We start from the raw sequence: 114,690 nt of genomic DNA, 5'->3' as shown, positions 1-114,690 counted from the left end.
CGGCCGAGCTGCTGCACCTGGTGCAGCCCGCGGTCACCAGGCAGATCAGGACGCTGGAGCAGGAGTTCGGCGTCCCGTTGTTCGAGCGGACCCGGCACGGGATGCGCCCGACCGAGGCGGGGGCGAGCCTCGCCGAACGGGCCAGGCGCGTGCTGACCGAACTGGACCGCGCCCGCGCCGAACTGGCCCCGGCACCGGGCGTGGTGACCGGCATCGTCACCGTCGGCCTGCTGGAAAGCACCGCCGGCCTCCTCGCGGAACCACTCGTGTCGGCGGTGCTGCACGACCACCCCGGGATCGAACTGAGACTGCTCACCGCGTATTCGGGACACCTCCAGCAGTGGCTCGACGACGGGGACCTCGACCTCAGCCTGCTGTACAACCTGACGAACGCGCCTTCCCTGAACGTGACGCCACTCGTCCGTGAACAGCTTTGGGTCGCCGCCCCGACGGCGGACGCGCTGCGCGCGGACAGCCCGGTCCCGCTCGCCGAGGTCGCGGCCCGGCCCTTCGTGATGCCGACGGCCGGGCACGCCTTGCGGGCACTGATCACCGGCGCCGCACGGGAGGCCGGGGTCGAGCTGGAGGTCAGTGTCCAGACCAATTCGATGCCGGTGCAGAAGGACCTCGTTCGCGGCGGGCGCGGCTGGACGATCCTGCCCGCGGTCGGCATCGCCGACGACGTCACCTTGAGCGCGGCCCCGCTCACCGGGCCCGAGGTGTGGCGCTCGATCGTGCTCGGCGCGCCGCGCGCCGGACGGAGCACGCCCGCGGTCGAGGCCGTCGCCCGCGAACTCGTCCACCAGGTCCGGACCTCCGTCCACAACGGACGGTGGCCGTCCGCGCGGCTCGCCGAGCGGGCTCCCTGGCGTGCCGGGATGCGGAACGGTTTGCCGCGGCGTCGACAGGATCCGGGCCGATCGAGAGGCGAAGGCGTCGAAGGTGACCGCGACGAACAGCAGTGGAACGGATGAAGGGCATCAACGATCGCGGCTCCACCAGGGCGTCTCGGGCGGGGTGCCGCGCTGCTTCAGTACGATGACGTGCCTGAAGGGTGAATTCCCCGGTCAAAGTGGAGGCAAGTGCGGGTGCGAATCGTCGGCCACCAAGCGGAGCTTCGTGAGATCGGCCGGGTGACGACCGCGGCGGCCGCGGGACGCGGTGGCTCCGTGGTGGTGTCGGGCGAGGCGGGAATCGGCAAGTCGACGCTGCTGGACGCGGCGGCGGACCAGCTCGACGGCTTCACGCTCCTGCGCGCCACGGGCACCGAGTTCGAGCAGGACCTGTTGTACGCGGCCTTGCACCAGCTCTGCGCTCCGCTGCTGGAACACCGCCACAAGCTCCCCGACGTGCAGCAGCACGCCATCGAAGCGGTGTTCGGCCTCGGCGCCCAGACCTCGCCGGACCCGTTGATGGTCGGTTTCGCCATACTGGGACTGGTGCGGGAAGCGGTCCGGGAGCGGCCGGTGTGCTGTGTGGTGGATGACGTCCAGTGGGTGGACGAAGCTTCCCGGCGCGCGCTGGTGTTCGTGGCGCGGCGGGTGACCGTCGAGCCGGTCGCGCTGGTGCTCGCCTCGCGCGACGCCGGTTCGGTGGCGGGCATCGCCGATCTTCCCCGTATCACGCTGACGGGCCTGGACAACGAGGACGCCAGGGCGCTGGTGAACAGCGAAGCGCCGACCGGGATCGACGCCGACGTGTTCGACCGCATCCTGGCCGAAGCGCGCGGCAACCCCTTGGCGCTGCTCGAATTCGCCCGCCACGGCGGGCCGTTCGGCGTGCCGGGCCCGCATCGTTCCCGCACCGATGTGGTGGCAGCGCTGGAAGCGCAGTTCGCGCGCCGGTTCGAGCTGCTGCCCGAACCCGCGCGACCGCTGGTGGTCCTCGCCGCGGCGGAACAGGTCGGTGACATCGGGCTGCTGCGCCGCGCCGCCGAGCGGCTCGGGCTGGACGGCGAGGACTTCGCGCTCGCGGAAGGCGCCGGGCTGCTGAGCCTTGGCCCGCGGCTGCGGTTCCGGCACCCGCTCGTGCGTTCGGCCGTCTACGCGTCGGCGTCAGCGGAGACGCGTCGGCGGGTGCACGGCGCACTCGCCGGCGTGCTCGATCCGGAGACCGATTCCGACCGCAGGGCCTGGCATCGCGCCCACGCCGTCATCGACGCCGACGAAGGCATCGCCACGGAACTGGCGCGCTCCTCCGATCGAGCGCGCCTGCGCGGTGGATACGCCGCGGCCGCCGCGTTCATGGAGCGCGCGGGAGAGCTGACCCCCGATCCCGGCCGCCGGGCCGCCCGCCTGCTCACCGGCGCGCAGCTGCGCCTGCGGGCCGGGGCGCCGAACGAGGCGCGCGAGCTCGTCGCACAGGCGGAGCGCCACCTGCTGGACGAACAGGGGTGGGCGATCGCCCGCCTGCTGCGGGCGCGGATCGAGTTCCAGGTCAGCCACAGCCCGCAGGCGACGGCCACGCTCGTCGACATGATCTCCGGATCGGCCCCGGACCAGGCGACCGAGGCCTATCTGGAGGCTTTCACCTCGTTCATGTACAACGAGAACGAGCCGGGCAGGCTCAACGACCTCGGCACCCGCATCCGCGAACGGCTGCCAGAGCGGCCCCCGGAGCGGCCGGTGGAGTTCCTGCTCACCGCGCTGCTGGACCAGATCATGCTCCCCGTCGACCAGGCGGTGCCCGCGATGCGCACCGCGGTGGCCGAGTGCCGGGTGACCTCCGGTGGGACGGCGCCATGGCGGATGAACCTGGCCTGCCAGGTCGCCACCGATCTGCGCGAAGACGTGCTGATGGCGGAGATCGCCGACCGCCAGGTGGACTTCGCGCGCCGCGACGGTGTGCTGGCCACCCTGCCCCAGGCACTGCGCTACCAGTCGATCGCCCGTGTCGCGCTCGGCCGGTTCGACGACGCGGCCGCCAGCCTCGACGAAGCACGCGCGATCGACGAGTCGGCGGGCACCATCCCGGTCGTCGGGCCCGATCTCGTGCTCGCCGGCTTCCGCGGGGACGTCGAACGCTTCCGGCGGCTGGCCGAGCCGATGGGCCGTGGGGAGAGACCGCTCGAAATCGCCGGCGAGCAGTACGCGACCACGGTGCTCCACAACGGGCTCGGCGACTACGAGACGGCCCTGAACTCCGCGCTGGCAGCGCAGCGACGGCACCAAGCCGGCTTCTACTCCATCTGGGCCGTCTACCCCGAACTCGTCGAAGCCGCCGCCCGGCTCGGCCGCACCTCGGACGCCGTCGTGGCGATGGACCACCTGGAAGCGCTGGCACGCGCGAACCCGGCCCCCTGGGCCGTCGCCGAACGGTCGCAGGCACGGGCGCTGCTCGAGCTCGAAGACGATCCCGAACCGCTGTACCGGCAAGCCATCGACAACTTCGCCCGCACCGGGATCGGCGTGCTGCACGCTCGCGCGCACCTGACCTACGGCGAATGGCTCCGCCGGGAGAACAGACGCGCCGACGCGCGGGTGGAGTTGCGCACGGCGCACGACATGCTGGTGCGGGCGGGTGCCCGCGCCTTCGCCGACCGCGCCAACCGCGAGCTGCTGGCGACCGGTGACCCGTCGGCCAGATCGGGCGGCGACGCACTCGCCCAGCTCACCGCCCAAGAGCGGTCCATCGTCGAGAAGGTCGTCGCGGGTGCGACGAACAAGGACGTCGCCACGATGCTCTTCCTCAGCACCCGCACCGTCGACGCGCACCTGCGCAACGTGTACCGCAAGCTGGGCATCTCCTCGCGCCGCCAGCTCCGCGAACTGGTCCCGCCGGAGATCAGATGAGACCGGCACGCGTGGCGAAGGCGACCGCGTGGGCGCGATTGCGAAGGCCGTAGCGGGTGGTCACGCCCGCTATCACGTTCTTCACCGTGCTTTCGGAGTAGCTGAGCTTCGCCGCGATCTGCTCGGTGCCGTGTCCGTCGGCCAGCAGCCGCAGGACGTCCCGCTCCCGCAGCGACAGGCCGGACAAGGTGAATCCGCGCGGCTCGAGCACGTCCTGCCGGATCTGCTCCAGCTGGGTCAGCAGGCGCGCTTGCAGCCAGGACGGAAAGATCGCGTCCCCTTCGGTGACCGCGAGAATCGTCCGCACCAGCGCGGCGCCGGTGACCCTCGACGGCGGCAGGAGAGCGGTCATCCCGGAATCGATGGCCGCGATCACCGTGTCGGGCCGGAGCGTCTCGGTGATCACCACGCACCGCGGCGGCGGCTCACGCCGTGAAGTCGTGCGGACCTCTCGCAGCAGCGACAGCACGCCGATACCGGTGTCGGCCACCACGATCACGTCAGCGAGCGCGAAATCGTCTTCGCCGACCACTTTGAGCCGCGGATCCGCGCCGAGCAGGCTCCTCACGCCGAGCGCGGTCACCGGATCCGGCGCGCGTACCGCGACGGTCACCGGCTGCACCCCACTCGACCGGGCAGTTCGTGGTGTCAAGACGGAACTCGTCACGAGACTCCTTCCTCAAGCCTGCGGACCACGTCCGATCCCCTCGCTGACGATGTCAGCGGGCAGGAACGGCGCGCATCGGCAATCGGGTAGGTAGAAGTCGCCTATTCGAGACGATGGCGCAGGTCAGCAACGACTTTGGAGCACCGCGTGACGCGCGGGAACAGCAGCCTTCACCCCCGGGGGTTGATGTTGGCGCGGGTGCCGTCCTTGGTGAAGGTGCCGTAGAGGCCGGTGCGCGTGGTGCCGGTGGTGAGGAACTTGAGGTAGTCGCCGTCGGCGTGCGGGCCCGCGACGTGGAAGACCGGCGCGGTGCCTGCCTGGAGGGCGTACCACTGGTCGACCACGATGCAGTCCGCGCCCCACAGGCCAGGGACAGGGACGGTGTCGCCGACGGCCTCCACCCGGTCGGCGCGGCCGATCACGGCGATGGCGTGCCCAAGGCCGCCCTGCTTCACGCCGATGTACTCGATCACCGTGCCGTTGTCGAGCGGGCTGTTCCTGGCCGTCAGGATGGCGATGGCGACCGCGTTGAAGCTTTCGCAGACACCGACGAAGGGTTGCTTGACGGCGCGCTCGGCGCCCCAGTCGAGGTAGTCCTTGACGCGCTGGGCGAAGGAGGGCGGGGTGTCGCCGTAGCCGAGGGACATCGCCTTGATCCGCGGGATGACCGTCAGCAAGGTGTCCGACCCCGGCGCGTACTGCACGATCCGGCTCTTCGGGTCCCGGCCGAACCTGGTCTCCGAGTTCGAGTTGATCGCGTTGTACGGGTTGTCGATGAAGACACCCTGGTCGGGCCCGTTCACCGGGTCGGCCACCGCCACCCCCAACGACGACGCCTGAATCCGCGTGGCGATCCGATCTTCGAGCGACTGCGCGTTGGCCATGTCCCGCTCCTCCGTCAGACGACCTGCCGGAAGGTCCATCGGCAACGGGACACCGGACGTAACGAGCAACCCGGAAACGATCCCTCATCGAGATGACAGCGCGCATCCGGATGCGTTGACAGCCAAGCGTTTGGCGTACGACCGGACCCTCTTCGCGAAGATCAGCCCTCAGCGGCGAGCTGCCCGCAGGCGGCGGCGATCTCCTGGCCGCGCGTATCCCGCACCGTGCACGCCACGCCACCCTCGTTGACGCGCCGCACGAACTCCCGCTCCACCGGCTTCGGGGACGCATCCCACTTGCTGCCCGGCGTCGGGTTCAACGGGATCACGTTCACATGCACCAACTGACCAAGATGCTTCTTCAACCGCTTCGCCAGCAAATCCGCGCGCCACGGCTGATCGTTGATATCCCGGATCAACGCGTACTCGATCGACACCCGGCGGCCCGACGTGTCCGCGTAATAGCGAGCAGCCTCCAGAACCTCGTCCACCGACCACCGGTTGTTCACCGGCACCAGCGTGTCCCGCAACTCGTCATCCGGAGTGTGCAACGACACCGCCAACCGAACCTGCATCTTCTCGTCCGCCAGCTTGCGGATAGCGGGAGCGAGACCCACCGTCGACACCGTCACCGAACGCTGCGAAATACCAAGACCCTCCGGCGCGGGCTCCGTGATCCGCCGCACCGCGGCCACCACGCGCTTGTAGTTCGCCAGTGGCTCACCCATGCCCATGAAGACGATGTTCGACAGGCGGCCGGGGTTCGGTTTCCCGGACGAGTCCGGCATCAGGCCGTCACGCATGACGGCGGCCGCCGAGCGCACCTGGTCCACGATCTCCGCGGTGGACAGGTTCCGGTCGAGGCCGCCCTGCCCGGTCGCGCAGAACGGGCACGCCATCCCGCAGCCCGCCTGGCTCGAAATGCACAGGGTCGCCCGCCCCGGGTAGCGCATCAGCACGCTTTCCAGCAGCGTGCCGTCGTGCGCGCGCCACAGCATCTTCCGCGTGCTGCCGTCATCGCACGCCAGCGAGCGCACTTCGGTGAGCAGGGGCGGCATCAGCTCGTCGACGAGCCGCTGGCGCGAGGCAGCCGGGATATCGGTCATCGCCTCCGGGTCGACGGTCAGCCGCGAGAAGTAGTGATTCGACAACTGCTTGGCACGAAAGGGCTTCTCGCCGAGTTCGGCGACGGCGGCGGCGCGCTCGCTCGCGGAAAGATCAGCGAGGTGCCTCGGCGGCAACCCACGCCGAGGGGCCTCGAACACCAAAGGAAGAGTCGACACGACTCCGTAGTGTCCCATGGTCAACGGCCCGCGCGACAGGTGGGGCGCGGCGGTGCGACCTGGGCCGACGGCCGCACGGTGACGAGGCTGACCGCGTTCGCGGTCACGACCGCCGCGATCGCGAGCCAGTCGAGCCAGGCGAGCGGCTCGTGCAGCACGACCAGTCCGACCAGCGCCGCCAGCACCGGGTTGACGCTCATGAACACGCCGAAGAACCGCGCGGGCACGCGCCGCAACGCGAGCAGGTCGAACAACAGCGGCACGGCCGACGAAAGCACGCCCGCGACGGCCGCGCACCCGAGCACGACGAGCGAAGGGCGCGCTTCGATGAGCACCGGCACCCCGGCGGCCACGTAGAACAGCGCCGAAGTCCCGGCCGCCGCGGCACTTCCCCGCACGCCCGGCACCCTGGCGCCGACGACCCGGTTCAGCAGGATGTAGCCCGCCCACGAAGCCGCGGCGATCAGGGCGAGCGCGATACCTAGGTAGTCCGTGGTCAGCTTCGGCCGCGTCAGCACGAGCACGGCAACGCCGACGACGACCGCGCAGGCGCCGTCCAGCAGGCGCCGCGCGGGCGCCAGTGCCACGGCCAGGGGGCCGAGGAATTCCAGGGTCACCGCCAGTCCCAGCCCGACGCGGTCGATCGCGGCGTAGAGCGACAGGTTCATCGTGGCGTAGACGACGGCGAGCCCCAGCACGGGTCGCCACTGCCACCAGGTGAGCGACCGCAGCGACGGCCTGCCCACGGCGAGCAGCACGATCCCGGCCACCCACTGCCGCACCGCGACCACGCCGAGCGGCCCCAGCACCGGGAAGGCCAGCGCGCCGACACCCGCGCCCACCTGGTTGGCCATCCCGCTGGCGAGCATCATCGCCACCCCCGCCGAGCGCTGCCCTTCTGCCGTACGCGTCTTCATGCACCGAAGCGTGCCTCGTCGATTCACATAACCAAAATGCATAGAACGACGCTGCTATACGCTGGACGCATGGATCTGGAGCTGCGTCATCTTCGGGCGCTGGTCGCCGTCGCGGACGCGGGCAGCTTCACCGACGCCGCCGTCGAACTGGGCGTGTCCCAGGCCGCGGTGTCCCGCACGCTCATCGCGCTGGAAGACGTGCTCGGCGTGCGCCTGCTGCACCGGACCAGCCGGAGCGTCCTGCCGACCACGGCGGGCGTCCAGGTGCTGACGAGGGCCCGGCACCTCCTCGCCGACGCCGACGAACTGGTGCTCGAAGCCACCACGGGGCACACCCGGCTCCGGATCGGGCACGCCTGGGCTGCGATGGGGCGCCGCACGCTGGCGTTCCAGCGGCAGTGGGCGGAGCGGTACCCGGACGTCGAACTGCGGCTCATCCGGACCAACTCGACCACCGGCGGGCTCGCCGAAGGCCATTGCGACCTGGCCGTGGTCCGCACGGCGTTCGACGAACGACGCTTCGCGGGCGCGGTCGTCGGCCGCGAACGCCGGTACTGCGCGATGGCCGTGACCGACCCGTGGGCCTCCCGCCGCTCGATCGCACTCGACGACGTGCTGACCAGGACCGTGCTCGTGGACCGGCGCACCGGGACGACCACCGTCGACCTGTGGCCACGGGACCGCAGGCCCACGATCGAGTACAGCCAGGACGTCGACGACTGGCTCGCCGCGGTCGCCGGCGGTCGCCACGTCGGCATCACCCCGGAAAGCACCGTCGCCCAGTACCGCCGCGACGGCGTCAAGTTCGTGCCGCTGCGCGGCGCCCCGCCGATCGAGGTGCGCCTGGTCTGGCGCCGCCACGACCCGCATCCGCTGACCCACGCCGCCGTCGCGCTGCTCACCGACCTGTATCGAAAACCCGCTCGACCAGCTCGCCGATGAACGCGTGGTTCCGCTTCGCCCGTCCCGGTGAATGGGCCAGGAACACCACGCCGAGGTCCCGCGCCGGATCCGCCCACCAGGTGGTGCCGCCCGCGCCGGGCCAGGTGTACGCGCCGGTGTCGCGGTGCACCGCGACACCGAGGCCGAAGGTGTGGTGGGGCCGCATCTCCTCCAGGCCGCGCACATCGGTGCCCTCCTCCAGCCGGTCGGTGGTCATCCGGTCGACCATCGACGGCGTGAGCAGCGGCCGGTGCCCCAGCAACGCGGCGACGAAGGCGAGGTAGTCCTCCGCGGTGCCGACGAGTCCGGCGCCGCCGGAATCGAACCGCGCGCGGGAGAGGTCCGGCAGGCTCTCACCGGGCAGTGGCTTGGCGTACCGGTCCGGGTCCGCGACGCCGAACCCGGTCTCGGTCATCCCCAGCGGCCGGAACACCGCGTCCCGGAGGAAGTCGCCGAGCCGCCCGCCGGTGCGCCGCTCGACGGCCAGCCCGATCAGGTCGAGCCCCCAGCCGTAGTGCCACCGTTCGCCCGGCGCGTGCAGCAGCGGCAGCGGCGCGAGCCGTCCGACGAACTCGTCGCCGGTGAAGGCCGTCATGCCGTCGCCGACGGCGTTCGCGTACCTGCGGTGCACCTCGGTCGACCCGAGCAGGCCCTCCACGATGCCCGAGGTGTGGCGAAGCAGGTCGAGCACGGTCGGCTGCACGGCGCGGCCGGCGAACTCGGGCAGGAGCCCGCCCAGTTCGGTGCCGAGGTCCAGGAGCTGGAGCGCACCCGCGGTGGTCACCGGCTTCGTCATCGACGCCAGCCAGAACAGCGTGTCCTCGGTCATCGGGACCCGCGCCACCGGGTCGCGGTACCCGACCGCGCTCAGGTGCACGACCGCACCCCGGTGCAGGATCCCCACCACGGCTCCCGGCAGCCGTCCCGCGGCGACTTCCGCGGACAGGGCCGTGTCGATCAGTTCCCAGTTCACGCCCCGATCGTGACCCGCGCGTCCCATGCCCGGCAAATGCCGATTCCATGCCCGGCATACCGAAATCGGCATACCGTGCGGCCATGAAGCCACCACAGCTCCTCGACGGCAGGCTCAAGATCCGTCACCTCACGCTCGTGGACGCACTCGCCGAGCACGGGAGCGTGGTCCGTGCCGCGGACCACCTGCGCATCACCCAGCCCGCGGCCACCAGGTCGCTCCGCGAGCTCGAAGAGATCATCGGCGCGCGCCTGTTCGACCGCGGGCCCCGCGGGATCACGGCCACGACGGTCGGCAGCGCCGTGGTCGAGCACGCCCGCGCGGTGCTGGGACACCTCAGGCAGGCGAGCAGGCACGTCGTCGAACTGAACGACGCCGATCGCGGCACGGTCACCGTCGGAACGCACCTCGCCGGCGCGAACCTCCTGGTGCCGCGCGCCATCGCGCGCCTCAAGCGGGATCACCCCGAGCTGACCGTCGTCGTGCGCGAGGACCGGCTGTCCGTGCTGCACGAAGACCTGCTCGCCGGCCGCCTCGACCTCGTGGTCGGCCGCCTCGGCCCGACGGCCGCCCCCTCGCCGCTGACCCAGGAATGCCTCTACGACGAGCCGATCCGGCTGGTCGTGCGCGCCGGGCACGCCGCGCTCGGCGGGCACGCCCCGCTGTCGGCGCTGGCCGCGCACCCGTGGGTGTTCCCCCTTCCCGGCACCGGGCTCCGGCGCGAGCTGGAGGACGCGTTCGTGCACGAGCGCGTCGCGCTCCCGGTCGACCGGGTCGACTGCGACTCGATCCTCACGCTGCGGCAACTCGTGCTCGAAACGGAGGCCGTGGCGGCGCTGCCCGCACTCGTCGCCGAGGAGGACGACAGGTTCGCGGTGCTGCCGACGAAGCTGCCCGGCGTACGTCTTTCCGTCGGTGTGACGCTTCCCGCCGAGCGCCCCAGCGGTCCCGCGACCAGCGCTTTTCTCGCCCACCTCCACGACGTCGGAGCCTGCCTGCTCGCCTGCGCCGACAGTCGCTAGTTGCATCACGACCGGTTCCGATATATCGTCAACGTGTCGGAACCAGTCGTTCCGACACCACGCAGAAAGGAATCGATCATGAGGAACCCCTTCAACCAGAACCAGGAATTCCCCCCTCCGCACGTCCGCGGCGCTTTCGGCCCGTGGGCACGCGGCGGCTTCGGCGAGTTCCCTCCCGGCTGGGGCCCCGGTGGCCACGGCGGCAGGGGACACGGCCCGCACCGTCGTGGCGGCGGCAGGCGGGGCAGGCGCGGTGACGTCCGCGCGGCGATCCTCGCGCTGCTCTCCGAGCAGCCGAGGCACGGCTACGAGATCATCCGCGAAATCGCCGAGCGCAGCGACGGGCTGTGGCGGCCGAGTCCCGGCTCGGTCTACCCGACCCTCCAGCTGCTCGCCGACGAAGGCCTCGTCGTCAGCAAGGAAGAGGGCGGCAAGCGCCTCTTCGAACTGACCGAAGCCGGTCAGGAAGCCGCGAAGGCGCACGAAGGCGCGCCGCCGTGGGAGCAGATCGCCGACGGCGCGGACCCGGACGACATGAACCTGCGCAAGGCGGGCGGGCCGCTGCTCGCCGCGATCATGCAGGTCGCGCAGGCGGGTACGCCGAACCAGAAGGCGAAGGCGATCGAGGTGCTCAACGAAGCACGCCGGTCGATCTACGCCATCCTCGGCGAGATCGAAGAAGCCGAAGACGCCTCCGCCGAGGACACCGAGTGACGACCGAGGACGATGCCGGCCGGCCGCTCGCGGACATGCACGCGGTAGCCCACCGGCATCGTCACACCGGCCGAAGTGGCCGGGTTCATCCGTAGCACGTCCGCGATCGCGATCTCGGCCACGCGCGGGCTGAACTCGATCCGCAGCACCGCAGCCATCGCGGCGGTGTCGCCGAAGCGCCACTCGGTGGCCACCCGGCGACAGCGAAACCCTTGCGCGGTAAAGAACTTCTCGACTTCTGGCGGGTCGTAGTCCGGAAGGTCCTCGCGCATCCACCTGCCATACGGCTCGCTCGACACGTCGAGATCGACGATCGCGAGCCGCCCGCCGGGACGCAACACGCGATCGGCTTCTCGGAGCCCGGGTCCACAGCCGGGCCCGAAGAAGTACGCGGTACGAGCGTGCACCACATCCACGCTCGCGTCCGGCACGGGGAGCCGTTGTGCCGAACCGGCGGCAACGCCCGCGTTCGGCACTTCGGCGACCCGCTCGGCCGCGCGCCGCAACAACGGTGCGTGCGGCTCGACCCCGAGCACGGATCGCGCGGTTTCGGCGAACCTCGGCAGGTGGAAGCCGTCACCGCAGCCGACGTCCAGGACATCCCGCCCGGCCCACGGCGCCTCCTCGGCCAGCACGCGCCAGATTTCGCCGCCTACGTCCTGCGCGCGGTTCTCGACCTCGTACGCCTTCGGGTAGTACCAGATGTTGGGACTGGGGAGCACGTCCGCCTTGCGGATCCCCGGCGACCGCCCAGCGGCGCCCCTTCGGGCGGATTTCCTCACCCCCGAAGAATATTCGACTCTCACGCGCTGGCGTTAACCCGACCACATCCGGTGACCCGCGAGACACCGTCGTGTTTCAAACGGTGTCATATGAGCAATCAACGTCCCTCGTTCGACGTAGGATCACAACCTCACGACGGCGCGTGAGGAGGGGCAGCAATGTCGGTAGCATCACCGAGGACGGTGTCAGTCCTGCCAGCCGGGCTCCCATGTTGGGTCGAGCTCGCCAGCAGGAACGAGACCGCGGCCGAACAGTTCTACGGCGGCCTGTTCGGGTGGAAGTACCAGGTCAACAGAGATCCGGCGACGCCGACGGGGCGTTACTCGATCGCCAGCCACGACGGGATCTCCGTCGGCGGGCTCTACCGCGCGGGCAGCAGCCAGCCTCCCGGGTGGATCCTGCACCTGTCCGTGCGCAACATCGTGACCGCGGCGGAATGGGTCGAACACCTCGGCGGGCGGACCACGCTCGGCCCCGTCGACATCCCGGAGCGCGGCAGCATCCTGCACGCGCTGGACCCGTCCGGCGCACCGGTGGTGTTCTGGCAACCGCCGGACAGCTGGGAGTTCGGCACCGACATGCCGGCCACCTTCACCGGCGCGGACCTCAACACCCACGACGGCAACTCGGCGGACCACTTCTTCTGCCGCCTCTTCGGCTACACCGCGGAGCAGATCGGCGACGCGCACAGCATCGACTACGCGGAATGGCGGCTCGACCACGAGTCCGTGCTGTACCGGTACGTGATGGGGCCCGAATACCGCGCGGACACACCACCGCACTGGATGGTCTACTTCGAGGTCTCCCCCGCCCGCGGCACCGACGCCACCGCGGGCCACGCGATCATGCTCGGCGGCACGGTCGTCATCCAGCCGTACGACACCCCGTGGGGCCGGATCGCCGTCCTCGCCGACCCGGACGGCGCCGTCTTCTCGATCATCGACCACTCGCAGGTCGTAGAAGGCTACGGGAGAGCCGAAGTGGACGACCCGTACGTCGACTAGCCGCGGGCACGAGTGCGGCCATCAGGACGTAGCCAGCCGCGGCGAGGAACGGGACCCTCGGCCCCCGGCGCACGATGAGCCGCACCGCTCAGGGCGTGGGAACGAAAGCCGACAACAGCAGCCAGGACACCACGGCCGACGGCAGCAACGAGTCGAGCCGGTCCATCAGGCCACCGTGCCCCGGCAACATGGTGCCCATGTCCTTGATGCCGAGATCCCGCTTGATCAGCGACTCGACCAGGTCGCCGAGCGTCGCGGTCAGCACGATCGCGGCGCCGAACAGCAACCCCTGCCAGACGTGCCCGTCGAGCAGCAGTGTCAGCGTCAGCGCGCCACCGACGAGACCGGCGACCATCGACCCGGCGAAGCCCTCCCAGGACTTCTTGGGGCTGATCGAGGGCGCCATCGGGTGCTTGCCCTTGAGCACACCGGCCGCGTACCCGCCGGTGTCCGAGGCGACCACGCCGATCATGAAGGCGAGCACCCTGCTCGCCCCGTCCTCCGGCGGCACCAGCATCGCGGCGAAGGACGCGAACAGCGGCAGGTAGGCCGCGGCGAACACGGTCGCGCTGACGTCGCGCAGGTAGCCCTCGGTGCCCCCGGGCAGCCGCCAGAGCAGGCAGGCGAGCACGGTCAGCACGAACGCCGTCAGCGCGCCCTCGCGGCCGAACGGCCAGGCGAGCCAGATCATCGCCTGACCACCGGCGAGCAGCGGGACCAGTGCGACCTTGATGTTCGCGGCCCGCTTCAGCGCACCGGCGAACTCGATCGTGCCCACCGCGATCGCGGCCGCGATGATCGCGATGAACAGGTAGCGGACGGTGAGCAGCGAGACGATGATCGCGGCGCCGAGCACGACACCCACCGCGATGGCGGCCGGGAGGTTCCGGCCCGCCCGCGAGGCTTTCTTCTCCACCGGCTTCTCCTCCGGGCCGTCGCAAGGGATCGCCTCCGACGGCTTCACCGGTTCGCCGGAACGCGGTGTGGCGGGTCCGCTGTCACCCGCCACCTCCTCGCGCTCTTCGTCACTCACCTGGGACATCAGACTTCGAGCAGCTCGGCTTCTTTGTGCTTCACGAGCTCTTCGACCTGGCCGACATAGGAGTCGGTGAGGTTCTGCAACTCCTTCTCGGCGCGGACGACGTCGTCCTCGCCCGCTTCGCCGTCCTTCTGGATGCGGTCGAGTTCTTCCTTCGCCTTGCGCCGGACGCTGCGGATCGACACCTTCGCGTCCTCGCCCTTGCCCTTGGCGACCTTCACCATCTCCTTGCGCCGCTCCTCGGTGAGCTGCGGGATGACGATGCGGATGATCGTGCCGTCGTTGCCGGGGTTCACCCCGAGGTCCGACTCGCGGATCGCCTTCTCGATGGCGTTGAGCTGGGTGGCGTCGTACGGCTTGATGATCGCCATCCGCGCCTCGGGGACGTTCACGCTGGCGAGCTGGTTCAGCGGCGTCGGCGCGCCGTAGTACTCGACGACGATGCGGTTGAACATGTTGGGAGTGGCCCTGCCGGTGCGCACCGACGCCAGGTCCTCCTTCGCGACGGACACCGCTTTTTCCATCTTCTCCTCTGCGTCGAGGAGGGTCTCGTCGATCACGGCTACTCCCGTTGAGTGAGTGGTTTGTTCCAGCTGGAGTGAATCCCAGCAGGTCTAGGCCGACGGCCCACCGGCGGGGGTGCTCACCAGTGTGCCGATCCTCTCACCACCCACCGCGCGGGCGATGTTCCCCTCGGTGAGCAGGTTGAACACGATGATCGGCATGTTGTTGTCCATGCAGAGGCTGAACGCGGTCGCGTCGGCCACCTTCAGATCGCGTTCCAGCACCTCCCGGTGCGTGATCTCGTGGAACATCTCGGCGGAGGGGTCGCTCTTCGGGTCCGCGGTGTACACGCCGTCGACGGCCTTCGCCATCAGCACCGCTTCGCAGCCGATCTCCAGCGCGCGCTGGGCGGCCGCGGTGTCGGTCGAGAAGTACGGCATCCCCACCCCGGCGGCGAAGATGACGACCCTGCCCTTCTCGAGGTGCCGTTCCGCGCGGCGCGGGATGTAGGGCTCGGCGACCTGGCCCATCGTGATCGCGCTCTGCACGCGCGTCGGCAGGCCCTCCTTCTCCAGGAAGTCCTGCAGTGCGAGGCAGTTCATCACGGTGCCGAGCATGGCCATGTAGTCGGCCCGGTCGCGGTCCATGCCGCGTTGCGAAAGCTCGGCACCGCGGAAATAGTTACCACCGCCGATGACCACCGCCATCTGCACGCCGGTGCGGACAACGTCCGCGATCTGCACCGCGACGGAGTGCACGACGTCGGGATCGACCCCGACCGCGCCCCCGCCGAACATCTCCCCACCGAGTTTGAGCAGTACCCGCCGATAGCCGCCGCTGGGTCGCTCCGCACTCATGCTCTGCCGCCTCCGCGTCGTTGGAGTTCGTTGGTCGTTCGTCGTCTTTCGCGACTGTGCCCCGTCCCCGATGCCGACGGAGACGGGGCACAGTGCGCTACTGCTGGTGAAGCTGGCGACCTACTGCTGGCCGACCTCGAAGCGGGCGAACCGGGTGACGGTCACGCCCGCGGCGTCGAGGAGGGCTTTCACGGTCTTCTTGTTGTCGGTCACCGACGGCTGCTCGAGCAGCACGTTGTCCTTGTAGTAGGCGTTGACCTTGCCTTCGACGATCTTCGCCATCGCCTGCTCGGGCTTGCCCTCTTCGCGGGCGGTCTTCTCGGCGATGTTGCGCTCGTTCTCGACGATCTCGGCCGGGACCTCGTCGCGGGTGAGGTAGCGCGCCTTCAGCGCGGCGACCTGCATGGCGGCGTTGCGCGCGGCGTCCGCGCTGTCACCGGTGTACTCGACGAGCACGCCGACGGCGGGCGGCAGGCCGGCACCGCGACGGTGCAGGTAGGTCTCGGTGGTGCCCTCGAAGGACGCCACCCGGCGCAGTTCGAGCTTCTCGCCAATCCTGGCGGCCAGCTCCTGCACGACCTCGTTCACGGTCTTGCCGTCGAGCTCGGCGGCCTTCAGCTTCTCGACGTCCTCGGTCTTGGTCGCCTTGGCGACCGCGACGATCTTCTCGGCGAGCTGCTGGAACTCCTCGTTCTTCGCGACGAAGTCCGTCTCGGAGTCGAGCTCGATGAGCACGCCGCCGTCACCGGCGACGAGCCCTTCCGCGGTGGCGCGCTCGGCGCGCTTGCCGACGTCCTTCGCACCCTTGATGCGAAGGAACTCTACGGCCTTGTCGAAGTCGCCCTCGTTCTCCTCGAGCGCCTTCTTGCAGTTCATCATGCCGGCGCCGGTGAGCTCGCGCAGGCGCTTCACATCTGCGGCGGTGTAGTTCGCCATCGTGCGTTGTCCGTCCTTCTTCGGTACGCGCGGAAACTTGTTCGGGTACAGCCTCGCGACGTGCGGCCCGCCCGTCACCGGGCGAGCCGCACGTCCGCGGTCACTCAGGCAGAGGTGGTCTGCTCGGTAGCGGACTCGACCTTCTCGGCGGCCTTCTCGGCGTCACCGGCGGCGGTCTCGGAACCGGCGAGGACCTCCATCTCCCACTCGGCGAGCGGCTCGTCGGAGGCGACACCCGGCTCGGGCTTGTCCGCGCCCTCGGCCGCGGAGCCGTTGCGGCCCGAGCGGGCGAGCAGACCGGCGGCGGCGGCCTCGGCGACGACCTTGGTCAGCAGCGCGGCCGACCGGATCGCGTCGTCGTTGCCCGGGATCGGGTAGTCGACCTCATCGGGGTCGCAGTTGGTGTCGAGGATCGCGACGACGGGGATGTTGAGCTTGCGCGCCTCGCCGACCGCGATGTGCTCCTTCTTGGTGTCCACGATCCACACGGCGCTGGGCACCTTCGCCATGTCGCGGATACCGCCGAGGGTCTTCTCCAGCTTGTCCTTCTCGCGGGTCAGCGTCAGGATCTCGCGCTTGGTCAGCCCGACGAAACCGCCGGTCTGCTCCTGCGACTCGAGCTCCTTGAGGCGCTGGAGACGCTTGTGCACCGTCTGGAAGTTGGTCAGCATGCCGCCGAGCCAGCGCTGGTTCACGTAGGGCATGCCCACGCGGAGGGCCTCGCTCGCGATGGCCTCCTGCGCCTGCTTCTTGGTACCGACGAACATGATGGTGCCGCCGTGCGCGACGGTTTCCTTGATGAACTCGTACGCACGGTCGATGTAGGTCAGCGTCTGCTGCAGGTCGATGATGTAGATGCCGTTGCGCTCGGTGAGGATGTAGCGCTTCATCTTCGGGTTCCACCGACGGGTCTGGTGCCCGAAGTGCACGCCGCTGTCGAGCAGCTGCTTCATGGTGACGACGGCCATGGCCGAGATCAACCTCTTCTTTGTCGTGCCAGCCGGGCGTCCGCACCGGCTCGCGTATCGGTTTTATCGCTACCGGTCAGGTGACCGGCGGCCCTGGTGCGGCGCTGGTGCCCGGACCCCGGGGACAAGACCTCGGGGACCGCCGGGCGCCGTGTTCCGGAAGACCGGTCCGTTCGAACGGAAGGACCAGCGAAGACCCCGGAACATGCACTGCACGCGAAGTCAGCCCGCTTGCACAGGCTGCGCCGAATAGTGTACGCCGAGGCCGTGAAGGGGGCGGCACCGGCGGCCTCGAACGCGTGGGTTGTCCCCACACCGCCGAGTTGTCCACAGATTCCGGGCGGTCACCCCGTTCGCACCGCGTGCCCGAGACGCTGGGCCCATGAGCACCGACGACGTGCGCTCCGCCAGCGGAGCCATGAGCATTTTCCCAGCGCGTTCCCCGCACCACCAGCCGCCGCGGCGAGGCAGGCACCGCCGCGAAAGACCGCGATCCTCACGGCTCGGGGTCGTCGTCGCGATCGTGGTGTTCACCTGCGCGTTCACGCTGCCGCTGCGCGCGGGGGCCGACCAGGAGCCGCGGTTCGCCTGGCCGCTGTCACCGGAACCGACGGTCACCAGGACGTTCGAGGCGCCTGCCGGCCCGTACGGCCCCGGTCACCGCGGGGTCGACCTCGCGGCGGCCGAGGGCCAGCAGGTGCTCGCCGCCGACGTGGGCGTGGTCGTGTTCGCGGGCACCGTCGCCGGGCGCGGCGTCGTCTCGGTCGACCACGACGGCGGGCTCCGCACCACCTACGAGCCGGTCCTCCCGGCGGTCGCGGCGGGCGACCAGGTCTACCGGGGCCAGCCACTCGGCACCGCCATCGCGGGCCACCCCGAATGCGCGGTCGCGGTGTGCCTGCACTGGGGCGTCCGGCGCGGCGAGGAGTACCTCGACCCGATGGCACTGCTCGTGACGGACACCGAGATCCGGCTGAAACCGTGGGAAGGCCCGTGACCGGGCTGGCGGGTGAGCCGCGCCGGGTATCCGCGCGAGCGGCGTCCCGCCGGCCTGGTCAGACTCCCGCTTGCTCGACGAGCTTGGCGCGCAGGCGCAGCACCGCCCTGGTGTGCAGCTGGCTGACGCGGGACTCGGTCACCCCCAGCACCTTGCCGATCTCGGCGAGCGTGAGGCTTTCGAAGTAGTACAGGCTGACCACGATCCGGTCGCGCTCGGTGAGCTGGGCGATGGCCTCGGCGAGCTGGCGGCGGTTGTCCTGGTCGACCAGGGCCGCGACCGGGTCGACCGCGTCGTCGTCGGGCAGGGTGTCGACGAGCGAGCCGCTCTCCTTGCCGACCGCGACGAGGTCTTCGAGCGCGACCACGCTGGTCAGCTGGAGCTGGCCGTAGAGGTCGCGCAGGTCGTCGAGGGAGATCTCCAGCTCGGCCGCGAGCTCGGCGTCGGTGGGCGTGCGGTGCAGCCGCGCGCCGAGCCGCTCCAGCGCGCGCTCCGCCTCGCGCGCCCTGCTGCGGACCACCCTCGGCACCCAGTCCTGCGAGCGGAGGTCGTCGAGGATCGCGCCGCGGATGCGCTGCATCGCGTAGGTCTCGAAGCGCAGCCCGCGCTCGGGGTCGAACTTCTCGATCGCGTCCACGAGGCCGAAGATGCCGGACTGCACGAGATCGCCGACGTCGACGTGGGTCGGCAGGCCGGTGCCGACGCGGCCGGCGACGTACTTGACCAGCGGCGCGTAGTGCAGCACCAGCCGGTCGCGGATCCGCTGCTGCGGTTCGTCCACGAACTGGCGCCACAGCGCGCGGATGGCCGCGTCGACCTCGGTGCCCGATTCTCGTGACGTGGCCGGCGCGGGCAGCGCCGCGCCCTGCTCGCGGGTTCCGGTCATCCGCAGGTCGGTGGTCACGGCGAGACCGTTCTCGGCGGCGGGGTCAGTTCGGTCTCCTGGCTCGTAGGGTTTTCTTCGCTCGCCGTCTCCGTCGCGCGGGCGCGGCGTCTTCCGGGCAGGCTCGTCCACGCGCACCGGCTGCTGACCGGCCTGCACCGGTTCTCGCCCGCGATCATCGGGCGCGGGGATGCGTTCGGTCATGGATAGCCTTCAGCCGCTCGACGGTCACGTGAGTGTAGAGCTGCGTGGTGGCCAGCGTAGCGTGACCGAGTAACTCCTGAACGCTGCGAAGGTCGGCGCCGCCCTCGAGCAGATGGGTCGCCGCCGAGTGCCGCAGCCCGTGCGGACCCATTTCGGTCGCCCCCGGCACCGAACCGACCGCGTCGTGCACCACCCTGCGCACCGTCCGCTGGTCGACGCGCCCGCCGCGGGCACCGAGGAAGAGCGCGCCACCCGCCCCTTCGCGCCGTACCGCCAGCACACGCCTGCCGCCGGTCAGCCACGCCCGCACCGCCCGCTCGGCCGGCTGCCCGAACGGCACCGTGCGTTCCTTGTTCCCCTTGCCCAGCACCCGGATCACCCGCCGCTCGAAGTCGACGTCGTCGAGGTCGAGCCCGCACAGCTCGGACACCCGTACGCCGGTCGCGTAGAGCAGTTCGAGCAGCGCGTGATCGCGCAGGGCGATCGGATCCTGTTCACCCGCCCCGGTTTCCGACGCGCTGAGCGCCGCCTCAGCCTGCTCGAGCCGCAGCACCCCGGGCAGCTTGCGGTGCGGTTTCGGCGCCACCAGGCGTGCCCCTGGATCCTTTTCGAGCACGCCGCGGCGCCGCGCCCACGCGGTGAACGTGCGGGCCGCCGCCGCCCGGCGGGCGAGCGTGGTCCGCCCCGCGCCCGACGTGTGCTGCGCGGCCAGCCAGGACCGCAGGACCGCCACGTCGAGGTCCTCGAGCGTCGTGGTGACCCCGCTGGGCTCCTCGCCGTCGGTGGTGGGCACGCCGTGCAGGTACGCCAGCAGCAGCACCACGTCGCCGAGGTAGGCCCGCACCGTGTGCTCGGACAGCCCCCGTTCGAGGGTCAGATGGCGTTCGTAGTCGTCGACGACCCCGGCCGAAGCGCGCGGCAACGCGGCACGGACCCGTCGGAGATCGGGTCGGTGCGCGCGGTCGCGACCGTGGGAAGACGACATGACCCATCACGCTGCGCGATCAACGGCCGCTGGTCAAGCATCGCCACACCTCCGCCCTGCTCGCTCCCGGTAATCGGCATCAGTTCGATACCCAGGCACTCCTTCCAGTGGTTTTTGCCGTCATGTCAACAAGCCTTCGGTCTCACCGAGCCTCCCTTCGCCTTCGCCAACCGGTCTCGCACCGTTCCGCGAGTTCGTCAATTTCCAGCGCGGGCAACGTCGCCCGCACCTTCGCGACCTCGATGCCCGACTCGGTGGCGATCTGTTCGGCGGACTTCCCCTTCCGCAGGCCGAGCGCCTCGTGCACGCGCAGCGCGTCCTTGGCGAGGCCGTCGGTCGGGCGCCGGGGCCGCGGCGGCCCGGCGTCACCGGCGTCGCTCCCGAAACGGCCGATCGTCTCCACGACATCGCCCACCGACGCGACCAGCGTGGCGCTCGCGTCCCGGATCAGCTGGTGGCAGCCGACCGACGTCGCCGAGCCGATCGGCCCCGGCACGGCCATGACCACCTTGCCCAGCGCCCCGGCCGTGCCGGCGGTGTTGCGGGCTCCGCTGCGGGCGCCAGCCTCGACGACGACCGTCCCCTCGGCGAGGGCCGCGATGAGCCGGTTCCTGACCAGGAACCGGTGCCGGGCCGGTGGCGTGCCCGGCGGGTACTCGGTGAGCACGAGACCCCGTTCGGCGATCCGTTCGAGCAGGGCGACGTGCCCCGCCGGGTATCCGACGTCGAGACCGCACCCCAGCACCGCCACCGTGGTGCCGTCGGCGGCGAGCGCGCCGCGATGTGCGGCGCCGTCGATGCCGTATGCCGCACCGGAAAAGATCGGGACTCCCCGGCCCGCCAGTTCGTAGGCGAACTCGGATGCCACGTGCTCCCCGTAGCTCGTCGCCGCGCGGGCGCCGACGATGGACACCGCCTTGTCCGCGGCCTCGTCGAGCCGCTCGTCGCCGCGGACCCACAGCCCCAGCGGGGGCGCGACGCCGGTGAGACCGCGTGCGGACGCCAGCTCCAGCGCGAGCAGCGGCCACGCCGGCCACTCGTCGTCCTCGGGGATCACCAGCCGCGCCCCGAGACGGCTCGCCTCGGCCAGATCGTGCTCGGCCAGCGCCTGATCCTTCCTGGCCGCCGTCTCCTCTCGCACCCGCGCCGGGCACCGCCCCGCCCGCACCAGCGCCGCGGCCTGGATGGGCCCGTTCTCCTCGACGAACCGGCCCAGCGAAGGCGCGGGCGGCTCTGCCACCCTCAGCAGATACGCCCTCGCCGCCCGTTCCTCGTCCACCGCCCCGGTCATGCCGCCTCCCCTTCCCGCCGGGCCGGCACCGCGCCACGCCAGCGGGCGATCGCCGGCGCCACCGCGGGCACCCATCCCGCGAACACGAGCCGCGCCCACGGTGAGCCGGGTGCCGGGACCGCGTGCGGAGCCGGTGGCCCCGCGGCGGCACCGGCACCATGGCCGACCGGCATCGGGGCGAAGACGACGCCGTGGGACCGCGCCGGTGCGCCACACCACGCATGACCGGGTACGGGAACACGCGGAAGCGAAAACGGATCGCCCGCCGCAACGGAATCGGCGTGCCGGGAGGCCGCTACGCGCCCGCACCAGATGACCCGTTCCCTGGATCCCGGCACCCGTTCCCGTGGCGAGGAGCCGGTGGGAAACCGGTCCGGCCTGTCCTCCAGGTGCCTCACGCCGCCCTCCGATCCCGGAATTCGAGCGCGCTCGCGACCTGTTCGGCCTGTGGACGACCGAGCCCGGCCAGATCCGCGAGAGTCCACGCGATCCGCAAGCACCGGTCCGCGCCCCGCGCGGTCACCGCACCGCGATCGAGGCCGCGGTCCAGCAAGGTCGTGACCGGACCCGGCAACGCGAACTCCCGCCGCAGAACCGGCCCCGGCACTTCGGCGTTGGTGTGCCAGCCGCGTTCCGCCCAGCGGTCCGCGGCGCGCTCCCTGGCCGCGAGCACCCGCTCGCGAACCGCCGCCGTCGGTTCGGGGGAGCCCGCCTCGTGCATGCTCAGCGCGGTCAAGGGGCGTAACCGGACGCGGAGATCCACCCGATCGAGTAACGGTCCCGACAGTCTTGCCAGGTAGCGGCGGCGCGCGGACGGCGAACACGTGCAATCCGTCTCCCGCGGTGGCGCGCACGGGCACGGGTTGGTCGCGAGCACGAGCTGGAACCGCGCCGGGTAGCAGACCGATCCCCGCTGCCTGGCGATGCGCACCTCCCCGTCTTCGAGCGCGGTCCGCAGGGATTCGAGGCGGTGCGCACCGAATTCGGCCGCTTCGTCGAGGAAGAGAACGCCCCGGTGCGCCTTGCTGATCAGGCCGGGTGCGGCGAGACCGCTCCCACCGCCGATCAGCGCGGCGACGGAGACGGAATGGTGCGGCGCGACGAACGGTGGCACCTTCACCAGCGGCGAGGAGGCCGACAACGAGCCGTCGACGGACTGGACCGCGGTGACCTCCAGTGATTCCGCCTTGGACAGCGCGGGCAGCAGCCCGGGCAGTCTCCTGGCGAGCATGGTCTTCCCGACCCCCGGCGGCCCGGCCAGCAACAGGTTGTGCCCACCGGCGGCGGCCACCTCCAGTGCCCAGCGCGCCTCCGGCTGGCCGACCACGTCGGCGAGATCCGGCGCGGGCACCTCGACCGGTGCCTTCGGCTCCGACGGCGGCGCCAGCTCCCCTTCGTCGCGCAGCCAGGCGACGACGTCGCGAAGATGCCCGGCGCCGTGCGCTTCGATGCCATCGACGAGGGCGGCCTCGAACAGCGACTCGCGCGGTACGACCGCTCTCCGCATCCCGGCCGCGCGGGCGGCGAGCAGCCCCGGCAGGATCCCGCGCACCGGCCGGACCCTCCCGTCGAGCGCGAGTTCGCCCAGCAGCACGGCGTTGAGCGCCTTGAGCGCGGGCACCCGTGCCGACGCCGCCAGCACCGCCACCGCGATGGCGAGGTCGTAGGCCGACCCGAGCTTCGGCAGGTTCGCCGGCGACAGGCCCAGCGTCACCTTCCCGTCCGGCCACGGCTCACCCGCGTTGCGGATGGCCGAGCGGACCCTGTCCTTCGCCTCGCGCAGGCCGGCGTCCGGGAGCCCGACCAGCGTCACCTTCGGGACCCCGCCACCGATGTCCGCCTCGACCTCGACGGGCTTCCCGTCGATGCCGAGCAGCGCCACCGACCAGGTGCGTGCGAGCGGCATGTCAGAACGCCCCCGGCAGGTGGCGCAGGCGCGGGCGGGCACCGCCAGGCCAGACGATCGCGATGACGTCGAACCGGATCGGGCACCAGCCGACGCGGAACTCCCGCAGCCAGCGGTGGGCGCAGCGCCGGATCCTGGCCTGCTTCTCCGGGGTGACCGCCTCGGCAGGAAGGCCGAAGCCATCACCGGAGCGGGTCTTGACCTCGAAGACGATCAGCAGCGCACCGTCGGTGGCGACCAGGTCCAGCTCGCCGTCACGGCATCGCCAGTTGCGCGACAGCACGACGAGCCCGAGCGAGCGGACATGGCGGACAGCCAGCTCTTCGCCCGCGCGGCCGAGCCGGAGGTGCTCGGCTGGCTCGGGTCTGGTCAAGGTTTCCACGGTTACCCCCAGGGTCGACACACTCACGTTTCGTGTGTGACCCACGCTCCCAGGGGACGAAGCGGGAGGCCAAGGGCCCAACGGGGCACCTGTGGACAAGTGGGGTGCTGTGGACAACCGGGCCCGGTGCCGGGCAGGAGAGCACCGGAGTGTCGGTGCCGGGTGCTACGGGGACGGGTCAGCCGCCGAACGGGCCGTCCTCGGGGAGCCGGAGATCGGGCTTGTCGAGCTCTTCGACGTTGACGTCCTTGAAGGTGATCACGCGGACGTTCTTGACGAACCTGGCCGGCCGGTACATGTCCCACACCCAGGCGTCGGACATCCTGACCTCGAAGTACACCTCGCCGCCCCCGTCACGAACCTGCACGTCCACCGCGTTGGCGAGGTAGAACCGACGCTCGGTCTCCACCACGTACGAGAACTGGCCGACGATGTCGCGGTACTCGCGGTACAGCGACAGCTCCATTTCCGTCTCGTACTTTTCGAGATCCTCTGCGCTCATGAAATCCGCGCCCCTCCTCGCGATCGTGCGGCGGAACGTCCATTCTTACCCAAGCCGTCCTCCACGGCACGCAACGGCGCGCTCGCCACCTCCAACGCGGCCGCACTCAACACGACCCGGTGAGGTGCGCGGCGCCCGTGCGCGACCCCCGCGGCGGCCACGTTCACGAACGACCACCGGTGCACCGCGCTCGGCCCGTTGGCGGTGAGCGCCTCGACGTGCTCCGACGTGCTGTACCCCTTGTGCACGTCGAAACCGTAGCCGGGGTGCTCGTCGTGCAGGCCGGTCATGATGCGGTCCCTGGTGACCTTGGCCAGCACCGACGCCGCCGCGATGCAGGCCACGACGCGATCCCCCTTGATCACCGCGAGGCTCGGCGCGGGCATGCCGGGCACTCCGAACCCGTCCGTGAGGACGTACCCCGGCGGCGTTCGCATCGCGGAGACCGCGCGACGCATGCCCTCCACGTTCACCGCGTGCACACCGAGCGCGTCGACCTCTTCGGTCGGGATCACGACGATCGCGTAGTCGACGGCGCGCGCGAGCACCCGGTCGTACACCCGCTCGCGTGCCGCCGCGGTCAGCAGCTTCGAGTCGGTCAGTTCCGGCAGCCTGGCCGCGTCCCCCGGCCGCAGGATGCAGGCCGCGACGACGAGCGGGCCCGCGCAGGCGCCACGCCCCGCCTCGTCCACTCCCGCGACGGGGCCGAGGCCGCGCCGGTCCAGCACCGACTGCAGGCTCCACGCGTTGTCACCGCGGACCACCGCGCGCGGCGGGCGGTACAGGTGCGCGAGCGGGAGTGCCTTGGGCTTCTTGACCTTGGGGGACCGGACCGGACTCACGCAGCTATCGCCTTCGCTCGACCACCTTGCGGACACCCGACGCGACGCGCCGGCCGCCGGCCAGCGCGGGCCACGCCGCGATGGCCCCGAACCCGATCGGGATGCCTTCCTGCCACGACGGCGCACTGAGGCCCTCCGCCACGGCCACCGGTTTCGCGGCGGCCTGCGGATCGTGATCGCTGACCCCACCCCAGCGGCTCGGCGGCAGCACGATGATCCGCGCCTTGCCGATGATGTTGCCGACGGGGACCGTGCCGCGCTCACCGCCGCCACCCTGGCAGCGGGAGTCGCACGAGTCGTTCCGGTTGTCACCGAGCACGAACACCGAGTTCGCGGGCACCTTCACCGGATCGAACGGCTCCTGGGTCTTCTTGGACTCCGACTCCCAGTGCACGTACGGCTCGTCGAGCGCCTTGCCGTCCACGATCACGTGGTTGTTCGCGTCGCAGCACTGGACCGTCTGGCCCGCCGTCGCGATGACCCGTTTGACGAAGTCGCGTTCGTCGGGCGGCGCCAGGCCGAACACCGAACCGATGTTCTGCAGGAACCGGACGAACGCGTTCGAGGACTGCTCCGGGAACGTCTCGTTCTCGACCCAGGGGTCCGGACCCTTGAACACGACCACGTCGCCGGGGGTCGGCTCGGTGAAGTCGTAGACGATCTTGTCGACCAGGATCTTGTCGCCGTAGCAGCCGGGGCACCCGTGCAGCGTGCTCTCCATCGAGCCCGACGGGATAGTGTACACCTTCGCGAAGAACTGCTGGAAGACGAACGCCAGCACGAGTGCGACGACGATCAGGATCGGCAGTTCGACCCAGAACGAGCGCTGCTTCTTCGGCTTGCGCCGCTTGCCCTTGCGCCCCCGCGAGTGACCGGCGGGCTGATCCGCCTGATCGGACTCGGAACGGTCGGGCTCATCCTCGGCAGCGTGTTGGGACACAGGTTCGACCACGTCGCCAGGCTACGGTAACCGGAGGACTACTCAGGAGGCAGAGGTCGTTTCGCGGGGCGCCTCGCGACGCTCCTTGATCTTGGCCGCCTTGCCGCGCAGGTCCCGGAGGTAGTACAGCTTCGCGCGCCGCACGTCGCCGCGCTTGAAGACCTCGATCTTCGCGATGTTCGGGGTGTGCACCGGGAAGGTGCGCTCCACGCCGACGCCGAAGGACACCTTGCGCACGGTGAAGGTCTCGCGCACGCCGCCGCCCTGGCGGCGGATCACGACGCCCTGGAAGATCTGGTTGCGCTCGCGGTTGCCCTCGATGACGCGGACGTGCACCTTCAGCGTGTCGCCCGGCCGGAAGTCCGGGATGTCGGAACGCAGCGACTGAGCGTCCAGGGCGTCCAGGGTGTTCATCGGGGTCCGTCCTCGTCTTCGTGTGGCTTACGTACTTCCGGGCGCGCCGTACTTCTCCTGCGATCGACCCGGGGGCTGGTATGGCGGGCTGGTCCGCACGCGCCAACCGAAATAGTATGGCAGACGGCCGGTGGCCGTGACGCGGCGGCCCTCAGGACCGCTCGCGCAGCGTGGCCAGCACCGCTTCGTCCGCCTTGTCGAGACTGCCTTCCGGCAGCGCGTCGAGCAGGTCCGGCCTGCGCTCGGCCGTGCGCTCCAGCGCCCTGTCCCGGCGCCAGCGGTCGATCAGCCTGTGGTTGCCCGAGCGCAGGACCTCGGGGACGGCGAGGTCCCGCCACACCTCGGGCCGGGTGTAGCTGGGGCCTTCGAGCAGGCCGTCGGAGAACGAGTCCTGCTCGGCGGACACCGGGTTGCCGAGCACACCGGGCAGCAGCCGCACGACGGCCTCCACCACGACCAGCACGGCGGCCTCCCCGCCGACGAGCACGTAGTCCCCGATGGAGACCTCGTCGACGGGCATCCGGCGCGCCGCGTCGTCGATCACGCGCTGGTCGATGCCCTCGTAGCGGCCGCAGGCGAACACCAGGTGCTCCTCGGCCGCGTACTCGTGCGCGAGGGCCTGGGTGAACGGCTTCCCGGCCGGGGTGGGCACCACGAGCCGCGCGCGCTCGCCGCACACCTCGTCGAGCGCGGGGCCCCAGATCTGGGGCTTCATCACCATGCCGGGCCCGCCGCCGTAGGGTGCGTCGTCCACGGCGCGGTGCACGTCGTGCGTCCAGTTCCGCAGGTCGTGCACGCCGACCTCGATCAGGCCGCGGTCGATGGCGCGCCCGAGCAGCGCCGCGCGCAGCGGGTCGAGGTACTCGGGGAAGATCGTGACGACGTCGATCTTCACTCGAAGTTCCCGTCGAGCAGGCCGTCCGGCGGGTCGAGCACGACCTTGCCGCCGTCGATGTCGACCAGCGGGACGATCGCGCGCACGAACGGCACGAGCACCGTTTCGCCGTCGCGGTCCAGCGAGAGCAGCTCGCCGCCGGGTGAGTGCACCACCTCGAGCACCTTGCCGACGACGGTGCCGTCGCCCAGTTCCGCGCGCAGGCCCTCGAGCTGGTGGTCGTAGAACTCGTCCGGATCGTCCGTCGGCGGCAGGTCGCCGGTGTCGCCGAGCAGCAGCGCGCCCCGGAGCGTCTCGGCGACGTCCCTGGTCACGACCTGCTCGAAACGCACGAGCAGCCGCCCGCTGTGCTGGCGGGCGGCTGCCACGGTGAGTTCGCGCGTGCTGCCGTCGCGGAGCCGGGTCACCACCGCCGCCCCGATCGCGAAGCGCTGCTCCGGCGAATCGGTGCGCACGTCGACGGCGAGTTCGCCGGTGATGCCGTGCGCCTTGGCGACGCGTCCGACCACTACCTCCATCGGAACGCGATCAGCGGTCGGTGTCGACGACGTCCACCCGGACGCCGCGGCCACCGATACCGCCCATGACGGTGCGCAGTGCGGTGGCGGTGCGGCCACCGCGGCCGATCACCTTGCCGAGGTCGTCCGGGTGCACGTGCACCTCGAGGGTGCGGCCGCGGCGGGTGGTGATCAGGTCGACGCGGACGTCGTCCGGGTTGTCGACGATCCCGCGAACCAGGTGCTCGAGAGAGTCGGCAAGGAAGCTCACGCTTCGGCCTTCTCGCCCTCGTCAGCCTTGGCCGCGGAAGAATCGGCCTTGTCGGTGTCGGCCTTCTTGGCGGACTTCTTCTTCGGCGTGGTGGCCTCGGTCGAGGGCTCCTCGCCCGCGGCGGCCAGCGCGGCGTTGAACAGGTCCTGCTTGGACGGCTTCGGCTCGGCGACCTTCAGGGTGCCTTCGGCGCCGGGCAGGCCCTTGAACTTCTGCCAGTCACCGGTGATCTCGAGGATCCGCTGGACGGGCTCGGTGGGCAGGGCGCCGACCTTGAGCCAGTGCTGGGCGCGGTCGGAGTCGACCTCGATGAAGCTCGGCTCTTCCTTGGGGTGGTACTTGCCGATCGTCTCGATGGCCTTGCCGTCCCTGCGGGTACGCGCGTCGGCGACGATGATGCGGTAGTACGGCGCACGGATCTTGCCGAGGCGCTGCAGCTTGATCTTGACGGCCACGGGTGTGGGTACTCCTCAGTTCTCTCTGGTGCGAGGTTCGGCCGCGCGAACGGAGTGGGGATCCCGAAAGCGAGGGCCGTAGGTCAGGTTCGTAGCCCCGGGCGCGGTGAGAGGGTCCGGCCGAGGCAGGCAAGCGACCATTGTGCCAGACGCCCCGGTCGCCGATTTCACCCGGTCGTCAGAACTTCATCACGTTGAGCGCGGTGAGGAGAATGGCGAGCGCGGGGAGGAAGTTGTTCATCTGGTGCGCGACGACGCTGCTCAGCAACCGCCCGGTGGACAGCCGCGCCAGCCCGATCGGGATCGCGATGACCAGCAGCAGCGTGGTGCGCAGCGGTTCGAGGTGGCTCACCGCGAAGACGGCTGTCGAGATCAGGAACGCGGCGAGCCGCCCGTAGCGCTCGTTGCCCCACTGGAGCCGTTCGACGGCCTTCCACAGCAGGCCGCGGTAGATCAGCTCCTCGCAGACGGGCCCGAGCAGCCACACGTAGAGGAACATGATCACGGCCGCGGACACCGACATCGGCCGGTTCTCGACCAGCGCGCTGATCGCCGACGTGGCGTTGTTCTCCCCGACGACCTGGGTCCAGACGAACGCGCCGACGGTGGTGAACACGAGGCCGAGGACGCCGAACTTCAGGCCTGCCTTCACGTCCGGCCAGTGCCAGGACAGGTTCAGGTCGGCGAAGGGGCCGTTGCCGCGCAGGTAGGTGATGAGCACGGCGGTCGCCGCGGCGATGACGGTCGGCGCGATGGTGCCGATCAGCACGTCGCGCACTGGCAGCGGGTCGCCCGCCGGTGGCGCGATCAGCACGCTGACGAAGGCCGCCGACGCCAGCAGGACGGCCTCGACGAGCAAGAACGCGCCGAAGCCCCAGCGAGGGGCCGGCCGCCCTCCTGGCGGATCCGGGGGGTCATCGCCGAGCCCGGCGATCGGCTCCTTTGGCCGTGATGTGGTCACGCCGATCCTCCGATAGCGGCTCCAGCTTCTCGCAAACTTCTCACCGGAAGCCTAGAACGTCGCCACTCACCGTGGCTCAGCCACCGACGAACAGCAACACCGCGGGCGGCAGGTTGTTCGCCGCGTGCGCGACGAGGCTCGCGCCGCACCGCCCGGTGACCGAGCGCGCCATCCCGATCGCGACGCCCTGTACCAGCAGCACGACTGTACGGTCCGGCTCGCCGTGGAGCTGCGCGAACACCACCGCGGTGAGCACCACCACGGTCCATTCCGGGATGCGGTAGCGCGCCAGCGCGTTCCACAGCGCACCTCGGATGAGCAGCTCCTCACCGAGCGGGGCGGCGAAGACGACAATCACCGCCGCGAGCACGCGCCAGCCGAGCGCGCTGCCGTCACCGAGCTCGGTCACCGGGTCGTCCTGGCCTCGCCCGTCCCCGTCGAAGGACAGCAGCACGAGGCTCGCGAGGTACCCGGCGACGAGCGCGACCACGCCGCAGGCGAGCCCGACCTTGAGATCGCGGAGAGTGGGCAGCACGCCGAACTCGGCGCGGAGGCCGCGGCCCCACAGCCAGGACCCGATCGCGGGCCCGAGGCCGAGCACGAGGGTGGGCAGGAACGCGAGCAGGACGAGCGGCCCCCCGTCCGGGAGGTCGGTCGGGTCGAACCCGCCGAACTCGCCCGGCATCAGGATCGCGAGCAGGATCGTGACGAGGTAGTAGCCGCCCAGACCGCCGAAGAACGCGAGAAATCCCCAGTGCGCGCCGAGTACGAGGGCGGCACGAGCCGGAGGTTCCTGCCCCTCGTCCACCGAACCTCCACCGCGATCGCCCGATGTCACGTTAGGTGGCACGCCGACGACGCGGGCAGGCGGGTCAGCGGACCAGCCGCCCGCGCAACACGATGTGCGCCGGTGAGCGGAGCACCTCCGGATGGCGACGCGGATCTTGGTAGTACACCAGGAAGTCCGCGGACTCGCCCGGCTCGATCCCGGCGGCGCCGAGCCAGTTTCGCGCGGACCACGACGCCGCGCCAAGTGCCTGCTCCGCGCTCATCCCCGCGCCGCGCAACGCGTCGATCTCGTCCACGAGCCTGCCGTGCTCGACCATGCCGCCCGCGTCGCTACCCGCGTACACCTCGACGCCGGCTTCGATCGCGTTCGAGACCGTCTCGCCGACGCGGGCGTGCAGTGCCCGCATGTGCGCCGCGTAGACCGGGTACTTCTTCGCGCTGTCCGCGATCCCGGGGAAGTTCTCGATGTTGATCAACGTCGGCACCAGCGCGACGCGGCGGCGGGCGAGGTCGTCGATCTGGTCCGCGGACAGGCCGGTGCCGTGTTCGAGGCAGTCGATCCCGGCGTCGATGAGCCCGGGCAGCGCGTCCTCGCCGAACACGTGCGCGGTCACGCGCGCACCCGCGTCGTGGGCGACGGCGATCGCTTCGGCCAGCACGTCGTCCGGCCACAGCGGCGCGAGATCGCCGATGCCGCGGTCGATCCAGTCGCCGACGAGCTTGACCCAGCCGTCGCCGTCGGCCGCCTGTTCGGCCACCGCGGCGGGGAGCTGCGACGGATCGTCGAGTTCGATGCCGAGGCCGGGGATGTAGCGCTTCGCCAGCGCGAGGTGCCTGCCCGCGCGGATGATCCTCGGCAGGTCGGCGCGCTGCTGCAGCGGCCGGTTGTCGATCGGCACGCCGCAGTCCCGGATCAGCAGGGTGCCCGCGTCGCGATCGGTCTCCGCCTGTCCGGCGGCCTCTTCGAGCGAGGTCGGGCCGTGCACGCCGATCCCGGGGTGGCAGTGCGCGTCGACGAGGCCCGGCACCAGGAACCCACCGTCCACTTCGGACGCTCCAGGCACCGGCTCCGCGGTGACGACCCCGCCACTGACCCAGAGGTCGCGCTCGTCCCCGCCGGGCAGCACGACCCCGCGCAGGTGCAGGTCCATCGGCTACTTGTTCTTCTTCGGCGGCAGTTTGAACTTCGACGGGTCGAACCCTGGCACGTCGTTGAGCCCGCCGCCGAGCTGGGACAGGTCGGGCATCCCGCCGCCACCTCCCTGCGGCATCCCGCCGGGGGGCAGCATCGGCATGCCGCCCGGCATGCCACCGCGCACCTTGGGGGGCGTGGGGCCGCGCCCCTTGCCCTTCTTCCCCTTCTTGCCCTTGCGGCTCTTGCTGCCGCCGCCACCGCCGCCGAACCCGAAGCGGCCCGCCATCTGCGACATCATCTTGCGCGCTTCGAAGAAGCGGTTCACCAGGTCGTTGACCTCGCGGACGGCGACACCGGAACCGTTGGCGATGCGCAGCCGCCGCGACCCGTTGATGAGCTTCGGATCGGCGCGCTCGGCCGGGGTCATACCGCGGATGATCGCCTGCAGCCGGTCGAGCTGCTTGTCGTCGACGGCGGCGATCTGGTCCTTCATCTGGCCGGCGCCGGGCAGCATGCCGAGCAGGTTGCCGATCGGGCCCATCTTGCGCACCGCGAGCATCTGCTCCAGGAAGTCCTCCAGCGTGAGCTGCCCGCTGGTGAGCTTCTGCGCGGCCTGCTCCGCCTGGTCCTGGTCGAAGGCCTGCTCGGCCTGCTCGATCAGGCTCAGCATGTCGCCCATGCCGAGGATGCGGCTGGCCATCCGGTCGGGGTGGAAGACGTCGAAGTCTTCGAGCTTCTCGCCGTTGGACGCGAACAGGATCGGCTGGCCGGTGACCTCGCGGACGGACAGCGCGGCACCACCGCGGGCGTCACCGTCGAGCTTGGTCAGCACCACGCCGGTGAAGCCGACGCCGTCGCGGAATGCCTCCGCGGTGGTCACCGCGTCCTGGCCGATCATCGCGTCGACGACGAACAGGGTCTCTTCCGGCCGCACCGCGTCGCGGATGTCCGCGGCCTGCTTCATCAGCTCTTCGTCGACGCCGAGACGGCCGGCGGTGTCGACGACGACCACGTCGTGCTGGGCGCGGCGGGCCTCTTCGATACCGCGGCGCGCGACGTCGACGGGGTCGCCGACGCCGTTGCCCGGCTCGGGCGCGAAGGTGACCACGCCCGCGCGCTCGCCGACGATCTGGAGCTGGGTGACCGCGTTCGGGCGCTGGAGGTCGCAGGCGACGAGCATCGGCGCGTGGCCCTGCTTCTTGAGCCACATCGCGAGCTTGCCCGCGAGGGTGGTCTTACCGGCGCCCTGCAGACCGGCGAGCATGATCACGGTCGGCGGGTTCTTCGCCAGGTTCAGCCTGCGGGTCTCGCCGCCGAGGATCGCGACGAGCTCCTCGTTGACGATCTTGATGACCTGTTGCGCCGGGTTGAGGGCCGCGGAGACCTCGGCGCCCTTGGCGCGTTCCTTGACCCGTCCGATGAAGGCGCGGACCACGGGCAACGCCACGTCCGCCTCCAGCAGCGCGATGCGGATCTCGCGCGCGGTGGCGTCGATGTCGGCGTCGGACAGCTTGCCCTTGCCCCGCAGGTTCTGCAGGACGGACGTGAGCCGATCGGAGAGGGTGTCGAACACGGGTGTGCACGCTCCAGCTGGTCGTGGTTGCTCCGCCGGTGCGCGGGCTGGCCCGGTCCGGCTTCCTCCGAGGGTAGCCGCACCACCGCGCCCCCGGTGCGGGTACCGGGATCGGACGCGGGATCGACGCACGGCTCGCGGCCGAGGAGGTGGCCGTCCACCTGGGGTCGGCGACGCGAAGCGGGCGTTGCGCGCCGCCAGGAACGCGTACGCCTGGCCCGGTCGCGACTCGGTGGTCACGCCGCGGCCCGGCGGGAACTGTCGGGGGTGGGCGGTAATGGTGAATCAAGGGCTCCCCTTGGCGAACGAACGGTCGAGTTCGTGTGATTCCCGGGGGCCGTTTGGCACGATGTGCGCGCCGTTTCCGTTGCCGCACAAGGCGAAGGTGCCGCGCAGGCGAATCCGTCCCGAAGTTACCCCAAGGTCAGCGAAGAGCCCGGCGGGGTGGCTCGTCCCCTCGTCGAGCCACCCCGCCGGAGACCGGGAGAAGTCCACGCCACACCGCCCAAACCCCCAGGTGCCGGGCGGGCTGGCGAGCTACTCACGGTGCCGGGCACCAGCATGCCGCGCCACCGGGCGCAGCGGCAGCGTGAACACCCCCAACCCGGGGTGGGTGGAACTACTCAGTCACCCGCGCGGCCGTCTCGGCGCGGCGCGCCGCCCTGGTCGCGGCCGCTTTCGCCGCGGCGGCCTTGCGCGCGGCGGCCTTCGCCCGCCGCACGGCGGGCTCTTCGGCGGTTTCGCGCAGCGCGGCCAGCAGCGCGACGACCCCGGCGTCCTGCTCCGCGGCGGTCGGCTGGACGACTTCGTTGCCCTCGGCCTTCGCTTCGATCAGTGCTTCCAGCGCGGCGCGCGACCGGTCGGCGTACCTGGCCGGTTCGAAGTCACCGGCGAGGTTCTCGATGAACCCGACCGCGGTGCGGACCTCGTCGGCGCGCACGTCGGCCTCGGTGTGCTGGAACGGGAAGTCCGGCGTGCGGATCTCGTCCGGCCACAGCATCGTCTGGAGCACGATCACCTGGTCGCGCACGCGCAGCACCGCGAGCGTCTCGCGCTGCCGCAGGGCCACGCGCACCACCGCGACCTTCCCCGACTGCTGCATCGCCTCGCTGAGCAGCACGTACGGCCGGGTCGACGCGATCTCGGGTTCGAGGAAGTAGCCGCGCGCGAAGTGCAGCGGGTCGATCTGCTCCAGCGGGGCGAACGCGGAGATCTCGATGGAACTGGCCGTGGGCAACGGAAGCGAGGCGAGATCGGCCTCGCTGAGCACCACGACGTCCCCGCCGGGCAGTGCGAATCCCTTCGCGGTCGCGTCGCCGTCCACTTCGGCGCCGTCGACCTCGCACACCCGCTTGAGCCGGATCCGGCCGCCGTCGGATTCGTGGACCTGGTGGAGCGCGACACCGCGTTCCTCGATCGCGCTGTACGCCCGCACCGGGATGCCGAAGCTCCCGAGCCCGATGGTTCCCTTCCACATCGCCCGCATCGATCCAGGTTAGCCGCGCGGAAGGACGCGCACGCAGCTACAAACGGGTGTCTTCGTCGGTCGAATGGACCAATACGTCCAGCGCGGGCCCGCATTCCGCGAGCGCCTCCGCCGAGTAGCCCGCCGCGCTGCCCGCGGCGCGCAGCACCTCGGCGAGCGCGATCAGCTCGGCGGACGGGACGGCGGCGAGCTTTCCGGTGTCGTGCCCGGCACGGACGAGCGCGGACAGCCGCACGAGCGCGCGCGAGATGTCGCGCTGCCCGGAGAGCAGGCGCTCGACGATCTCGGCAAGGTCGGCGGCGTTGCCCACCCCCGCGTCGCGGGCTCCGGACGCGAGTTCTTCCGCGCAGGCCGCGAAATGCGCGGCGGCGATGGTCAGCGGGAGGGCCGGGCGGTCCGTGTCGTCCACCGCCACCGCCCTTCGAATCGCACCGCCGGAGAACTACCGGCACGATACTGCCGCACTGCCCGCGGGCGCGGGAGGACACCCCGTGGCGGTCAGGAAGCCGCCTCGCGGACCTCGGTTTCCACCTTCTGCCGCCACTCCCGGTCGAGCCTGCCGTCACGCGGGGCGATCGCGAACGAGTCGACGACCACGCCGCCGAGCGTGGCGACCTTGGCCCACCTGACTTCCACCGCGCACCGCCGGAACGCGCCGGCGACCCGGTACAGCAACCCGATCCGGTCCGCGGCGCGCAGTTCGAGCACCACGGTGTGCGATCCGCTCGTCTCGTCGTCGAACCACAGGACCCTCGGCGTGGTCTTGACGGCGGTCGCCGAGAAGTAGTCCCGTTCCTTGGCGGCGAGCTTCTGGGTGAGCGCGAGCGCGCCCCCGACGGCCCGGCCGAACTGCTCGCGCAGCAGCGTGGTGTCCGGCAGCGAGCCGAACTTCGGCGAGGCCGTGAAGATGCCTGCCCTGCCGCCGTCGTGGCCGCGCAGCACGGCGGTGTGCACCTCGAGCGAATGCAGCGCGAGCACCCCGGCCGCGGGCGCGAGCAGTTCGGCACCGGCGGGCACGGCGAGGACCACGGTGGCGACCTTGCCCGCCGAGCTGACCAGCACCTCGCCGCGCCCGGATGCGACGGCACTGGCCACCAGCTCCCGGTAGCGCGGTTCGAGCGGTTCCGGGACGCTGAACCCCTTGCCCTGCATCATTTCCGTGCACCGCGCGACGAGCGTGGCGACCAGCCCCGCCTTCCAGTCGGTCCACACGCCGGGTCCGGTGGCGAGCGAATCCGCCTCGGTGAGCGCCTGCAGCAGCTCCAGCAGCACCGGATCGCTGCCGACGGTCTTGACGATCCGCGCCACCGTGGCCGCCTCGCCGATGTCACGCCTGGTCGCGGTGTGCGGCAGCAGCAGGTGGTGGCGCACCAGCTCCGACACCACCGAGACGTCCGATGTGGACAGTCCGATCCTGGCGGCGACCTGTGCCGAGATGGCGGCGCCGAGTTGGGAGTGGTCCGCCTCGCGGCCCTTGCCGATGTCGTGCAGCAGCGCGCCGAGCAGCAGCAGGTCCGGCCTGGCCACGGTGGTGGTGAGCTTGGCGGCTTCGACGCACGTCCGCACGAGGTGCCGGTCGACGGTCCATGCGTGCACCGGCGAGCGCGGCGGCAGGTCCCGCACCGCACCCCACTCCGGGAACAGCCGCGCCCACAGCCCGGTCCGGTCGAGCGCCTCCACCGCGTCGACGAGGCCCTCCCCCGCACCGAGCAGTTCGGTGAGCGCTTCACGCGCTTCCACAGGCCACGGCTCCCGCAGTTCGGGCGCGGAGTCGGCGAGCGTGCGCAGGGTGCCGTGCGCGATCGGCCTCCCCGACCGCGCGGAGGCCGCGGCGACGCGCAGCAGCAGGCCGGGATCCCGCGCCGGCACGGCGTCGCGGGCGAGCGCGACCTCGTTGCCGTGCAGGACGACTCCGTCGGCGAGCGGGGTGCGGCTGGGCTTCCGCCCGAACCGGGACCTCGGCCGATCATCCACAGTGGACCTCAGCGCGACGTCGACGGCGTAGCTGACCGCCCTGCCCGCACCCGAAAGCTTGCGCGCCAAGGTGAAGCGGTCGCCGAAGCCCAGCTCGGCCGCGACCAGCTCGGCGTCCGGCGCGCTCAATACGTCCCGATCGCGGTGCAGCTCGCGGCGCAGTTCCGTGCGGACGTCGAGCAGCAGGCGCTTCGCGTCGGCCAGTTCCTCGTTCGGCCGCGCGGTGAGCTGGGCCAGTGCGAGCGCTTCGAGGATGCCGAAATCGCGCAACCCGCCCCTGCCGTGCTTGAGATCGGGTTCGGCGGATTGCGCGATCTCGCCGCTGCGCTGCCAGCGCGCCTTCGCCGACTCGGCCAGCTCGGGCAGCCGTTTGCGCGCGGTCCGCCGCCACTGGTCGCGCGCGGCGGCGGCCAGCCGTCCGGTCAGCGCGGGCTGCCCCGCGATGTGCCGCGCGTCGAGCAGCCCGACCGCCGTGCGCAGGTCCTCGTCGGCGACCTTCAGCGCCTCGCCCGGCGTGCGCACCGCGTGGTCGAGGCCGACGCGCGCGTCCCACAGCGGGTACCACAGCGCGTCCGCGATCTTGGCCACGTCCGGGTTGCCGTCGTGCACCAGCACCAGGTCGAGATCGGAGAACGGGACCAGCTCGCGGCGGCCGAGGCCGCCGACGGCGACCAGCGCGACACCGGGTTCGGCGAGGTCGACACCCGCCGCCGCGGCCCCCTTCCCGAGCCAGAACTCGTACAGGTCCACCAAGGCCGCCCGCAGCGCGGCGGCGCCGAGCCGCCCGTGACGGCCCTCCAGCAGCCTGTCGACCGCCTTGACCAGCTCCCCCGTCGGCATCTCTACAGCGCGTCCGTGCCGCGCTCCCCGGTCCGCACCCGCAGCACCGTGTCCACCGGGGTCACCCACACCTTGCCGTCGCCGATCTTGCCGGTGTGCGCCGCGGTGACGATCGCGTCGATGACCTTCTCCACGTTCGGGTCGTCGGTGACGACCTCGACCCTGAGCTTGGCCACGAAGTCCACCGAGTACTCCGCGCCGCGGTAGACCTCGGTGTGCCCCTTCTGCCGCCCGTAGCCCTGCACCTCGCTGACGGTCATGCCGAGCACGCCGAGTTGTTCGAGCGCGGTCCTGATGTCGTCAAGGGTGAACGGTTTGACGATCGCGGTGATGAGTTTCATGCCTTGCTCCCCTCGAGCTTCTTCGCGGTCCCGGCGAGCCCGGAGCTGTTCGTCGCACGACCGCCGCGGCTGCCGCCGAACTCGTAGGCCGTCTCCGCGTGCTCAGCCTCGTCGATACCGGTGACCTCGTCCTCCGTGGTCACCCGGAAGCCCATCGTCTTCTTGATCAGGAAGCCGATGACCAGCGCCAGCACGAACGAATAGGCCAGCACCGCCACCGCGGCGATCGCCTGCTTGCCGAGCTGGGAGAGGCCGCCGCCGTAGAAGAGCCCGTCCGGGGTGCCCTCCTTGACGCCGCCGGTGGCCACCAGCCCGAGCATCAGGGTGCCGGTGATCCCGCCGACGAGATGCACGCCGACGACGTCGAGCGAGTCGTCGTAGCCGAGGCGGTACTTGAGGCCGACCGCGAGCGCGCACAGCGCACCGGCGACGACACCGATCGCGAGCGCGCCCCAGGTGTCCACGAACGCGCAAGCCGGGGTGATCGCGACGAGACCGGCGACCACGCCGGATGCCGCGCCGAGGCTCGTCGCGTGGCCGTCGCGGATGCGCTCCACGAGCAGCCAGGCGAGCATCGCGACCGCGGTCGCGGTGAAGGTGTTGATGAACGCGACGCCCGCGGTGTTGTCGGCCTTGAGCGCCGAGCCAGCGTTGAAGCCGAACCAGCCGAACCACAGCAGACCGGCGCCGAGCATCACGAACGGCAGGTTGTGCGGTTTCATCGGCTCCTTCGGCCAGCCGGCGCGCTTGCCGAGCACCAGCACCAGCGCGAGGGCCGCGGCACCGGCGTTGATGTGCACCGCGGTGCCGCCCGCGAAGTCGAGCGCGCCGAGCTTGTTGGCGATCCAGCCGCCGACCTTGGTGACCTCTCCGGTTTCCGCGTCCTTCGCGTCGAAGGCGAAGACCCAGTGCGCGACCGGGAAGTACACCACCACGGCCCAGATCCCGGCGAACACCATCCAGGCGCCGAACCGCACCCGGTCCGCGACCGCGCCGGAGATCAGCGCGACCGTGATCACCGCGAACATCGCCTGGAACGCGACGAACCCGGTGCCGCTGAGCGTGTCTCCGCCCATCAGCCCGGACAGTCCGATCGCCTCGCCGGGATTGCCGAGCAGGCCGCCGCCGACGTCGTCGCCGAACGCCATCGAGTAGCCGAAGACCACCCACAGCACACCGATCAGGCCCATCGCGCCGAAGCTCATCATGAGCATGTTGAGCACGCTCTTCGCGCGGACCATGCCCCCGTAGAAGAACGCCAGCCCGGGTGTCATCAACAGCACCAGGGCGGCACTGGTCAGCAACCAGGCCGTGTTCCCTTCCACGTTTCCTCCATTGGGTGTCGGCGAACTCCAGATGGAGGGAAAGCATCGGAAAACCGTGTTGCACCGGATGACTTCCGAGGTTTCGAGACTGTGAACCCCGGGTGCGCCGATGTTACGAGCGCGTTTCCCGGCACCCGGGGTGTGGTGTCCGTTTACGAAACGTCATGGTCGAATACCACCATGGACGCGCCAAGGACCGACAGCGGTGCACTGCCGGACGCGGTCGTCGCGGCGCTGCGCTGCCCCGTCTGCGGTACCCCGTTCGGGCTTCTCGGCCGCGTTCTGCGCTGTTCCGCCGGGCACTCGTTCGATCTCGCCAGACAGGGTTACGTGAACCTGCTGACCGCGAAGATCCCCAGCGGCACGGCCGACACCGCGGAGATGGTGGCGGCCCGCGTCGCCTTCCTCGACGCCGGGCACTACGCGCCGCTCGCGGAGGAGATCGCCCGGGTGGCCGCCGCGCCGGGCCTGATCGTCGACGCGGGCGCGGGAACCGGCTACTACCTGGCGAAAGTCCTCGACGCGGCGCCGGGTTCGACGGGTCTCGCATTGGACGTCTCGGCGATGGCGCTGCGCCGCGCGGCTCGCGCACACCCGCGGATCGGCGCCGCGGTGTGGAACCTGTGGGAGCCGTGGCCGGTCGCCGACGGCGTCGCCGACGTGGTGCTGAACGTGTTCGCGCCGCGCAACCCCGCGGAATTCCGGCGAGTGCTGGCGCCCGGTGGTCTGCTCGTCGTCGCGTCACCCGATGAGGCGCACCTGGCGGAACTGCGTGCCGCCGTCGGGCTGCTCGACGTCGGTGAAGGCAAGCAGGACCGCCTCGACGCGACCCTTGCCGAGCGGTTCGAACTCGCCGGAAGGACGACCGTGAGCCGTGCGCTGACGTTGTCCCCCGACGAGGTCCGCCAAGCCGTCGGCATGGGCCCGAACGCGTTCCACCTGCACCGGGACGGGCTCGCCGAACGCATCGCCGCGGTGCGGGAACCACTCGGCGTCACGGCGTCTTTCGTGGTTTCGGTCTACCGGCCTCGTAGGCTGAACGGGTGAGGACCGAAGACATCTACGCGAAGGTGGCGGCACGGATGCCGCACCACGCCGGCAGCGTCGCCGGCCTGATGCCGGTGCCCGCCACCGCGCTCGCGACCGAGGACTGGCTGCGGGAGGACCTGGACACCGCACGCCGGATGTACGGGCGCTCGCCGGTGCGGACGCTGGGCACCGTGCGCTGGTACTCGGCTTCGTCGGTCCTGGTCGCGCCCGCGCTGGAATCGCTGGTGCTCGCCGGTGCCGCGCTGGACCCCGCGCTCGGGGCCGTCACGCTCGACGTGCACCCCGACGGCAGGTACGCGGGCGCGCGCTCGGCCCGCGCGCTCGGCGGCTCCCCGGAAACGGTGGGCGCGGCACTCGGCGACGCGCTCGCCGAGGTGATCGCGGCCGCCGCCCCGATCGCGGGCGCGGGAGAGCCCGCCTTCTGGGCGATCGCCGCCGATTCGATCGCGAACCGCCTGCTGTGGGCCGGTTCGGCCGCGGGCGACCCGGCCGCCGCGATGGAACTCGCCGGGCGGATCGCCGACGGCATCGGCCCGCGCATGCCGCGACCCCGGTACGCCGCCGTGGGCCGCTCGCACGCGGTGCGGCGCGCTTCCTGTTGCCTGATCTACGAAATCCCCGGCGGGCAGAAGTGCGTAAGCTGCCCGCGCCAGACCCCCGCGGAACGGGACCGCCGCCTGCGCGCCGCCCTGGGTTAGCTCGCGTGGCCGGGCTGTTCATGCCCCGAAGGAGGCATTGAGGGGATCTGAGGCCGCGAGGGGCGCCTTCAGGGCATGGGCGTGGCTGTGTCGTATGCCGCGAGGGGCGAGATTGTGGCGTCAGATTCCCCGAAGGCGCCCTTCGGGGAATCAGCAGCGCCTTGCTCCGCGCTGCGAGGGCCGAGAACGCGGAGGGGGACGCCCTGAAGGTGCTTTTGAGAGCAGACGCCGGGATTTCGCAGCTCGCGCTCTCGTTTCCGCGCTCATGCCCCGAAAAGCGGGCCTTCCTGGGCGTGAATGCCACGGATGCGGCCCACGGCCCTGCCCTGCTCCGGACCGCATGCCCCGAAGGCGCCCTTGCGGGAAACTGACGCCGCGAAGGACACCTTCAGAGCATCAACCTCGACACGCTCCGCGCCGCCAAGGCCGAGAACGCGGCGTCGGACTCCCCGAAGGCGACCTTCAGAGCATCAGCAGCGCCATGCTCCGCGCTGCGAAAGCCGAGAACGCGGCGACGGACGCCCTGAAGGTGCTTTTGAGAGCAGACGCCGGGATTTCGCAGCTCGCGCTCTCGTTTCCGCGCTCATGCCCCGAAAAGGGAGCCTTCCTGGGCGTGAATGCCACGGATGCGGCCCCACGGCCCTGCCCTGCTCCGGACCGCATGCCCCGAAGGCGCCCTTGAGGGAAACTGACGCCGCGAAGGACACCTTCAGGGCATCAACCTCGACACGCTCCGCACCGCCAAGGCCGAGAACGCGGCGTCAGATTCCCCGAAGGCGACCTTCGCGGACCACGCCACCCGGAGAACCTCGAGCCTTCGCCGCCCACCGGGCCGGAATCGACGCCCCCATGCCCCGAAGGTCCCCCTCGGGGACCCGGATGCCCCGAAGGTCGCCTTCACGGCATGCGGGTCCACGCTAAGGCAGCGCGAATTCTTACCAGGGCGGAGTCAGCTCGCCAGCGCGGTGAGCTGGTCGAACTCGGTGTCGGTGAGGGTGATGTCCGCCGCCGCGACGTTCTCTTCGAGGTGCGCCACCGAGGAAGTGCCGGGAATCGGCAGCACCACGGGCGAGCGGCGCAGCAGCCACGCGAGCGCGAGCTGCGCGGGCGACGAGCCGTGTTCCTTCGCGGCCTGTTCCAGCACGCTGCCCGGCTTGGCGAGTTCACCGGTGGCGATCGGGAACCACGGGATGAACGCGATGCCGTGCTCGGTGGCGTGGTCGAGCACCGCTTCGTGGTGGCGGTCGGCGAGGTTGAACAGGTTCTGCACGCTCGCGATCTCGGTGACCTCCGCAGCGGCCTCGATCTGCGAAACGTCCACTTCGGACAGTCCAATGTGGCGGATCTTGCCTTCGTCGCGCAGCTTCTTCAGCTCACCGACTTGGTCCTCCAGCGGCACTTCACGATCGACGCGGTGTAGCTGGTAGAGGTCGATGCGCTCCTGGCCGAGACGGCGCAGGCTCATCTCCACCTCCTGGCGAAGGTAGGCGGGGCGCCCGACCGGGACCCACTGGTCGGGCCCGGTGCGCACCAGGCCGCCCTTGGTCGCGATCACCAGGTTCTCCTGGTACGGGTGCAGTGCCTCGCGAATGATCTCTTCGCTGACGTACGGCCCGTAGGAATCCGCCGTGTCGATGAAGGTGACGCCGAGTTCGACCGCGCGCCGCAGCACGGCGACGGCCTCCTTCCGGTCCTTCGGCTCGCCCCAGATCCCCTTGCCGGTGATCTGCATGGCGCCGTAGCCGAGCCGGTGCACCGGGAGGTCCCCGCCCAGCTCGAACACTCCGCCCGGCGCCTTCGTCGTGGCCACGTCCATCACTCCCTGCGCGTTGATCGTCCTTCACCGGCGGCAACCGCCGGATACCCCTTACTGTTCCCGGGAACCACCCGTGACGTGAAGCACACCCGACGGGGTGTCGATTCACCGCGAGGCCGTTCGTATCGAAGCTGAGAGGAAGGAGAACACCCATGAAGCAGTACCTGCTCAGCATCTACCAGCCCGACGGCGCCCCGCCGCCACCCGAGGTGCTCGACCCGGTCATGCGCGAACTCGATGTGGTGAACACCGAGCTGAGGGCATCCGGGAACTGGATCTTCAGCGGGGGCCTGTGCCCGCCGGACACGGCGACCGTCGTCCACCACGACGGCGGCGAAACCCTCACCACCGACGGCCCCTACCTCGAAGGGAAGGAGCACATCGGCGGGTTCACGGTCTTCCAGGCGGCCGATCTCGACGAGGCGCTCGACTGGGGGCGCCGGTTCGCGCGCGTGCTCAGCCCGCTGCGCATCGAGATCAGGCCGATGGAGTTCGGTACCTGCTAACGCCAGAGCGGGTGCTCGGCGAAGAAGCGCATGATCACCGGCGTCGCGTCGAACACCGCCGGGGTGTCCGAGTCCGGGTTCGGGTGCGTGCTCGGCCAGTCGTGCCCGAGCCCGGTCACGCGGTAGTGCACGAGATCGGCTCGGCAGTGCCGCCAGCGCTCGATGCGGACGACGCCGTCATAGGCGTCCTTCACCGCCGGTGCGCCGTGGCAACGGTCGCGCGCGGCCCAGCCGTCGAGCCAGTCCGGGATCGACGGCAGGCCGCGCGCGCTGTCGCCGTCGTACGGGATCGTGGTGTCCGCGGTGCCGTGGAGGTCGATGACCGGAGCGGGCCGCGACGGCTCGCAGGGGCCGGACTGCGGGTAGAAGGCGCCGGACACCGGGGCGAACGCGGCGATGCGGCCCGGCAGCCGGCAGGCGAGCACACCGGTGAACCCACCGCCGTTGGACTTGCCCGCCGCGTAGATCCGCGCCGGGTTCACGCACAGCTGCCGCTGCAGCTCGTTCAGCAGGTCGCTGGTGAACAGCACGTCGTCGGCCGCGGCCGAGTACGGAGCGCCGGTCCACGCCGTCTCGCCGTCGGTGCCGACGAGGCCCTGCGGGTAGACGGCGATCGCCGACGTCGTGGAGAACTGCGACAGGGCTTCCTGGTAGTCGCTGGTGCGCTTGTGCCCGTGGAAGGACAGGACCAGCGAGCTCGGGCGCCACGGCCGGTAGTCCGCGGGGACGTGGATCGTGTAGGTCCGCTTCAGCCCGCCCGAGTTCACCGTCCCGGTGACGGTCTCGCCAACCGGGACGGGGCTCGCGTGGCCGCATCCGCGCGACGGGATCGGGGTGTCCACGATCCGGGGCGCCGCGTCCGCTGGTGCGGCCGCGAGCCCCACCAGCGCCAGCGCCACCAGTCCCACCAACCTGAATTTCGGCATGACCGCCTCCAGCCCGTTCGCGTCACCGTCGACGCGGATGCGTGCACGATTCGCCGGAAGGTGAGCTGTGTCACCGTTTAGTTCATTGAGTTCACCAGGCCGTGCCCCCGGGCGCAAACCGGGGGCACGGCAGGCGATCAGGTGTTTTCCCTGCTCAGGTGCACCATCTCGGAGGCGGGCCGGTAGCCCGCCCGCGCGTAGATCCGCGCCTCCGGCGGGCCGGCCGGGGTCAGGAACGGCAGGTGCGCGCCGCGCTCGTGCGCACGCCTGGTCAGGCACTCGGTGATCGCCGCGGCGATCCCCCGGCGCCGGTACCGCGCCCGCACCCCGAACCCGGCCAGCTCGGTGAACCCGTCCGTGATCACGTCCGCGACGCCACCACCGGCGGCCTCGCCGGTTTCCCGGTCGAACGCGACCACCGCGAGCCCGCCCCTGGCGACGTTGTCCTTGGCGCCGGCCACGTCGTCATCGGTGACGGGATCGAGGGAGTCGTACGCCTCGTGCTGCGCGGACAGCATCGCCGCGTACTCGGCGTCGGCGCCGGGGACCACCAGGGTGGTGCCCGCCGGTTCCGGCTGGGTGACGGCCTGCCCCGGCGGGCAGGTCATCACCGGGACCCGCCGCTCGAGGGCGAACCCGGCCGCGCGCAGCGCCGGTTCCGCCTCCGGCGCCGTGTCGGTCATGAATTCGAGGCGCGGCAACAGGTTTCGCCGCCGGTACGCCTCGGCGAGTGCCTCCACTTCGGACGCCGTCGGGACGGCGCCGTCGTCGGGGACGGCGTAGTTGAGGAATCGGTTGGCGGAACGCGGCGAGAACGTGGCCAGGAACGGCCCGATCCGCTCGGTTTCGCGACCGGTGGCCGCGTTGGCACGAAGGTAGGACTGCAAAGCAGACACTGGTGGAACGACCTTTCGAGCAAAAGGGAATGTGGACAGCGTCGAGCGCCGCCGGTCACTGCCTGGCGACGCCGCGAAGGGCGTCAGGCATGAGGCATCCCCTGATGGTCGAAGGTGCGTTCTCCCACCATCGTCGCAGGTGCGGCAACCGGTTTTCCGTCGTCAGCCGGTGGGACGCGTGTGGATCGCACGAATGGATGAAGTACCGTGCCTGAGGATGAGCGAACGCAGCTGGGGCTTCCGCACCCGCGCACTGCACGCCGGTGGCACGCCCGACCAGGCAACGGGCGCCCGCGCGGTGCCCATCTACCAGACCACCAGCTTCGTCTTCGAGGACTCGGCCGACGCCGCGAACCTGTTCGCGCTGCAGAAGTACGGCAACGTGTACAGCCGGATCGGCAATCCCACGGTGGCCGCCTTCGAAGAGCGCATCGCGAGCTTGGAGGGCGGGATCGGCGGGGTCGCCACCTCGAGCGGCCAGGCCGCGGAGTTCCTGACCTTTTCCGCGCTCACCGAAGCCGGTGAGCACATCGTCGCGGCGACGGGTCTCTACGGCGGCACGGTCACCCAGCTCGACGGCACGCTGCGCCGGTTCGGCGTGACCACGAGCTTCATCCCCGGCGACGACCTCGACGTCTACGCCGCCGCGATCACCGACCGCACGCGCCTGATCTACACCGAGGCGATCGGCAACCCGAGCGGTTCGGTCGCCGATATCGCGGGGCTGGCCGAACTCGCCCACGCGCACGACATCCCGCTGGTCGTCGACGCGACGCTCGCGACGCCGTACCTGTGCCGCCCGCTCGAACACGGCGCGGACATCGTGCTGCACTCGGCGACGAAGTTCCTCGGCGGGCACGGCACCACGCTCGGCGGCGTCATCGTCGAATCGGGGAAGTTCAACTGGGGCAACGGGAAGTTCCCCCGGATGACCGAGGCGGTGGACAGCTACGGCGGGCTGAAGTACTGGGAGAACTTCGGGGAGTACGCGTTCTGCACGCGGCTGCGCGCCGAACAGCTTCGCGACATCGGGCCAGTCCTTTCGCCACACTCCGCTTTCCTTCTGCTGCAAGGCGTCGAGACGCTTCCGCACCGCATGGAGGCGCACGTCGCAAACGCGCGCATCGTCGCGGAGTACCTCGAAGCGGACAGCCGCGTCGAATGGGTGAGCTACGCGGGCCTGCCCTCGCACCGGCACCACGCGCTGGCGAAGCGGTACCTGCCGGGCGGTCCCGGCGCGGTGTTCTCGTTCGGGGTGAAGGGCGGTCGCGCGGCGGGCGAGAAGTTCGTGGAATCGGTCGAACTGCTCTCGCACCTCGCGAACGTCGGCGACGCGCGCAGCCTGGTGATCCACCCGGCGTCCACCACGCACCAGCAGCTTTCCGACGAGCAGCTCCGCGCCGGCGGCGTCGGGCCCGATCTGGTCCGGCTGTCGATCGGACTCGAAGATCCCGATGACATCCTCTGGGACATCGACCGGGCCCTCGACCAGGCGGTGGCGCGATGACCTCCCCATCCGCCACGGAACGGCTCACCCTGCTGCGCCGCACGCGGTCGGTGACGATCGTCGGCGCTTCGAGCAACCCGGCGCGGCCGAGCTACTTCGTCGCCGCGTACCTGCTCTCGTCGAGCAAGTACCAGGTGCACTTCGTGAACCCGAGGCTCGACGAGCTGTTCGGGCAGCCGGTTCACCCGCGGCTGGCGGACGTACCCGAGGTCGACCTGGTGAGCGTGTTCCGCAAGCACGACGACCTGCCCGGCGTCGCGGAAGAGGTCATCGCGGCGGGTGCGCGCACGCTGTGGCTGCAGCTCGGGCTCTGGCACGACGAGGTCGCCGAACGCGCCCGCGCGGCCGGTCTCGACGTCGTGATGAACCGCTGCGTCAAGATCGAGCACGCGCGTTTCGCGGGCGGACTGCACCTGGCCGGGTTCAACACCGGCGTGATCAGCTCCCGGCGCCAGTCGAAGCCGTAGAGCCGAGCCCCTTGGTGACCCGCTGTGCGACTCCCGTGCCGTCATCCCCGGGGTCACCGTGATGATGCGCGCGCGTTGATTCCGGTGCGATGGGCGGCGGAAGCGCAGAACCGCCGGGGCTTGGTCCCTGAAGGACGCCTTCGGGTACTGCGAAGACCAACACGAAACTTGCCTAAAAGGCAAAGTTGCACTTTAGGCAAGTTCGCGTATGGTGGGTGTCATGAGCACCGACGGGCTGCGTGAGCGCAAGAAGCGGGAGACCCGCATCGCGTTGAGCTGGGCCGCGGTCCGCTTGGTGGTGGAGCGCGGGGTGGCGAACGTCAAGGTGGAGGACATCGCCGCCGAAGCGGGGGTTTCCCTGCGCACCTTCCGCAACTACTTCGCCAACAAGGCCGAGGCGATCGCCGCGCGGCACCTCGACCGCGCGCTGGAGATCGCGGAAGAGCTGCGCCTGCGGCCAGCCGAGGAGCCGCTGTGGACCGCCATCGTGGCGGCCGTGGAAGACCGCTTCCCCCTCGGTCTCGCCAACGGCGGTGAAGAGCCGCCGGACCAGCAGTGGGTGGACGGCGTCCGGCTCATGGTCGCCGAGCCCTCCTTGCGGGGTGAAATGCTCCGGGCGAACGCGGTGGCCGAGGTCGAAATGGCGGCCGCGATCGCCGAGCGGACCGGCACCGACGCCACCAGGGACCTGTACCCGAAGCTGGTGGCCGCCGCCGTCGGCGCCGCCGTCACCGTCACCATGGCCCACTGGCTCGAGGCCGATTCCCCGCTGGCGATGAAACCGCTCCTGCGCGACGCGCTCACGCAGTTCTCGGCCGGGTTACCCGAGCCGGGACCGCGTTAGTCCACATCAGACACACCAGGACCCCGGCGCGCCGGGGCGCTGAATGCTGCCTTTTTTCCTTCCATACAAAGGAGATTGCCATGACCTACGACGTCGTCATCGCCGGGGCCGGGCCGAACGGGCTCATGCTGGCCTGCGAGCTGAGCCTCGGCGGGGTCCGCCCGCTGGTGCTGGAAGCGCTGCCGGAGCGGAGCGTGGAGCCCAAGGCGAACGGGCTCGTCGGGCAGGTGGTCCGCATGCTCGACCGGCGTGGGCTGTACGAACGCCTCAGCGGACAGGCCGGCCCGTCGCAGCCCGCGCCGCGCTACATGTTCGGTGCGATGCCACTGGACCTGAGCGTCCTGGCGGACAACTCGCTCCACATCCTGGGGGCACCGCAGCGCCGCGTCCTCGCGGTACTGGAGGAACGTGCGCTCGAACTGGGCGTGGAAGTTCGCTACGGCCACGAACTCACCGGTTTCACCCAGCACGAGGACCGGGTCGAGCTGGATGTCGCCGGACCGGACGGGCCGTACCGGATCGACGCCGGATACCTCGTCGGCGCGGATGGCGGGAAGAGCGCGACGCGCAAGCTTTCCGGCATCGGCTTCCCCGGCGTGACCACCGACTCCTCGGTTTCCCGCTCCGCGTACGCAACCGTGCCCGCGGACTGGGTCGACCCCGTCACCGGCGCGCTGCACGTGCCGGGGCACGGTGAGATCCCGGTGCGCCAGCACTACCGCACCGGCCACGGCGTGTTCACCTACGCGAAGTTCCCGGACCGCCCGGCGCTGGTGAGCACCATGGAATGGGGCGACCCCGAACCCGATGAGCCGATGACGCTGGACGAACTGGCCGCGAGCGTGCGGCGGGTGCTCGGCGCCGAGGTCCCCCTCGGGCCGCCGGAGGGCGAGGGCCCGCACCTGCTCCGCCGCCTGGCCGGGGTGAACACCCGGCTGGCCGAGAAGTTCCGGGACGGCCGCGTGTTCCTGGTCGGCGACGCCGCGCACGTGCACTCCGCGATCGGCGGGCCGGGGCTCAACCTCGGCCTGCAGGACGCGATCAACCTCGGCTGGAAGCTCGCGGCGGCGGTGACCGGCTGGGCGTCACCGGACCTGCTCGACAGCTACGAGGCCGAACGGCGGCCGGTCGCGGAACGGGTCGTGATGCACAGCCAGGCGCAGTCGGCACTGATCGCGCCCGGCAGCGAGGTCACCGCGTTGCGCGAGCTGCTCACCGAGATGCTTGAAGATCCGAAGAACGTGCAGCGCGTCGCCGATCTGATGTCGGGCGCGGACATCCGCTACGACCTCGGCGGCGAGCACCCGCTGACCGGAAGCTGGGCGCCCGATCTGGAGGTGGGCGCGCACCGGCTGGCCGAGCTGACACGCGACGCCAAGCCGCTGCTGGTGGACCTGACCGAGGACGGTTCGTTCGCGGCCGAAGCCGCCGGGTGGGGCGACCGGGTCACCGTGGCCGCCGCCCCCGGTGCCGGTCCGGCCACCGCCCTGCTGCTGCGCCCGGACTGCTACGTCGCGTGGGCTTCCTCGTCGGAGACACCGGACGCCTCGGAACTCGGTGCCCTCCGGAACGCGGCCGCGCACTGGTTCGACGTCCGGGAACCCGCGCGCACCTGACCTCGGCGCCTTCTTGATGCCCCGAAGGATGCTCCTGTACAGCTCAAGGCGAGGTTTCGCGCTGCGCCACGCGCTGAAGGGGCCCTTCGGGGCATGGCCGCGGGGACCGTTATCCCGTGGCGGATTCGTAGCGCGCGGTGAGGGTGGCGCGGCCCTGGTCGGTCAGGGCGCCGAAGAGGCGGAGCCGCGCGAGGCCGCCGTCGGGATGGATGTCCAGCTTCACCTCGTCGGCCTCGCGGGCTTCGGGCAGCGCGAACCGGTGCCGGGTGTCGGGCTGCAGCCGCGTCTTCGGCAGCAGCTCGAACCACTCGGCACCGCCGGCGCGACCGGACAGCGACGCCCAGCCCGGCGCGTTTCCCTTGAGATTGCTGGTATCCACCTCGGCGAACCGGATGACGCCGGTGCCCGCGAGGCGCACGGTGGCCCAGTCGTTGCCGTCGTCGCGGCGGCGGGCGGTCTCCCAGCCCTCCGCCTGGTGCGCGGCCAGGCCCGGCGCGAGCATGTTGCTCGGCGACGAGTAGAACATGTTGCTGCAGCCGGTGATCACGGCGCCGTTCTCCAGCGCGGCGAGGTCGAGCGCGCCGGGATCGACGAGGCCGGGGTCGGCGATCGGGGTGCCGTGCACGCGAAGCCTGGCCACGCCGCCGTCGGGGTGCATGGTCAGCCGGACGTGGGTGAAGCGGCGACCCGGTGCCACCTCGTAGAGGTTCTCGGTGTGCCCGGCGGCGGCACCGCGCCGCACCAGCGGCCGCCAGTCCACTTCGGACAGTTCGGCGGCGTTGGGGTACCCAGCCACCGCGCAGCCCTCGACCGAGACGTGCGGCGGGAAGTTGCCCTTGAAGAACGCGGTGTCCACCACCACCCCGGAAACCGTGCCGGGCAGGCCGAGCCGGATCACCGCGACGTCGTCACCGGGTTCGCGGTGGCGGCGGGTCTCCCAGCCGTCGTACACCTGCCCCCTCGGCCCGAACGTCTCCGCCTGGTGCGCGGGCGGCCACGGGTTGATCAGGTTCTCCTTCTCGGCGAACAGCTCGTCGGTCGCCCACATCACGGTGCCGCCGAAACGGCGCGACGCGAGATCGGGCAGGCTGGTCCACTCAGGACGATCTGACAACAGTGCCTCCTAACAGCAGGGCCTACTAGCCTCGGGTGAGCAGTGTTCCGGCGGGCTCACCGTCTATTTCCTTGCCGCGCAACCAGGTCTGGCGTACCACGCCCGCGAGCGGGCGGCCGTGGTACGCGCTCACCGGGTTGCGGTGCCGCAGCTTCGCCTTGTCCACCACGAACGCCTCGTCCGGGGCGAACACGCAGAAGTCCGCGTCACGCCCCACTTCGATCCGTCCTTTGTGGCGCAGGCCCACCTGGTCCGCGGGCGCCTCGGCCATCCACCGCACCACGTCGGTGAGCGCGTACCCGCGCTGGCGCGCCTGCGTCCACACCGCGGGCAGCCCGAGCTGCAGGCTCGCGATACCGCCCCACGCGACACCGAAATCGCCGGTGTCGAAGCGCTTCAGCTCGGGTGTGCACGGGGAATGGTCGCTCACCACGCAGTCGATCGTGCCCGCGCCGAGCGCGCGCCACAGCCGTTCCCGGTTGGCCGCCTCCCTGATCGGCGGGCAGCACTTGAACTGCGTCGCGCCGTCGCCGATCTCCTCCGCGGTGAAGCTCAGGTAGTGCGGGCAGGTCTCCGCGCTGAGCGGCAGCCCGTCCCGTTTCGCGTCGGCGACCAGCTCGATCGCGTCCGAAGAGGACAGATGGAGGATGTGCGCGCGGGCGCCCGTTTCCCGTGCCACCGCGATGACCTGCGCGATCGCGGTGTTCTCCGCCGCACGCGGGCGCGAGTCCAGGAAGTCGCGGTACGCGGCGCCGTGGGCGTGCGGCGCGCCGTCGATCGTGTCCGAGTCCTCGGCGTGCACGATCATCAGGGCACCGAGATCGCTCAGCACACCCATCGACTCGCGGAACCCGGCCGGGTCCAGCGGCGGGAACTCGTCGACGCCCGAGTGCAGCAGGAAGCACTTGAACCCGAACACGCCCGCCTCGTGCAACGCGGCCAGCTCGCCCGCGTTGCCGGGCACCGCGCCGCCCCAGAACCCCACGTCGACGTGCACGCGCCCTTCGGCGGTCTTGCGCTTGACCCCGAGCGAGGCCACGTCGACCGTCGGCGGAAGGCTGTTGAGCGGCATGTCGACGATCGTGGTGACCCCGCCCGCCGCCGCGGCCGCGGTCGCCGTCTCGAAGCCCTCCCATTCGGTCCGGCCGGGATCGTTGACGTGCACGTGCGTGTCCACGAGCCCCGGCATGAGCACCGTGTCGTCGCCGAGCGCCACCTCCCGCCTGCCCGGCAGGTCCGCCTCGTACGGCTCGACCGCGACGATCCTCCCGCCGTCGACACCGACCGCGACGGACCCCTCTCCGGCACCCGTCACCGCTCGACGGGCCCTGACCACCAACTCCATCCGCACCTCCTAGGGAACAGGTTCGAACTCAAGCACGTTGTCGAGTGCCGTGCCCATCGCGGCGTTTGCCTCCCGCTCGATCATGACCTCCACGAGCACCGGACGGGAAGTGCGGTCGGCCTCCTTTCGCGCCCACGCCAGCGATTCGGTGATGTCCGCGGCCTCGGTCACCCGCCGCCCGGAGCAGCCGTAGGCCTCCATGATCTTGACGTTGTCGGTGCCGACCGCGTCGTAGTGGATGTCGACCTCGGTGTTCATCCCGTAGCCGCGCTCGGCCTGGCGGATCAGCCCGAGATAGGTGTTGTTGAGCATGACCAGCACGAACGGCACGTCGTACTGCGCGGCCACGGCCAGCTCCTCGACCAGGAACTGGAACGAGTAGTCGCCGACAACGCCGACCACCTCGGCGCCGGGGCGGGCCTTCTTGACCCCGATCGCGGCCGGGATCTCCCAGCCGAGCGGGCCGGCCTGGCCGCACACCTGGTAGTGCCGTGGCAGGTGCGCGCGCTGGAACTGGCCGGACCAGATCTGGTAGAGCCCGATCGCGGTGACGAAGTAGGTCCGCTCGCCGTAGAACTCGTTGATCTCCTTGAACACCCGCGGCGCCTTGACGGGCGTGTCGTCGAAGTCCTCGCGGCGCGGCAGCAGGCGCTTGAGGTCGGCGATCCGCTCGACCCAGGCCCGGTTGCCCGCCGGAACTCCGCGACGGTCGATCGCGGCGGCGAACGCGTCGAGGAAGGCGCCGGTGTCGGACACGATGCCGAGGTCGGGGCCGAACACCTTGCCGAGCTGCGTCGGCTCGATGTCGACGTGGACGAACGTGCGCTCGCCGCGGTAGACGTCGAGCCGCCCGGTGTGCCGGTCGCCGAAGCGCGCGCCGAGCGCGAGCACGAAGTCCGATTCGAGGAAGGCCGCGTTCGCCCAGCGCTGCGAGGTCTGGATGCCCGCCATCCCGGCGAACAGCTCGTGGCCCTCCGGGACGCTGCCCTTGCCCATCAGCGTGACCTGCACGGGAACACCGAGCCGCTCGGCGACGGCGAGCACGCGCTCCCCCGCATCGCCCAGCACGACCCCGCCACCGGCGAGGATCAGCGGGCGTTCCGCCGCCAGCAAGAGGTCGAGTGCGCGTTCGACACGGGCGGGCGCGGGTGCGGGCACGGTCACCGGTAACGGCCCGTCGATGCTCGCGTCCCACTCGATGTCCTGCTTCTGCACGTCGATCGGGAGGTCGATGAGGACGGGGCCCGGCCTACCGGAGCGGGCGATGCGGAAGGCCTCGCGGAACACCCACGGCATCTGCGCGGCTTCCTTGACCTGGACCGCCCATTTCGTCACCGGTTTCGCGATCTCGACGATGTCGACGGCCTGGAACGCCTCGGTGTGCAGCTTGCGCGAGTCCGCCTGCCCGGTGATGCAGATGATCGGGATCGAATCGGCGTGCGCGGTGTAGAGGCCGGTGATCATGTTCGTGCCGGCCGGCCCCGAGGTGCCGATCGCGACGCCGACGTTGCCGGTGGTGCGCGCCCACCCGTCGGCCATGTGCGTCGCGCCCTCCTCGTGGCGGACGATCAGGTGCTCCACCCCGCTGCCTTGAAGTGCCTGGTACAGCGGGAGAATCGCGGCGCCGGGGCAGCCGAACACGGTGTCGACGCCCTCGCTCTCCAGCACGTCGACGACGGCGCGCATGACAGGGACCCTGGCCATCGCACTACTCCGTTCCCCGGCCGCGGCCGGACAGCTGTTCGACGATCTTGAGCAGTGCGCCGTGGTCGAGCGCGCCGTGGCCCTGCGCGTTCAGCGCGCCCATGAGCTGGGCGACCGCGGCGCCGAGCGGGATCGCGACGCCCGCGTCCCGCGCGGCCGACTGCACGATGCCGAGGTCCTTGTGGTGCAGTTCCACCCGGAAGCCGGGGGTGAACTCGCGCTTGGCCATCGCCTCGGCCTTGCGGTCGAGGATCCGGTTCCCGGCGAGCCCGCCCGCGAGCACGGTGATCGCGGCCGCGGTGTCGACGCCGTGCGCCTCCAGGAACACCAGCGCTTCCGCGACCAGTTCGATGGTGCCCGCGACGATGAGCTGGTTGGCCGCCTTGACGGTCTGACCGCAACCGGCCGGGCCGACGTGCACGACGGTTCCGCCGACGGCGTCGAGCACCGGGCGCGCCGACTCGAAGTCCGCCGCCGCGCCACCGACCATAATGGACAGTGCGCCGTCGATCGCGCCCTGCTCCCCGCCGGAAACGGGCGCGTCCAGCGCGCGGATCCCCTTCGCCGCCGCTTCTTCGGCGACGCGCCGGGAGACCTCGGGGCGGATCGAGCTGCAGTCGATCAGCAGCGCGCCCTCGGCCGCGTTCTCCAGCACGTCTCCCAGAACCACCTCTTCGACGTCGGGCGAGTCCGGCAGCATCGTCACGATCACCTCGGCGCCGCGCACCGCCTCCCGCACCGAATCGGCGCCACGGCCGCCCGCCGCCGCGAAGGCGTCCACTTTGGACCTGCTGCGGTTGTACCCGGCCACCTCGAACCCGGCCGCGACGAGGTTCTTCGCCATCGGCAGGCCCATGATGCCGAGCCCGATGAAAGCCAGTCGTGTCATGCGGTTCCCCTTCTTTCCCGTGGCAGCCAGGCGAACGGATCGCCAGTGGGTGCGTATTCGAGGCCGACGAAGCCGCCGTACCCGGCGGCCTCCAGCGCTCCGAGGTGGTGTTCGAAGTCCAGTTCGCCGGTGCCCGGCTCGCCCCGGCCGGGCGCGTCCGCGATCTGCACGTGCCCGATGCGGTCGACCTGCCCGGGGAGCGCATCGAGGTCGTCCCCGTTGACGGCGAGGTGGTACAGGTCCGCGAGCAGTCCGACGTTGCCGTGCCCGGCCTCGTCGATCAGCGCGATCGCCTCGGCCGCGGTCCTGATCGGGTAGCGGTCCGCGCCGGAGAGCGGCTCGATCACCAGCGCGGCGCCGATCCCGGAAGCGGCCTTCGCGGCGAGATCCAGATTGGACAGTGCGAGCGCCCGGTGTTCGATACCGTCGATCCGGTTGCCGTACAGGGCGTTGAAGCTGCGGCAGCCGGTCCGCTCGGCGATGCCGATCGCCACCGCGACGCTGTCCGCGAACTCGGTTTCGCGGCCGGGCCACGAGATCAGCCCGCGATCGCCCGCGGGCATGTCACCGGCGAAGAAGTTGAGCCCCACCAGCGAAACCCCGGCGTCGGACAGCGCGCGCACGAAGTCGTCAACGGCGCGGTCGCCCGGCACGGCCTCATCGAACGGCCACCAGAACTCGACCGCGTCGAACCCCGCTTCGCGCGCGGCCGCCGGCCGTTCGAGCAGCGGCAGCTCCTTGAAGAGCATGGACAGGTTCACGTCGTAGCGCAGGGAGTGCGGCACGAATACCTCCGCTCGATTTCGTATTGTGGAACTTTATTTTCGCATAACGACAGTAACTCGCTTCGGCTCGTCTCGTCAACGTCCCGTCGCCGGGATACCGTGCGCGGGTGGAGCTGCATGCCGAGTTCACCAGCGAGCCGTTCCGCGGCGAAGGACCGCCGCCGGAACACGCCGTCCGCGCCTGCGAAGCGGCCGAACGAGCCGGGTTGCGCACCGACTTCGGCCCGCTCGGCACGTCGGCCGACGGGGACCACGACGCCGTGCTGGACGCGCTTCCGTCGATCGTGCGCGCCGCGCTCGACGGTGGTGCGACCCAGGTGACGCTGCGCCTCGGCACGACCCCCAGGGGCACTCCACCCACGGCAGGCGACACGAGCGTGCTGGATGGATTCGTCCGTGCCGTCGAGGCCGAACTCGGCACGCGGCTCGGCGATCTCGACCGGCCCGGCAAGCAGCGCGCGGTGCGCCTGCTGGAAGAGCACGGCGCGTTTCAGCTGCGCAAATCCGTGGCCGCGGTCGCCGAAGCGCTCGGCGTCACCCGGTTCACCGTGTACAACTACCTGCACCGGGACGAGTCCTGAGCACGGGATTCAACAAACTGTTGACGCCCGGCGAACCCGGTCGTACCGTTTCGAGAACAGAAAACTTCCTTCCACGATGCAGAATCTTGGAGCATCAATGGAGTTGTCCTGGTTCAATTCGGCCGCCGACGACGAAGCCGGGCCGCTGCTGACCGCGTGCCTCGCCGTCCCCCGCTGGGCCGGCACCCTGCTCGACGGGCGGCCCTACCCGGACGTGGACGCGCTGGTGAAGGCGGCCGAAGCGGCGGAGCCCCTGCGCGCCGGCGAGGTCGAGGCCGCGATCGCCGCGCATCCCCGCATCGGCGCGAAGACCGAAAAGGACAGCTGGTCGAGCACCGAACAGTCCGGAGTGGACGATTCGGAGGCCGCGCTGTTCCAGGCGGCCAACGCGGAGTACGAAACCCGGTTCGGGCACGTCTACCTGGTGTGCGCCAGCGGCCGATCCGGCGCGGAGCTGCTGGCGGACCTGCGCGCGCGGCTGACCAACGATCCCGCCACCGAACTGGCGGTGGCGGGTGCGGAACTGGCGAAGATCGCGAAACTGCGACTGCGGAAGGCGGTGACGGCATGAGTGCCGACGACGTGTTTTTCCCGGCGGAGGAGCCATGAGCGCGGTGACCACGCACGTACTGGACGCGGCGGCGGGGAAACCGGCGGCCGGGATCGACGTGCGGCTCGAAAAGCGGGACGGTACTTGGGAATCCGTCGCCACCGGTCGCACCGACGACGATGGCAGGGTGCGCGAACTCGGCCCCGAAACGCTGGACGCGGGCGTCTACCGGCTCGTCTTCGACACCGAGGCGTACCAGGGCGAGGACGGGTTCTTCCCCGAGATCACCGTGTGCTTCCGGATCACCGGCCCGCGCGCGCACCACCACGTCCCGATCCTGCTGAGCCCGTTCGCCTTCTCCACCTACCGAGGGAGCTGACCATGGGCATCTCGCTTGGCCCGAACCAGTACGGCAAGGCCGAAGTCCGCCTCGTGACGGTGGACAGGTCGGGGCCGGTGCACCACCTGAAGGACCTGACCGTGTCGACGGCGTTGCGCGGCAGCCTCGAACGCACGCACCTGACCGGCGACAACGCCGACGTCGTCGCCACCGACACGCAGAAGAACACGGTGTACGCCTTCGCCAAGGAACACGGTGTCGGTGAGATCGAGGACTTCGCGCTGCGCCTCGCGCGGCACTTCGTCGGCGAGTTCAGCCACATCACCGGCGCGCGGATCCTCGTCGAAGAGCACGGCTGGCACCGGATCCCGGTCGACGGCGAGCCGCACGACCACGCGTTTTCCGGTGCGGGCGACGAACGCCGCACCACCGCGGTCACCGTCCAAGACGGACAGACCTGGGTGGTTTCCGGGCTCACCGGGCTCACCGTGCTCAAGTCGACCGGTTCGGAGTTCCACGGTTTCCCCCGCGACCGCTACACGACGCTCGCGGAAACGAACGACCGCATCCTCGCGACCGCGGTCACCGCGCGCTGGCGGCACACCGATCTCGATACTGCCGAGTGCGACTGGGCGAAGAGCTTCGGCGAGATCAGGCGCATCCTGCTGGAGAAGTTCGCGAGCAAGCACAGTCTTTCCTTGCAGCAAACGCTTTACGCGATGGGGGAAGCGGCGCTCGAAGCGCGCCCCGAGATCGCGGAGGTGCGGTTGTCGCTGCCGAACAAGCACCACTTCCTCGTCGACCTGTCGCCGTTCGGCCTCACCAACGACAACGAGGTCTTCTACGCGGCCGACCGCCCGTATGGGCTGATCGAAGGATCGGTCCTGCGCGACGACGCGCCGGACCCCGGACCCGCCTGGCACACCACGTTCTAAGGACGGCCCTGTGACCGCCACGCTCACCACCACGCACCCCGTCGACCGGAAACCACCCGCCCTCCAGCTCATCGCCGGCGGGTTCCAGCACGTCGCCGCGATGTACGCGGGCGTCGTCGCGCCGCCGCTGATCATCGGCGCCGCGGTGGGGCTGAGCGCGGGCGAACTGAGCCTGCTGATCAGCGCGAGCCTGTTCACCGCGGGGCTGGCGACCCTGTTGCAGACACTGGGCGTGTGGCGGTTCGGCGCGCGGCTGCCGCTCGTCAACGGGGTCACCTTCGCGACGGTGGCGCCGGTGTTGTCCATCGCGAAGCAGCACGGTTCGAACGCGCTCGGCGTGGTCTACGGCGCGACGCTGATCGGCGGGGCGCTGGTGGTGCTGGCAGCGCCGTTCTTCTCGCGGCTCACCCGGTTCTTCCCGCCGCTGGTGACCGGCACGGTGATCACGCTCATCGGCGTTTCGCTGCTGCCGGTCGCGGTGAAGTGGGTGTCGGACCAGCAGGACACGGTGCGGCCGTCCGGGCTGCTGCTCGCCGGGGTCACCATGCTCGCGGTGCTGGCGTTCACCCGGTTCCTGTCCGGGTTCTGGAGCCGGGTCGCGCTGCTGCTCGGGCTCGTGGCCGGCACCGCGGTCGCGTGGCCGCTCGGCGAGGTGGACACGAGCACGCTCACGCAGGCGCCCGCGTTCGGCATCGCCACCCCGTTCCACTTCGGTGCGCCCGCGTTCGACCTCGCGGCCATCGTGTCGATGGCGATCGTGATGCTCGTGGTGATGGCCGAAAGCACCGCGGACATGTTGGCACTGGGCGAAATCGTGGACCGGCCGACCACCGGGAAGACACTCGGCGACGGCCTGCGCGCCGACGGCTTCGCCACCGCCGTCAGCACGGTGTTCGGCGGTTTCGCCTGCACCGCGTTCGCGCAGAACATCGGCCTGGTCTCGCTGACCGGGATGGTCAGCCGCTACGTCGTGGCCGCGAGCGGGGCGATCCTGGTGCTGCTGGGCGTTTTCCCGATCAGCGGCGGGATCGTCGCGCTCGTACCGCAGCCGGTGCTCGGCGGCGCCGGGCTCGTGCTGTTCGGCAGCGTCGCGGTCAGCGGCGTGCGCACGCTCGCGAAGGCCGCCTTCGACAACCCCGCGAACGTCGCGATCGTGGCCGCGTCACTCGGCATCGGCCTCATCCCGATCGCGGCGCCGCAGTTCTACGCCGACTTCCCCGCGGCCGTCCAAACGGTACTGAACTCGGGCATCAGCGCGGGCTGCGTCGCCGCGGTCGTGCTGAACTGTATCTTTGGTCGGTCGGCAAAATTTGCGCTGCCGGGGGCGCGGCACTCGGAGATGTAGGCGGGCGTGGTCGGGTTGGCAGTGGTCACGGGTGACCCTGGTGCCGCTTCGGTCCGTGTTCACCGGCGCCGTTAGCCGAAGACCACTGAGCGCAGGAGGAGCCTGTCGCCGGCCCGGCCACCGGAGCGCAGCGTGTAGAAGGCGCCGCCTTCACAATCCGCTTCGCGGAACATCCTGGCACTCGAACGGGTCCGGTTGTGCGGCCGGAACGCGTGCGCGTCGGAGAAGTCCGCGATCTCGGGGATCTCGAGGCAGTAGCCACTCGGCGGGTCGACGAGCGCGCCCTGCCGAAGCTCGCCGTCCTCGTCGTTGTACCAGTAGGTGAACTCCCCTTCGGTGGCCGACGCGGTGGCCGGTACCCCCACCGCGAGGGCGCAGGCACTGACGACGGCCACGGCCACGGAGCGAAGTCGCATCACGGGTTCCCTTTCCTGGGCTTTGCTGACCCGCTCACCCTGCTGGTGGACTCGTCCGAAGGGAACCGCCGTCACTCCTCGGTGCGCGAGCGCCACTCCGCCGTGGCACATCCGGTAGCCCGGACGTGCCACGGCTTCGCGAACCGTGATCGTGAAATGCTTGTGTCACAAGGAAATCGCGTTGGGTCATGCTTCGGGGCGGACGATTGCCCAGCGCATCGCCCTGAGTGCGGTGCGCTTGGGTCTTCTGGGTGACCTCGCCGTGAATCCGGGGGACCACGCCGGTGGCGTCAGATCCGCACGAGCACCTGGTCGAGGCTTTTCCTGGTCAGGTTCGGCACCACGCAGTCCCGCGCCGGATAGCCGACCGGGATCACCGCGAACGCCTTCTCGTTGCGCGGCCTGCCAAGGAGCTCGCCGAGGAACCGCATCGGCGACGGCGTGTGCGTCAACGCCGACAACCCGGCCAGGTGCAGGGCCGTGAGCAGCATGCCGACCGCGATGCCGACGGATTCGTCCACGTAGTAGTGCTTGCGCTTCTCCCCGTTCTCGTCCAGGTAGTAGCGCTGCTGGAAGACCACGATCAGATAGGGCGCGTCCGTCAGGTGCGGTTTCACCGCGTCCGTGCCGATCGGCCGCAACGCCGTCAGCCACTCGTCGCCGAGCCTGCCGTCGTAGGAGATCTGCTCCTCTTCTTCGGCGGCTTCGCGCAGTTGCCGCCGCACGTCGGGATCGGTGACCAGGCAGAACGTCCACGGCTGCTGGTGGGCCCCGCTCGGCGCGGTGGAGGCGACCGCGATCGCGTCCAGCACGGCCTGTTCCGGCACCGGGTCGGCGGAGAACATCCGGACGGTCCGGCGTTCGTCCATGCGACGGCGCAGCTCGGCGGACCTCGTGACGGACTCGTCCGCCGCCATCCGGTCAGGCCGGTACGGGACGGCGTCGTAGGGCTGACCGTGGATCGGCTCGAAGGCAGTCATGCCTCGATTCTGACGCGCCCGCGCCCCGGCGTGAACCCACCAACGGCCGATTTCTGACGGCCCGCGTCCGCCCAGCGGACATTCTCCCAGGGAGCGTGCAGCGGGGCCTTCAGGGACTCTGACGCCGCTGTTCCCGCCCTCGCGGGTGTGCGGGCGAGGCATGGGCCTCGTCGGGTGCGGCCTGTGCCACCGGGGCGAACGACATCGCCGCCAGGCCGAGCAGCGCCACCGCGGAGAAGAACCAGAATCCCCACGGGTAGGCCACTCCAGCCGTGACGAGCGCACCGGTCACGAACGGGCCGAGTATCGCGCCGAGCCTGCCGATCGCCGAGGTCATCCCCAGCGCTGTCCCCCGCGTCTCGGTCGGGAAGGTCTTCGCCACGTAGCCGAAGATGAGCACCTGCGCGGAGAACACGAACACCCCGGTCAGCAGCACGGCGGCGTTGAGCAGCAGGGTGCTGCCGATCCGCAGGCTCAGCACGGCGAGCAGGATCGCGCCCGCGGCGAACCACACCAGCGCGGTGGGCTTGATGCCGCGGCGGTCCGCGACCCGCCCGGCCAGCAGCAATCCCAGCACCGCGCCGACGTTGAGCACCAGCAACAACGTCAGCGAGGTCGACATCGCGTACCCGGCGGTGCGCATCAGCTGCGGCAGCCAGGTGTTGAGCCCGTAGACCAGCAGCAGCCCCATGAACGACCCGACCCAGGCCGCGATGCTCGCCCGCCGGTACCGCGGGCTCAGCACGGTCCGCCGTTCGCGCGCCTTTCCCTTCGCCGCGAGGAACGCCGCCGATTCCGGGAGCCGGAACCACATCACCGGCAGCACCAGCAGCCCGACGATCCCGCCCGCGTAGAACAAGATCTCCCAGTCCTCGACCACCACGAGCGCGAGCACCGAGGTCAGCACCGCGCCGACGTGGTAACCGGTCATCGTCAGCGTGCTGGCCGACGCCCGCTTCGCCTCGGAAAGGTGCTCGGACATCACCGTGAGCGCGACCGGCATGCACGCGCCGAGGCCAAGCCCGGCCAGGAACCGCAGCACGCCGAACACCGGCACGGTCGGCGCCAGCGGGGTCAGCAGGGTGAACACCGAAAACGCCAGCACGGACGCGAGCAGCAGCGCGCGCCTGCCGAACCGGTCGGCGAGCGGGCCGACGCACGCCGCGCCGACCGCGACCCCGCACAGCGAGATCGTCGCGACCGCGGTGGCACCGGCGGGGGTGAACCCGAGGTAGCCGCTGCGCAGCACGGTCGGGATGGTGGCCCCGAGCGCCACCAGGTCATAGCCTTCGAGCAGGACGGTGAGCCAGCACAGCACGGCCGGCCACCGCGATCGAGCAGGCGCCATTGCCTCGCTCCTTCGCTTGCGGGAGGTCAGAACGGGTAGCGGGCGATCTCGGCACGGACGGTGAGCCACTGGACTTCGGTGAACGCTTCGATGTTGGCGGCGGCCCCGCCGAAGCGTGACCCGTTCCCGGAGTCGCCGACACCGCCGAACGGCACATTGGGCTCGTCGCCGACGGTCTGCTCGTTGATGTGCACCTTGCCGGAGCGCACCCGGTCCGCGAGCCGCATCGCGGTGCCGACATCGCCGAGGATCCCGACCGAAAGGCCGTACTCGGACTCGTTGACCATCGCCGCCGCCTCGTCGAGGTCGCGGTAGGCGCGCACCGGCGCCACCGGGCCGAAGATCTCTTCGCGCCACGCTGGCGTGTCCGCGTTCAGTCCGGTTAGGACGGTCGGAAGGTAGTAGGGCCCTTCGGCTTTCCCTCCCGCGGCGACGGTCGCACCCGCGGCGACGCTCTCGTCGACGATCCTGCCGATGTTCGCGAGCTGCTTGCCGTCGATGATCGGACCGAGGTAATCGCCCGGCTTCAGCGCGCGGGCCTTCTTCGCCAGCGCCTGCACGTAATCGTCCACAAGGGACTCGTGCACGAGGTGCCTGCCGGTGGCCATGCAGATCTGGCCCTGGTGCAGGTACGAGCCGAACGCGCCAGCCGAAGCGGCGGCGGCGACGTCGGCGCCCGGCAGCACCACGAGCGCGTTGTTGCCGCCCAGTTCCAGGTGAACGCGCTTGAGCCCGCGGGCGGCCGCCTCGCCGACCTTGCGCCCGGCCGCGGTCGACCCGGTGAACGACACCACCGAAACCTCCGGCGCGGCGACCACGGCCGCTCCGACGGCGGCGTCACCCGGCACCAGGTGCAGCAGCCCGGCAGGCAGGCCCGCTTCCTCGAACACCCGCATCAGCGCGACGCCGCCGCACACCGCCGTGCGCGGGTCCGGCTTCAGCAGCACCGCGTTGCCGAGCGCCAGCGCGGGTGCGACCGACCGGATCGAAAGGATGAGCGGGAAGTTGAACGGCGCGATCACCGACACCACCCCGGCGGGCATCCGGCGCGCGAACGACCAGCGCGGCTCCTCCGAGGTCAGCACCTCGCCGCTCGGATGCGTCGGCAGCGCCGCCGCCTCGAAGCAGATCCCCGCCGCCATCTCGGTTTCGATCGCGGCCTTCGCCTTGGTCGACCCCGCTTCGCGGACGAGCCAGCCGGCGACCTCGTCCGCGTGCCGCTCCCACAGCTCACCCGCACGCCGGAGCACCGCGGCCCGCTTCCGCGGAGACGTCGACGCCCACGCGCGCTGCGCTTCGGCGGCCTGCGCGGCCGCGCGCTCGACGTCGTCGGGGGTCGCGATGCCGACGCTGCCCAGCGTGGCGCCGGTCGCGGGCTCGACCACCTGCCGGGTGCCGCCGCCTCCCGCCGTCCACGCGCCGACGTGGATCCTGTCCTGCCAGATCGTGCTGTCGAGCAGCGTTCCAGGCATGTGCATCCTCTATTCGGGGGTCGTAAGCGCGGTGTCGACCTGGATCAGTCTCGGTCCCGCGGACGCCGTGGCGAGCTGCGCGCGCAGTTCGCCGAGTTCGCGCACCGAAGTCGCGGGCACGCCGTACCCGGCCGCGATGCTGGTGAAGTCCATGCCGGGGATCTCCGTGCCGGGGACGTCCGGGGTGCCGAGCAACCCGGCGAACCAGCGCAGCGCGCCGTAGCTGCCGTTGCGCAGGATGACGAAGGTGACCGGCACGCGGTACTGGGCGGCGGTCCACAGCGCGGTGATCCCGTAGTTCGCCGAACCGTCCCCGATCACGCCGACGACGGGACGGCCGGGATCCCCCATCGCCACGCCGACCGACGCGGGCAGGCCGAAACCGAGTCCGCCGGAGGCGGGGAAGAAGTACGAACCACCGTGGCGGAGATCCATCTGCCGCCACCACGCGGCGTTCGTCGATGTCGACTCGACCACATAGCGCGTGTCGGCGGGCTGCGTGTCCCGCAACGCGGCGAACACCTGCTCCGGATGCAGTGCGTCACCGGAGACCGCGGGTTCCGGGTTCGGCACGAAATCCGGTTCCGCGCCGTCGCGCGCGGGCAACCCCAGCAGCGCTTCGATCACCGCGCCGGGATCGGCGACGAGCGCCTGGCCCATCGGCGCGCGCGCTGCCGCCTCCGCGTCGCCGGTCACCTGCACCAGCCGCGCGCCCTCCGGCAGGTACGGGCCGGGGACGTGCTGGTGGTACCGGAACACCGGCGCGCCGAGCACGAGCACCAGGTCATGGCCTTCCATCGCCTTCGAGATGTCGGCGATCCCCGCCGGGAGCACACCGCGGGACAACCGGTGCCGGTTGGGGAACGACAGCCGGAACGGCGACGGCGCGCCCCAGGTCGGCAGCGCCAGGTGCTCGGCGAGGGCCACCGCGCGGTCGAACAACCCGCCGGCGTCGATGTCGCCGCCCAGGACCAGCGCCGGGTTCTTCGCGGCCGTCACCTGCTTCGCGAGCCAGTCCAGATCCTGCTCGCTCGGGGCGGCGCCGCGGCGAACCTCGCGGTCGAGCACGGCCGCCGCGTTGGCGTCGATCTCGGTTCCCCAGTCGTCATAAGGGACCGAAAGATACGTCGGGCGCTTCCGGAGCTGCGCCTCGAACACGGCCTGCGCCAGCGACCGCGGCACGTCCGCCGCGCAGGCGGGTTCACCAGACCAGCCCACCAGCGGCCGCATCAGCTGCGCCGCGTCCACATTGGACAGCATGCCTTCCATGCCGATCACCGAGCGCACCTGCTGGCCCGCGGTGAGCACCAGCGGTGACGCGGAGTAGACGGCGTTCGTGAGCGCGCCCATCGCGTTGCCGGATCCGGCCGCCGCGTGGAGGTTGACGAGCACCGGGCGCCCGGTCACCTGTGCGTACCCGTCGGCCATGCCGACAACGGCGCCCTCGTGCAGGCCGAGGACGTAGCGGAACGAGCCCGGCAGCTCCGCGAGGAACGGCAGCTCGTTCGAACCCGGGTTGCCGAAGATCGTCGTGAGCCCTTGGCGCTCAAGGAACTCGTGCGCGATCCGGCGGGCCGTCGACATCGTCCAGGTCCTCCTCGGTGATGAGAGTGACTCGACCCTAAGCACGGCGGCGAGTATGTTCCAATAGATGTTTCGCTGAGGCAGTATCGATGGGATCTATATGGCGGACTTCGACCTGAACCTCGTGCGCACGTTCGTGCTGCTCTACGAGACCCGCAGCGTGACCTCGACGGCGGAGGCCCTGCACGTCACCCAGCCCACCATCAGCTACAGCCTGCAGAAGCTGCGCCGCCGCTTCGGCGACGAACTGTTCCGCCGCACCGGCGCCGGGCTGGCCCCGACCACGACCGCGCGCGAACTGTACGAACCGCTCCACGCCGCGCTGGCCTCGATCGAAGCGGCGGTGAGCGGCACGCAGACCTTCGACCCGGCGACCGCGCGCGCCGGGTTCACCCTGTGCCTCTCCGACCTCGGCGAGGTGTCGCTGCTCCCTCGGCTGATGGCCGCACTGCGCACCGAGGCGCCGGGAATCACGCTCACCGTGCGCGCACTGGACGTCGTCAACGCCGAAGATCAGGTGGGCCGCGGCGAAATCGACGCCTTCATCGCGTCGCCGTTGATCAGCTCGCACCGCATCGCCCGCGTCCCCCTCTTCGACGAGGACTACGTCGGCGTCGTCGCGGCGAACCACCCGCGCCTGCGCGGAAAGCGCCTGACCGCCGCGGCACTCGGCGGCGAGCAGTACGTGACCGTCTTCGGCCCGACCGGCCATGAAGGCCCGCGCAAAGCACTCGAAGCACGCGGCCTGCTCTCCTCGGTGGTGCTGGAGATGACCCGGTTCGCGTCGTTGCCGTACCTGGTCCAAAACGGCGAACTGGTGGCCATGGTGCCGCGCGACGTCGCCACCGTGTTCGCGGGAAACCATCCCGTCCGGCTGCTGGAACTGCCCTTCGAGGTCGAACCGGTGCGGGTGTCGATCTATGCGCGCCATTCGCATGCGCGGAGTGCGCCGCAGCGGTGGCTCATCGAGTTCATGCATCAGGTTTTGGCTCGATGATGGCTGGTTGGTTGGTTTTGCGCGGTGCCGGTCGTCGTGTTGGGTCTCTGTTTAAAAATGGCTTTGGACTGGAGGAGGCGGGGCGGCTTGCGCAGCCTGGCCGCCGGTTGCGTTGTTTCTTGTCTCGCAACGATTTCTTAGTGGTCTACTTTGGACTTCGTTTTGAGATTCGCCCGGATGGTGAGCGTGAGGTCGCCGAGTTGAAGCGTCACCCTGGTGCGAATTCGGGTAGTTCGTCGATGCCGCCGCCGTCGGACCGGTTCAACAAGCCGAAGCCGAAGTCGTTGCGCGGCAACGAAGCGGGTGGGCGAGTTCCGGATCCTGCCGACCTTTCGTGGTGTCGCGGTCCACGACGGCTGACACCCTTACGACTACTACGGCCTCACACACGCCCGGTGACCCTGAAGCCGCTGATCACCCAATTCTTCCACGCTGTCAACGTCGGCTTGGTCCCGCATCCAAAGCCCAGCTGAAAATCCGCACTCCGCAACGCCATCACCGGGAACCCTTGACTACGAACAAAACTCGCAACAACCTGAATAGTTACCCCGGATGGGGTATCGAACGTTTGGGCGAATTCGGGGTAGAATGGTGGGGTGTCCGAGACTTCTTCCCTTGTACCGCAGCGGGAGCTGTGGCAACTCACCGCGCGTGAGAAAGCCGCCGCGCTGCGGGAAGAGCTGATGTCCTTGTGGCAGCAGGAATCCCGGGTCTACCGGATCATCGCCGACCTCGACAACGGCGGCTCCCGCGAACTGGGATACCCCTCGACTACCGCTTTGGTGGCCGAGATCGCGCGGACCTCGTCGGCGGCGGTGCGGAAGATGGTCGCGCGGGCGATCGCCCTCAACCCCAGCCACGGTGTCGGTGGCGCGGAGATTCCGGCAGCGGCGCCGTTGACCGGGCAAGCGGCGGCGGAGGGTGCGATCTCGCCACAGCACACGGACGCGATCGTGGCAGCACTGCGATCCATCCCAGCCACCGTGTCGGCGGCGGAGCGGGAGAGGACCGAGAAGACTCTGATCGACCTCGCCCGCAACGCCGGTATGCCCGAGCTCGCCCAAGGATGCCAACGGCTACGGGACACGCTTGATCCCGACGGTGCCGAACCCCGTGACACCCCTGAACCGGCACGGTCGATGCGGTGGCACACCCGCAAAGACGGCTCAATCAAGTTCGACGGTTATCTTGATCCTGTTTCGGGGGCGAAGACGCTGGCACTGCTGGAACCGCTCGCGGCGGCTCGTAAGGACGATCCGAGTGATAATCCGTTGGTGCGCGGGCAGGCTGAGCGCAACGGGGACGCGTTCATGGAAATGGTCACCCTCGCCGCCAGCCACCCCGACTCCCCCAACCGCAGCGGCACCCGCGCGGACCTCATCGTCACCATCACCCTCAACGACCTCAAAGCGAAGCTCGGCAAGGCCTGTCTGGACATGGTCACCGACATCACCGCCAGCGAAGCCCGCATCCTCGCCTGCGACTGCAAAATCATCCCCGCCATCCTCGACAGTGCGGGACAGCCCCTGGAAATGGGACGAGCCAAACGCCTGGTCACCGAAGCGATCCGATACATGCTCGCCATCCGCGACCGCGGATGCGCCTTCCCCGGATGTACCCGCAAACCGAGACACTGCGAAGCACACCACGTGCTGCCGTGGCACGCCGGCGGCAAGACAGACCTGGGCAACCTCGTACTGCTATGCGGCTACCACCACCGCCTGCTACACAACAGCGACTGGACACTCCGCATGGTCAACGGCATGCCCGAATTCACCCCACCAGCATTCCTCGACCCCTGGCGAAAACCCAGAACCAACACCATCCACACCGCCCAACCCCGCGCCGCCTAACCGGAACCCCGCCACCCCAGCGGGGCACCCCGGCAGCACCAGCGGACGGTCTTCCCGACAGGAGCCAGCACCACCCGCCCCCGCGGGAAGACTCACTCGCCCGCCCCGCCACCACCGTGCGCGGCACGGCGAGCAACCCATTACGTCCACAATGGACTACCAGCTCCTGCCACCACACTTCCCGTCTCGCCCTCGACTTCGCCGCCCGGAGAGTCGGGGAAGGCTGTTCACCTGCGTACGCGGCAATCCCGGAATGTGTCGAGTGTGATGCCCTGGCATGGCAGCTCGATGCCAGCCTGGTCACCACGGCGTCGTGCCGCTCCACACTGGCGTGCGACGTTGTCGGCGAGCGCAGGGAGAACAAGGCATGCAGCAGGGCGCGAAATGGATCGCGGTCGCGGGGACCGGGTGTGCGGTGGGAATGGCACTGGCCACGCCCGCACTGGCGGCAACGCCGTCGGCCGCGCCGCAGTACAAGCTCGTCACGGCCTCCGGACCTTACGGCGCCTTCGCCAAGTGTCCGGCGGGTTTCACCGTCACCGGCGGCGGCGCCAACGGCACGCCGAACGTGGAGCTGCTGCAGTACTACAGCAAGCCAGCGGACGATCTTTCCGGGTGGGCGGTGTCGGGCGGTCAGAGCTACATGGTCGCCTACGCCGTGTGCGTTTCCTCCGGCTGACGGTCACCACGGGCACGCCCTCCTAGGTCAGGCGAACGGCATCCGGCTCAGCGGCACAGGTAAGTGCGCACCTCGTGCCACGAAACCCGGGCGCGCCGCGACCGCAGGCGCACGACAGGGGTCAGCAGGCCGACGTCCGCCGGTTTCCCGTGCCGTACGAGCGCTATCCGAATCCCCGTTCCGCGCGATAGGCGCGCCAGTCGCCCCAGGACGTGATGTCCAGCAGGTCCCGCGAACTCAGCGCGGACTCCCTGAGCACCGTCGCCAGGCACGACGCCCCATCGGCCAGCTCGATGACGCCCAGTTCCAGTTCGGGCGGTTCGGCGGGCACCAGGTGCTCCCGCAGCACGGTCAGCGGCAGGTCGTAGACCTCGCCGACGACCGCTGCCCCGCCAGAGGGGACCTCGTGCATGGCGGGGAACCGGTCGCCGACCGAGTAGTACCGGTACCGCGGGGCGCTGCGGGCCGCGCCGACGAGCGGGGCACCGCGCAGCTGGTCGTGGAGCGGGCCGCCGCGCATGCCGCCGCCGTTGAGGAACATCAGAACCACGACATGACCCCTTCGATTCCGAAGTAGACGGCGAACACGGCGGCGAGCACCCCGAGCAGCCAGCCGATCTCGCGGACCTTTCCCTTGCCCAGCTTGATCACCACGTACGCGATCAGCCCGGCGCCGATGCCGTTGGTGATGGAGTAGGTGAACGGGATCAGCGCGGCGGTGAGGAAGACCGGGATCGCGAACTCGATGTCCTGCCACGGGATCCGGCGGCACTGGGCCATCATCATACCGCCGATCACCACCAGCGCCGGTGCGGCGGCCTGCGCCGGGACCACGGCCGCGATCGGGGTCAGGAACAGGGTCGCGGTGAACAGGGCACCGGTCACCACGCTCGCGAGGCCGGTCCGCGCGCCTTCGCCGACGCCCGCCGCCGACTCCAGGAACACCGTGTTCGGCGCCGATCCGGACAACCCGCCCGCCAGCGCGCCCGCGCCGTCGACGAACAGGATCCGGCCCATGCCTTCGACCTTGCCGTCCTTGGTCAGGCCTGCCTCGTCCGCGACGCTGGTGATGGTGCCCATCGCGTCGAAGAAACCGGACAGCACCAAGGTGAAGAGGAACACGCCCGCGGTGACCGGGCCGGCGGACGCGAAGCCGCCGAACAGGTCGACCTGCCCGAGCAGGCTGAAGTCCGGTGACGCCACGACGTGGTCCGGCACCTTCGGCTCGACCAAACCCCAGCCGCCGACGTGGAACGCCGAGTCGACCACCACCGCGAGCACGGTCGCGACCAGGATGCTGATCAGCACCGCACCGGGCACGCCACGGCTGATCAGCACGATCATCAGCAGCAGCCCGAGGCAGAAGATCGCGATCGGCCAGCCGGCGAGGTGCCCGTCGAGGCCCATCCGCACCGGGACAGTGGAATGCGCGATATCGGGTGTCCTGGTCACGAACCCGGCGCTGACCAGACCGACGAGCGCGATGTAGAGCCCGATGCCGACCGTGATGGCGGTCTTGAGCGGCATCGGGATCGCGTTGATGATCCGCTCGCGCACCCCGGACACCGCCATCAGCACGATGCAAACGCCTTCGAGCACGACGAGGCCGAACGCCTGCGCCCACGTCATCGCCGGTGCCATCTGGAACGCGACGATCCCGTTGACCCCGAGGCCCGCGGCGAGCGCGAGCGGGGCGTTGCCGACGAACCCCATCAGGAGCGTGGTGATCCCGGCCGCGAGCGCGGTCGCGGTGGTGACCTGTTCGGTGGTGAGCCGCACGCCGGTGATGTCGGCTGACGCGCCGAGGATGAGCGGGTTCAGCAGCACGATGTAGCACATCGCCACGAACGTGGTGAGGCCGCCGCGGACCTCCCTGCCGAAGGTGCTACCGCGATCGGAGATCTTGAAGAAGCGGTCGAGCGGTCGCCGGGCGGGCTCGGACCGCGGTTCGGTGTCGAGCTGGGTCATTCGGTCCTCCACAACGGTGTGGACGGCACGGACTCGGGCCATGGTGTCAGTAGGCGAGCCTGTCGGGTTTCGACAGCCACGCGTCGAACGGGGCTCGATGATCCACAGTGGACAGCTTGGCCACGGGTACCGGCCAGCTCTCGCGTGAGGTGGTGAACAGGTCGTAGAACGCGCGGTCGTCGAATCCGGCGACGGCCGCGTCATCGCGGTCCGCCGCGTACAGCACCTTGTCGACCCGCGCCCACAGCGCGGCGGAGATGCACAGCGGACAGGGCTCGCACGACGAGACGAGCACGCACCCGGTGAGCTGGAAGTCGCCGACGGCCCGGCAGGCCGCGCGGATCGCCACCACCTCGGCGTGCGCGGTCGGATCGAGCGTCGGCGTCACCTGGTTGGTGCCTGCCGCGATCACCGACCCCGCGCGCACCACGACGGCGCCGAACGGGCCGCCGCCTGCCTCGACGTTCTCGGTGGCGAGCCGGATCGCCTCGCCGAGCCACTTCTGGTCCTCAGTGGACATAGTTGTCCCCATGGTTCGTCTCACTCCAACGAAATCTAGGTACCGGTGATGTGTTCCGGGCGTACCGGGACACGGGTCAGCGCGAGCCCGGTCGCCTGCCTGATCGCCGCGACGATCGCGGGTGTCGAGGAAATGGTCGGCGGTTCGCCGACGCCGCGCAGTCCGTACGGCGCGTTCGGGTCGGCGAGTTCGAGCACGTCGATGCTCATCGGCGGCATGTCGAGCACGGTCGGGATCAGGTAGTCGGTGAAGGAGGGGTTGCGGATCTTCCCGCCGGAGGTCTGGATCTCCTCCATCACGGCGAGGCCGAGCCCCTGCGCCGAGCCGCCCTGGATCTGCCCGAGCACGGCCTGCGGGTTCATCGCCTTGCCCACGTCCTGCGCGCAGTCCAGTGCGATCACCTTGACCAGGCCCAGCTCCACGTCCACGTCGACGACGGCGCGGTGCGCGGCGAAGCCGTACTGCACGTGTGCGTCGCCCGCACCGGTTTCCGGATCGAGTGTCTCGGTAGGACGGTGCCGCCACTCGACCGTCTCGTCCAGCACGTCGTCGCCGAGCACCTCGGCGAGATCCGCCAGCACACCGTCCTTTTCGGACACGAGCTTTCCGCCGGAGACGGTGAACGCCGCGCCACCGAACCGCCCGGCTGCGCGGGAGAACAGCGACTTGCGCACGGCGAGGCAGGCGGCCTGCACCGCGCCACCGGTCACGTAGGTCTGCCGCGACGCCGAGGTCGAACCCGCGTTGCCGATCGTGGTGTCCATCGGCAGGATCGTCACCTGCTCGACGCCGAGTTCGGTCCGCACGATCTGCTGCATCACGGTGACCAGGCCCTGGCCGACCTCGCAGGCGGCGGTGTGCACGGTGGCCGCGACCTCGCCGCCGACGACCTGCAGCCGCACCCGCGCGGTCGAGTAGTCGTCGAACCCTTCGGAGAAGCAGATGTTCTTGATGCCGACGGCGTAGCCGACACCCCGGACCACGCCTTCGCCGTGCGTGGTGTTCGAAACGCCACCCGGGAGCGTGCGCAGATCGGCTTCGCCCGCCCTGTCCGCGGGCAGCGGCTTGCGCTGGACCCGTCGCAGCAGTTCCTCGACCGGCGCGGCCGAATCCACCACCTGGCCGGTCGGCATCAGGGTGCCCTCGCGCATCGCGTTGCGCGCCCTGACCTCCACCGGGTCGAGCCCGCACGCTTCGGCGAGTCTGTCCATTTGGGACTCGTAGGCGAACCCGGCCTGCACCGCGCCGAACCCGCGCATCGCGCCGCACGGCGGATTGTTCGTGTAGGCGCCCCAGCAGTCGATCGACACGTTCGGGACATCGTAGGGGCCGACGCCGAGCGTGGCCGCGTTCGCCACCACCGCACCGGTGGACGACGCGTACGCGCCGCCGTCGAGGTACAGCTTCGCCTTGACGTAGACGAGTTTGCCGTTCTCGTCGGCGCCGTGCTCGTAGTACATGCGCGCCGGGTGGCGGTGCACGTGCCCGTAGAACGATTCTTCCCGGTTGTAGACCATCTTCACCGGCTTGCCGGTGTGCAGCGCCAGCAGGCAGGCGTGGACCTGGATGGACAGGTCCTCCCGCCCGCCGAACGCGCCGCCGACCCCGCCGAGGGTCAGCCGCACCTTGTCCGCGGGCAGGCCGAGCGCGGCCACGATCTGCTGCTGGTCGACGTGCAGCCACTGGGTCGCCACGAACAGGTCGATCCCGCCGTCCTCGGCGGGCACCGCGAGCCCGGATTCCGGCCCGAGGAAAGCCTGGTCCTGCATACCGACCTCGTAGGTGCCCCGGACGACGACGGCCGCCGCCCCGATCTCGCCGCGGCGGATCGGCACGTGGCGCACGATGTTTCCGTTGGGATGCAAGGAAGGTGAGGGCCCGTCAACGGCGGTTTTCGCGTCAGTAACCGGATCCAGCACCTGGTAGCCGACGCGGATGCGGTCCATCGCGCGGCGCGCGGTCTCCGGGTGGTCCGCCGCCACGACGGCGACCGGCTCGCCCTGGTACCGCACCACCTCGTCCGCGAGCACCGGCTGGTCGGGGTGTTCGAGGCCGTACCGGTTCACCCCCGGCACGTCGTCGTGCGTGAGCACCGCGTAGACACCGGGCAGCTTGAGCGCTTCGGTGATGTCGATGCCGGTGATGCGCGCGTACGGGTGCGGGCTGCGCAGGGTGGCGCCCCACAGCATGTCCTCGTGCCACAGGTCCGACGAGTAGGCGAACTCCCCGCGCACCTTGATCGTCCCGTCCGGGCGCTGCGGGCTGTCGCCGACCCCGTTCGCGGTCCCGCTGACCTGGCCGGTTTCCGTCGAAGTACTCATCGCGACTCCCGGAGTTTCGCACTCGCCGACCGCAGTTCGCCTGCCAGCACCGTCTCGTCCTCGGTCCGCAGCTCGCCGTCGGACACCACGGTTTCCCCGCCGACGAACAGGCGTGCCAGTGGCGGTGTCGCGCCGAGGACGAGCGCGGCCACCGGGTCCGTGATGCCCGCGTACCGCAGGTCGTCGAGCCGCCACACCGCGAGATCGGCCAGCTTCCCCGGCTCGATCGAGCCGATTTCCCGCTCCCTGCCAAGGCATTTAGCCCCGCCCATGGTGCCGAGCCACAACGCCTCGCGGGTGCCGAGCGCGCGCGGGCCGCCCCGCTGGCGCGCCTGCAGCAACGCCTGGTGCAGTTCCTCGCCGAGCCCGCCGGACTCGTTCGACGCGGCGCCGTCGACGCCGAGCCCGACCGGGGCGCCCGCGTCCAGCAGTTCCCGCACCGGGGCGATCCCGGTACCGAGCCTGCCGTTCGATGTCGGGCAGTGCGCCGATCCCGTCCGTGTGGCACCGAGCCTGCGCACCGCTTCCGGCGAGAGGTGCACGGTGTGCGCGAGCCACACGTCCTCGCCGGTCCAGCCCAGTCTGCCGGCGTATTCCGCCGGCGTGCAGCCCACTTCGGCGAGGCACTGCTTCTCCTCGTCGAGCGTCTCCGCGAGGTGGGTGTGCAGGCGAACTCCCTTGCGGCGAGCCAGTTCCGCCGCGCCGGTCATCAGCTCCTCGCTGACCGAAAACGGCGAACACGGGCCGACGGCGATGCGCACGCGGGCTTCCGGTGACGGGTCGTGATAGGTGTCGATGGCGTTTTCGGTGCCGAGCAGCGCCGCTTCGGTGGTCTCGACGAGGTTGTCCGGTGGCAGCCCGCCGTCGGACTCGCCGCGGTCCATCGACCCGCGGACCAGGTGCAGGCGCGTGCCGATCCGGTTCGCCGCCTCGACCAGCGCGGCCACCTGGTCGCCCGCGCCGGAGGGGAACACGTAGTGGTGATCGGCGACCGTCGTGCAGCCGGTGGTCGCGAGCCTCGTCAGCCCGGCGGAGGCGGCGGCGTGCGTGATCCCGGCGTCGAGCCCGCCCCAGACGGGGTACAGCTCGACGAGCCACTCGAACAGGGTCGAGTCGGGCGAGTACCCGCGCGTGGCCCACTGGTAGAGGTGGTGGTGGGTGTTGACGAGGCCGGGCGTGACCAGGCATCCGCGCGCGTCGACGCGCTCGTCGAACTCGCCCTGCGCGGGGCCTTCCCCGACCGCGACGATATGCGCGTCTTCGATGAGCACGTGCCCGGAGCGGTACTCGGTTCCGTCGGCGTCCACCGTGGAGATCGCGGCGTTCTCGATCACCGTCCTCATGAGACACCCCTGGTGGCGGCCAGCCGCACGGCGTCGAGGATCTTTTCGTACCCGGTGCACCGGCACAGGTTTCCCGCCAGCGCTTCGCGGATTTCCTCGTCACTCGGTGCGGCGACCCGGTTGAGCAGGTCGTGCGCGGCCACCACGAGTCCCGGCGTGCAGAATCCACACTGGACGGCCCCGGTCTCCACAAAGGACTGCTGGACCGGGTCGAGTGTGTCGCCGTCGGCGAGCCCTTCGACGGTGCGCACCTGCCTGCCCTCCACCTGGCCCGCCGCGACGAGGCACGAGCACACCGGCACGTCGTCGAGGTAGACCGTGCACGAGCCGCACTCGCCCTGCTCGCACGCGTTCTTGGAACCGGGCAGGCCCATCCGCTCGCGGAGCACGTAGAGCAGGCTCTCGCCCTCCCACACGTCGTCCGCCTGGCGGGTCTCGCCGTTGACCGTCACGTTCACGCGCATGATCGCGCACCTCCCTGGTAGGAGTTCCACGCCCAGCTCAGCGTCCGCCGCGCCAGCACGGACAGCGCGTGCTCGCGGTAGTCGGCGCTGCCGCGGACGTCGTCGATGGGAGCGGCCGCCGACGCGGCCAGTTCGCCGAAGCGGCGGCGCACCGAGTCCGCGATCGGTGCCCGCGTCGTCCAGAGCCCGGTGTCGCTGAGTTCGGCGGCCAGGAACTCCTCGGCCGCCGTCGCGCGGCGCGGGGTGGGCGCGGCCGACCCGACCGCGGCGCCGACCGCCTCACGCTCCGGGTGCAACGCGACCGCGAACGAGCACACCGCGATCACCATCGCGTTGCGGGTGCCGACCTTGGCGAACTGCTGCGGCCCCGGCGCCGACGGCAGGTGCACCGCGGTGATCAGTTCGTCCGGCTCGAGCGCGTTGCGCTTCACGCCGAGGTAGAAGTCGTCGGCGTCGATGAGCCGCGTTCCCCGTACCGACGCGGCCTCGACCTTGGCGCCCGAGGCGAGCAGCACCGGATGGGTGTCGCCGGCGGGCGAGGCCGCGCCGAGGTTGCCGCCGACCGTGCCGCGGTTGCGGATCTGCGGTGAGCCGACCGTCCTCGACGCCATCGCGAGCGCGGGCAGCCGTTCCCCGAGTTCCCCGATCACCCTGACGTAGGGCACTCCGGAGCCGAGCCTGATCGTGCCGTGCCCGGCCGACCACTCCGTGAGTTCGGCGATCCCGGTGAGATCGAGCAGCGCGGCCGGGCGGCGGTGGTCGAAGTTCAGCTCGACCATGACATCCGTGCCGCCCGCGATCGGTACCGCGCCGGGGCGCTCGGCCTTGACGGCCAGCGCCTCGCCGAGGCTGCTCGGGCGGAGAAAGTCCACTGAAACTCCTCAGGTTCCGTACTGGGCGTCGTCCAGTACACACACCGGGCGCGCACCCCGGCAACGGCGCCGAAGTATGAAACTCCGCCAGCGAATCGCGCTCGTGTTGTGGTTTCCTACAAAGCCTATGACCGCGGTGAAAACTCTGCTGGAGATCCCCGAGCTGCGCTTGCGCCTGCGCAGCGGCTCGGCGTTCCTCGATCGCGAGGTCACACGCATCTACGGCACCGAACTTGCGGATCCGGGCCGGTACCTCTCGGCGGGTGAGCTGGTGCTCAGCGGCCTGCTGTGGTGGCGCGCGCCCGGCGACGCCGAACCGTTCGTCGCCGCGCTGGGCCAGGCGGGCAGCGCGGCACTCGCCGCGTCCGGCGCGGATTCCGGCGGGATACCCGGCGATCTGGTCGAGGCGTGCGAGCGCCACCGGATCCCGCTGCTCGAAGTGCCTCCCGACCTGTCGTTCGCGGTGGTCACCGAACGGGTGGTGCTCGCGCTCGCCGCCGACCGGCGGAAGCTGTCCGCCGCGGCCGACGAACCGCCCGAGACGCTGCTCGGGATCGGCGCGGAAGAGCTGGGGGTGCCGTGCTGGCTGGTGTCCGGCAGCGGCCGGGTCGTCGCCTCGGCGGGGCCGGACCTACCGGCGCCCCGCGCGTTCGTCGAGCGCTACGCGCTGGTGCGCGAGGCATTTTCCGACGGCGCGTACGCCGTGCGGCCGATCGCGGGCGGGGCGGCGCTGCCGTGGCTGCTCGTGGTGAAGGGGGAAACGGGACCCGTCGGCGAGGAGCTGGCGGTGCTGATCGGAGCCGCGCGCGCCCGCGCCGATCGGGTGAACACCACGGCCGGTCCCCTGATCGCGGTACTGGCCCGTGCGACCGCGAGCGAACCCGAGCTGGCGAGCGCGTTCGGGGGAACGGACCTGCCAGCCGATGCCGAACTGCGGGTGGTGATCGCCCGCGCGCCGGGCGGGCTCGCGCGTGAGCTGCTGGCCGATCTGGTCACCGGTTCAGCGGTGTTCGGGGAGCGCGACGGCGAGGCGTGGGCGATCGTGGAGACCGCCGGTGCCTGGCCGGCCGATTGGGCGACCGGCGCGGCCGCCGCGGTGTCCACTGTGGAGCTTCTGGTCACCGGGTCCGTCCGGATCGGGCTCAGCGGGGCGACGAGCCTGGCCGGGTTGCGCGGCGCGGCGCAGGAGGCGCGGCATGCCGTGGACGCGGCGCGGCGCGGGCACCCGGTGGTCTCGGCCGAGGAGCTGAACGTGGCGAGCCTGCTCGTGGCGGGCGCTCCGGACGAGCTGAGGGCGACGATCCGCCGCCGCGTGCTGGGACCGTTGCTCGCGCACGACGAGGCGCAGCGAGGGGATCTCGTGCACACCGTGCGCACCTTCCTGAAGTGCAACGGCTCCCCAGCGCAGGCGGCGAAGGAACTGCACGTGCACGTGAACACCCTGCGCTACCGCATCGCGAAGGCGGGCGAGCTGCTCGGCACCGACCTGACCGATTTCACCAGCCAGGTGGAGATCCACCTGGCGCTGCTGGCGGAATGAGCCCGGCGGCGATCACACGAGAATGCCCCTTCGTTCGATCGGGGACCCCCCGATTCACAATTTACCGGACGCCACCGACGGTTTCCGGGCGTCGGGTTCGGCATCCGGGTCCGGTGGCGGGTCAGGTTCAGGCGAAGGCTCAGGCGAAGGGTTCGATCGGCACGTCCGCGTCGGCCAGCGCGGCGCGGATCCGGCGCGCGATGTCCACCGCGCCCGCCGTGTCGCCGTGCACGCACAGGGACCGCGGGGTGACCGCGACCTCGCTGCCGTCCTTCGCCACCACGGTGCCCTCGGTCGCCATCCGCACGCTGCGCTCGACCACCACCTCCGGATCGTGCACGACGGCGCCCTCTTCGCGCCGCGGCACCAAGGTGCCTTCCGGGGTGTAGGCGCGGTCCGCGAACGCCTCGACGACCGTGCGCAGCCCGGCCTCTTCCGCCTGCCGCAACCATTCCGAGCCGGGCAGCCCCAGCACCGGCAGCGCGGGGTCGTAGCGGCGGACCGCCTCCACGACCGCGGCCGCCTGCTCGGCGTGCTTCACGATCGCGTTGTACAGCGCGCCGTGCGGCTTCACGTACTTCACGCTGGTGCCCGCGATGCGCGCGAACCCGTCGAGCGCGGCGATCTGGTAGATGACGTCGTTGGTCAGCTCCTCCGGCGCCACGTCGATGAACCGGCGCCCGAACCCCGGCAGGTCCCGATAGCCCACCTGCGCGCCGATCGAGACACCGCGTTCGGCCGCCCGTTCGGTGACGCGCCGCAGAATGGTCGGGTCCCCCGCGTGGAACCCGCACGCCACGTTCGCGCTCGACACGATGCCCAGCAACGCGTCGTCGTCGCCGAGGCGCCAGTTGCCGAACCCCTCACCGAGGTCGCTGTTGAGGTCGATCACCGCGCTCTCCTTCCCTCCGCACCGAACGTACTAGGTGTTTGCGCACGAAGGGCTCACTAGGCTCGGGGGAATGTCGGCGGACTGGACGAACGAAGCCGCGATCGGGCGATGGGACGCCACCGCGACCCCCGAAGCGATGGAAGCCCACTCGGGCGAAGGCGACTTCGCCAAGCGCCATCTGGTGAACACCGAACTGCTGCGCCTGCTCGGCGACCCGCACGGCAAGCGGGTACTCGACGCCGGATGCGGTACCGGCTACTTCAGCCGCATGCTCGCCGCGCGAGGGGCGCGGGTGGTGGGCGCCGAGCCGTCGGAGGCGATGGTTTCCTTCTGCACGGCCAAGGAAGCCGAACTGGGCCAGGGCATCACTTACGTCGAAGCGGATCTGTCACGGGCGCCCGATCTCGGCGGGCCGTTCGACGCGGTGGTCTGCAGCATGGTCCTGATGGCGATCCCGGACTGGAAGCCCGCGATGCGCGCGCGTCGCGGCGCTCCGCCCCGGTGGCCGGTTCGTGTTCGCCTTGGTCCACCCCGCGTTCGAGCGCCTGCTGGAAACCTGGCGGACGCACGGGGAGTACCGCGTCGGGCGCTATCTGGAGGAATACGAGATCCCCGGGCCCGCCGCACCCGGCTTCCACCGGCCGATCTCCGCGTACCTCACCGAAGTGGCCGCGCTGGGCTGCCACATCCGCGAAGTCGCCGAGCCCGGCCTCGATCCGGCCGCCGCCGGGGAAGCGGGCGTACCGGGAATCGAGGGATACGTCCGGCTGCCCGACTTCCTGCTGGTGGCCGCGGACGCACCCGCCTGACCTCATGTGCTGGGATTTCGCCGCTCGCGCCTCTTCTCGTTCCCGCGCGCACGCCCCTGCCGAGGGCCTTCAGGGACGTGAATGCCGAGGATGCGGCCTTTGCGAACCGGCTCGGTCTCCGGGGCGCCTGCCCGTGACCTACGCGCGGCGGATGTGGCGGTCCAGGCCGGGGCGGTCCGCAGTGGTGCGTTCGGCGACTTCGGATTCGGTGAGCGCGCCGCAGTCGAGGCCGCGGCTCAGGTAGGCCGCGAGCGCCTGCGCGGTGGCGGGTTCGTCGAGGACGCCGCCTGCGGTCTTCTCGACGTAGTCCCGCAGGCGAGCCGCGGCCGCGGGGAAACCTTCGCGGAAGAAGACGTAGGTCGCCGTGTACCGGCTCGGAAGCTGGTGCGGGTGCAGGTCCCAGCCCTGGTAGAAGCCGCGTTCCAGCGAGCGCCGCACGAGACGGGCGTGTTCGCGCCACGCGGCGAGCACGGTGTCCCGGTCGCCGACGGGGAGCTTGTTCGTCGAACCGTCCGAGAGCAGGACGCCGGTGCCCGCCGCCGACACCTGCATCAGGGCCTTCGCGAAATCGGCGGCGGGGTGTTCCACGCTCTGGTACGCGGCACTGATGCCGAGCCCGGCGCTGTAGTCGTAGGTGCCGTAGTGCAGCCCGGAGCACCGCCCCGCCGCCGCCTGGACGATGCGCGCCACGGCCACCGTGCCATCGACGTCCACAATGGACTGCGGAGTCTCGATCTGCACTTCGAAGCGCAGCGAGCGCGCGGGCAGCCCGTAGGCGCCTTCCAGCTTTTCGAACACTTCCACCGCGGCGGCGACCTGCTCGACGGCGGTGACCTTCGGCAGCGTCACCACGAAGCCCGGCGGCAGCGAACCGACGCCGAGCAGCGCGCCGAGGAAGAGGTCGAGCGTGCGGATGCCACGGCGGCGCGTCGCGCGTTCGAAGCTCTTGAACCGGATCCCGGCGAACGGCGGCGCGGTCCCGGCCGCCACCGATCGCGCGAGCGCCGCACCGGCCGACACCGCGGCCTCGTCCTCGACGTCGTCACCGGGCTTGCCGAAGCCGTCCTCGAAGTCGATGCGCAGGTCTTCGATCGGCTCCCGCCGGAGCTTTTCCCTTACCCGGTCGTACACCTCGACCGTCGCCTGTGGACCGAACACGCCCGCGAACTCGGCCAGGTCGCGGGCGTGCTCCTCCAGCGCGGCACTCGCCAGCGCACCCCACTCCCCGGCGAGCCCTTCGTGGTACCTGCTCGCCGGGACGTAAACGGTGTGCACGGGCTGGCGGACGGCGGGGCCGCCGGGGTAGTTCGCTTCGACGCGCGCGTCCGCATCGCGCAGGCTCGCGTCGATCGCGTCGTAGAACTCGCCGGAAAGCCGGCCGCCGCCGCCCATCGCCGTTACTTGATCTTCTCGTAGGCGGGCAGGGTCAGGAAGTCCGCGAACTGCTCCGCGAGCGCGACCTGCTCGAACAGCTCGACGGCCTGCTCCAGCAGTTCGGCGGGCACGACCTCGGCCAGCTCCTTCTTCGCCTCGTCCAAAGTGGACCGCACGAGCGCCTCGGTCACCTGCTGCCCGTCGTCGAGCGTGGTGCCGTTCTTGACCCACTGCCACACCTGCGAGCGGGAGATCTCGGCGGTCGCCGCGTCTTCCATCAGGTTGTGGATCGCCGCGGCGCCGTTCCCGCCGAGCCACGACGCGATGTACCGGACGCCGACGTCGACCGCCGCGCGCAGGCCGGCCGCGGTGGCGGCACCCTCGGTGGCGGCGACGTCGAGCAGTTCGTCCGCCGTCACCGAAACCTCTTCGCGCTTGCGGCCGAGCTGGTTCGGCTTGTCGCCGAGGACCTTGTCGAACTCTTCGCGGCAGATGTCGACCATGCCGGGGTGCGCGACCCAAGACCCGTCGAACCCGTCACCGGCTTCACGCGCCTTGTCGGCGTGCACCTTCTCGAAGGCGCCCTTGTTGGTCTCCGGGTCCTTGCTCGGGATGAACGCGGCCATGCCGCCGATCGCGAACGCGCCGCGCTTGTGGCACGTGCGCACGAGCAGCTCGGTGTAGGCCCGCATGAAGGGCGCGGTCATGGTGACCGAGTTGCGGTCCGGCAGCACGAACTTCTCGCCCGCGTCGCGGAAGTACTTGATGACGCTGAACAGGTAGTCCCAGCGGCCCGCGTTGAGGCCCGACGCGTGCTCGCGCAGCTCGTAGAGGATCTCCTCCATCTCGAACGCGGCCGGGATGGTCTCGATCAGCACGGTCGCGCGGATGGTGCCGTGTTCGATGCCCAGCTCCTTCTCGGCGTGGCTGAACACGTCGTTCCACAGCCGCGCTTCGAGATGGCTTTCCATCTTCGGCAGGTAGAAGTACGGGCCCTTGTCCGCGGCGAGCAGCGCGCGGACGTTGTGGAAGAAGTAGAGGCCGAAGTCGACCAGCGCGCCGACGCCCTTGCGGCCGCCGAAGGTGAGGTTGCGCTCGTCGAGGTGCCAGCCCCGCGGGCGCACCACGATGGTGGCGTGCTCGACGTCGTCCTTGAGCGCGTAGCTCTTGCCGTTGCTCTCCAGCGAGATGTCGCCGCGGATCGCGTCGCGGAGGTTGACCTGGCCGCCGACGACGTTGGCCCAGTGCGGGGTGTTGGCGTCCTCGAAGTCGGCCAGCCACACCTTCGCGCCGGAGTTGAGCGCGTTGATCGTCATCTTGCGGTCGGTCGGGCCGGTGATCTCGACGCGCCGGTCGCGCAGCGCGGGCGGCGCGTCGGCCACCCGCCAGTCGGACTCGCGGATCTCCTTGGTGTCCGGCAGGAAGTCGAGCCTGCCGGTGCGCTTGGCCGCTTCCCGCTTGCCCTTGCGCGCTTCGAGCAGCTCGTCGCGCGTACCAGCGAACTTGTCGTGCAGACCGGCGAGGAATTCGAGCGCTTCGGGGGTCAGGATCTCGTCGCCACGTTCGACAGTGCCGTCGAGGTCGCCGAGCACCTGGACTTCTGACATGCGGAACACCACCGTGTGTTGATAGAAGACGTCCATACGTTTTTTACATCTCGGACTATAGTTACCGCATAGCGGAAGCTCAATGCGAGCGTAAGGAGGGTCATCCGTGGCGGCGGAAAAAACTGGCCGGGACGGCGGCGTCCAGTCGCTGCAACGCGCCTTCGAGCTGCTGGAACACCTCGCGGACACCGGTGGCGAGGCCAGCCTCTCCGAGCTCGCCGCCAGCTCCGGGCTCCCGATGCCGACCATCCACCGGCTCATCAGGACCCTGGTCGCGCTCGGGTACGTCCACCAGAACACGAACCGCCGCTACGCGCTCGGCGCGCGGCTCATCCGGCTGGGTGAACAGGCGAGCATGCAGTTCGGCGCGTGGGCGCGGCCGCTGCTGGGCGAGCTCGTCGACGAGGTGGGCGAGACCGCGAACCTCGCGGTGCTCGAACGCGACGAGGTGGTCTACGTGGCGCAGGTGCCGTCGAAGCACTCGATGCGCATGTTCACCGAGGTCGGCAGGCGGCTGCTGCCGCACGGCACCGGCGTCGGCAAGGCGATCCTTTCGCAGCTCCCGGCCGAGGACGTGCGCGCGCTGCTCTCCCGCACCGGCATGCCCGCCTACACCGAGCACACCCACACCGATCCGGACCGGCTGCTCGACCACCTCGGCGAGATCGCCGCGCAGGGCTACGCACTCGACGAAAGCGAGCAGGAGCTGGGCGTCCGCTGCGTCGCGGTGCCGGTGACCGGGGTGCCGACCCCCGCCGCGATCTCGGTGTCCGGTCCCGAAGGGCGGCTCACGAAGGAAGCCGTCGGGCGGATCGCGCCGGTGGTGCAGCGCATCGCGAAGACCCTGGCCGCGCAGCTCGTGCTGACCCGCCCGGAATAGCGGAAACCCGGGGCAGGCGAGCCTGCCCCGGGGGTTCATCGGCTGCCGATCACGGCTCGCCGCCGGGCTCCGGTCCCTCGTAGCCCTTCTTCGAGGACTTGTCGATCCCGACCTCGTAGCCGATGTCGGGGCTGACCTTGTTGTCCTTCACCTTCGCGTACGTCGAGCCGATCGCGAGCCCGATCGCGTGGTCCGGCGACGCCGCGAACTCGTTGCCGGTGATCGTGGCGTGCTGGATGTCCTCGAACATCAGCGTCTGCGACGCCTTCAGCGTTTCGCAGAAGTTGTTCGTGATGGTGAAGTTCCCGCTGTGCCCCTTGCCGTCGCCCTCGCCGTCGTTCGGGCCCTCCGCCATCAGGCACATGTTGTCGATCTTTTCGCACCGGTTGCCGTCGATCAGCACACCGGTGCTCGACGGGGTGTCGCTGGCGAAGGTCTGCATGCAGTCGGCGTGACCGTTCTTGTTGCTGGTCCTGCTGACGGTGTTGTGCAGGATCTTCAGGTCGTTGCCGAAGAACCGGATCCCGTCGCCGTCACCACCGGTCGGGCTGGTGATGGTGTTGTCCTTGATGGTGATGTTGTTGCCCCGCAGTTCGATGCCGGGCGCCTTCGGCTTGGTCATCTTGTAGTTCTGGACGACGACGTTGTCCGCGTCGATGTCGATGCCGCCGACCTCCTTGCCCTGACCGTCGTAGACGGCGGGCTTGTCCGCGGTGCCACCCTTGCTGATCTTGAGCCGGGACGCGGAATCGCTCGCTCCCGGGGCGGCCGGTGCCGCCGACGCGAGCGGGGCCTGCGCCACCGCGATCGCGAAGAGCGCGGCAGCCGCCAGGCAGAATGTTCGTTTCTTTCTCATCTGACTCCCCTCTGGTCGATCACGGGCGAAACGCTAGGTGCGCCGCCCGGGAGGGGTCCCCGCGCGCACCTGGCAGGGTCAGGCCATTTTTCACCGCGCGAGACTGGTCCGTGTCACCACGTCACTACGATGTGCCGGGTGACGATCCGCGCCGGTGCCCTGATCGCGGGGCGCTATCGACTCGACGAGCAGATCGGCTCGGGCGGGATGGGCGTCGTGTGGAAGGCGACGGACTCCGAGCTCGACCGGGTGGTCGCGGTCAAACTCGCCCACGCCCACCACGACGACGCCCAGCTCCGCCGCCTCCAGGACGAGGCGAAGATCGCCGCCGGGCTGAGCCACCCGCACATCGTGACCCTCTTCGACCTGGTGCTCGACGAATCCGCCTGCTGGCTCGTGATGGAGTACGTGCCCTCGCGCAACCTCGGCGAGGTGCTCGACGCCGACGGCGCGCTGCCCGCCGCCGAGGTCGTCCGCATCGGCGCGCAGCTCGCGAGCGCGCTGGAAACGGTGCACGCGCGCGGCATCGTCCACGGTGACGTCGCGCCGCGGAACGTGCTGATCGCCGAGAACGGCACCGCCAAGCTCACCGATTTCGGGGTTTCCCGCGCGGTGTGGAGCGACGAGACCGTGACCGACAGCGGCCTCGTGCGCGGCACCCCCGCCTACCTGCCGCCCGAGCTCGCCGCCGGCGGCGAGCCGTCGCGCGCTTCGGACCTCTTCTCCCTCGGTGCCACCCTGTTCGCCGCGGCGGAGGGCGTTTCCCCGCTCGGCACCGCGGGGAACCCGCTCGCGTTCGTGCACCGCTCCGCCGGCGGGAAGATCGCCGCACCGACCGTCGGCGGCCCGCTCGGCGCCACCCTGTCGCGCCTGCTTTCCGTCAAACCGGGGGCGCGGCCGACCGCGGCCGAAACGGTGGCGCTGCTGAGGGACGCGGGCGAACCGGGCGCGGCGACCCGGCACGCCGGCGCGCCCGCGCGCGCCGGGCTCGGCAGGTTCCGCGGCAAGCGGTTCATCGCGATCGCCGCCGCGATCGTGGCCGCCGCCGCGATCACCACCGTCGTGGTGCTCACCCAACGGGAAACCCCGCCGCCACCTGCCGCCCAGCCCTCCCAGCCGCCCGCGCCGGCGCCGAGCGGCGTGCTCGGCGACCCGCGATCGGTGGACCCGTGCGGGCTGACCGACGCGGCCGCGCTGAGCCGGTTCGGGGACACCATGGTCTTCGGCGACGCCGCCAACTTCAGCCGGTGCGACGTGATGGTCCAGATCGACGGCAACGACGTCGCCGACGTCAAGATCCAGCTCGAGAACCCGTCCGACCCCGAACCGGGGCCCGATCAGCGCATCGAGCACCGCGGCGACATCACCGTCGTGTCGAACCCCCGTTCCGGCAAGCGATGCGAGCGCACCCTGCTGCTGCCCGACCGGTACGGGGTGTCGGTGATCGTCGAACAGGTGCGGGCGACGCCGGTCGACGTGTGCGCCGCGGCCGACACGGCGACGGGCAGTGCCGTCGAAACGGCGTCGAAGGGACAGCTCCCCCGGCGGAAGAACCCGCCGCCGCCGAACTCGATCGCCCAAGCCGACGCCTGCACGCTGCTCGACTCGGCCGCGCTCAGCCACGTGCCCGGCGCGGAACCGAGAGGGGACGCCGAGTTCGGGAACTGGGGCTGCCGCTGGAACACCCCCGACGGGTACGTGGACCTGAGATTCGACCGCCACCCCGAACTGTCCAGTGCGGACGGCACCCGTACCCAGCTCGCCGGTCACACCGTGTACGTGGAACCCGGCGGTGACGGCGACACCACGTGCGTGGCGAAGATCGTGCACCGCACCTACACCAACGCCGACGGCGACCAGACCACCGAACTCGCCCTGCTCGAGGTCGAGGGCGACTCGGCCGCGTCGATCCTGTGCGACCAGGCGAAAACGCTCGCGACGACCGCGGCGGGCAAGATGCCCGCCACCTGACGGTATCCCGCCGGGTGACACCGAACCAGACCAGCACGGAGAGTGATATGGACGTCGGGCGATCGCTTCCGGCGGCGTACGGCAGCCTGGCGCGGGGCGTGCCCGTGTCGGCCGTGGGCACGCTGTTCGCGCTCAGCCTCGCCGGCGGGATCACCCTCGGCCCGAAGGAAGGCCGTTCCATCGTCTTCGGCCGCAACCGGCCGGAGGTGCACGTGTGCCTCGGCGAAGACGACCCGAGGGTGAGCAGGCAGCACGGCACGCTGTCCCACCGCGAAGGGGCGTGGTGGATCAGCAACACCGGCAAGCTGCCGATCCGGCTGCCCGGCTCGCGGCTGCTCTTCGGCGACGAGGAGCCGGTACCGCTCACCGAGGGGTACACGCCGCTGTTCGTCCGCGGCTCGCACAACCGCGAGCACCTGCTCGAGGCGTACGTGACCGGGTCGACCGGCGTCAAACCACCGCCGCGCCACGAGGAGATCACGCAGCCGCCGCGCACCTGGCTCCTGCAGGCCGACGAGCGGGTCGCGCTGATCGTGCTCGGCCAGCGCTACCTGCTGCACGAGCTGCGCCCGCAACCGCTTTCGTGGCGCCAAGCCGCCGCGCAGCTCGCACTCCTGCACCCCGAGGCGGGCTGGACGCCGAAACGGGTCGAGCACGTCGTCGTCGCGGTGCGGAACCGGCTCTCCCGCGGCGGTGTCTCCGGGCTGACCAGGGAAGAGGTCGGCGAGCCCGTCGGCAACACGTTGAACGACAACCTGCTGAAGGAACTCCTGCTGTCGACCACCCTGGTCCCGCCGGATCTCGTACTCCTGGACGATCTCGCCCCCGCGGACTGATTCGCGCATGCCCGGTGGTCGCAGCGCTGACGCGCGCGTCGACTCCGGTTCGTCGGGGAGCGGAGGCGTGGAGCCCGCCGGGGCCCTGAAGGGCGCCTTGGGGGACCCTGACGCCGCGATCTCGCCCCTCGCCGCGCGCGACATGGAGCCGCTGATGCCCTGAAGGGCGCCTTCGCGGCGTCAGATTCCGTCAAGGGCCCCTTCGGGGCATCCACCCGGAGCAGAAGCAGGCCCACGAAGCCACATCCACGGCAATCACGCCCATGAAGGCCCTTCGAGCACCAGCGCAGACACAAGAACGAGACGCGAGCTACGAACCCAGCCCATGCCCCGAAGGGCGCCTTGGAGGAACCTGACGCCGCGATCTCGCCCCTCACCGCACGCGACATGGAGCCGCTGACGCCCCGAAGGCGCCCTTCACGGCACCAGAATCCCCCAAAGGCCCCTTCGGGGCATCCACCCGGAGCAAAAGCAGGCCCACGAAGCCACATCCACGGCAATCACGCCCATGAAGGCCCTTCGATGCACCAGCGCAGACACAAGAACGAGACGCGAGCTACGAAACCCCAGCCCATGCCCCGAAGGGCGCCTTGGAGGACCCTGACGCCGCGATCTCGCCCCTCACCGCACGCGACATGGAGCCACTTATGCCCCGAAGGCGCCCTTCACGGCACCAGAATCCCCCAAAGGCCCCTTCGGGGCAGGCGCGGCGGACCCGCCGACCTCTCCAGGAGCATCCTTCAGCGCATGAGCAGCCCCGCCCGCGCACCCCGCGAACGCGGAGAGAGTCCCTGAAAGTCGCCTTCGGGGGACCCCGCAATCAGCCCAGCAGGGCGTGCACGAAAGCGGCGGGTTCGAAGGGGGCCAGGTCGTCGGGGCCTTCGCCGAGGCCGACGAGCTTGACCGGGACGCCGAGTTCCCGCTGCACCTGGAAGACGATCCCGCCCTTCGCGGTGCCGTCGAGCTTGGTCAGCACGATGCCGGTGACGTCGACGATCTCCGAGAACACCCGCGCCTGCGCGAGCCCGTTCTGGCCGGTGGTGGCGTCGAGCACGAGCAGCACCTCGTCGACCTTCGCCTGCTTCTCCACCACGCGCTTGACCTTGCCCAGCTCGTCCATCAGGCCGGTCTTGGTGTGCAGGCGGCCGGCCGTGTCGATCAGCACGGCGTCGACACCGGCGTCGATACCGCGCTTGACGGCGTCGAACGCGACTGCGGCGGGATCGGCCGCCTCCTTGCCCCGGACCACTTCGGCGCCGACGCGCTCCGCCCAGGTCTGGAGCTGGTCGGCCGCCGCGGCGCGGAAGGTGTCCGCCGCGCCGAGCAGCACCTGGCTGCCCTGCGCGACGAGCACGCGCGCGAGCTTGCCGGTGGTGGTGGTCTTCCCGGTGCCGTTGACCCCGGCGACCAGCACGACCGCGGGCTGCTTGCGCCCGCCGTGCTGGTTGTCGGTGTGCGGCAGCGCGCGGACCGAGCGGTCGCTGTCGGGGCCGAGCGCCTCGGTGAGCACCTCGTGCAGCACGGTGCGGGCTTCCTCGGAACTCCGCACGGCACGCCGGGTCAGCTCCGCGCGCAGCTTCTCGACGATCTCGTTCGTGGTGGCCGCGCCGAGATCGGCGACGAGCAGCGTGTCCTCGACCTCCTGCCACGAATCCTCGTCGAGGTCGCCTGCGCCGAGCAGGCCGAGCAGGCTCTGGCCGAACATCGACCGCGACTTCGACAGCCTGCCGCGAAGCCGCTCCAGCCTGCCGGTCGCGGGCTCGATCTCCTCGACGGGTACGGGTTCCGGCGCCGCTTCGGTCTCGGCCGGCAGGCCGACGTCGACCACGCTCCGCTGGGGCGAGTCCCTCGGCACGGACGCGTCGTCGCCGACGGCGGGCTGCCCGTCGACCTCGGTGCGCTCACCGGCCGGATGCGGTTCGGCCTGCTCCTCCTCCGGCGCCGGTTTCTCCCCGCTTGGAGCGGTCTTCTCCCCGCCGGGGGCAAGGGCGATCCCGCCACCGGCGGTGTAGCCGGTGGCCTTCGGCTTCTGCTCGGCTTCGGGCTGTCCGGACTCGCCAAGGCTGATCTTGCGCTTGCGCGCGATCACCAGCCCGGTGACGAGACCGATCACCAGCACGACGACGGCCAGCAGAACGATCCAGAACCAGAGGTTGCTCGACACGCGCACATCCTCGCATCCGCGAGCCGGTGGCGTGGGTAACCCCCGCCCGACCCCGCCAGCCGCCCACCGGGAACAACTCGGTTTGGTCAAGGTCCCACGCGAGCGCTTGCGCCGCGTCGAGGCAAGGGACTAGACCACCTGTCCGTGGCGGACAACGATGTCGAGCCGGCGATGCTTGTCGCCGGTGTGCTCTCCGGCACGTCGGTCGATGGGATCGACGTGGCCGTCGCCGAGCTGCGCGCGGACGGACCGGAGCTGGTGCTGACCCCGCTCGGGTACCGCGAGGTCCCGTACCCGCCGGAACTCGCCACCCGCCTGCTGGCCGCGCTGCCGCCGAACCCGTCGAGCGCCGAAGAGCTGACGAAGCTCGACACCGGTGTCGGACAGGCGTTCGCGGACGCGGTCGGCCGGTGCCTGGACGAACTCGGCGGCGCCGATCTGGTGTGCTCGCTCGGCCAGACGGTCTTCCACTGGGTCGCCGAAGGGCGGGTGCACGGCACCCTCCAGCTCGGGCAGCCCGCCTGGATCGCCGAGCGCACCGGCCTGCCGGTGGTGTCGGACCTGCGCACCCGCGACGTCGCCGCGGGCGGGCACGGCGCCCCGCTCGCCGGCACGATGGACGCGCTGTGGCTCGCCGACCTGGCCGAGCGCTCGGCAGCGCCCGCCGCCGCGCTCAACATCGGCGGGATCGCGAACCTCACCGTGGTCGAACCCGGCGGTGCCGTGCTCGCCTACGACACCGGCCCCGGCAACGCGCTGCTCGACCTCGCCGCGGCGCGGGTGACCGGCGGCGCGCGGCGGCAGGACGTCGACGGCGCGATCGCGGCCTCCGGCACCTGCCGCGACGACCTGCTCGCGCGGCTGCTCGACGAGCCCTACTACCGCGCGGCGCCACCGAAATCCACCGGCAAGGAACTGTTCCACGCCGGGTACCTCGCCGCCGCGACGGACGGAGTGGCCGTCTCGGATCCCGACCTCCTCGCCACGCTCACCGAACTGACCGCGGTGACGATCGCGGACGCGGCCCGCTCGCACGGGGTTCGCACGATCGTGGCCTCCGGCGGCGGGGTGCGGAACCCGGTGCTGATGGCCGCGCTGGCGCGGCGGCTACCGGACGCCGCGGTGTCGGCGAGCGACGACCTCGGGATGCCCGGTGACGCGAAAGAGGCTTACCTGACCGCGATTCTCGGCTGGCTGACCTGGCACGGGCTGCCCGCGAACCGGCCGGACGCGACCGGCGCGCGCGGGCCGCGGCTGCTCGGCAGCATCACGCCGGGCGCCACGCCACTCGTTCTGCCGCCACCCCGGCTCGTCCCGATCACCCGGCTGCGGGTCGAACGGGTGACCGGCGGGCGAAATCGCCCCGAAGGCGCAGCCGCTGACTAAGCTCATCCCTTTCTCGCGGGGCCTGGGGGCGACGTGAGCCGACGAAACCATAGGAGATACGCATGAACGCGGTGGATCTCGTGATCATCGTGGTGTACCTGGCCGCGATGCCGGTGATCGGCGTGCTGGTCGGCCGCAAGCAACGCTCCGCGGCCGACTACTTCATCGGCGAGCGGAGCCTGCCGTGGTGGGCGGTGTGCTTCTCGATCGTGGCCACCGAAACCTCCACGCTGACCGTGATCAGCACGCCGGGGCTGATCTGGGCGGCGTCCGGGAACTACAACGGGCTGACCTACCTGCAGCTCCCGTTCGGCTACATCATCGGCCGCACGCTCGTCGCGTTCATCATGCTTCCCCGCTACTTCAAGGGAAAGCAGTCGACGGCGTACGCCTTCCTCGGCGAACGGTTCGGCGGCGCCATGCAGGGCGTGTCCTCGGTCGCGTTCATCGTGACGCGGCTGCTCGCCGAGGGCGTTCGGCTGTTCGCGGGCGCGATCCCGATCCAGTACATCCTCTCCAGCTACGGCCTGCACACCCAGTACTGGCAGATCGTCGTGGTGCTCACCGCGCTGACGCTGATCTACGCGCTCGTCGGCGGGATCAAGGCGGTCGTCTGGGTCGACGTGATCCAGTTGAGCGTCTACATCCTCGGCGCGCTGATCGCGGTCGTGGTGCTGGCGACCAAGCTGCCCTCCGGCTGGACGTCGAAGGCGTCGGATGCCGGGATCTTCAAGGTCTTCGACTTCAACTTCGATATCGCGCACCTGCTGACCAGCCAGTACGCGTTCCTCACCGCGGTGGTCGGCGGCGCGATCTTCACCATGGCCTCGCACGGTGCCGACCAGCTGATCGTGCAGCGGTTCCTGGCCTGCCGCAGCATCAGGGACGGGCGCAAGGCGCTGATCGGCAGCGGGATCGCGGTCACCATCCAATTCGGACTGTTCCTGCTCGTCGGCGCGATGCTGTGGGCGCACAACGGGTTCAAGACGCTCAAGGAGCTGAACCTCAAGGGCGACGACGTGTTCACCCGGTTCATCACCAGCGAGCTGCCGGTCGGCGTGGCCGGGCTGCTGATCGCGGCGATCCTGGCCTCCACCATGGGCGCGCTCGCCTCCGCGCTCAACGCGCTGGCGAACTCCACCGTCGCCGACCTCTACCAGCGGTTCACCAAGCGCAAGGCCGCGGACTCGAAGCTGTTGCGCCACGGCCGGATCTGGACGCTGGTGTGGGCGGTGGTGTTCGCGGTGTTCGCGTCCTTGTTCACCAGCAAGGACAATCCGGTGATCGAGCAGGGCCTCGCGATCACCGGCTACACCTACGGCGCGCTGCTCGGCGCCTTCCTGCTCGGCATGTGGATCAAACGCGCGCGCCAGCTCGACGCGATCATCGCGTTCGTCGCGACCGTGGCGGTGATGGCGTTCGTGGTGCTCGGCGTGAAGATCGCGCCGTCGCCGGGCGGAAAGCCGGTGGTGCTGGCGTTCCCGTGGTACACGCTGCTCGGCGTGCTCATCACGCTCGTGGTCGGCGGCCTGCTGTCGCTGCGCCACCGCGGCGACGACCCGCGCGCCGCCGAAGCCCTGTCCACCAAGCCCGATCCCGCGGAAGCCGAAGAAGCGGCGTGACGACAGCACCGGCCGGACCCTCGTCCGGCCGGTGCTATCGTGCCCGGCATGAAGTGATCATCGGCCATCCCGGCGCGGACGTGTCCTTCTCCGTCCGCTGATGGCGCGCGTCCACCTCGATCACTTCACCGAAGGATTTCCTCACCCATGCCGGAAAACACCGACCAGGAATTTCTCGACCGGCTCGCCGATCAGCTCGCGGGCCTGCCCGCGGTGCGGGCGGTCACCCTCGGCGGCTCCCGCGCCAAGGGCACGAACCGGCCCGACAGCGACTGGGACCTGGCGATCTACTACCGGGGCGAGTTCTCCCCCGACACCCTGCGCGCACTCGGCCACGACGGCGAAGTGTCCGAGATCGGCGGCTGGGGCGGTGGCGTCTTCAACGGCGGCGCCTGGCTCACGGTCGACGGCCGCGCCGTCGACGTCCACTACCGGGACCTCGACGTCGTCGAGCACGAGCTGGCCGAAGCCGGGCGGGGCCGGTTCCACTGGGAGCCGCTCGCCTTCCACCTCGCCGGGATCCCGAGCTACCTCGTGGTCGGCGAACTCGCCATCAACAAGGTCCTGCGCGGCGCGCTGCCGCGGCCGGGGTACCCGGACGCGCTCCGGGAATCCGCGCCGCCGCACTGGCGGGGCTCCGCGGCGATGACCTTGACCTACGCCAAGGCGAACCACGCGCGGCACGGGCGGCTCACCGAGGTCGCGGGCGCGCTGGCGACCGCCGCGATGCAGACCGCGCACGCCGTGCTGGCGGCGCGCGGCGAGTGGGTCACCAACGAGAAGACCCTGCTCGACCGGGCCGGTCTGCGCGCGATCGACACGATCGTCACGGGTCTCACCGCCGAACCGGAGGCACTGACGCGGGCGATCGCCGACGCGGAAGCCCTTTTCGCCTCAGCGAAGTGAAAAACTGACGGGCGCTCCGAGTGGAGCGCCCGTCAGTTCCCCTTGCTCAGTCCTGGTTCGGTTTCACCGCCCCCTTCGCGTTGTCGCCGAGCTGCGAAAGCGCGGTGTAGCGCGACGCCGTCCAAGCGGGGGCGCCGTCGACGGGTTCGAACCGCACCTGCACCGCCGCCTTGCCCGCGGTGAACGACGCCGGGATGTCGTAGGAATCCTCCAGCCAGCGGGAGAAGCCGTTCGTCAGCGGCTGGTACCACTCACCGGCGTACCTGTTGTCCACGAACACGTTCGCCCGCTGGAACCCGGTGTTCTGGTCGGCAACCCGGTGCAGGCGCAGGCCCGAGTTCGGCTGGGACACCGCGACCGTGAACTGCACGGGCCCGGTCGAAGACGAGACTGTGCCGGTGACCGGGGTGCGGTCTCCCTTGCCCTCGAAGGTCGACGTCACCGTCGCCGTCTCCTCGGTGTCCGCGGTGTAGCCGTGCAGCGCCCTGCTCGCCGGGTCCGCCACGTCCACGAGATCGGACTGTTCCAGCGACGGCCCGGTGTTTCCGTACCAGTACGCGGTGGAGCTGTACTCCGCGGGCCGGTCCGAATCGCCGCCGTGCTCGATGTCGAACTCGATGCCCTTGCCGAACGGCACCGCGTCCGCCATCAGAGTCCGATAGGCGTTGAGGCACACGTACTGGCAGCCGTCGGCCGCCGATTCGTGGCTCACCAGACCGGCCTGCGGCATCGAATACGTGACGCCTTCCCGGTTGCCCGCTTCGGCGTCCATGAAGTACCAGCCGGACTCGTAGAAGTCCTCGGTACCGGTGCCGATCTCGCTCGGGCTCCGCGAACCGTCGACGTAGACGCGCTCGTCGCCTTCGAGGTAGTTCATCTGGTGTACGCCACCCGGCGGGATGTGCCCGCGCATGTTCGTGGTCACGCCGTAGAACACGCCGCGGCCCTGCGCGCTCAGGAAGTTCCACTCCTGCCCCGGCACGGTGTCCGCCCGGTGGTGCGTGGCGTTGAAGTACCCGTGCGTGCCGCCCTTGGCCAGGTCGGCGGGAAGCGACGGGTCCGGCGCGGAGGTGACCGCGACGGACCCCGCGGTGACCGCGACCGGCGAGGAGTTCACCAGCTCGATCTTCGCGTTCTTGCCGTACGGCATCGGGTACCAGGACGTGAAGGCGCCGTTCTCGGTGGTGTCGATCGAGGTCATCAGCGTCTTGGTGGCGTACTTGCCGAGCCCCGAGCCGAAGAACTCCCCGACCGGACTGTCCACAGTGGTCTTCCCGTCGAAGGTGATCCGCAGCCGCAGCCCCTCCAGCAGCTGATCGGTCGCGGTGACCTGCGCGGCCGGCACGTCGAACCGCGAACTGCCGAGCCCTTCCCACGTCCCGCCGAGGATCTTGTAGCCGTGCGTCGCCTCCTCACCGGGGTGGTTCGGGCCGATGTCGATGATGTCGGAGAGCGCCCAGTCGGCACCGAGCTTGCTGTGCGCGACGTAGCGGAACTCGTTGACGTCCAGATCGGACGAGACGAACGCGTTGGTCACGGTGATCCTGGACTTCCCCGCGGTGAGCGCGGGCGGCACCTCGATGGTCTGTTCGCCCCAGCGTTCGCGCACGGAGGGGCCGCTCGTCCATTCACCCGCGGGCTTCCCGTCGATCAGCAGGTTCGCCCGCTGGTGCCCGATCCCCTGGTCGTACCGCCGCGTCAGCCGGATGCCCTGGTTCGCGGGCGAGACGGCCATCGTGAACGAGCTGCTGCCCGGCGCGAACGCCCTGCCGTCGTCGTAGGCCATCGGGCTGCTGACCGCCTGCGGCAGCCGTAGCTGGAGCTGGCTGATCTGGCGAGGGCCCGCCGCCGCCGGTATCGACATCGACGCGCCGGGTGCCAGCGCGATCCCCGCGGTGTCCGTCCGCGCGCCGGGCGCCGGCGGCTTCGGATCGTTGACGCCGTACCCGCGCAGCCGGTTGACCACGTCGAGCGCCTTGTCCGAGGGGTCGAACGTGCGGACCCCCGACGCGTCGGCGAACTGGCGGTACGCCACGTGGTAGAAGTGCGGGTTGTTCTGCGTGACGATCCGCATCGAGCTGGTGTAGGGCATCGGCACCTTGAGCACCGTGCCGCCCATGGTGTCCTGCGAATTGCCGACCAGCGGCCAGACGAACGGCGCGCCCTTCCTGCCGTTCACCAGGTCCTGCAGGTTGGCCTGCAGCACGACGCGGCCGTCCAGCTCGATCCTGATGTTGCCGATCGCGGCCACCGAGTTCGCGGCGTAGGTGAACCAGATCGACGAAATCTCGCCCGCGCCGTGCGCGTCCGCGATGACGCACTGGCCGTCGGGGTCATGGCTCAGGCACGAGTAGACACCGTTGAAGCCGTCCTCGTTCCCGCCGGTGCGGTCGAAGCTCGAAAACTGGCGGACCTGCTCCCCCGGCCGCATCCGTTCCATGCCGTCGAGCTTGCGGAAGACGTCCCAGCCGACGGGCCCCTTCGCGAGCGGGGTCGCGCGCGCGACGGCGGAATCGGTGGGTGCGGCGAGCGCCGACGGGGCCGCGATCACGGTCAGCGCGGCGAGTGCGGCCAAGGTGAGCGTGACGAGGCCGCGCCGGGGTCTCGGCGTTCGTTTTTGGGCAGGGGGTATCCAGGTCACGGGAGGACTCCTGATCGTCGGGTAGGCTCAGGTGCGCGAGTAATCGATTTCTCGAAGTAAAAAGCACGTTAAGCAATGTGTCTAGCGCCACATGGGTGAGTCAGCCCTTGACCGGGCGGCCTTCGCATCGGGGGTCACCCGAACGGGGGGTGTGGCGCGACGGCAGCACCCACTGCAGGGCCGACTGCCCGACCAGCCAGCCGTGCGCTTCGACGCGGCTCGGCGGGATCTGCTCCGCGCCCGCGCACAACGTCTTCGACGCCACCCTGTCGTTCGGCACGAACCGCACCGCGCCCTGGTCGTCGAGCAGCGTGGTCATCGTGTCGTCGACCGTGACCACCCCGGCGAGCACGATCTCGCCGCGCGGGGCGCCGGACTCCGGTTTGAGTTCGAGCGCGACCGAGGGCAGCACGGGCGCCCGCAGGAAGATCGCGCCGAGCACCACCGGCCCGATCAGCGCGCCCGCCGCCGCGGGCGCGTGGGTCGCGGAGCGCGCGACCGAGGCCGGGATCGGCCCGGCGAGCAGCGGCGCCAGCAACGGCGGCACGAGCAGCAGCAGCGCCACCACGATCTCGCCGCGGTGGACCGCGTCGACGATGGCGGGCCCGAACCACGCGTACTCGGCGATCGCGAGCCCCAGCGGCAGCAGCAGGCACACCGCGCGGATGAGCCGGACCCGCTGGGGATGCCGGTGCCGCACGGTCAGCCCGGCGATCGCGGCGGTGACCATCGCCAGCACCGGGAGGTACTGCGCCTGCCACGCCGTGGCCGCCCACATCACCGCCGCCGCCACCGCCCAGTCCGGAGTGCGGTCGGCGCCGCCTGCGAGCCAGGACGGCTTCGCGTCCGCGCCGGCGCTCACCTGGTAGAGCAGGCCGAGCACGCGCACCGTCAGCACGACCACCGGCGGCACCCAGATCAGCGTGATCACCAGCGAGCTGACCAGGTCGAGCGGCCCGACGTTCTGCACGAGCAGCAGCATCGTGTCGAGATCCTGCCGCGAAAGCTGCCACAGCCGGAGCACGAGCAGCACGATCGGGAACGCGGGCAGGAACGCGAGCGTCCACTGCGAGCCACGGGCCTGGCCGCTCACCGCGGGGCGATCACGCCCGCCAGCCTCTCCCACGGCCACTGCCGGACCTCCACTTCTGGCACTTCCGGCTGCTTGTCGATGGCGACGGGCTGGGGCGAGCTGGCCGCCTCCTCCGGGCGCAGGTACCGGTCGTAGGCGTCTTCCCAGCGCTTGTCGTCGGGATCGTTGCGGGATTCGTAGAGCGCGAGGTTGACGAGCTTGCGCAGCGCCTCGTTGCCGCCCGTGTTGACCCCCCACGACTCCGGCGTCGAGAACCCGACGTCGTGGTGGGCGAACACCGCGGGCTCGGCGGCGACGAACCCGGCCAGTATCGCCGCGTCGGTGGTCACCGCGTCGTACTCGCCGGAACGCAGGCCAGGCAGGCACTCGCTGATCTTGCGCTTGCCCGCGACCTTCGCACCGGCGTCCGCGGCCGGGTACTTCGACGTGGACGTGCTGATCGTGCACACCGTCTTCCCGGCGAGGTCGCTGAGGTCCTGCACCGGCGCGTGGCCCTTCAGCGTCATCACGGACTGCTCGGTGTCCAGGTAGGGCGCCGAAAAGCTGACGCTGCGCTCGGCCTCGCGCTCGGGAGTGACGCTGTAGGTGGCGATCACGAGGTCCACCTGCACCTGGTGCCCGTGGTCCTGCGCGCGCATGCGGTTGCGGTCCTCGTTCTCGACCGGCAGGAACCGCACCTCGCTCGGCCGGAACCCGAGGCTCGCGCCGACCAGGTAGCCGATGTCGATGTCGAACCCGCCGAACCGCCCGGTGACCGGGTCCCGGTAGCCGACGCCGGGGATGTCGTCCATCACGCCGATCAGCAGCTCCGGCTTCCCCTTGAGCCCCGCCTCCTCCTTGAGGTCGTCGACGGACGGGATGCGCTGCCACCACAGGTACAACCCCGCCACGATGATCAGCGCGACCGCCAGCCCCCACGCGGTGAGCCTCGCGGTGCGGCTGAACGGCAGCCTTCGCTTGCGCTGCCCTGCCTGATCACCCTCGTCGTCTGCCAAGAACGCTCCCCACGTCGGCCTGCGAGCGAAGCGATTATCGCGGCACGGCGCACGCACGAGAAGGCACTGCCCGCGATCGTGACCTCAATGCGAGATCGGGGTCCTTGGCCGCATTCCCCGAAGGCGACCTTCGGGGACTCTGACGCCGCGAAGGCTCCCTTCGGGGCATCAGCGGCGCCGTGCTCCGTGCTGTGACGGCCAGGAACGCGGCGTTGGATGCCCTGAAGGTGCCCTTGAGGGAATCTGACGCCGCGAAGGGCACCTTCGGGGCATCAGCAGCACCATGCCGCGCGCTGTGAGGGGCGAGATCGCGGCGTTGGATTCCCCGAAGGTCGCCTTCAGGGACTTCGAGGGCAGCTCCCGATTCAGGTCGAGGTGGCGGACGCCTCGGGTTGTCCAGGGGGCTCGGTCGCCTCGGCCACTTCGGCTGCCTCAGGCTGTTCAGTCGCCTCAGGCTGTTCAGGCGGCTCGGTCGCCTCGGCCACTTCGGTCGCCTCAGGCTGTTCAGTCGCCTCAGGCTGTTCAGGCGGCTCGGTCACCTCGGCCACTTCGGTCGCCTCAGGCTGTTCAGTCGCCTCGGGCCGTTCGGTCACCTCAGGCTGTCCAGGCGCCTCGGCCACTTCGACCACGTTGAGCTTCTCGGGCTTCGTGATCTTCTCGGCGGTCTCGATCTTTTCGGTGCGCAGGCGCTGCGAGATCACCTTCGTGATGCCGTCGCCCTGCATGCTCACGCCGTAGAGCGCGTCGGCGATCTCCATGGTCGGCTTCTGGTGCGTGATGATGATCAGCTGCGACGCGGCCCGAAGCTGTTCGAGGAGTTTGATCAGGCGCCGCATGTTGGTGTCGTCCAGCGCCGCCTCGACCTCGTCCATCACGTAGAACGGCGACGGGCGGGCGCGGAAGATCGCGACCAGCATCGCCACCGCGACGAGCGACTTCTCGCCACCCGAAAGCAGCGACAGCCGCTTGACCTTCTTGCCCGGCGGGCGCGCTTCGACGTCGACACCGGTGGCGAGCAGGTCGTCGGGCTCGGTGAGCACCATGCGGCCTTCGCCACCGGGGAACAGCACGGAGAACACGATCTCGAACTCGCGCGCGACATCGGTGTAGGCCGAGCTGAAGACCTCGAGGATCTTGTCGTCGACCTCCTTGATGACGGTGAGGAGGTCCTTCCGCGTCGCCTTCAGGTCTTCGAGCTGGGTCGAGAGGAACTTGTACCGCTCTTCGAGCGCGGCGAACTCTTCGAGCGCGAGCGGGTTCACCTTGCCGAGCAGCGCGAGATCCTTCTCAGCGCGCTTGGCACGGCGCTGCTGGGTGGCGCGGTCGTACGGGATCGCGGGCGGCGGCGTCACGGCCTCACCGCGTTCCTTCAGCTCCTCGTACTCGGCCATCTCGCCGGCACTGGGCGGTACCGGTACGCCGGGACCGTACTCGGTGACGAGGTCTTCGAGCCCGATCCCGAATTCTTCGGAGATCTTCGTTTCCAGCTGCTCCAGGCGAAGCCGCTGTTCGGCGCGGAGCACCTCGTCGCGGTGCACGGCGTCGGTCAGCTTCTCCAGCTCGCCGGTCAGCTCGCGGACGCGGCTGCGGATCTGGGTCAGCGCGGACTCCCGCTCGGTGCGCATCGCCTGCGCCTGATCGCGCTCGGCCGCCGCGCGCTGCACCGAGACCTCGATGCGCTCCAACGCCAGCTCGCCGCCGTTGACCACGGCCGTGGCGATAGCGGCGCCGCGTTCCCTTGCCACACGGGCCTTTTCGGCGCGCTCACGGGCCTGCTGCTCCGCGTAGGCCGCGCGGCGCAAGGAATCCGCCTTGCCCGCGATCCCGCGGACGCGCTCTTCCGCCGTGCGCAGCGAAAGCCGCGCCTCGACCTCTTCCTGCCGCACCACCGCGAGTTCGTCGGCGGCCTCGTCGCGCTCGGTGGTGTCGGGGTCCTCTTCGAAGTCCTGTTCCTCGGCGACTGCGCTGAGGCGGTCTTCCAACTCGGCGAGCTTGGCGAGTGCCTCTTCCCTGCTGCTCTCCACCTTCGTGCGCTGCTCGCGCAGGCGGGTGACCTCGGCCTCGGCCGACCGCGCGGCCTGCTGCATGCGGTTGAGCCGCTCACCGGAGCGGGCGCGGCGCACCTTCGCCTCGCCGAGCGCGTCCTTCGCCTGGCCGACCTCTTCGCGGCGCGACTGCTGCTCCGCGCGGGCGCCTTCCAGCTCCGCGGTGGTGCGTTCGAGCGCGCGCTCCGCGGCGAGCATGCGGTCCTGCGCCTCGTCGACGGCGGCCTGCACCTCGATCACGCTCTCGCCGCGCGCGGATCCGCCGACCGCCCAGTGCGCGCCGAAGACATCGCCGTCGGCGGTGACCGTGCTGATGCCGGGATGCACCGCGACGAGCCGCCGCGCGTCGTCCAGACCGTCCACAATGGCCACCCGGTCGAGCGCGCGCTCGACGGCGGGGCGCAGCTGCTCCGGCGCGTTGACCACCTCGCGCGCCCACCGCGCGCCCGTCGGCAGCGACGGCAGGCTGCCGGTGTCCACTGTGTACTCCTGGCCGCCGAGCAGCACGCCGGCGCGACCGGAATCCTCTGCCTTCAAGAACTTCAGCGCGGCGAGCGCGTCCTCGCCACCGGCCACCGCGACCGCGTCGGCGACCGGGCCGAGCGCGGCGGCGAGCGCGACCTCGTAGCCGGCGTCGACGGTCAGCAGCGCGGCGACCGAGCCGAGCAGGCCGGGCAGCGTGTCGGCGGCGCCGAGCAGCACGCCCGCGCCGTCCTTGCGCTTGAGGCCCATCGACAGCGCGTCGACCCTGGCCTTCTCCGAGGCGATGTCCCGCTCCGCGGTGCGCTCGGCCTTGACGAGTTCCTCGACCCTGGCCTTCGCCGCGTTGTTCGCTTCGACCGCCCGATCGTGGCGCTCCTGGAGCCCGGCGTCGTCGGATTCCTCGACACCGCCCTCGGCGCGCGCCTCCTCCAGCTCTTCTGCGGCCTGCTCGGCCCGCGCGTTCGCCTCGTCGATGGAGACGGTGAGCCGCTCGATCTCGTCGGAGGTGGCACCGTTCTTGCTGCGCAGCGCCTCGACCTGACCGGTGAGCTTGGCGAGCCCTTCGCGGCGGTCGGCGATCGCGCGGACGGCGGCCATGTGCGCCTTTTCGGCGGCCTGCACAGCGTGTTCGAGCTGTTCGCGGCGCTGCACGGTCTGCGAAAGCATCGCCCGCGCTTCGGCGACGGCCTCGTTCAGCTCTTCTTCGCGCTCGGCAGCGGCTTCGGCCTCGGCGAGCAGCTCCTCCGGGTCCCGGCCGCTGGACCCGGTCGGGACCTCGGCGGACAGGTGCCGCTGGCGCTCGACGGCGAGGCGCACCGTGCCGCGCAAGCGCTCGGCCAGCGCCGAAAGCTTGTACCAGGTGTCCTGCGCGGCGGCGAGCCTCGGCGCGTCCTCGGCGAGCGAGGACTCGAGGTGCTGCTCTTCCGCTGTGACCGTTTCGAGTGCCTGCTCGACCTCGCCGCGGCGAGCGCGCGCGGCGCTCTCGTCGGCCTCCTCGCGGGCGATGTCCGCGCGCTGGGTGACCAGGTCGTCGGCGAGCAGGCGGAGCCGGGAGTCGCGCAGCTCCGACTGCACCGTCTGCGCCTTGCGGGCGATCTCGGCCTGCTTGCCGAGCGGCTTGAGCTGGCGGCGCAGTTCGGTGGTCAGGTCGCCGAGGCGGTCGAGGTTCGCCTGCATGGCGTTGAGCTTCCGCAGCGCCTTTTCCTTGCGCTTGCGGTGTTTCAGCACCCCCGCGGCCTCTTCGATGAAGGCGCGGCGCTCCTCCGGCTTCGCCTCCAGGATCTGGGAAAGCTGCCCCTGCCCGACGATGACGTGCATCTCGCGGCCGATACCGGAGTCCGACAGCAGTTCCTGCACGTCCATCAGGCGGCAGCCGCTGCCGTTGATCTCGTACTCGCTCGCGCCGTCGCGGAACATGCGGCGGGTGATCGAGACCTCGGTGTAGTCGATCGGGAGCGCGCCGTCGGCGTTGTCGATCGTCAGCGTCACCTCGGCGCGGCCCAGCGGCGCGCGGCCCGCCGTCCCGGCGAAGATGACGTCCTCCATCTTGCCGCCGCGCAGGTCCTTGGCGCCCTGCGTGCCCATCACCCAGCGCAGCGCGTCGAGCACGTTCGACTTGCCGGAGCCGTTCGGCCCCACCACGCAGGTGATACCGGGCTCGAACCGCAGCGTCGTCGCCGAGGCGAAGGACTTGAAGCCCTTGAGCGTCAGGCTTTTGAGGTGCACCGCGGGGGACTTCCTTCTCCAGTGTGGCGGTCTTGAGTGCCGGTCGGCAGAGTTTACCTACCGGCCACTCCGCCTCGTGGGACGCCGGGGTGTCATCGGCGCGCCCTACCACGGCGGGCAGCACATGAGCAACACCCGTTTCCGGGCGCCCCAGCAGTCACTCTTCTCCCACGGTGGGCCCGCACGGGTTTGCCGACGACCGCGAAGGCGGAAACACGGCGGTAGGTGCCCTGGCCCGTAAACAAGCAGATTCGCCGGGGACAGCGAGATCGCCCCCACAGCGGAGGCGCGCGCGCCCTATTTTCACCTCTGGCAGGACGTCCCCGCCAGGGGACACAGCTGACCGAAGGGAGCCTTCGGGGCATACGCGGCGAACCTCACCTCGACCTCTGCCGGAGCAGCCTTCGGGGACGGTCACGCCGCGACCGGAAAGTCTCATCAGGAACGCCCGCGTCAACGCTCCACGAAGCCGGTGAGGCCGCCTCGGGGTTCGGACCAGCGCTCGGCGACGTGATCCACACTTCCGGGTGACTCACCGGACCGGAGGGCCGCCAACAACCGCTCACAGTTGTTTCGACTACCTTCCGCTACCACCTCGACACGGCCGTCCCCGAGGTTGCTCGCGCTGCCCACCAGGCCGAACTCGAGCGCTCTGCTGCGGGTCCACCAGCGAAAACCGACGCCCTGGACCGTGCCGCGGACCCAGGCGTTGAGCCGCACCTGTTCGTCTTTCACCGTCATTCCGGTCATTTTGCCGGATCACCCCCGGTCAAGATCGTTGCGGAGAGTTAACGGGGTTCGCGGACACGTTCGTGGAACGTTCACCGACAGTGGTACGGTCCCGTCCCGGGTCCGCCGCCTGGGCTAACTCGCCTGGGTGTCGCTCAGGCAGATTTTGCCGGATTCACCGCCGGACGCACCGAGGAGCAAGCATGACCCGACTGGGGTCACCGAAGGGCGGAAGCCCCGAGGGAAGTCGAGCCGAAGCCGCACCACCGCGCGAGCCCGGCACCCGCCTGCACCGCACCGGGTTCCTGCTGCTCGCCGCGAGCGGGCTCGTGCTCACCACCGGTTTCGCCGCCGTCGCGCAGATCTCCAGCCCGGCCGCGGACTCCAGCGCCACCGCGCCGCAGCGCGGGCTTGGCGGCCCGCAGCGCATTCCCGGCAACGCGCAGCCCGGCCAGGGCAGCGTCACCGTCAACGGCGAAGCCGTGCCTGGCGACCCGAACGCGCCCGTCACCTCGGCGTCGCCGACCACGGTGGTGACCATCGGCACCGACGGCCAGCCGACGACCACGATCCTGCCGCCGCCCGCCAACCACCCCGGCGTGCCCGTGCCGCCGGGCACCGGGCTGCCGCCCGGCACCGGCACGCCGCCGTGGACACCGCCCGGCAGCAGCCCGACGAAGCCGACCACCAAGCCACCGACGTCGACCAAACCGCCGACGTCGACTCCGCCGTCGTCCAGCAACCCGCCGTCGTCGTCGAACCCGCCGTCGACCGATCCGACGACGCCGTCGAGTGGTGGCGGGACCACGCCGACCACGCCGTAGTACGGCTCAGGCTTCGAAGCGGTAGCCCATACCCGGCTCGGTGAGCAGATGCCGCGGCCGGGACGGTTCCCGTTCGAGCTTGCGGCGGAGCTGGGCCAGGTACACCCGCAGGTAGTGCGACTCGGTCTCGTAGCTGGGACCCCACACGTCGTGCAGCAGCTGCTTCTGCGCCACGAGGCGGCCGCGGTTGCGCACCAGCAGCTCCAGCACGCCCCATTCGGTCTTCGTCAGGTGCACCTCGGTGCCGTCGCGGCGGACCTTCTTCGCGGCGAGGTCGATGGTGAACGCCTCGGTCTCCACCACGGCATCGGCGTCGCCCGGTTTCACCGTCGCCGAGCGCCGCACCGCCGCGCGCAGGCGCGCGAGCAGCTCGTCCATGCCGAACGGCTTGGTCACGTAGTCGTCCGCGCCCGCGTCGAGCGCCTTGACCTTGTCCGAGGAGTCCCCGCGCGCCGACAGCACGATGATCGGCACCGGGGTCCAGCCGCGCAGGCCCTCGATCACCTCGTTGCCGTCCATGTCCGGCAGGCCGAGGTCGAGCACCACCACGTCCGGCTTCGTCTCGGCGACCGCGCGCAACGCGGCCGCGCCGTCGTGCGCGGTGATCACGCGGTAGCCGCGCGCGGAGAGGTTGATCCGCAGCGCGCGCACGATCTGCGGCTCGTCGTCGACGACGAGAACCGTGCTGCCCTCTGCCTTCGGACTCATCGGATGGGCTCCACACTGTTGCTGCTGTGCTGGACGGGAAGGGAGATCACCACGGTCAGGCCGCCGCCGGGGGTGTCCTCCGCCCGGATCGAGCCGCCCATCGCCTCGGTGAACCCCTTGGCAACGGACAGCCCCAATCCGACGCCCGGTGTCGCGTCGCGATCGCCGAGACGCTGGAACGGGGCGAAAGCCGACTCTGCCATACCTTTCTTCAACCCGCGCCCGTGATCGACGACGCGCAGCTCCACCTGGTCGGCGTGCACGCTGCCGCGCACCGACACCGGCTGTTCGGCGCGGCCGTGCCGTAGCGCGTTGTCCACCACGTTCGCGATCACCCGTTCGAGGAGGCCGGGATCGGCGAGCACCGCGGGCAGCCGCTCGTCGACGCAGATCACCACCGCCTTCGAACCATCCACAGTGGACAGAGCGTGGTAGAGCACCTCGTCGTACCCGACCGGGCGGAGGTGCGGGCGCACCGCGCCGGTCGCCAGCCGCGAGGAGTCGAGCAGGTTGTCCACCAGCCCGGCGAGCCGGTCCGCCGACTCCTCGATGGTGGCGAGCAGTTCGTCGGTGTCCTCCTGGGAGAACTCCAGATCCGGTGCGCGCAGGCTGCCGATGGCGGCCTTGATCGAGGTCAGCGGCGTGCGCAGGTCGTGGCCCACCGCGGACAGCAGCGCGGTGCGCAGCTCGGTCGCCTCCGCCTTCCGTTCGGCCACCGCGGTCTTCGACGCCATCCTCTGCTGCCGCAACGCGAGCAGCGCCTGTCCCGCGGCGGCTTCGAGCACCCTCCGGTCGGCGGCGGGCAGCGCGCGGCCGCGCAGGGTCAGGTGCACCTCCGAGGTCACCGCGATGTCCACATCGGCCTCGTCGGGATCGCCGCACGGATCGGTGCCGACCTTCGCCACGCGCTTCCACGCACCGCCGCGCTTTTCCAGCAGTGCCACCGAACTGAGCGCGAAGTTCTCCTGGACCTTCTCCAGCAGGCGTTCCAGCGGCGCGGCATGGGTGAGCACGGTCCTCGCGTAGGAGGCGAGCAACGCGGCCTCGGTGCGCGCCCGCGCGGCCTGCGCCGCCCGGCGCGCCGCCCTGTCCACGACCAGCGCCACGAGCACGCCGACCAGCACCATCGCGATCAGCGTGACCACGTTGCGCTGCGCGTCCACGGTGAACGTGAAGTACGGCTCGGTGAAGAAGAAGTTCAACAGCAGCGCGGAAAACACCGAAGCCAGCAGTGCGGGCCCCAGCCCGCCGACGAGCGCGACGACCACGGTGGCGAGGAAGTAGTCCACCACGTTCGTGGAGAAGTCGAGCGACTGTCGCAACAGGACGCCGATGAACGTGGCCAGTGCGGGCACCAGCACCGCGAGGGCCCACCCGACGACCCGGCGGGACGGGGTGAGCGGGCTCGCGCTCAGCTTGGCCCGCAACCGCCCGCCCGCCCGCGAATGCGTGACGATGTGGACGTCGATCGGTCCCGAGTCCCGCACCACGGCCGCGCCGATCCCCTCGTCGAACAACCTGGCCAGCCTGGTCCGGCTGGAGGTGCCGATCACGAGCTGCGTCGCGTTGACGCCGCGCGCGAAGTCCAGCAGCGCGCTCGGCACGTCGTCGCCGACGACCGTGTGGAAGGTGGCGCCGACCTCTTCGGCCAGCTTCCGGTACTTGCCGAGCGCGGCGGGACCGAGCCCGGTGAGCCCGTCACCGCGCAGCACGTGCACGACCTGCAGCTCGGCGCCCGCCCTCGTCGCGATCCTGCTGCCGCGCCGGATCAGCGTCTCGCTTTCGCGCCCGCCGGTGATCGAGACGACCACCCGCTCGCGCGCTTCCCAGGTGTCGGTGATCTGCTGCTCCGCCCGGTACCGCTGGAGCGCGACGTCCACCTGGTCGGCGACCCACAGCAGCGCCAGCTCGCGCAGCGCGGTGAGGTTGCCCGGCCGGAAGTAGTTGCCGAGCGCCGCGTCGATCCGCTCCGCGCCGTAGATGTTGCCGTGGGCGAGGCGCCTGCGCAGCGCCTCCGGCGTGATGTCGACCAGTTCGAGCTGTTCGGCGCGGCGCACCACCTCGTCCGGGATGGTCTCCTGCTGCGCCACCCCGGTGATGCGCTCCACCACGTCGTTGAGGCTCTGCAGGTGCTGCACGTTGACCGTGGACAGCACGTCGATCCCGGCGACGAGCAGCTCTTCGACGTCCTGCCAGCGCTTCTCGTTGCGGGAGCCCGGCACGTTGGTGTGCGCCAGCTCGTCCACGACGGCGACCTCGGGCGCCCGCGCGAGCACCGCGTCGACGTCCAGTTCCTCGAACTCGTGCCCGCGGTGCGACGCGTGCCGTCGCGGCAGCACCTCCAGCCCGTCGAGCAGTTCGGCGGTCTTCTTCCGCCCGTGCGTCTCGACGAGCGCCGCGACCACGTCGGTGCCGCGGTCGAGCCGCCGCCGCGCCTCGCCCAGCATCGCGAAGGTCTTGCCGACCCCCGGCGCGGCGCCGAGGTAGATCCTCAGCTCTCCCCGGCGCCGCTGCGGCGAGGTGGTGCCCTCGTCCTCGCCGGTTTCCTCGCTCACGTCCACCCGATCAGTCTGCGCTCTTCGTGCCCACTCGTCGCTGTGTACGTCGTCACCGTGCGTGTTGCACGGCGAGGTTCAGCTCCAGCACGTTCACACCGGGCATGCCGATGCCCGCCGAGTGCGTGTTCGCGTCGATGAGCTGATGGATCTTGTCGACGGGCACCCCGGTGTTCGCCGCGACGCGTGTCGCCTGCAACGCGGCGTAGGCCGGGCTGATCGACGGGTCGAGCCCCGACGCGGACGCGGTGACGGCGTCGGTCGGCACCGCCTCCGGTGCCACGTTTTCGCGCTTGGCGATCAGGTCCCGGCGCTCGACGACCGTCTTGACGAGGTCCTCGTTGGTCGCGGCCTTGTTCGAACCGCCCGAGGTGGACGGGTCGCCGGGGCCGAGCGAGTCCTTCGAGCCCGCGGAGGGCCGGTTGTGGAACCACGGGTCGTGCGCGGGGTCCGCCGGCACCGGGTCGACCCCGATCAGCGACGACCCGACGGCGGTCCCGTTCTGCTCGACGACCGAACCCTCGGCGTTGGCCTGCAGGCCGGGAACCCGCGACACCAGCCACACCCCGAGCGGGTAGAGCACCCCGAGCAGCACGGTCAGCACGACCAGGACGCGCAGCCCCGCCATGCTCTGCTTCAGCAACACCTTCATGTGGATCAACCCATTCCGGGAATGAGACGGACGAGCAGGTCGACGAGCCAGATCCCGAGGAACGGGGTGGCGATGCCGCCGAGGCCGTAGATGAGCAGGTTCCGCCGCAGCAGCGCCGAAGCCGACGACGGGCGGTACCGGACGCCGCGCAGCGCGAGCGGGATCAGCGCCACGATGATCAGCGCGTTGAAGATCACCGCGGACAGGATCGCCGACTGCGGCGTCGCCAGGTGCATCACGTTCAGGCCGCCGAGCTGCGGGTAGATGGCCGCGAACATGGCAGGCAGGATCGCGAAGTACTTCGCGAGGTCGTTCGCCACGCTGAACGTGGTGAGCGCGCCGCGGGTGATCAGGAGCTGCTTGCCGATCTCGACGATCTCGATCAGTTTGGTCGGGTTGGAGTCGAGGTCGACCATGTTGCCGGCTTCCTTCGCCGCCGACGTGCCGGTGTTCATCGCGACGCCGACATCGGACTGGGCCAGCGCGGGCGCGTCGTTGGTGCCGTCACCGGTCATCGCGACCAGCCGCCCGCCCTCCTGCTCCTTGCGGATCAGGGCCATCTTGTCCTCGGGCTTGGCCTCGGCGAGGTAGTCGTCGACACCCGCGTCCTCGGCGATCGCCTTGGCGGTCAACGGGTTGTCCCCGGTGATCATGACGGTCTTGATGCCCATCGCGCGCAGTTCGACGAAGCGCTCCTTCATCCCCGGCTTCACCACGTCGGAGAGCCGGATGACGCCGCGGACCCCGGTGCCGCCCGGTCCCGATTCGGCGACCACGAGCGGGGTGCCGCCCTGCCCGCTGATCTCGTCGACGACGCGCTCGGTTTCGGCGGGCACCTCGCCGCCGCGGTCGCGGACCCAGGCCAGCACCGACGCGGTGGCGCCCTTGCGGACCTCGCGCTCACCGATGTCGATGCCGCTCATCCTGGTCTGCGCGGTGAACGGGACGAACTCGGCGAGCTTCTCGTCCTCGCTCGCCTCGGCAGGCAGGTCGTTGTCGCGGACGATCAGCTCGATGATGCTGCGTCCCTCCGGTGTCCCGTCGGCGAGGCTCGACAGCCGCGCCGCGCGCGCCAGTTCGTCCGGTGTGGACTGTCCAACCGGGACCAGTTCGGTGGCTTTGCGGTTGCCGAAGGTGATCGTCCCGGTCTTGTCCAGCAGCAGCGTCGACACGTCACCGGCCGCTTCGACCGCGCGCCCCGATGTGGCCAGCACGTTGCGCTGCACCAGCCGGTCCATGCCCGCGATGCCGATCGCTGAGAGCAGCGCGCCGATCGTGGTGGGGATCAGGCACACCAGCAGCGCGGTCAGCACGATCACCGACTGCTGGCTGCCGGAGTAGCCGGCCATCGGCTGCAGCGCGACCACCGCGAGCAGGAAGATGATGGTGAGGGTGGCCAGCAGGATGGTCAGCGCGATCTCGTTCGGCGTCTTCTGCCGCGAAGCGCCTTCCACCAACGCGATCATGCGGTCCACAAAGGACTCGCCTGGCCTGGTCGTGATCTTCACGACGATCCGGTCCGAGAGCACCGTGGTGCCGCCGGTGACCGCGCACCGGTCGCCACCGGACTCCCGGATCACCGGCGCGGACTCGCCGGTGATCGCGGACTCGTCGACGGTCGCGATGCCCTCGACGACGTCACCGTCACCGGGGATCACCTGGCCCGCCTCGACCACCACGAGATCGCCGACGCGCAGGTCGACGCCGGGCACGCTCTCCTCGGAGCCGTCCTCGGTGAGCCTGCGCGCGACGGTCTCCTTTTTGGACTTCCGCAGCGTTTCCGCCTGTGCCTTGCCGCGTCCCTCCGCGACGGCCTCGGCCAGGTTCGCGAACAGCACGGTGAACCACAGCCACACCGCGATGAGAACGGTGAACACGCTCGGGTCGGTGATCGCGAAAACGGTCACCAGGATGGAACCCACCCACACCACGAACATCACCGGGTTGGCGAGCTGGTGTCGCGGGTGGAGCTTGCGCAGCGCGTCGGGGAACGAGGTCAGGAGCTGCCGGGGGTTGAACACGCCCGCGCCGATCCGGCCGGGGTTCTCCCCGTGGTGCGGGGTCTCTTGAACCGCGGCACGCTGGGGCTTTTCGGTGGTGGTCATGCGAGTGCCTCCGCGATGGGTCCCAGCGCGAGCGCGGGGATGAAGGTGAGAGCGGCGACGAGTACGACGGTGCCGGTGAGCATCGAGCCGAAGAGCGCGCCCGTGGTGGGCAGCGTGCCCGCGGTCTGCGGCACCTTGCGCTGCGAGGCGAGCGAGCCCGCGAGGCACAGCACGGCGAGGATCGGCACGTACCGGCCGAGCAGCATCGCCACGCTGAGCGTCGACTCGAACCAGTCGCTGGTCACGGTCAGCCCGCCGAACGCGCTGCCGTTGTTGTTGCCGGTGGACGCGTAGGCGTAGAGGACCTCGGACAGCCCGTGCGGGCCGCTGTTGGTCATCGCGGCCGCGGTGTCCGGCATCATCAGCGCGGCGCCGGAACCGAGCAGCACCACCGTCGGCATCGCGAGCATCGCGATCGCGGCGCAGGTGACCTCGCGCTTGCCGAGCTTCTTGCCGAGGTATTCGGGGGTGCGCCCGACCATCAGCCCGGCGAGGAACATCGCGATGATCGCCATCACGAGGATCCCGTAGAGACCGGTGCCGACGCCGCCCGGCGTGACCTCGCCGAAGAGCATGTTCAGCAGCGGTATCCCGCCGCCGAGCCCGCTGTAGCTGTCGTGCATGGAGTTGACCGCGCCGGTCGACGTGCCGGTGGTGGCGTTGGCGAAGATCGACGACAGGCTGGTGCCGAAGCGCTGTTCCTTGCCCTCCAGGTTGCCGCCCGCGGCGAGCGCGGCCGGTCCGCCCGCGTGCGCCTCGGACAGCCACGTGATCGTCAGCGTCACGGCCGAAAGCGCGGCCATCACGGCGAGCAGCACGTAACCCTGCTTGCGGTTGCCGACGAGCTTGCCGAACGTCCGCGTCAGCGAAACCGGGATGACCAGGATCAGGAAGATCTCGATCAGGTTCGTCCACGCGTTGGGGTTCTCGAACGGGTGCGCCGAGTTCGCGTTGAAGATACCGCCGCCGTTGGTGCCGAGTTCCTTGATGACCTCCTGGCTCGCCGCGGGCGCCAGCGCGATCGTGCTGCCGCTGCCGTCGGGGTTGGCCACCGCGACACCGGACTTGAGGCTCTGCACCACGCCGAGCGAGACGAGCACGATCGCGAACACGAACGAAATCGGCAGCAGGACACGGATCGTGCCCCTGGTCAGGTCGACCCAGAAGTTGCCGAGCCGGTCGGTCTTCGAGCGGACGAACCCGCGCACCAGCGCGATGGCGACCGCGAGCCCGACCGCCGCGGACAGGAAGTTCTGCACCGTCAGCCCGGCCATCTGGGCGAAGTGGCCCAGCGTCGTCTCCGGTGTGTAGGACTGCCAGTTCGTGTTGGTCACGAAGCTGACCGCGGTGTTGAACGCGATACCGGGCGCCACCGCGCCGCGGCCGAGATCGAGCGGCAGCAGGGACTGCAGGCGCTGCAGCAGGTACAGCAGCACGACCGAGACGAGCGAGAAGCCGAGCACCCCGGCGGCGTAGGTGGTCCACCGCTGTTCGGAGTTCGGGTCGACCCGGAAGAGCTTGTAGAGACCGCGCTCGACCTTCCAGTGCTTTTCACTGGAGAAGACGCGCGCCAGGTAGTCGCCGAGCGGCTTGTAAGCCACCGCGAGCGCTACGAGAAGAAGGCCGACCTGCAGGAGGCCGGCCGCGGTGTCACTCATCGTATTCCTTCACGGGACAGGGCTCCGCCATCAGAACTTCTCGGGGCGGATCAAGGCGATGAACAGGTAGACGATCAGGCCCAGCGCGAGCACGCCGCCGACGATGTTCGCGACCGTGCCGACGCCGTTCACAGCTTCTCCATGCCGCGCAGCGTCAGCGCGAGCACCACGAAAACGCCGATCAGGAGAACGGCGTAGAGCAAATCGGCCACGGCTTTCCTTCCAAAACGGGCACCTGCCAACACGGGTCACCCCATCGGTGACCACGACCGTGCTGACTCTGCGCCGGTCACCCGCTGTGCTAGAGGGCGTCTGACGGCTCCTTGACGCGGCGGGGGACGGCCTTTACGGGATCTTGAGGCTTCGTGACACATGCCACATGAAGTAATCGAGTCCGGACGGAGCGTGCAATCCGGGCAGACAACGGCGGCGATCTGCGTTACAACAGTGTTACGCATAGTTGTAATTGCTAACTATCTTTCGATCGCCTCGGAGGACGCCAATGTGCGGTATCACCGGTTGGGTCTCCTACGACTCCGACCTCACGCAGCGCCGGGACACCATCGACGCGATGACCGGCACGATGGCGTGCCGCGGACCCGACGACTCGGGTACCTGGGTCCGCGCCCACGCCGCGCTCGGCCACCGCAGGCTCGCCATCATCGACCTCCCCGGCGGCAAGCAGCCGATGGCCGTGCAGACGCCGAACGGCGCCGTTTCGATGGTCTACAGCGGTGAGGCCTACAACTTCTCCGAGCTGCGCCACGAACTTGCCGGCAAGGGCCACGAGTTCGAGACCGACAGCGACACCGAGGTCGTCCTGCACGGTTACCTCGAATGGGGCGAGTCCGTCGCCGACCACCTCAACGGCATGTACGCCTTCGCGATCTGGGACGAGCGCGACGAGAAGCTCGTGATGATCCGCGACCGGATGGGCATCAAGCCCTTCTACTACTACCCGACCCGTGACGGCGTGCTGTTCGGCTCCGAGCCGAAGGCGATCTTGGCGAACCCCCTCGCGCGCAAGATCGTCGACGCCGACGGGTTCCGCGAGCTGATCGGCTTCACCAAGAGGCCGGGCTGGTCGCTGTGGAAGGACATGTACGAGGTCGATCCCGGCACCATCGCGGTGGTCGAGCGCGACGGCATCCGCACCCGCACCTACTGGCGGCTCGACGCCAAGCAGCACACCGACGACCAGGAGACCACGGTCGAGCGCGTGCGCGAGCTGATGACCGACATCGTGCGCCGCCAGCTCGTCGCCGACGTGCCGCGCTGCGTGCTGCTCTCCGGCGGCCTCGACTCGAGCGCGGTCACCGGGCTCGCCGCGGCCGCGCTGGCCGAACAGGGCGAGCAGGTGCGCACCTTCTCCGTCGACTTCTTCGGGCAGGAGGAGAACTTCAAGGCGGACGAGATGCGCGACACCCCGGACTCGCCGTACATCCGCGACGTCGCCCAGCTAGTCGGCTCCGCGCACCAGGACGTGATGCTCAACCCCGGTGACCTCACCGATCCCGCGGTGCGCCGCGCGGTGATCACCGCCCGCGACATCCCCGCGGGCATGGGCGACATGGACACCTCGCTGTACCTGCTGTTCAAGGCGATCCGCGGCGAGTCGACGGTGGCGCTGTCCGGCGAGTCGGCCGACGAGGTGTTCGGCGGGTACCGCTGGTTCCACGACGAGGCGGCGGTCAACGCGGACACCTTCCCGTGGCTGGCCTTCCAGAACGCGATCACCAGCGACCGGCACGCCCTGCTCGAACCGAAGCTGCGGGAAACGCTCGACATCCCCGGCTACGTCGCCGACCAGTACAAGACCGCCGTCGACTCGGTCGACCAGCTCGACGGCGTGAGCCCGCTCGAACAGCGCATGCGGACCGTCTGCAACCTGCACCTGACCCGGTTCGTGCGGACGCTGCTCGACCGCAAGGACCGCGCGTCGATGGCCGTCGGTCTCGAGGTCCGCGTCCCGTTCTGCGACCACCGGCTCGTCGAGTACGTCTACAACACCCCGTGGTCGCTGAAGACCTTCGACAGCAGGGAAAAGAGCCTGCTCCGGCACGCGACCAAGCACGTGCTGCCGGACTCGGTGCGCGACCGCGTGAAGAGCCCGTATCCGTCCACACAGGACCCCGGCTACGCGGCGGCGTTGCAGCAGCAGGCCAAGGAGGTGCTCGCCGAGCCCGACAACCCGGTCTTCGGCCTGGTCAACCGCGCGTGGCTGCAGGACGCGGCCGAGGTGGACGCGGCCACCATGCCGGGCACGACGAGGAACGGCATCGACCGCGTGCTCGACCTCTACCACTGGATCGACCTGTACTCACCCGAACTGCGACTCGGCTGAGCCTTTCGGTCCCCGGCGGGCTGCTTTGCCCCTGATGGCCACCATGACGGCACTGGACGCCGTCATGGTGGCCATCAGGGAATCTGACGCCGCATACGCCGCCCTCACGGCGTGCGGAGGGGCATGAGCACGGGCGGATTCTTGCGAGGGGTGAGTTCGTGGCGTCCAGTTCCCTGAAGGTCACCTTCGGGGTTTGAGGGGCGTCCACGAAACCTCGTGGCGGTCGCGGATCAGCGGCAGGTCCAGCGGAGGGCGAAGTTCGCGGCGGCGTCGTGGCCGTTGCCGACCGCGAACCGGCCGGTGCCGCCGAGCGCGACCGGGGTGAAGAACAGCGCGCCGTCGGGGCCGGGCAGCGCGGCCTTGGCGCCACCGGACCAGATCGTCGGCACGATGTCGAGGCCGTGCTCGCCGGTGGACTCGCTGCCCACGATCGTGCCGCGGTCGCTGATCGCGGTGGGGCTGCCGTGCTCGGCGAGCGGGACCGGTTCGCCGCGGCCGGTGCGGGCGTCGAGCACCACCATGCGCGGCTCGCCACCGGAACGGTCCATCGCCGCGATCCGGCCCCGCGCGACGTCGTGCAGCACCACGCTGGGCTCGCCCTGCTGGTCAGGACCGTATCGGCGCACTTCGCGGCCGTCGGTTCGCCACACGACCTCGGCCACGTTCGGGGGCACGTCCCCCACGGAACCGATCACATATCCGCCGTCGTCGATGTGCACGGCGGTGGCGAAGTCCTCTTTGCTGTCGAGGTACACCACGCTCCGCGGCCGGTCGTGCGGCCACACCACGGCACGCTGCGAAGTGTCCGAAGTGGACAGAACACCGGTGATGTCACCGGCCCGGTTGACGTCCACCGCGTCGGAGCCGCGGTCCGCGGCGCCGGGCAGCACGGTGGCAGTGCCGTCGCGCCACACCGCGGCGCGACCATGTCCGTCTTCGCCGGGTGTGCTGCCGACGATCATTCCGCCGGGCCCGATCGCGGTCGGGTCGAAGGCGCCGAGGTCGGTGATCGTCCCGTCGGCGCGCCACAGGTACCCGTGCGGGCCGGACTTGCCCGCCGCGATCCCGACCGCCGACCCGTCATCGGCGACATCGGTCACCGAGGCGGCGGTGGTCCCGTCGGGAAGCGGCAGCTTGGCCACCGAGCACCTGACCCCCGGCGCGGCCACCGCGGGCGCGACCGACGTCAGGACCAGCCCCGCGACAGCGAGCGCGACCGCACCGACCCTGCGCGACATGAGACTCCCAGAAAGTCAGGCACCGAAGACATCTTCAAGCCACGCAGAGGCTACCGGAGCCGAACAAAGCATCCACAGCCTCACCCCACCCTGGCCGCGATCAGCAACCGTGCCTCACCCTCGACGGGCGCCGGCCCCAGATCGGTTCC

103 protein-coding genes and 1 pseudogene (1 of these 104 cut by a window edge) are annotated in these 114,690 nt (G+C 70.5%); 33 read left to right on the top strand and 71 right to left on the bottom strand.

Going from position 1 to position 114,690, the window contains the following annotated elements; genetic code table 11:
* Both ABD256_RS30325 and ABD256_RS30320 read left to right on the top strand, forming a co-directional pair.
* Positions 1-974: the 3' portion of a LysR family transcriptional regulator gene (locus ABD256_RS30325; protein WP_344426596.1), read on the top strand. It extends 61 nt beyond the left edge of the window; the window shows 974 of its 1,035 coding nt (coding positions 62-1,035); its start codon lies off the left edge, out of view; it ends in the stop codon at positions 972-974.
* Positions 975-1,082: 108 nt separating this feature from the next.
* Positions 1,083-3,791 carry an ATP-binding protein gene (locus ABD256_RS30320; RefSeq protein WP_344426593.1) on the top strand — a complete coding sequence of 903 codons (2,709 nt, stop codon included), beginning with the start codon at positions 1,083-1,085 and terminating at the stop codon, positions 3,789-3,791.
* On the opposite strand, the gene ABD256_RS30315 is transcribed toward ABD256_RS30320, so the two are convergent.
* The 4 genes from ABD256_RS30315 to ABD256_RS30300 all read right to left on the bottom strand — a co-directional run bounded on the left by ABD256_RS30315 (position 3,784) and on the right by ABD256_RS30300 (position 7,542).
* Entirely contained in the window at positions 3,784-4,404 is a 621-nt protein-coding gene (locus ABD256_RS30315; RefSeq protein WP_344426590.1) for a LuxR C-terminal-related transcriptional regulator, read from the bottom strand. The two genes, ABD256_RS30320 and ABD256_RS30315, sit on opposite strands and share 8 nt — an antisense overlap.
* A 224-nt stretch (positions 4,405-4,628) precedes the next feature.
* A complete protein-coding gene (locus ABD256_RS30310) occupies positions 4,629-5,342 on the bottom strand; it encodes a hypothetical protein (protein WP_344426587.1) in 714 nt (237 codons plus the stop codon).
* Between the two features lie 161 nt (positions 5,343-5,503).
* On the bottom strand, positions 5,504-6,625 hold the full coding sequence (gene rlmN, locus ABD256_RS30305) for a dual-specificity RNA methyltransferase RlmN (protein ID WP_344426584.1): 1,122 nt from the start codon (positions 6,623-6,625) through the stop codon (positions 5,504-5,506).
* A 20-nt stretch (positions 6,626-6,645) separates the two neighbouring features.
* Positions 6,646-7,542: an EamA family transporter gene (locus ABD256_RS30300; RefSeq protein WP_344426581.1), complete on the bottom strand. Its 897-nt coding sequence runs from the start codon at positions 7,540-7,542 to the stop codon at positions 6,646-6,648.
* A 69-nt stretch (positions 7,543-7,611) separates the two neighbouring features.
* On the opposite strand from ABD256_RS30300, the gene ABD256_RS30295 reads away from it, so the two are divergent.
* Positions 7,612-8,484, top strand: a complete 873-nt coding sequence (locus ABD256_RS30295) for a LysR family transcriptional regulator (RefSeq protein ID WP_344426578.1) — start codon at positions 7,612-7,614, stop codon at positions 8,482-8,484.
* Here ABD256_RS30295 and ABD256_RS30290 read toward each other — a convergent pair.
* The gene (locus ABD256_RS30290) at positions 8,441-9,457 is read right to left on the bottom strand and encodes a serine hydrolase domain-containing protein (protein WP_344426575.1); all 1,017 of its coding nucleotides are present in this window, start codon (positions 9,455-9,457) and stop codon (positions 8,441-8,443) included. The two genes, ABD256_RS30295 and ABD256_RS30290, sit on opposite strands and share 44 nt — an antisense overlap.
* 83 nt (positions 9,458-9,540) lie before the next feature.
* Between ABD256_RS30290 and ABD256_RS30285 the strand changes: the two genes are divergently transcribed.
* Together ABD256_RS30285 and ABD256_RS30280 are read left to right on the top strand one after the other, a co-directional pair.
* Positions 9,541-10,479, top strand: coding sequence for a LysR substrate-binding domain-containing protein (locus ABD256_RS30285; protein ID WP_344426572.1), 939 nt, complete (start codon positions 9,541-9,543; stop codon positions 10,477-10,479).
* 78 nt (positions 10,480-10,557) lie between these two features.
* Positions 10,558-11,193 carry a PadR family transcriptional regulator gene (locus ABD256_RS30280; protein ID WP_344426569.1) on the top strand — a complete coding sequence of 212 codons (636 nt, stop codon included), beginning with the start codon at positions 10,558-10,560 and terminating at the stop codon, positions 11,191-11,193.
* Here ABD256_RS30280 and ABD256_RS30275 read toward each other — a convergent pair.
* Positions 11,133-11,975 carry a class I SAM-dependent methyltransferase gene (locus ABD256_RS30275; RefSeq protein ID WP_344426566.1) on the bottom strand — a complete coding sequence of 281 codons (843 nt, stop codon included), beginning with the start codon at positions 11,973-11,975 and terminating at the stop codon, positions 11,133-11,135. The genes ABD256_RS30280 and ABD256_RS30275 overlap by 61 nt on opposite strands.
* Before the next feature lie 159 nt (positions 11,976-12,134).
* Here ABD256_RS30275 and ABD256_RS30270 point away from each other — a divergent pair, with 159 nt between their 5' ends.
* Positions 12,135-12,980 (top strand): VOC family protein, encoded by an 846-nt coding sequence (locus ABD256_RS30270; RefSeq protein WP_344426564.1) that lies wholly within the window; start codon positions 12,135-12,137, stop codon positions 12,978-12,980.
* 88 nt (positions 12,981-13,068) lie between these two features.
* Here ABD256_RS30270 and ABD256_RS30265 read toward each other — a convergent pair whose 3' ends face one another.
* From ABD256_RS30265 to rpsB, 5 genes are all read right to left on the bottom strand, one after another.
* Positions 13,069-14,022, bottom strand: coding sequence for a phosphatidate cytidylyltransferase (locus tag ABD256_RS30265; RefSeq protein ID WP_344426561.1), 954 nt, complete (start codon positions 14,020-14,022; stop codon positions 13,069-13,071).
* A complete protein-coding gene (frr, locus tag ABD256_RS30260) occupies positions 14,022-14,579 on the bottom strand; it encodes a ribosome recycling factor (RefSeq protein WP_344426558.1) in 558 nt (185 codons plus the stop codon). Before frr ends, ABD256_RS30265 begins: the two co-directional genes overlap by 1 nt.
* A gap of 54 nt (positions 14,580-14,633) precedes the next feature.
* Entirely contained in the window at positions 14,634-15,380 is a 747-nt protein-coding gene (pyrH, locus tag ABD256_RS30255) for a UMP kinase (protein WP_344426555.1), read from the bottom strand.
* A 120-nt stretch (positions 15,381-15,500) separates the two neighbouring features.
* On the bottom strand, positions 15,501-16,316 hold the full coding sequence (gene tsf, locus ABD256_RS30250; protein WP_344426553.1) for a translation elongation factor Ts: 816 nt from the start codon (positions 16,314-16,316) through the stop codon (positions 15,501-15,503).
* Between the two features lie 104 nt (positions 16,317-16,420).
* A complete protein-coding gene (rpsB, locus tag ABD256_RS30245) occupies positions 16,421-17,284 on the bottom strand; it encodes a 30S ribosomal protein S2 (RefSeq protein WP_344426551.1) in 864 nt (287 codons plus the stop codon).
* A 382-nt stretch (positions 17,285-17,666) separates the two neighbouring features.
* Between rpsB and ABD256_RS30240 the strand changes: the two genes are divergently transcribed.
* Positions 17,667-18,281, top strand: a complete 615-nt coding sequence (locus ABD256_RS30240) for a M23 family metallopeptidase (protein ID WP_344426548.1) — start codon at positions 17,667-17,669, stop codon at positions 18,279-18,281.
* A 58-nt stretch (positions 18,282-18,339) separates the two neighbouring features.
* Here ABD256_RS30240 and ABD256_RS30235 read toward each other — a convergent pair whose 3' ends face one another.
* The 23 genes from ABD256_RS30235 to ABD256_RS30125 form a co-directional block, all read right to left on the bottom strand.
* Positions 18,340-19,167: a FliA/WhiG family RNA polymerase sigma factor gene (locus tag ABD256_RS30235; RefSeq protein ID WP_344426643.1), complete on the bottom strand. Its 828-nt coding sequence runs from the start codon at positions 19,165-19,167 to the stop codon at positions 18,340-18,342.
* Between the two features lie 172 nt (positions 19,168-19,339).
* On the bottom strand, positions 19,340-20,353 hold the full coding sequence (locus ABD256_RS30230) for a tyrosine recombinase XerC (RefSeq protein WP_344426545.1): 1,014 nt from the start codon (positions 20,351-20,353) through the stop codon (positions 19,340-19,342).
* 142 nt (positions 20,354-20,495) lie between these two features.
* On the bottom strand, positions 20,496-21,644 hold the full coding sequence (dprA, locus tag ABD256_RS30225; RefSeq protein ID WP_344426542.1) for a DNA-processing protein DprA: 1,149 nt from the start codon (positions 21,642-21,644) through the stop codon (positions 20,496-20,498).
* Positions 21,641-21,817, bottom strand: a complete 177-nt coding sequence (locus ABD256_RS30220) for a hypothetical protein (protein WP_344426539.1) — start codon at positions 21,815-21,817, stop codon at positions 21,641-21,643. Before ABD256_RS30220 ends, dprA begins: the two co-directional genes overlap by 4 nt.
* Positions 21,818-22,038: 221 nt before the next feature.
* Positions 22,039-23,550, bottom strand: coding sequence for a YifB family Mg chelatase-like AAA ATPase (locus tag ABD256_RS30215; protein ID WP_344426536.1), 1,512 nt, complete (start codon positions 23,548-23,550; stop codon positions 22,039-22,041).
* 1 nt (position 23,551) lies between these two features.
* Positions 23,552-23,923: a YraN family protein gene (locus ABD256_RS30210; RefSeq protein WP_344426533.1), complete on the bottom strand. Its 372-nt coding sequence runs from the start codon at positions 23,921-23,923 to the stop codon at positions 23,552-23,554.
* 187 nt (positions 23,924-24,110) lie between these two features.
* Positions 24,111-24,434, bottom strand: coding sequence for a DUF2469 domain-containing protein (locus ABD256_RS30205; RefSeq protein ID WP_215542517.1), 324 nt, complete (start codon positions 24,432-24,434; stop codon positions 24,111-24,113).
* Positions 24,431-25,198 carry a ribonuclease HII gene (locus ABD256_RS30200; protein ID WP_344426640.1) on the bottom strand — a complete coding sequence of 256 codons (768 nt, stop codon included), beginning with the start codon at positions 25,196-25,198 and terminating at the stop codon, positions 24,431-24,433. Before ABD256_RS30200 ends, ABD256_RS30205 begins: the two co-directional genes overlap by 4 nt.
* An 82-nt stretch (positions 25,199-25,280) precedes the next feature.
* Positions 25,281-26,228, bottom strand: a complete 948-nt coding sequence (gene lepB / locus ABD256_RS30195; RefSeq protein WP_344426528.1) for a signal peptidase I — start codon at positions 26,226-26,228, stop codon at positions 25,281-25,283.
* Positions 26,229-26,258: 30 nt separating this feature from the next.
* A complete protein-coding gene (gene rplS, locus ABD256_RS30190; protein WP_344426525.1) occupies positions 26,259-26,630 on the bottom strand; it encodes a 50S ribosomal protein L19 in 372 nt (123 codons plus the stop codon).
* A 151-nt stretch (positions 26,631-26,781) separates the two neighbouring features.
* Positions 26,782-27,525, bottom strand: a complete 744-nt coding sequence (gene trmD / locus ABD256_RS30185; RefSeq protein WP_344426521.1) for a tRNA (guanosine(37)-N1)-methyltransferase TrmD — start codon at positions 27,523-27,525, stop codon at positions 26,782-26,784.
* On the bottom strand, positions 27,522-28,043 hold the full coding sequence (gene rimM / locus ABD256_RS30180) for a ribosome maturation factor RimM (RefSeq protein ID WP_344426518.1): 522 nt from the start codon (positions 28,041-28,043) through the stop codon (positions 27,522-27,524). Before rimM ends, trmD begins: the two co-directional genes overlap by 4 nt.
* Before the next feature lie 10 nt (positions 28,044-28,053).
* On the bottom strand, positions 28,054-28,293 hold the full coding sequence (locus tag ABD256_RS30175) for an RNA-binding protein (RefSeq protein WP_017987579.1): 240 nt from the start codon (positions 28,291-28,293) through the stop codon (positions 28,054-28,056).
* A complete protein-coding gene (rpsP, locus tag ABD256_RS30170; RefSeq protein WP_344426496.1) occupies positions 28,290-28,748 on the bottom strand; it encodes a 30S ribosomal protein S16 in 459 nt (152 codons plus the stop codon). The genes ABD256_RS30175 and rpsP overlap by 4 nt, the downstream gene beginning before the upstream one ends.
* A gap of 178 nt (positions 28,749-28,926) precedes the next feature.
* A complete protein-coding gene (locus tag ABD256_RS30165; RefSeq protein WP_425546543.1) occupies positions 28,927-29,709 on the bottom strand; it encodes a CPBP family intramembrane glutamic endopeptidase in 783 nt (260 codons plus the stop codon).
* Between the two features lie 76 nt (positions 29,710-29,785).
* Positions 29,786-30,517, bottom strand: a complete 732-nt coding sequence (locus ABD256_RS30160) for a CPBP family intramembrane glutamic endopeptidase (protein WP_344426493.1) — start codon at positions 30,515-30,517, stop codon at positions 29,786-29,788.
* Between the two features lie 64 nt (positions 30,518-30,581).
* Complete coding sequence (locus ABD256_RS30155; protein WP_344426491.1) at positions 30,582-31,649, bottom strand: amidohydrolase family protein; 1,068 nt, start codon at positions 31,647-31,649, stop codon at positions 30,582-30,584.
* Positions 31,650-31,652: 3 nt separating this feature from the next.
* On the bottom strand, positions 31,653-33,206 hold the full coding sequence (gene ffh, locus ABD256_RS30150) for a signal recognition particle protein (protein WP_344426489.1): 1,554 nt from the start codon (positions 33,204-33,206) through the stop codon (positions 31,653-31,655).
* 619 nt (positions 33,207-33,825) lie between these two features.
* Positions 33,826-34,692: a non-homologous end joining protein Ku gene (ku, locus tag ABD256_RS30145; RefSeq protein WP_344426487.1), complete on the bottom strand. Its 867-nt coding sequence runs from the start codon at positions 34,690-34,692 to the stop codon at positions 33,826-33,828.
* Between the two features lie 37 nt (positions 34,693-34,729).
* Positions 34,730-35,101, bottom strand: a complete 372-nt coding sequence (locus ABD256_RS30140; RefSeq protein WP_344426485.1) for a hypothetical protein — start codon at positions 35,099-35,101, stop codon at positions 34,730-34,732.
* Between the two features lie 89 nt (positions 35,102-35,190).
* Entirely contained in the window at positions 35,191-37,506 is a 2,316-nt protein-coding gene (locus tag ABD256_RS30135) for a [protein-PII] uridylyltransferase (RefSeq protein ID WP_344426482.1), read from the bottom strand.
* Positions 37,507-37,508: 2 nt separating this feature from the next.
* A complete protein-coding gene (locus ABD256_RS30130) occupies positions 37,509-37,847 on the bottom strand; it encodes a P-II family nitrogen regulator (protein ID WP_344426479.1) in 339 nt (112 codons plus the stop codon).
* Positions 37,844-39,172 carry an ammonium transporter gene (locus ABD256_RS30125; RefSeq protein WP_344426476.1) on the bottom strand — a complete coding sequence of 443 codons (1,329 nt, stop codon included), beginning with the start codon at positions 39,170-39,172 and terminating at the stop codon, positions 37,844-37,846. Before ABD256_RS30125 ends, ABD256_RS30130 begins: the two co-directional genes overlap by 4 nt.
* Before the next feature lie 180 nt (positions 39,173-39,352).
* On the opposite strand from ABD256_RS30125, the gene ABD256_RS30120 reads away from it, so the two are divergent.
* Both ABD256_RS30120 and ABD256_RS30115 read left to right on the top strand, forming a co-directional pair.
* Positions 39,353-40,219: a putative RNA methyltransferase gene (locus ABD256_RS30120; RefSeq protein WP_344426473.1), complete on the top strand. Its 867-nt coding sequence runs from the start codon at positions 39,353-39,355 to the stop codon at positions 40,217-40,219.
* A 68-nt stretch (positions 40,220-40,287) separates the two neighbouring features.
* Entirely contained in the window at positions 40,288-40,920 is a 633-nt protein-coding gene (locus tag ABD256_RS30115) for a (2Fe-2S)-binding protein (protein WP_344426634.1), read from the top strand.
* Positions 40,921-41,869: 949 nt separating this feature from the next.
* On the opposite strand, the gene ABD256_RS30110 is transcribed toward ABD256_RS30115, so the two are convergent.
* A complete protein-coding gene (locus ABD256_RS30110; protein ID WP_344426470.1) occupies positions 41,870-42,736 on the bottom strand; it encodes an aldo/keto reductase in 867 nt (288 codons plus the stop codon).
* Between the two features lie 152 nt (positions 42,737-42,888).
* Between ABD256_RS30110 and ABD256_RS30105 the strand changes: the two genes are divergently transcribed.
* The gene (locus ABD256_RS30105) at positions 42,889-43,242 is read left to right on the top strand and encodes a YciI family protein (RefSeq protein ID WP_344426467.1); all 354 of its coding nucleotides are present in this window, start codon (positions 42,889-42,891) and stop codon (positions 43,240-43,242) included.
* On the opposite strand, the gene ABD256_RS30100 is transcribed toward ABD256_RS30105, so the two are convergent.
* Both ABD256_RS30100 and ABD256_RS30095 read right to left on the bottom strand, forming a co-directional pair.
* On the bottom strand, positions 43,239-44,168 hold the full coding sequence (locus tag ABD256_RS30100) for a CE1 family esterase (RefSeq protein WP_344426464.1): 930 nt from the start codon (positions 44,166-44,168) through the stop codon (positions 43,239-43,241). The genes ABD256_RS30105 and ABD256_RS30100 overlap by 4 nt on opposite strands.
* 137 nt (positions 44,169-44,305) lie before the next feature.
* Positions 44,306-45,064, bottom strand: coding sequence for a GNAT family N-acetyltransferase (locus tag ABD256_RS30095; protein ID WP_344426461.1), 759 nt, complete (start codon positions 45,062-45,064; stop codon positions 44,306-44,308).
* A gap of 217 nt (positions 45,065-45,281) precedes the next feature.
* Here ABD256_RS30095 and ABD256_RS30090 point away from each other — a divergent pair, with 217 nt between their 5' ends.
* From ABD256_RS30090 to ABD256_RS30075, 4 genes are all read left to right on the top strand, one after another.
* Positions 45,282-46,571, top strand: coding sequence for an O-acetylhomoserine aminocarboxypropyltransferase/cysteine synthase family protein (locus ABD256_RS30090; RefSeq protein ID WP_344426458.1), 1,290 nt, complete (start codon positions 45,282-45,284; stop codon positions 46,569-46,571).
* Positions 46,568-47,038 (top strand): CoA-binding protein, encoded by a 471-nt coding sequence (locus ABD256_RS30085; RefSeq protein ID WP_344426456.1) that lies wholly within the window; start codon positions 46,568-46,570, stop codon positions 47,036-47,038. The genes ABD256_RS30090 and ABD256_RS30085 overlap by 4 nt, the downstream gene beginning before the upstream one ends.
* A gap of 220 nt (positions 47,039-47,258) precedes the next feature.
* The gene (locus ABD256_RS30080) at positions 47,259-47,882 is read left to right on the top strand and encodes a TetR/AcrR family transcriptional regulator (RefSeq protein ID WP_344426454.1); all 624 of its coding nucleotides are present in this window, start codon (positions 47,259-47,261) and stop codon (positions 47,880-47,882) included.
* Positions 47,883-47,962: 80 nt separating this feature from the next.
* Positions 47,963-49,498 (top strand): FAD-dependent monooxygenase, encoded by a 1,536-nt coding sequence (locus ABD256_RS30075; protein ID WP_344426451.1) that lies wholly within the window; start codon positions 47,963-47,965, stop codon positions 49,496-49,498.
* A 109-nt stretch (positions 49,499-49,607) separates the two neighbouring features.
* Here ABD256_RS30075 and alc read toward each other — a convergent pair whose 3' ends face one another.
* The 5 genes from alc to ABD256_RS30050 are packed head-to-tail and all read right to left on the bottom strand — an operon-like array spanning position 49,608 to position 55,299.
* Positions 49,608-50,615: an allantoicase gene (gene alc, locus ABD256_RS30070; protein WP_344426632.1), complete on the bottom strand. Its 1,008-nt coding sequence runs from the start codon at positions 50,613-50,615 to the stop codon at positions 49,608-49,610.
* A gap of 22 nt (positions 50,616-50,637) precedes the next feature.
* Positions 50,638-51,957, bottom strand: a complete 1,320-nt coding sequence (allB, locus tag ABD256_RS30065) for an allantoinase AllB (protein WP_344426449.1) — start codon at positions 51,955-51,957, stop codon at positions 50,638-50,640.
* Between the two features lie 9 nt (positions 51,958-51,966).
* The gene (gcl, locus tag ABD256_RS30060) at positions 51,967-53,661 is read right to left on the bottom strand and encodes a glyoxylate carboligase (RefSeq protein ID WP_344426447.1); all 1,695 of its coding nucleotides are present in this window, start codon (positions 53,659-53,661) and stop codon (positions 51,967-51,969) included.
* A gap of 4 nt (positions 53,662-53,665) precedes the next feature.
* Positions 53,666-54,580 (bottom strand): 2-hydroxy-3-oxopropionate reductase, encoded by a 915-nt coding sequence (locus tag ABD256_RS30055; protein ID WP_344426629.1) that lies wholly within the window; start codon positions 54,578-54,580, stop codon positions 53,666-53,668.
* Positions 54,547-55,299, bottom strand: a complete 753-nt coding sequence (locus ABD256_RS30050; RefSeq protein ID WP_344426626.1) for a hydroxypyruvate isomerase family protein — start codon at positions 55,297-55,299, stop codon at positions 54,547-54,549. Before ABD256_RS30050 ends, ABD256_RS30055 begins: the two co-directional genes overlap by 34 nt.
* Before the next feature lie 143 nt (positions 55,300-55,442).
* On the opposite strand from ABD256_RS30050, the gene ABD256_RS30045 reads away from it, so the two are divergent.
* From ABD256_RS30045 to ABD256_RS30025, 5 genes are all read left to right on the top strand, one after another.
* Complete coding sequence (locus ABD256_RS30045; RefSeq protein ID WP_344426444.1) at positions 55,443-55,916, top strand: helix-turn-helix domain-containing protein; 474 nt, start codon at positions 55,443-55,445, stop codon at positions 55,914-55,916.
* Between the two features lie 97 nt (positions 55,917-56,013).
* Positions 56,014-56,487, top strand: a complete 474-nt coding sequence (gene uraD, locus ABD256_RS30040) for a 2-oxo-4-hydroxy-4-carboxy-5-ureidoimidazoline decarboxylase (RefSeq protein WP_344426441.1) — start codon at positions 56,014-56,016, stop codon at positions 56,485-56,487.
* A 34-nt stretch (positions 56,488-56,521) separates the two neighbouring features.
* Positions 56,522-56,845, top strand: a complete 324-nt coding sequence (uraH, locus tag ABD256_RS30035) for a hydroxyisourate hydrolase (protein ID WP_344426438.1) — start codon at positions 56,522-56,524, stop codon at positions 56,843-56,845.
* Between the two features lie 2 nt (positions 56,846-56,847).
* Positions 56,848-57,741, top strand: coding sequence for a factor-independent urate hydroxylase (gene pucL / locus ABD256_RS30030; RefSeq protein ID WP_344426436.1), 894 nt, complete (start codon positions 56,848-56,850; stop codon positions 57,739-57,741).
* A 10-nt stretch (positions 57,742-57,751) separates the two neighbouring features.
* Entirely contained in the window at positions 57,752-59,086 is a 1,335-nt protein-coding gene (locus tag ABD256_RS30025) for a nucleobase:cation symporter-2 family protein (RefSeq protein WP_344426434.1), read from the top strand.
* A 71-nt stretch (positions 59,087-59,157) separates the two neighbouring features.
* On the opposite strand, the gene ABD256_RS30020 is transcribed toward ABD256_RS30025, so the two are convergent.
* The 5 genes from ABD256_RS30020 to mdlC form a co-directional block, all read right to left on the bottom strand.
* Positions 59,158-59,502, bottom strand: coding sequence for a hypothetical protein (locus ABD256_RS30020; RefSeq protein WP_344426432.1), 345 nt, complete (start codon positions 59,500-59,502; stop codon positions 59,158-59,160).
* A gap of 290 nt (positions 59,503-59,792) precedes the next feature.
* Positions 59,793-60,482, bottom strand: coding sequence for a nitroreductase family protein (locus ABD256_RS30015; protein ID WP_344426429.1), 690 nt, complete (start codon positions 60,480-60,482; stop codon positions 59,793-59,795).
* A 109-nt stretch (positions 60,483-60,591) separates the two neighbouring features.
* A complete protein-coding gene (locus ABD256_RS30010) occupies positions 60,592-61,830 on the bottom strand; it encodes an MFS transporter (RefSeq protein WP_344426426.1) in 1,239 nt (412 codons plus the stop codon).
* A 26-nt stretch (positions 61,831-61,856) separates the two neighbouring features.
* Positions 61,857-63,302 carry an aldehyde dehydrogenase family protein gene (locus ABD256_RS30005; protein WP_344426423.1) on the bottom strand — a complete coding sequence of 482 codons (1,446 nt, stop codon included), beginning with the start codon at positions 63,300-63,302 and terminating at the stop codon, positions 61,857-61,859.
* Between the two features lie 9 nt (positions 63,303-63,311).
* Entirely contained in the window at positions 63,312-64,886 is a 1,575-nt protein-coding gene (gene mdlC, locus ABD256_RS30000; protein ID WP_344426420.1) for a benzoylformate decarboxylase, read from the bottom strand.
* A gap of 100 nt (positions 64,887-64,986) precedes the next feature.
* Between mdlC and ABD256_RS29995 the strand changes: the two genes are divergently transcribed.
* From ABD256_RS29995 to ABD256_RS29985, 3 genes are all read left to right on the top strand, one after another.
* Positions 64,987-65,883 (top strand): LysR substrate-binding domain-containing protein, encoded by an 897-nt coding sequence (locus ABD256_RS29995; protein WP_344426417.1) that lies wholly within the window; start codon positions 64,987-64,989, stop codon positions 65,881-65,883.
* 596 nt (positions 65,884-66,479) lie between these two features.
* On the top strand, positions 66,480-67,736 hold the full coding sequence (locus ABD256_RS29990; protein ID WP_344426414.1) for an HNH endonuclease signature motif containing protein: 1,257 nt from the start codon (positions 66,480-66,482) through the stop codon (positions 67,734-67,736).
* Positions 67,737-68,103: 367 nt separating this feature from the next.
* A complete protein-coding gene (locus tag ABD256_RS29985) occupies positions 68,104-68,415 on the top strand; it encodes a hypothetical protein (RefSeq protein WP_344426411.1) in 312 nt (103 codons plus the stop codon).
* A gap of 163 nt (positions 68,416-68,578) precedes the next feature.
* Here ABD256_RS29985 and ABD256_RS29980 read toward each other — a convergent pair whose 3' ends face one another.
* Genes ABD256_RS29980 through ABD256_RS29950 form a run of 7 tightly spaced genes read right to left on the bottom strand, consistent with a single transcriptional unit; the run spans position 68,579 to position 75,903 of the window.
* Complete coding sequence (locus tag ABD256_RS29980) at positions 68,579-68,965, bottom strand: allophanate hydrolase-related protein (protein WP_344426408.1); 387 nt, start codon at positions 68,963-68,965, stop codon at positions 68,579-68,581.
* Positions 68,956-70,383 (bottom strand): NCS2 family permease, encoded by a 1,428-nt coding sequence (locus ABD256_RS29975; RefSeq protein WP_344426405.1) that lies wholly within the window; start codon positions 70,381-70,383, stop codon positions 68,956-68,958. Before ABD256_RS29975 ends, ABD256_RS29980 begins: the two co-directional genes overlap by 10 nt.
* A 46-nt stretch (positions 70,384-70,429) precedes the next feature.
* Positions 70,430-70,915 carry a nucleoside deaminase gene (locus tag ABD256_RS29970; protein ID WP_344426402.1) on the bottom strand — a complete coding sequence of 162 codons (486 nt, stop codon included), beginning with the start codon at positions 70,913-70,915 and terminating at the stop codon, positions 70,430-70,432.
* A gap of 23 nt (positions 70,916-70,938) precedes the next feature.
* A complete protein-coding gene (gene pucD / locus ABD256_RS29965; protein WP_344426399.1) occupies positions 70,939-73,224 on the bottom strand; it encodes a xanthine dehydrogenase subunit D in 2,286 nt (761 codons plus the stop codon).
* Positions 73,221-74,567 (bottom strand): 8-oxoguanine deaminase, encoded by a 1,347-nt coding sequence (locus tag ABD256_RS29960; RefSeq protein ID WP_344426396.1) that lies wholly within the window; start codon positions 74,565-74,567, stop codon positions 73,221-73,223. Before ABD256_RS29960 ends, pucD begins: the two co-directional genes overlap by 4 nt.
* Positions 74,564-75,031, bottom strand: a complete 468-nt coding sequence (locus tag ABD256_RS29955; protein WP_344426393.1) for a (2Fe-2S)-binding protein — start codon at positions 75,029-75,031, stop codon at positions 74,564-74,566. The genes ABD256_RS29960 and ABD256_RS29955 overlap by 4 nt, the downstream gene beginning before the upstream one ends.
* A complete protein-coding gene (locus tag ABD256_RS29950) occupies positions 75,022-75,903 on the bottom strand; it encodes an FAD binding domain-containing protein (protein ID WP_344426390.1) in 882 nt (293 codons plus the stop codon). The genes ABD256_RS29955 and ABD256_RS29950 overlap by 10 nt, the downstream gene beginning before the upstream one ends.
* A 127-nt stretch (positions 75,904-76,030) precedes the next feature.
* On the opposite strand from ABD256_RS29950, the gene ABD256_RS29945 reads away from it, so the two are divergent.
* Entirely contained in the window at positions 76,031-77,443 is a 1,413-nt protein-coding gene (locus tag ABD256_RS29945) for a PucR family transcriptional regulator (RefSeq protein WP_344426387.1), read from the top strand.
* Between the two features lie 139 nt (positions 77,444-77,582).
* Here the strand turns inward: ABD256_RS29945 and ABD256_RS29940 are convergent, their stop codons facing one another.
* Positions 77,583-78,332: a LamB/YcsF family protein gene (locus ABD256_RS29940; RefSeq protein WP_344426624.1), complete on the bottom strand. Its 750-nt coding sequence runs from the start codon at positions 78,330-78,332 to the stop codon at positions 77,583-77,585.
* A 73-nt stretch (positions 78,333-78,405) separates the two neighbouring features.
* Between ABD256_RS29940 and ABD256_RS44515 the strand changes: the two are divergent.
* Positions 78,406-78,756 (top strand): annotated as a pseudogene (locus ABD256_RS44515) (class I SAM-dependent methyltransferase); the annotation flags it as partial.
* A gap of 91 nt (positions 78,757-78,847) precedes the next feature.
* Positions 78,848-79,144, top strand: a complete 297-nt coding sequence (locus ABD256_RS29935) for a hypothetical protein (RefSeq protein WP_344426384.1) — start codon at positions 78,848-78,850, stop codon at positions 79,142-79,144.
* 138 nt (positions 79,145-79,282) lie between these two features.
* Here ABD256_RS29935 and ABD256_RS29930 read toward each other — a convergent pair whose 3' ends face one another.
* Both ABD256_RS29930 and aceB read right to left on the bottom strand, forming a co-directional pair.
* Positions 79,283-80,536: a DUF6986 family protein gene (locus ABD256_RS29930; protein WP_344426381.1), complete on the bottom strand. Its 1,254-nt coding sequence runs from the start codon at positions 80,534-80,536 to the stop codon at positions 79,283-79,285.
* 5 nt (positions 80,537-80,541) lie between these two features.
* The gene (gene aceB, locus ABD256_RS29925) at positions 80,542-82,125 is read right to left on the bottom strand and encodes a malate synthase A (protein WP_344426378.1); all 1,584 of its coding nucleotides are present in this window, start codon (positions 82,123-82,125) and stop codon (positions 80,542-80,544) included.
* Between the two features lie 106 nt (positions 82,126-82,231).
* Between aceB and ABD256_RS29920 the strand changes: the two genes are divergently transcribed.
* Positions 82,232-83,005 carry an IclR family transcriptional regulator gene (locus ABD256_RS29920; protein WP_344426375.1) on the top strand — a complete coding sequence of 258 codons (774 nt, stop codon included), beginning with the start codon at positions 82,232-82,234 and terminating at the stop codon, positions 83,003-83,005.
* A 49-nt stretch (positions 83,006-83,054) separates the two neighbouring features.
* On the opposite strand, the gene ABD256_RS29915 is transcribed toward ABD256_RS29920, so the two are convergent.
* Positions 83,055-83,861: a right-handed parallel beta-helix repeat-containing protein gene (locus ABD256_RS29915; RefSeq protein WP_344426372.1), complete on the bottom strand. Its 807-nt coding sequence runs from the start codon at positions 83,859-83,861 to the stop codon at positions 83,055-83,057.
* Between the two features lie 138 nt (positions 83,862-83,999).
* Here ABD256_RS29915 and ABD256_RS29910 point away from each other — a divergent pair, with 138 nt between their 5' ends.
* Both ABD256_RS29910 and ABD256_RS29905 read left to right on the top strand, forming a co-directional pair.
* Positions 84,000-85,832 carry a serine/threonine-protein kinase gene (locus tag ABD256_RS29910; RefSeq protein ID WP_344426369.1) on the top strand — a complete coding sequence of 611 codons (1,833 nt, stop codon included), beginning with the start codon at positions 84,000-84,002 and terminating at the stop codon, positions 85,830-85,832.
* Positions 85,833-85,879: 47 nt separating this feature from the next.
* Positions 85,880-86,668 (top strand): FHA domain-containing protein, encoded by a 789-nt coding sequence (locus ABD256_RS29905; RefSeq protein ID WP_344426366.1) that lies wholly within the window; start codon positions 85,880-85,882, stop codon positions 86,666-86,668.
* A gap of 820 nt (positions 86,669-87,488) precedes the next feature.
* Here the strand turns inward: ABD256_RS29905 and ftsY are convergent.
* Positions 87,489-88,832: a signal recognition particle-docking protein FtsY gene (ftsY, locus tag ABD256_RS29900; RefSeq protein WP_344426363.1), complete on the bottom strand. Its 1,344-nt coding sequence runs from the start codon at positions 88,830-88,832 to the stop codon at positions 87,489-87,491.
* A 171-nt stretch (positions 88,833-89,003) separates the two neighbouring features.
* Here ftsY and ABD256_RS29895 point away from each other — a divergent pair, with 171 nt between their 5' ends.
* The 3 genes from ABD256_RS29895 (at position 89,004) to ABD256_RS29885 (ending at position 92,746) form a co-directional block, all read left to right on the top strand.
* Complete coding sequence (locus ABD256_RS29895) at positions 89,004-90,218, top strand: anhydro-N-acetylmuramic acid kinase (RefSeq protein WP_344426622.1); 1,215 nt, start codon at positions 89,004-89,006, stop codon at positions 90,216-90,218.
* A 62-nt stretch (positions 90,219-90,280) separates the two neighbouring features.
* Positions 90,281-91,840 (top strand): sodium:solute symporter, encoded by a 1,560-nt coding sequence (locus ABD256_RS29890; RefSeq protein ID WP_344426360.1) that lies wholly within the window; start codon positions 90,281-90,283, stop codon positions 91,838-91,840.
* Between the two features lie 147 nt (positions 91,841-91,987).
* Positions 91,988-92,746: a nucleotidyltransferase domain-containing protein gene (locus ABD256_RS29885; RefSeq protein ID WP_344426357.1), complete on the top strand. Its 759-nt coding sequence runs from the start codon at positions 91,988-91,990 to the stop codon at positions 92,744-92,746.
* Positions 92,747-92,792: 46 nt separating this feature from the next.
* Here the strand turns inward: ABD256_RS29885 and ABD256_RS29880 are convergent, their stop codons facing one another.
* From ABD256_RS29880 to ABD256_RS29860, 5 genes are all read right to left on the bottom strand, one after another.
* Positions 92,793-95,387, bottom strand: a complete 2,595-nt coding sequence (locus tag ABD256_RS29880; protein ID WP_344426354.1) for a glycoside hydrolase family 172 protein — start codon at positions 95,385-95,387, stop codon at positions 92,793-92,795.
* A 100-nt stretch (positions 95,388-95,487) separates the two neighbouring features.
* Positions 95,488-96,519 (bottom strand): hypothetical protein, encoded by a 1,032-nt coding sequence (locus tag ABD256_RS29875; protein ID WP_344426351.1) that lies wholly within the window; start codon positions 96,517-96,519, stop codon positions 95,488-95,490.
* A complete protein-coding gene (locus tag ABD256_RS29870) occupies positions 96,477-97,475 on the bottom strand; it encodes a transporter substrate-binding domain-containing protein (RefSeq protein ID WP_344426348.1) in 999 nt (332 codons plus the stop codon). The genes ABD256_RS29875 and ABD256_RS29870 overlap by 43 nt, the downstream gene beginning before the upstream one ends.
* 365 nt (positions 97,476-97,840) lie before the next feature.
* On the bottom strand, positions 97,841-101,728 hold the full coding sequence (gene smc / locus ABD256_RS29865; protein WP_344426344.1) for a chromosome segregation protein SMC: 3,888 nt from the start codon (positions 101,726-101,728) through the stop codon (positions 97,841-97,843).
* Between the two features lie 453 nt (positions 101,729-102,181).
* Positions 102,182-102,469: an acylphosphatase gene (locus ABD256_RS29860; RefSeq protein WP_344426341.1), complete on the bottom strand. Its 288-nt coding sequence runs from the start codon at positions 102,467-102,469 to the stop codon at positions 102,182-102,184.
* Positions 102,470-102,660: 191 nt separating this feature from the next.
* On the opposite strand from ABD256_RS29860, the gene ABD256_RS29855 reads away from it, so the two are divergent.
* Positions 102,661-103,281 carry a hypothetical protein gene (locus ABD256_RS29855; protein ID WP_344426338.1) on the top strand — a complete coding sequence of 207 codons (621 nt, stop codon included), beginning with the start codon at positions 102,661-102,663 and terminating at the stop codon, positions 103,279-103,281.
* 6 nt (positions 103,282-103,287) lie between these two features.
* Here ABD256_RS29855 and ABD256_RS29850 read toward each other — a convergent pair whose 3' ends face one another.
* The 6 genes from ABD256_RS29850 to kdpF are packed head-to-tail and all read right to left on the bottom strand — an operon-like array spanning position 103,288 to position 111,091.
* Positions 103,288-103,989, bottom strand: coding sequence for a response regulator (locus ABD256_RS29850; RefSeq protein WP_344426336.1), 702 nt, complete (start codon positions 103,987-103,989; stop codon positions 103,288-103,290).
* Positions 103,986-106,550 carry a DUF4118 domain-containing protein gene (locus ABD256_RS29845; protein WP_344426333.1) on the bottom strand — a complete coding sequence of 855 codons (2,565 nt, stop codon included), beginning with the start codon at positions 106,548-106,550 and terminating at the stop codon, positions 103,986-103,988. Before ABD256_RS29845 ends, ABD256_RS29850 begins: the two co-directional genes overlap by 4 nt.
* Positions 106,551-106,596: 46 nt before the next feature.
* Entirely contained in the window at positions 106,597-107,196 is a 600-nt protein-coding gene (locus tag ABD256_RS29840) for a potassium-transporting ATPase subunit C (protein ID WP_344426331.1), read from the bottom strand.
* A gap of 5 nt (positions 107,197-107,201) precedes the next feature.
* Positions 107,202-109,301, bottom strand: a complete 2,100-nt coding sequence (kdpB, locus tag ABD256_RS29835) for a potassium-transporting ATPase subunit KdpB (protein WP_344426329.1) — start codon at positions 109,299-109,301, stop codon at positions 107,202-107,204.
* Entirely contained in the window at positions 109,298-110,959 is a 1,662-nt protein-coding gene (kdpA, locus tag ABD256_RS29830; RefSeq protein WP_344426326.1) for a potassium-transporting ATPase subunit KdpA, read from the bottom strand. Before kdpA ends, kdpB begins: the two co-directional genes overlap by 4 nt.
* Before the next feature lie 30 nt (positions 110,960-110,989).
* The gene (kdpF, locus tag ABD256_RS29825; RefSeq protein ID WP_344426323.1) at positions 110,990-111,091 is read right to left on the bottom strand and encodes a K(+)-transporting ATPase subunit F; all 102 of its coding nucleotides are present in this window, start codon (positions 111,089-111,091) and stop codon (positions 110,990-110,992) included.
* Between the two features lie 370 nt (positions 111,092-111,461).
* On the opposite strand from kdpF, the gene asnB reads away from it, so the two are divergent.
* Entirely contained in the window at positions 111,462-113,303 is a 1,842-nt protein-coding gene (asnB, locus tag ABD256_RS29820; RefSeq protein ID WP_344426320.1) for an asparagine synthase (glutamine-hydrolyzing), read from the top strand.
* A gap of 230 nt (positions 113,304-113,533) precedes the next feature.
* Here asnB and ABD256_RS29815 read toward each other — a convergent pair whose 3' ends face one another.
* Complete coding sequence (locus tag ABD256_RS29815; protein ID WP_344426317.1) at positions 113,534-114,541, bottom strand: hypothetical protein; 1,008 nt, start codon at positions 114,539-114,541, stop codon at positions 113,534-113,536.
* Between the last annotated feature and the right edge of the window lie 149 nt (positions 114,542-114,690).

This window comes from Amycolatopsis minnesotensis (assembly GCF_039529815.1).
Taxonomy (GTDB): Bacteria; Actinomycetota; Actinomycetes; order Mycobacteriales; family Pseudonocardiaceae; genus Amycolatopsis; species Amycolatopsis minnesotensis.
This window is presented reverse-complemented; position numbering and strand designations above follow the sequence as displayed.

What these genes read in the sequence shown, in the direction of transcription:
- uraD (WP_344426441.1), top strand. Translation starts at nt 56,014, where the DNA reads ATGGAGTTGTCCTGGTTCAATTCGGCCGCCGACGACGAAGCCGGGCCG.
- ABD256_RS30005 (WP_344426423.1), bottom strand. Translation starts at nt 63,302, where the DNA reads ATGCCTGGAACGCTGCTCGACAGCACGATCTGGCAGGACAGGATCCAC.
- ABD256_RS29945 (WP_344426387.1), top strand. Translation starts at nt 76,031, where the DNA reads ATGACCGCGGTGAAAACTCTGCTGGAGATCCCCGAGCTGCGCTTGCGC.
- ABD256_RS30080 (WP_344426454.1), top strand. Translation starts at nt 47,259, where the DNA reads ATGAGCACCGACGGGCTGCGTGAGCGCAAGAAGCGGGAGACCCGCATC.
- rimM (WP_344426518.1), bottom strand. Translation starts at nt 28,043, where the DNA reads ATGGAGGTAGTGGTCGGACGCGTCGCCAAGGCGCACGGCATCACCGGC.
- ABD256_RS30155 (WP_344426491.1), bottom strand. Translation starts at nt 31,649, where the DNA reads ATGGACCTGCACCTGCGCGGGGTCGTGCTGCCCGGCGGGGACGAGCGC.
- ABD256_RS29860 (WP_344426341.1), bottom strand. Translation starts at nt 102,469, where the DNA reads ATGACGGTGAAAGACGAACAGGTGCGGCTCAACGCCTGGGTCCGCGGC.
- ABD256_RS29960 (WP_344426396.1), bottom strand. Translation starts at nt 74,567, where the DNA reads ATGAGGACGGTGATCGAGAACGCCGCGATCTCCACGGTGGACGCCGAC.
- uraH (WP_344426438.1), top strand. Translation starts at nt 56,522, where the DNA reads ATGAGCGCGGTGACCACGCACGTACTGGACGCGGCGGCGGGGAAACCG.
- ABD256_RS29970 (WP_344426402.1), bottom strand. Translation starts at nt 70,915, where the DNA reads ATGGGGACAACTATGTCCACTGAGGACCAGAAGTGGCTCGGCGAGGCG.
- ABD256_RS30090 (WP_344426458.1), top strand. Translation starts at nt 45,282, where the DNA reads ATGAGCGAACGCAGCTGGGGCTTCCGCACCCGCGCACTGCACGCCGGT.
- kdpB (WP_344426329.1), bottom strand. Translation starts at nt 109,301, where the DNA reads ATGACCACCACCGAAAAGCCCCAGCGTGCCGCGGTTCAAGAGACCCCG.
- pyrH (WP_344426555.1), bottom strand. Translation starts at nt 15,380, where the DNA reads ATGAGTGCGGAGCGACCCAGCGGCGGCTATCGGCGGGTACTGCTCAAA.
- ku (WP_344426487.1), bottom strand. Translation starts at nt 34,692, where the DNA reads ATGCGGGCGATGTGGAAGGGAACCATCGGGCTCGGGAGCTTCGGCATC.
- ABD256_RS30050 (WP_344426626.1), bottom strand. Translation starts at nt 55,299, where the DNA reads ATGCTCTTCAAGGAGCTGCCGCTGCTCGAACGGCCGGCGGCCGCGCGC.
- ABD256_RS29915 (WP_344426372.1), bottom strand. Translation starts at nt 83,861, where the DNA reads ATGAGAAAGAAACGAACATTCTGCCTGGCGGCTGCCGCGCTCTTCGCG.
- mdlC (WP_344426420.1), bottom strand. Translation starts at nt 64,886, where the DNA reads ATGTCGACGGCCCGCCGGATCGCGCACGAGTTCCTTGAGCGCCAAGGG.
- ABD256_RS30230 (WP_344426545.1), bottom strand. Translation starts at nt 20,353, where the DNA reads ATGTCGTCTTCCCACGGTCGCGACCGCGCGCACCGACCCGATCTCCGA.
- ABD256_RS29895 (WP_344426622.1), top strand. Translation starts at nt 89,004, where the DNA reads ATGCTTGTCGCCGGTGTGCTCTCCGGCACGTCGGTCGATGGGATCGAC.
- ABD256_RS30285 (WP_344426572.1), top strand. Translation starts at nt 9,541, where the DNA reads ATGAAGCCACCACAGCTCCTCGACGGCAGGCTCAAGATCCGTCACCTC.
- ABD256_RS29815 (WP_344426317.1), bottom strand. Translation starts at nt 114,541, where the DNA reads ATGTCGCGCAGGGTCGGTGCGGTCGCGCTCGCTGTCGCGGGGCTGGTC.
- ABD256_RS30265 (WP_344426561.1), bottom strand. Translation starts at nt 14,022, where the DNA reads ATGTCCCAGGTGAGTGACGAAGAGCGCGAGGAGGTGGCGGGTGACAGC.
- ABD256_RS30310 (WP_344426587.1), bottom strand. Translation starts at nt 5,342, where the DNA reads ATGGCCAACGCGCAGTCGCTCGAAGATCGGATCGCCACGCGGATTCAG.
- ABD256_RS30100 (WP_344426464.1), bottom strand. Translation starts at nt 44,168, where the DNA reads ATGCCGAAATTCAGGTTGGTGGGACTGGTGGCGCTGGCGCTGGTGGGG.
- ABD256_RS30240 (WP_344426548.1), top strand. Translation starts at nt 17,667, where the DNA reads ATGAGCACCGACGACGTGCGCTCCGCCAGCGGAGCCATGAGCATTTTC.
- ABD256_RS30085 (WP_344426456.1), top strand. Translation starts at nt 46,568, where the DNA reads ATGACCTCCCCATCCGCCACGGAACGGCTCACCCTGCTGCGCCGCACG.
- ABD256_RS30015 (WP_344426429.1), bottom strand. Translation starts at nt 60,482, where the DNA reads ATGACTGCCTTCGAGCCGATCCACGGTCAGCCCTACGACGCCGTCCCG.
- allB (WP_344426449.1), bottom strand. Translation starts at nt 51,957, where the DNA reads ATGGAGTTGGTGGTCAGGGCCCGTCGAGCGGTGACGGGTGCCGGAGAG.
- ABD256_RS30270 (WP_344426564.1), top strand. Translation starts at nt 12,135, where the DNA reads ATGTCGGTAGCATCACCGAGGACGGTGTCAGTCCTGCCAGCCGGGCTC.
- ABD256_RS29885 (WP_344426357.1), top strand. Translation starts at nt 91,988, where the DNA reads ATGCCGGAAAACACCGACCAGGAATTTCTCGACCGGCTCGCCGATCAG.
- ABD256_RS29905 (WP_344426366.1), top strand. Translation starts at nt 85,880, where the DNA reads ATGGACGTCGGGCGATCGCTTCCGGCGGCGTACGGCAGCCTGGCGCGG.
- ABD256_RS30205 (WP_215542517.1), bottom strand. Translation starts at nt 24,434, where the DNA reads ATGAGCGCAGAGGATCTCGAAAAGTACGAGACGGAAATGGAGCTGTCG.
- ABD256_RS30130 (WP_344426479.1), bottom strand. Translation starts at nt 37,847, where the DNA reads ATGAAACTCATCACCGCGATCGTCAAACCGTTCACCCTTGACGACATC.
- ABD256_RS29930 (WP_344426381.1), bottom strand. Translation starts at nt 80,536, where the DNA reads ATGGGCGGCGGCGGCCGGCTTTCCGGCGAGTTCTACGACGCGATCGAC.
- aceB (WP_344426378.1), bottom strand. Translation starts at nt 82,125, where the DNA reads ATGTCAGAAGTCCAGGTGCTCGGCGACCTCGACGGCACTGTCGAACGT.
- ABD256_RS29890 (WP_344426360.1), top strand. Translation starts at nt 90,281, where the DNA reads ATGAACGCGGTGGATCTCGTGATCATCGTGGTGTACCTGGCCGCGATG.
- pucD (WP_344426399.1), bottom strand. Translation starts at nt 73,224, where the DNA reads ATGAGTACTTCGACGGAAACCGGCCAGGTCAGCGGGACCGCGAACGGG.
- ABD256_RS29840 (WP_344426331.1), bottom strand. Translation starts at nt 107,196, where the DNA reads ATGAAGGTGTTGCTGAAGCAGAGCATGGCGGGGCTGCGCGTCCTGGTC.
- dprA (WP_344426542.1), bottom strand. Translation starts at nt 21,644, where the DNA reads ATGACCGGGGCGGTGGACGAGGAACGGGCGGCGAGGGCGTATCTGCTG.
- ABD256_RS30105 (WP_344426467.1), top strand. Translation starts at nt 42,889, where the DNA reads ATGAAGCAGTACCTGCTCAGCATCTACCAGCCCGACGGCGCCCCGCCG.
- ABD256_RS30215 (WP_344426536.1), bottom strand. Translation starts at nt 23,550, where the DNA reads ATGCCGCTCGCACGCACCTGGTCGGTGGCGCTGCTCGGCATCGACGGG.
- ABD256_RS30235 (WP_344426643.1), bottom strand. Translation starts at nt 19,167, where the DNA reads ATGACCGGAACCCGCGAGCAGGGCGCGGCGCTGCCCGCGCCGGCCACG.
- ABD256_RS30300 (WP_344426581.1), bottom strand. Translation starts at nt 7,542, where the DNA reads ATGAAGACGCGTACGGCAGAAGGGCAGCGCTCGGCGGGGGTGGCGATG.
- ABD256_RS29855 (WP_344426338.1), top strand. Translation starts at nt 102,661, where the DNA reads ATGACCCGACTGGGGTCACCGAAGGGCGGAAGCCCCGAGGGAAGTCGA.
- ABD256_RS29975 (WP_344426405.1), bottom strand. Translation starts at nt 70,383, where the DNA reads ATGACCCAGCTCGACACCGAACCGCGGTCCGAGCCCGCCCGGCGACCG.
- asnB (WP_344426320.1), top strand. Translation starts at nt 111,462, where the DNA reads ATGTGCGGTATCACCGGTTGGGTCTCCTACGACTCCGACCTCACGCAG.
- rpsB (WP_344426551.1), bottom strand. Translation starts at nt 17,284, where the DNA reads ATGGCCGTCGTCACCATGAAGCAGCTGCTCGACAGCGGCGTGCACTTC.
- pucL (WP_344426436.1), top strand. Translation starts at nt 56,848, where the DNA reads ATGGGCATCTCGCTTGGCCCGAACCAGTACGGCAAGGCCGAAGTCCGC.
- ABD256_RS30115 (WP_344426634.1), top strand. Translation starts at nt 40,288, where the DNA reads ATGCCGGTGCCCGCCACCGCGCTCGCGACCGAGGACTGGCTGCGGGAG.
- ABD256_RS30020 (WP_344426432.1), bottom strand. Translation starts at nt 59,502, where the DNA reads ATGCGACTTCGCTCCGTGGCCGTGGCCGTCGTCAGTGCCTGCGCCCTC.
- tsf (WP_344426553.1), bottom strand. Translation starts at nt 16,316, where the DNA reads ATGGCGAACTACACCGCCGCAGATGTGAAGCGCCTGCGCGAGCTCACC.
- ABD256_RS30135 (WP_344426482.1), bottom strand. Translation starts at nt 37,506, where the DNA reads ATGCCGACGGGGGAGCTGGTCAAGGCGGTCGACAGGCTGCTGGAGGGC.
- ABD256_RS30075 (WP_344426451.1), top strand. Translation starts at nt 47,963, where the DNA reads ATGACCTACGACGTCGTCATCGCCGGGGCCGGGCCGAACGGGCTCATG.
- ABD256_RS29985 (WP_344426411.1), top strand. Translation starts at nt 68,104, where the DNA reads ATGCAGCAGGGCGCGAAATGGATCGCGGTCGCGGGGACCGGGTGTGCG.
- ABD256_RS30280 (WP_344426569.1), top strand. Translation starts at nt 10,558, where the DNA reads ATGAGGAACCCCTTCAACCAGAACCAGGAATTCCCCCCTCCGCACGTC.
- ABD256_RS30220 (WP_344426539.1), bottom strand. Translation starts at nt 21,817, where the DNA reads ATGCCGGTCGGCCATGGTGCCGGTGCCGCCGCGGGGCCACCGGCTCCG.
- gcl (WP_344426447.1), bottom strand. Translation starts at nt 53,661, where the DNA reads ATGGCCAGGGTCCCTGTCATGCGCGCCGTCGTCGACGTGCTGGAGAGC.
- rplS (WP_344426525.1), bottom strand. Translation starts at nt 26,630, where the DNA reads ATGAACACCCTGGACGCCCTGGACGCTCAGTCGCTGCGTTCCGACATC.
- ABD256_RS30120 (WP_344426473.1), top strand. Translation starts at nt 39,353, where the DNA reads ATGGACGCGCCAAGGACCGACAGCGGTGCACTGCCGGACGCGGTCGTC.
- ABD256_RS29955 (WP_344426393.1), bottom strand. Translation starts at nt 75,031, where the DNA reads ATGCGCGTGAACGTGACGGTCAACGGCGAGACCCGCCAGGCGGACGAC.
- ABD256_RS30010 (WP_344426426.1), bottom strand. Translation starts at nt 61,830, where the DNA reads ATGGCGCCTGCTCGATCGCGGTGGCCGGCCGTGCTGTGCTGGCTCACC.
- ABD256_RS30295 (WP_344426578.1), top strand. Translation starts at nt 7,612, where the DNA reads ATGGATCTGGAGCTGCGTCATCTTCGGGCGCTGGTCGCCGTCGCGGAC.
- kdpA (WP_344426326.1), bottom strand. Translation starts at nt 110,959, where the DNA reads ATGAGTGACACCGCGGCCGGCCTCCTGCAGGTCGGCCTTCTTCTCGTA.
- ABD256_RS29850 (WP_344426336.1), bottom strand. Translation starts at nt 103,989, where the DNA reads ATGAGTCCGAAGGCAGAGGGCAGCACGGTTCTCGTCGTCGACGACGAG.
- ABD256_RS30110 (WP_344426470.1), bottom strand. Translation starts at nt 42,736, where the DNA reads ATGGACGTGGCCACGACGAAGGCGCCGGGCGGAGTGTTCGAGCTGGGC.
- ABD256_RS29995 (WP_344426417.1), top strand. Translation starts at nt 64,987, where the DNA reads ATGGCGGACTTCGACCTGAACCTCGTGCGCACGTTCGTGCTGCTCTAC.